The 115,343-nt window shown below is 46.9% G+C and carries 82 protein-coding genes, 1 tRNA gene and 3 rRNA genes (2 of these 86 only partly in view); 77 read left to right on the top strand and 9 right to left on the bottom strand.

Annotated features, from left to right (window positions below):
- From MKY66_RS27230 to MKY66_RS27170, 13 genes are all read left to right on the top strand, one after another.
- On the top strand, nt 1-942 hold the final stretch of the coding sequence (locus MKY66_RS27230; protein WP_076209809.1) for a hypothetical protein. 1,665 nt of this gene lie to the left of the window's left edge; only the last 942 of its 2,607 coding nucleotides appear in the window; the start codon falls outside the window, past its left edge; the stop codon is at nt 940-942.
- Nucleotides 943-1,119: 177 nt separating this feature from the next.
- Entirely contained in the window at nt 1,120-1,713 is a 594-nt protein-coding gene (locus MKY66_RS27225) for a hypothetical protein (protein ID WP_076209810.1), read from the top strand.
- Nucleotides 1,714-1,861: 148 nt separating this feature from the next.
- Entirely contained in the window at nt 1,862-2,134 is a 273-nt protein-coding gene (locus MKY66_RS27220) for an alpha/beta-type small acid-soluble spore protein (protein WP_076209811.1), read from the top strand.
- Between the two features lie 255 nt (nt 2,135-2,389).
- Nucleotides 2,390-3,592 carry a methionine adenosyltransferase gene (gene metK, locus MKY66_RS27215; RefSeq protein WP_062836985.1) on the top strand — a complete coding sequence of 401 codons (1,203 nt, stop codon included), beginning with the start codon at nt 2,390-2,392 and terminating at the stop codon, nt 3,590-3,592.
- Nucleotides 3,593-3,800: 208 nt separating this feature from the next.
- Nucleotides 3,801-7,619, top strand: a complete 3,819-nt coding sequence (locus tag MKY66_RS27210) for a SwmB domain-containing protein (protein WP_076209812.1) — start codon at nt 3,801-3,803, stop codon at nt 7,617-7,619.
- A 195-nt stretch (nt 7,620-7,814) separates the two neighbouring features.
- Nucleotides 7,815-8,597 (top strand): hypothetical protein, encoded by a 783-nt coding sequence (locus MKY66_RS27205; protein WP_076209813.1) that lies wholly within the window; start codon nt 7,815-7,817, stop codon nt 8,595-8,597.
- A complete protein-coding gene (locus tag MKY66_RS27200; RefSeq protein ID WP_076209814.1) occupies nt 8,573-9,463 on the top strand; it encodes an RHS repeat-associated core domain-containing protein in 891 nt (296 codons plus the stop codon). Before MKY66_RS27205 ends, MKY66_RS27200 begins: the two co-directional genes overlap by 25 nt.
- 1 nt (nt 9,464) lies before the next feature.
- A complete protein-coding gene (locus MKY66_RS27195) occupies nt 9,465-9,815 on the top strand; it encodes a hypothetical protein (protein WP_076209815.1) in 351 nt (116 codons plus the stop codon).
- A 576-nt stretch (nt 9,816-10,391) separates the two neighbouring features.
- Nucleotides 10,392-13,115 (top strand): stalk domain-containing protein, encoded by a 2,724-nt coding sequence (locus tag MKY66_RS27190; RefSeq protein WP_076209816.1) that lies wholly within the window; start codon nt 10,392-10,394, stop codon nt 13,113-13,115.
- A gap of 47 nt (nt 13,116-13,162) precedes the next feature.
- Entirely contained in the window at nt 13,163-14,323 is a 1,161-nt protein-coding gene (locus MKY66_RS27185) for a sensor histidine kinase (RefSeq protein ID WP_074092506.1), read from the top strand.
- Nucleotides 14,324-14,330: 7 nt separating this feature from the next.
- Nucleotides 14,331-15,053 (top strand): response regulator transcription factor, encoded by a 723-nt coding sequence (locus MKY66_RS27180; RefSeq protein ID WP_026081439.1) that lies wholly within the window; start codon nt 14,331-14,333, stop codon nt 15,051-15,053.
- 357 nt (nt 15,054-15,410) lie between these two features.
- Nucleotides 15,411-15,788, top strand: coding sequence for a hypothetical protein (locus MKY66_RS27175; protein ID WP_036612497.1), 378 nt, complete (start codon nt 15,411-15,413; stop codon nt 15,786-15,788).
- 1,091 nt (nt 15,789-16,879) lie between these two features.
- Nucleotides 16,880-18,133, top strand: coding sequence for a helicase-related protein (locus MKY66_RS27170; RefSeq protein ID WP_305956049.1), 1,254 nt, complete (start codon nt 16,880-16,882; stop codon nt 18,131-18,133).
- Between the two features lie 63 nt (nt 18,134-18,196).
- On the opposite strand, the gene MKY66_RS27165 is transcribed toward MKY66_RS27170, so the two are convergent.
- Nucleotides 18,197-18,433: a hypothetical protein gene (locus MKY66_RS27165; RefSeq protein WP_339806423.1), complete on the bottom strand. Its 237-nt coding sequence runs from the start codon at nt 18,431-18,433 to the stop codon at nt 18,197-18,199.
- Here MKY66_RS27165 and MKY66_RS27160 point away from each other — a divergent pair, their 5' ends adjacent.
- The 20 genes from MKY66_RS27160 to MKY66_RS27065 all read left to right on the top strand — a co-directional run bounded on the left by MKY66_RS27160 (nt 18,434) and on the right by MKY66_RS27065 (nt 41,339).
- Nucleotides 18,434-19,096 carry a ComF family protein gene (locus tag MKY66_RS27160; protein WP_339806421.1) on the top strand — a complete coding sequence of 221 codons (663 nt, stop codon included), beginning with the start codon at nt 18,434-18,436 and terminating at the stop codon, nt 19,094-19,096. It abuts the gene before it with no gap.
- 375 nt (nt 19,097-19,471) lie between these two features.
- On the top strand, nt 19,472-23,923 hold the full coding sequence (locus MKY66_RS27155; protein ID WP_339806419.1) for a fibronectin type III domain-containing protein: 4,452 nt from the start codon (nt 19,472-19,474) through the stop codon (nt 23,921-23,923).
- 149 nt (nt 23,924-24,072) lie between these two features.
- Nucleotides 24,073-24,480, top strand: a complete 408-nt coding sequence (locus MKY66_RS27150; protein WP_076209820.1) for a TIGR03826 family flagellar region protein — start codon at nt 24,073-24,075, stop codon at nt 24,478-24,480.
- 173 nt (nt 24,481-24,653) lie between these two features.
- Nucleotides 24,654-24,938, top strand: a complete 285-nt coding sequence (flgM, locus tag MKY66_RS27145) for a flagellar biosynthesis anti-sigma factor FlgM (RefSeq protein WP_053779526.1) — start codon at nt 24,654-24,656, stop codon at nt 24,936-24,938.
- Nucleotides 24,939-24,949: 11 nt separating this feature from the next.
- Nucleotides 24,950-25,453 carry a flagellar protein FlgN gene (locus MKY66_RS27140; RefSeq protein ID WP_076209821.1) on the top strand — a complete coding sequence of 168 codons (504 nt, stop codon included), beginning with the start codon at nt 24,950-24,952 and terminating at the stop codon, nt 25,451-25,453.
- A 19-nt stretch (nt 25,454-25,472) separates the two neighbouring features.
- Nucleotides 25,473-27,026 carry a flagellar hook-associated protein FlgK gene (gene flgK, locus MKY66_RS27135; protein ID WP_076209822.1) on the top strand — a complete coding sequence of 518 codons (1,554 nt, stop codon included), beginning with the start codon at nt 25,473-25,475 and terminating at the stop codon, nt 27,024-27,026.
- 19 nt (nt 27,027-27,045) lie between these two features.
- Nucleotides 27,046-27,966 carry a flagellar hook-associated protein FlgL gene (gene flgL, locus MKY66_RS27130; protein WP_076209823.1) on the top strand — a complete coding sequence of 307 codons (921 nt, stop codon included), beginning with the start codon at nt 27,046-27,048 and terminating at the stop codon, nt 27,964-27,966.
- A gap of 17 nt (nt 27,967-27,983) precedes the next feature.
- Nucleotides 27,984-28,553, top strand: coding sequence for a DUF6470 family protein (locus MKY66_RS27125; RefSeq protein ID WP_076209824.1), 570 nt, complete (start codon nt 27,984-27,986; stop codon nt 28,551-28,553).
- 105 nt (nt 28,554-28,658) lie between these two features.
- A complete protein-coding gene (gene fliW / locus MKY66_RS27120) occupies nt 28,659-29,087 on the top strand; it encodes a flagellar assembly protein FliW (RefSeq protein ID WP_143760289.1) in 429 nt (142 codons plus the stop codon).
- Entirely contained in the window at nt 29,088-29,333 is a 246-nt protein-coding gene (csrA, locus tag MKY66_RS27115) for a carbon storage regulator CsrA (protein ID WP_036612471.1), read from the top strand.
- Nucleotides 29,334-29,477: 144 nt separating this feature from the next.
- A complete protein-coding gene (locus MKY66_RS27110) occupies nt 29,478-31,106 on the top strand; it encodes a flagellin (protein ID WP_076209825.1) in 1,629 nt (542 codons plus the stop codon).
- A gap of 130 nt (nt 31,107-31,236) precedes the next feature.
- Nucleotides 31,237-31,626 carry a flagellar protein FlaG gene (locus MKY66_RS27105; RefSeq protein WP_076209826.1) on the top strand — a complete coding sequence of 130 codons (390 nt, stop codon included), beginning with the start codon at nt 31,237-31,239 and terminating at the stop codon, nt 31,624-31,626.
- 17 nt (nt 31,627-31,643) lie between these two features.
- Entirely contained in the window at nt 31,644-33,218 is a 1,575-nt protein-coding gene (gene fliD, locus MKY66_RS27100; RefSeq protein ID WP_076209827.1) for a flagellar filament capping protein FliD, read from the top strand.
- Nucleotides 33,219-33,247: 29 nt separating this feature from the next.
- Nucleotides 33,248-33,640 carry a flagellar export chaperone FliS gene (gene fliS, locus MKY66_RS27095; RefSeq protein ID WP_036612461.1) on the top strand — a complete coding sequence of 131 codons (393 nt, stop codon included), beginning with the start codon at nt 33,248-33,250 and terminating at the stop codon, nt 33,638-33,640.
- A 22-nt stretch (nt 33,641-33,662) separates the two neighbouring features.
- The gene (locus tag MKY66_RS27090; RefSeq protein ID WP_339806416.1) at nt 33,663-33,968 is read left to right on the top strand and encodes a flagellar protein FliT; all 306 of its coding nucleotides are present in this window, start codon (nt 33,663-33,665) and stop codon (nt 33,966-33,968) included.
- Between the two features lie 538 nt (nt 33,969-34,506).
- Nucleotides 34,507-34,704, top strand: coding sequence for a cold shock domain-containing protein (locus tag MKY66_RS27085; RefSeq protein WP_024631599.1), 198 nt, complete (start codon nt 34,507-34,509; stop codon nt 34,702-34,704).
- Nucleotides 34,705-35,125: 421 nt separating this feature from the next.
- On the top strand, nt 35,126-35,689 hold the full coding sequence (raiA, locus tag MKY66_RS27080) for a ribosome-associated translation inhibitor RaiA (RefSeq protein WP_076209829.1): 564 nt from the start codon (nt 35,126-35,128) through the stop codon (nt 35,687-35,689).
- A 787-nt stretch (nt 35,690-36,476) separates the two neighbouring features.
- The gene (gene secA / locus MKY66_RS27075) at nt 36,477-38,981 is read left to right on the top strand and encodes a preprotein translocase subunit SecA (protein ID WP_076209830.1); all 2,505 of its coding nucleotides are present in this window, start codon (nt 36,477-36,479) and stop codon (nt 38,979-38,981) included.
- Between the two features lie 242 nt (nt 38,982-39,223).
- A protein-coding gene (gene prfB / locus MKY66_RS27070) for a peptide chain release factor 2 (protein ID WP_124116498.1) occupies nt 39,224-40,337 on the top strand; the annotation gives its coding sequence in 2 pieces (ribosomal slippage) (nt 39,224-39,295 and nt 39,297-40,337; 1,113 coding nt in all).
- 93 nt (nt 40,338-40,430) lie between these two features.
- Nucleotides 40,431-41,339, top strand: a complete 909-nt coding sequence (locus MKY66_RS27065) for a YitT family protein (protein ID WP_076209832.1) — start codon at nt 40,431-40,433, stop codon at nt 41,337-41,339.
- Nucleotides 41,340-41,679: 340 nt separating this feature from the next.
- Here MKY66_RS27065 and cls read toward each other — a convergent pair whose 3' ends face one another.
- On the bottom strand, nt 41,680-43,128 hold the full coding sequence (cls, locus tag MKY66_RS27060) for a cardiolipin synthase (RefSeq protein WP_076209833.1): 1,449 nt from the start codon (nt 43,126-43,128) through the stop codon (nt 41,680-41,682).
- Nucleotides 43,129-43,458: 330 nt separating this feature from the next.
- Between cls and argC the strand changes: the two genes are divergently transcribed.
- The 7 genes from argC (at nt 43,459) to argH (ending at nt 52,663) form a co-directional block, all read left to right on the top strand.
- A complete protein-coding gene (gene argC / locus MKY66_RS27055) occupies nt 43,459-44,508 on the top strand; it encodes an N-acetyl-gamma-glutamyl-phosphate reductase (RefSeq protein ID WP_076209834.1) in 1,050 nt (349 codons plus the stop codon).
- A 129-nt stretch (nt 44,509-44,637) separates the two neighbouring features.
- Entirely contained in the window at nt 44,638-45,876 is a 1,239-nt protein-coding gene (gene argJ, locus MKY66_RS27050) for a bifunctional glutamate N-acetyltransferase/amino-acid acetyltransferase ArgJ (RefSeq protein WP_076209835.1), read from the top strand.
- Nucleotides 45,877-46,212: 336 nt separating this feature from the next.
- Nucleotides 46,213-47,052, top strand: coding sequence for an acetylglutamate kinase (argB, locus tag MKY66_RS27045; RefSeq protein WP_076209836.1), 840 nt, complete (start codon nt 46,213-46,215; stop codon nt 47,050-47,052).
- 353 nt (nt 47,053-47,405) lie between these two features.
- A complete protein-coding gene (locus MKY66_RS27040; protein WP_076209837.1) occupies nt 47,406-48,659 on the top strand; it encodes an aspartate aminotransferase family protein in 1,254 nt (417 codons plus the stop codon).
- Between the two features lie 199 nt (nt 48,660-48,858).
- The gene (gene argF / locus MKY66_RS27035) at nt 48,859-49,824 is read left to right on the top strand and encodes an ornithine carbamoyltransferase (RefSeq protein WP_047840650.1); all 966 of its coding nucleotides are present in this window, start codon (nt 48,859-48,861) and stop codon (nt 49,822-49,824) included.
- 93 nt (nt 49,825-49,917) lie between these two features.
- A complete protein-coding gene (locus MKY66_RS27030) occupies nt 49,918-51,153 on the top strand; it encodes an argininosuccinate synthase (RefSeq protein ID WP_017692004.1) in 1,236 nt (411 codons plus the stop codon).
- A 106-nt stretch (nt 51,154-51,259) separates the two neighbouring features.
- A complete protein-coding gene (argH, locus tag MKY66_RS27025) occupies nt 51,260-52,663 on the top strand; it encodes an argininosuccinate lyase (RefSeq protein ID WP_036612430.1) in 1,404 nt (467 codons plus the stop codon).
- Between the two features lie 202 nt (nt 52,664-52,865).
- Here argH and MKY66_RS27020 read toward each other — a convergent pair whose 3' ends face one another.
- Nucleotides 52,866-53,654, bottom strand: coding sequence for an alpha/beta hydrolase family protein (locus tag MKY66_RS27020; RefSeq protein ID WP_076209838.1), 789 nt, complete (start codon nt 53,652-53,654; stop codon nt 52,866-52,868).
- Nucleotides 53,655-53,928: 274 nt separating this feature from the next.
- Between MKY66_RS27020 and MKY66_RS27015 the strand changes: the two genes are divergently transcribed.
- The 4 genes from MKY66_RS27015 to MKY66_RS27000 all read left to right on the top strand — a co-directional run bounded on the left by MKY66_RS27015 (nt 53,929) and on the right by MKY66_RS27000 (nt 57,639).
- Nucleotides 53,929-54,552 carry a YhbD family protein gene (locus MKY66_RS27015; RefSeq protein WP_036612427.1) on the top strand — a complete coding sequence of 208 codons (624 nt, stop codon included), beginning with the start codon at nt 53,929-53,931 and terminating at the stop codon, nt 54,550-54,552.
- Nucleotides 54,553-54,566: 14 nt separating this feature from the next.
- The gene (locus MKY66_RS27010) at nt 54,567-55,295 is read left to right on the top strand and encodes a polymer-forming cytoskeletal protein (RefSeq protein ID WP_076209839.1); all 729 of its coding nucleotides are present in this window, start codon (nt 54,567-54,569) and stop codon (nt 55,293-55,295) included.
- Between the two features lie 34 nt (nt 55,296-55,329).
- Complete coding sequence (locus tag MKY66_RS27005; RefSeq protein ID WP_076209840.1) at nt 55,330-56,013, top strand: hypothetical protein; 684 nt, start codon at nt 55,330-55,332, stop codon at nt 56,011-56,013.
- Nucleotides 56,014-56,085: 72 nt separating this feature from the next.
- Entirely contained in the window at nt 56,086-57,639 is a 1,554-nt protein-coding gene (locus tag MKY66_RS27000; RefSeq protein ID WP_076209841.1) for an MDR family MFS transporter, read from the top strand.
- A 159-nt stretch (nt 57,640-57,798) separates the two neighbouring features.
- On the opposite strand, the gene MKY66_RS26995 is transcribed toward MKY66_RS27000, so the two are convergent.
- Nucleotides 57,799-59,232 (bottom strand): VanW family protein, encoded by a 1,434-nt coding sequence (locus MKY66_RS26995; RefSeq protein ID WP_076209842.1) that lies wholly within the window; start codon nt 59,230-59,232, stop codon nt 57,799-57,801.
- 254 nt (nt 59,233-59,486) lie between these two features.
- Here MKY66_RS26995 and ftsE point away from each other — a divergent pair, with 254 nt between their 5' ends.
- From ftsE to MKY66_RS26970, 5 genes are all read left to right on the top strand, one after another.
- Nucleotides 59,487-60,173: a cell division ATP-binding protein FtsE gene (gene ftsE / locus MKY66_RS26990; protein WP_076209894.1), complete on the top strand. Its 687-nt coding sequence runs from the start codon at nt 59,487-59,489 to the stop codon at nt 60,171-60,173.
- Nucleotides 60,163-61,080, top strand: a complete 918-nt coding sequence (gene ftsX / locus MKY66_RS26985) for a permease-like cell division protein FtsX (RefSeq protein ID WP_076209843.1) — start codon at nt 60,163-60,165, stop codon at nt 61,078-61,080. Before ftsE ends, ftsX begins: the two co-directional genes overlap by 11 nt.
- Nucleotides 61,081-61,267: 187 nt before the next feature.
- Nucleotides 61,268-62,548, top strand: a complete 1,281-nt coding sequence (locus tag MKY66_RS26980; protein WP_076209844.1) for a M23 family metallopeptidase — start codon at nt 61,268-61,270, stop codon at nt 62,546-62,548.
- 135 nt (nt 62,549-62,683) lie between these two features.
- Complete coding sequence (locus MKY66_RS26975; protein ID WP_076209845.1) at nt 62,684-64,156, top strand: S41 family peptidase; 1,473 nt, start codon at nt 62,684-62,686, stop codon at nt 64,154-64,156.
- A 64-nt stretch (nt 64,157-64,220) separates the two neighbouring features.
- The gene (locus MKY66_RS26970; protein WP_076209846.1) at nt 64,221-65,549 is read left to right on the top strand and encodes a PDZ domain-containing protein; all 1,329 of its coding nucleotides are present in this window, start codon (nt 64,221-64,223) and stop codon (nt 65,547-65,549) included.
- 92 nt (nt 65,550-65,641) lie between these two features.
- On the opposite strand, the gene MKY66_RS26965 is transcribed toward MKY66_RS26970, so the two are convergent.
- Together MKY66_RS26965 and MKY66_RS26960 are read right to left on the bottom strand one after the other, a co-directional pair.
- A complete protein-coding gene (locus tag MKY66_RS26965) occupies nt 65,642-66,331 on the bottom strand; it encodes a response regulator transcription factor (RefSeq protein ID WP_076209847.1) in 690 nt (229 codons plus the stop codon).
- A gap of 21 nt (nt 66,332-66,352) precedes the next feature.
- Nucleotides 66,353-67,564, bottom strand: coding sequence for a sensor histidine kinase (locus tag MKY66_RS26960; RefSeq protein WP_076209848.1), 1,212 nt, complete (start codon nt 67,562-67,564; stop codon nt 66,353-66,355).
- A gap of 211 nt (nt 67,565-67,775) precedes the next feature.
- On the opposite strand from MKY66_RS26960, the gene MKY66_RS26955 reads away from it, so the two are divergent.
- The 3 genes from MKY66_RS26955 to MKY66_RS26945 are packed head-to-tail and all read left to right on the top strand — an operon-like array spanning nt 67,776 to nt 71,092.
- Nucleotides 67,776-68,711 carry an ABC transporter ATP-binding protein gene (locus tag MKY66_RS26955; protein WP_036667718.1) on the top strand — a complete coding sequence of 312 codons (936 nt, stop codon included), beginning with the start codon at nt 67,776-67,778 and terminating at the stop codon, nt 68,709-68,711.
- A gap of 13 nt (nt 68,712-68,724) precedes the next feature.
- Nucleotides 68,725-69,921 carry an ABC transporter permease gene (locus tag MKY66_RS26950; protein ID WP_076209849.1) on the top strand — a complete coding sequence of 399 codons (1,197 nt, stop codon included), beginning with the start codon at nt 68,725-68,727 and terminating at the stop codon, nt 69,919-69,921.
- Entirely contained in the window at nt 69,914-71,092 is a 1,179-nt protein-coding gene (locus MKY66_RS26945) for an ABC transporter permease (protein ID WP_076209850.1), read from the top strand. The genes MKY66_RS26950 and MKY66_RS26945 overlap by 8 nt, the downstream gene beginning before the upstream one ends.
- A gap of 100 nt (nt 71,093-71,192) precedes the next feature.
- Here MKY66_RS26945 and MKY66_RS26940 read toward each other — a convergent pair whose 3' ends face one another.
- Nucleotides 71,193-72,017 (bottom strand): flagellar motor protein MotB, encoded by an 825-nt coding sequence (locus tag MKY66_RS26940; RefSeq protein WP_076209851.1) that lies wholly within the window; start codon nt 72,015-72,017, stop codon nt 71,193-71,195.
- Nucleotides 72,001-72,798, bottom strand: a complete 798-nt coding sequence (locus tag MKY66_RS26935) for a flagellar motor protein (RefSeq protein ID WP_062837042.1) — start codon at nt 72,796-72,798, stop codon at nt 72,001-72,003. The genes MKY66_RS26940 and MKY66_RS26935 overlap by 17 nt, the downstream gene beginning before the upstream one ends.
- A gap of 169 nt (nt 72,799-72,967) precedes the next feature.
- On the opposite strand from MKY66_RS26935, the gene uvrB reads away from it, so the two are divergent.
- From uvrB to ligA, 15 genes are all read left to right on the top strand, one after another.
- Nucleotides 72,968-74,959 carry an excinuclease ABC subunit UvrB gene (uvrB, locus tag MKY66_RS26930; protein WP_076209852.1) on the top strand — a complete coding sequence of 664 codons (1,992 nt, stop codon included), beginning with the start codon at nt 72,968-72,970 and terminating at the stop codon, nt 74,957-74,959.
- 866 nt (nt 74,960-75,825) lie between these two features.
- Nucleotides 75,826-78,684 (top strand): excinuclease ABC subunit UvrA, encoded by a 2,859-nt coding sequence (gene uvrA, locus MKY66_RS26925; protein WP_076209853.1) that lies wholly within the window; start codon nt 75,826-75,828, stop codon nt 78,682-78,684.
- A 337-nt stretch (nt 78,685-79,021) separates the two neighbouring features.
- Nucleotides 79,022-79,234, top strand: a complete 213-nt coding sequence (locus tag MKY66_RS26920) for a hypothetical protein (protein ID WP_017692026.1) — start codon at nt 79,022-79,024, stop codon at nt 79,232-79,234.
- 276 nt (nt 79,235-79,510) lie between these two features.
- On the top strand, nt 79,511-80,680 hold the full coding sequence (locus MKY66_RS26915; protein WP_083656971.1) for a trypsin-like peptidase domain-containing protein: 1,170 nt from the start codon (nt 79,511-79,513) through the stop codon (nt 80,678-80,680).
- Entirely contained in the window at nt 80,667-82,619 is a 1,953-nt protein-coding gene (locus tag MKY66_RS26910) for a stalk domain-containing protein (protein WP_339806409.1), read from the top strand. The genes MKY66_RS26915 and MKY66_RS26910 overlap by 14 nt, the downstream gene beginning before the upstream one ends.
- A gap of 327 nt (nt 82,620-82,946) precedes the next feature.
- Complete coding sequence (locus tag MKY66_RS26905) at nt 82,947-85,460, top strand: U32 family peptidase (RefSeq protein ID WP_017692029.1); 2,514 nt, start codon at nt 82,947-82,949, stop codon at nt 85,458-85,460.
- Between the two features lie 104 nt (nt 85,461-85,564).
- Nucleotides 85,565-89,215, top strand: a complete 3,651-nt coding sequence (locus tag MKY66_RS26900) for a DEAD/DEAH box helicase (RefSeq protein WP_076209855.1) — start codon at nt 85,565-85,567, stop codon at nt 89,213-89,215.
- A 258-nt stretch (nt 89,216-89,473) separates the two neighbouring features.
- Complete coding sequence (gene galU, locus MKY66_RS26895) at nt 89,474-90,352, top strand: UTP--glucose-1-phosphate uridylyltransferase GalU (protein WP_076209856.1); 879 nt, start codon at nt 89,474-89,476, stop codon at nt 90,350-90,352.
- A gap of 181 nt (nt 90,353-90,533) precedes the next feature.
- On the top strand, nt 90,534-91,082 hold the full coding sequence (gene rfbC, locus MKY66_RS26890) for a dTDP-4-dehydrorhamnose 3,5-epimerase (protein WP_076209857.1): 549 nt from the start codon (nt 90,534-90,536) through the stop codon (nt 91,080-91,082).
- Between the two features lie 54 nt (nt 91,083-91,136).
- The gene (rfbB, locus tag MKY66_RS26885) at nt 91,137-92,162 is read left to right on the top strand and encodes a dTDP-glucose 4,6-dehydratase (protein ID WP_076209858.1); all 1,026 of its coding nucleotides are present in this window, start codon (nt 91,137-91,139) and stop codon (nt 92,160-92,162) included.
- Nucleotides 92,159-93,040, top strand: a complete 882-nt coding sequence (rfbD, locus tag MKY66_RS26880; protein ID WP_076209859.1) for a dTDP-4-dehydrorhamnose reductase — start codon at nt 92,159-92,161, stop codon at nt 93,038-93,040. Before rfbB ends, rfbD begins: the two co-directional genes overlap by 4 nt.
- Before the next feature lie 135 nt (nt 93,041-93,175).
- Nucleotides 93,176-94,051 carry a phosphatidylinositol-specific phospholipase C/glycerophosphodiester phosphodiesterase family protein gene (locus tag MKY66_RS26875; protein ID WP_076209860.1) on the top strand — a complete coding sequence of 292 codons (876 nt, stop codon included), beginning with the start codon at nt 93,176-93,178 and terminating at the stop codon, nt 94,049-94,051.
- 115 nt (nt 94,052-94,166) lie between these two features.
- The gene (locus MKY66_RS26870) at nt 94,167-94,862 is read left to right on the top strand and encodes a heptaprenylglyceryl phosphate synthase (RefSeq protein WP_076209861.1); all 696 of its coding nucleotides are present in this window, start codon (nt 94,167-94,169) and stop codon (nt 94,860-94,862) included.
- 435 nt (nt 94,863-95,297) lie between these two features.
- Nucleotides 95,298-97,652 (top strand): DNA helicase PcrA, encoded by a 2,355-nt coding sequence (pcrA, locus tag MKY66_RS26865; RefSeq protein ID WP_076209862.1) that lies wholly within the window; start codon nt 95,298-95,300, stop codon nt 97,650-97,652.
- A gap of 424 nt (nt 97,653-98,076) precedes the next feature.
- Nucleotides 98,077-100,098: an NAD-dependent DNA ligase LigA gene (gene ligA / locus MKY66_RS26860; protein WP_076209863.1), complete on the top strand. Its 2,022-nt coding sequence runs from the start codon at nt 98,077-98,079 to the stop codon at nt 100,096-100,098.
- Between the two features lie 126 nt (nt 100,099-100,224).
- Here the strand turns inward: ligA and MKY66_RS26855 are convergent, their stop codons facing one another.
- Complete coding sequence (locus MKY66_RS26855; protein ID WP_076209864.1) at nt 100,225-101,598, bottom strand: molybdopterin-dependent oxidoreductase; 1,374 nt, start codon at nt 101,596-101,598, stop codon at nt 100,225-100,227.
- Between the two features lie 712 nt (nt 101,599-102,310).
- Here MKY66_RS26855 and MKY66_RS26850 point away from each other — a divergent pair.
- From MKY66_RS26850 to radA, 10 genes are all read left to right on the top strand, one after another.
- Nucleotides 102,311-103,863: ribosomal RNA gene (locus tag MKY66_RS26850) — 16S ribosomal RNA — on the top strand.
- 108 nt (nt 103,864-103,971) lie between these two features.
- Nucleotides 103,972-104,047, top strand: a tRNA-Ala gene (locus MKY66_RS26845).
- Nucleotides 104,048-104,257: 210 nt separating this feature from the next.
- A 23S ribosomal RNA gene (locus tag MKY66_RS26840) occupies nt 104,258-107,185 on the top strand.
- 143 nt (nt 107,186-107,328) lie between these two features.
- Nucleotides 107,329-107,445, top strand: a 5S ribosomal RNA gene (rrf, locus tag MKY66_RS26835).
- The 16S, 23S and 5S rRNA genes sit together here with 1 tRNA gene alongside, the layout of an rRNA operon.
- Nucleotides 107,446-107,623: 178 nt before the next feature.
- A complete protein-coding gene (locus tag MKY66_RS26830; protein WP_076216848.1) occupies nt 107,624-108,799 on the top strand; it encodes a GNAT family N-acetyltransferase in 1,176 nt (391 codons plus the stop codon).
- 462 nt (nt 108,800-109,261) lie between these two features.
- Nucleotides 109,262-109,723 carry a CtsR family transcriptional regulator gene (locus tag MKY66_RS26825; protein ID WP_036607135.1) on the top strand — a complete coding sequence of 154 codons (462 nt, stop codon included), beginning with the start codon at nt 109,262-109,264 and terminating at the stop codon, nt 109,721-109,723.
- A gap of 31 nt (nt 109,724-109,754) precedes the next feature.
- Entirely contained in the window at nt 109,755-110,279 is a 525-nt protein-coding gene (locus MKY66_RS26820; protein ID WP_036607138.1) for a UvrB/UvrC motif-containing protein, read from the top strand.
- 28 nt (nt 110,280-110,307) lie between these two features.
- Nucleotides 110,308-111,378 (top strand): protein arginine kinase, encoded by a 1,071-nt coding sequence (locus MKY66_RS26815; RefSeq protein WP_036607140.1) that lies wholly within the window; start codon nt 110,308-110,310, stop codon nt 111,376-111,378.
- A gap of 185 nt (nt 111,379-111,563) precedes the next feature.
- Nucleotides 111,564-114,026, top strand: a complete 2,463-nt coding sequence (locus MKY66_RS26810) for an ATP-dependent Clp protease ATP-binding subunit (protein ID WP_036607223.1) — start codon at nt 111,564-111,566, stop codon at nt 114,024-114,026.
- Nucleotides 114,027-114,298: 272 nt separating this feature from the next.
- Nucleotides 114,299-115,343, top strand: partial view of a DNA repair protein RadA gene (gene radA / locus MKY66_RS26805; RefSeq protein WP_036671578.1) — the 5' portion only. 323 nt of this gene lie beyond the right edge of the window; 1,045 of the gene's 1,368 nt are visible here — the first part of the coding sequence; it begins with the start codon at nt 114,299-114,301; the stop codon falls past the right edge of the window.

Here is a 115,343-nt window from a genome sequence, read left to right as displayed (position 1 = left end):
GAACTCCTCATGGGGCGTCTTGAAGTGAGTTTGATCGAGAAAGTTAGTGAAGAAGAAACGAATGAGTGGATTACCTTGAACACATCAGGATTGATTCAACCTGTATCTTATGTTGGCTCAGGTAAGACTTATACATCTGGTGCTCAGGATAAAGAGACTGAAATGAGTGTTCGTAGAACGATACGTTATCCTGGAACATCCTCAGATATAGTATATACCGAATTTGAGATGACCAATAAATCACTACGTCAGAACGGACTTGGCAAATTGGTAGGATATTTTAAGACATCGGACGGTCAATATTACAAAGCAACTGCTAAACAATCTGAACGCTCACCTGGCCCAGGTCAGAAGTCAATTGTGACGTTCTCGGCGAAACTTCCGAAGTCAGTTACATTCTCAGATTTGCGTCTGCTTGTGGGTGAGGGCGTTGCAGATAGCAAGTTTGTTACTGGTGAAGGTGAAGCTACCGCTTATGTGAATGCAATGGCATTCGAGGTACCACCAACCTCAATAAGTGTTCAAGGGAACTTCAACAACATTGATCTTTATCCGTACACATTAACTGCTAACAGTGTTCGAGCATATCTTGTGGGCAGCAATTCTGTACAAGTTGACATGAATTACACGCTTAATCGTAGTGAAGAGATCGAAATGGCTGAGTATGAACACAAATGGATTCTTGCATTTACAGCTCAGAATGGAAAAGTATTTGAGAAAGAACTGACTCCAGGAACAGATGTGAAAGTAGGAAACAATCAGACTTTAAGTTGGAGTGTTGAGGACAGCTTCTTCGAAAAATTAAGAGGAGGGTCTTATCGCTTAGCGATATATGATCAGTTCCAAGGACAACGTCTGCTACTTGCTGAGCAAGCTTATGGTTACGATGTATCCAAGTTACCAAAAGAAGAACCTGAAATTCCTGTGATTCCTGAGGGCTGAATAACCAGATAACAACAATTCAAGAATACTTACTGAATATACTTGCTATTATTTCTTGCTATTTAAGACATCCAAACCTCGTCTTCTACAACACGGAGACGAGGTTTTGCTTGTCGCGTCCCTATTTTTTCTCTATAGTTAAAGTTAATAGATTACCAGAGGAGGAGAATGATTCACATGAAACCTTATATGAAAGTATCCCTCGCTGCGCTCGCCATTGGTGTTGGCGTCTGGGTTGGGTCGGTATACAGTAATACAGCCATCGGTGCAGGTACAAGCCAGCCAGGAACTGCAGATGATCCGGTTGTAACAAAGAGTTATGTAGATCAGCAGATCCAACAGGCTTTGGGTGGTAAAATCCCAACAGGAAGCGGTAGTACCAATACGGGAACAGACAGCAATGCAGGAAATGGTAACAACACCGGTTCTACAGGAACCGGGAACTCAGGTAGCACAGGTGGAGACACATCCCTTCCTCCACTGGTCTCGGGCGCTTCTGAAGCCGTTGAGATCGTAACCGTGAAGCCGGGTCAACAGCTGATCGGTAAGTCTGGCGCGGAGTTCATTGTACGGAGCGGTAAAGCTGTGATCGTCAGTGAAGGTACAAATGGTGTAGCTGATCTGACGGACGGGATTGACCTCACGAATGGACAGGCAGCGCCGACCAATCACCTGCTCTCTTTTCCAAGGGATGGACGGGGGATCACGGTCTTGGAAGGAAACAAATACAGCTTAACCGTAATGGTTCGTGGTGGATATGCTCTGAAATAGGATTTGTAGCTGTTAAAGGAATTATTCAGTAGTCATACATTTCATTTGCTCAGATTAACCAGTTCTAACAAACATTAATATGGCTAGCAAGCCTTGTTCCTGCTCACTCTATAACTGTTGACAATCCATTAATGGAGGTGCAGGAATCATGGCTAGAAGCAATCGCAAAGTGGTACCCGAAAGTCGTCAAATGCTGGATCAAATGAAGTATGAGATTGCTGCAGAGTTTGGTCTCAATGTGGGTTATGGTGGCAGAGGTTTAGCTGGTACGGATACAGAATTTGGATCTGAACTGGGTGAAGTGAGTGATCACTCCTATGGGCAATACAGAGGGTGGGGACATCTGACTTCCCGCGAGAATGGATCGGTTGGTGGAGAGATCACCAAAAGGCTAATTCGCCAGGCAGAACAGCACTTATAGGGCATTTTCCTTACCCCATTTCGTTTGACACGTCTTGACAAATACGTTAAGATGGCACTTGAGGTATACAACCTTTTCCACTAGGGAAAGGTTGATTTTCGTTTGAGGCAATTACCTGAAAAATCCTTATCTTCGGTACTGCGGACCCTGCGTCCTTATTCCATTTTGGAAAGCTTCGAGGGTACAGTGAACGAATCGCTGTCATGTTTTGTTCGGGCAATCGCCATACTACTAGTTATGGGAGGTTGAAACTTCATGTCTGTTAAAGGCCGGCATCTATTTACATCGGAGTCTGTAACCGAAGGACATCCGGATAAAATCTGCGATCAGATCTCAGACGCCGTATTGGACGCGTTCCTGGCGAACGACCCCAATGCTCGCGTAGCTTGCGAAGTCTCCGTAGCCACAGGCTTAGTGCTTGTCATCGGTGAAATCAGTTCAGCTTCTGAATATGTGGACATCCCGTCCATCGTTCGTAATACAATTAAGGATATTGGCTACACACGTGCCAAGTTCGGTTTTGATTATAACACTTGTGCAGTTCTGACTTCTCTGAATGAGCAGTCTGCTGATATTGCCCAAGGCGTGAACGCAGCGCTTGAGAACCGTGACCCGGAACAAGTCGCTCGTGAAACAGAAAACATTGGTGCAGGTGACCAAGGTCTGATGTTCGGTTTTGCAACGAACGAAACACCGGAACTCATGCCTTTGCCAATTGCATTATCCCACCGTATCGCACGCCGTCTGGCGGAAGTGCGTAAGAACGGTACATTGGAATATCTTCGTCCGGATGGTAAAACTCAAGTAACGATTGAATACGACGGTGACAAGCCGGTACGTGTGGATACAATCGTTGTGTCTACTCAGCACGCTGAAGAGACTACACTTGCGCAGATCCAAAAAGACATCAAAGAACATGTAATCTTGCCTGTGGTTCCAGCTGAATTGCTGGATGAGCAGACTAAATATTTCATCAACCCAACAGGACGTTTCGTTATCGGCGGACCTCAGGGAGATGCAGGCCTCACTGGACGTAAAATCATCGTAGATACCTACGGCGGTTATGCACGTCACGGCGGTGGCGCGTTCTCTGGTAAAGATCCAACTAAAGTAGACCGCTCCGCAGCATATGCGGCACGTTACGTAGCGAAAAACCTTGTAGCTGCAGGTCTTGCAGACAAAGTGGAAATCCAGCTCGCTTACGCGATTGGTGTAGCCAACCCGGTATCGATCAACGTGGATACATACGGAACTGGCAAAGTCAGCGAAGAGAAATTGGTTGAGCTTGTGCGTAACAACTTTGATCTTCGTCCGGCTGGCATCATCCGTATGCTGGATCTGCGTCGCCCAATTTACAAACAAACCGCAGCATACGGTCACTTCGGCCGTACAGACCTGGATGTACCTTGGGAGCAAGTGGACAAAGTAGACCTTTTGAAAACTCAAGCAGGTCTGTAAGTTAGGTGCAATAGTAAAAAAGCCCTTGATTCCGATAAGGAATTAAGGGCTTTTTTGTGCTCCATCGATTTCACTGCTTGTCATGGACAAAAGGAAAAATTATGGAATATATCCCCAAATAACTAAATGAAATCCCTTCTCTAACCGAAATACATAATGAGGTCTGTACATCAGACAGGAGAAGAAATGCAGATAAGGGGGAAGATCAGTGGAATTGAAGAGAATTGCAAGAAAAGGCATGCTGGGAATCTTAATTGTTATGCTGACGGCTCAAGGTTGGCTTACGGGTTGGAGTGGAGTCGAGCAGGGAGCATATGCGGCCAATGAATTAAGTGCAAATGGAATAACGAATACTGTTCCTGCGGTGAACGGCAAAAACGTCGATGGATCATTGCCGTTACGTATTGAATTTGCGAGACCGGTTTCAAAAGTAATCGGTCCGGAAAGTAAGATATCCATTAAACGTGTCAACGATGATTCAGAGGTTGTTTCTGTAGACGTATCCAGTGAACTGGTAACGATTGAAAGCTTAGGGCCAATCACGAATCCTTCTGTACCTGTGAACGATACCGAACCGTCTACAGGAGAAGATACAGCTTCACCACCACCTGAAGGGAAATTTGTAAGCATCCAACTCCCAGAAGGAAATATTCTTCCTGGTGGAACATATTACGTTCAAATTGATGCAAATGCATTTGCTTACATGGATGGTGAGAATCTTACTTTATTTCCAGGATTATTGAACAAAGCGTGGACGTTTAGTACTCAAAATATAGGCTTGCCGGCAGTTACAGGCAAGATACCCCAGAACGCAGCTGTTCAGGTGAAACCTTCGGATCATCTGACAGTGTCGTTTAGTCTACCGGTTGTTGCTGGAGCAGGCACACTTCAAATTTATCAAGGGAGCGGAACAGGAACTTTATTTGAAGCAATTCCAATCACGTCTAAAGGATCACCACGAATTACTGGTCTTGGCACTAAGACGATTACAATTGATCCTGTAAATAATTTCAATAACAATAGTACATATTATATCGTGATACCTGAAGGTTTTTTACGAGATCAGCAGGGGAATGACATCCGTGGAATCAGCGGCATGGATTGGGGATTCAATGTGCAGTCGGACCCAACTTCCCTAACGGTGTCCACCTTGTCTCCTACCAATGGCACCACGAATGTGTCTTTGTCGGGCAACCTAACAGTGACGTTCAACAAGGAACTGGACCGTAGCTTCCCAGGTCAAGCCATTCTCAAGAAAGCGAATGGAGTAACCGTTGATTCGAGGACAACTTTTAGTTCGAACAACAGACAACTGATTATTACGCCAACAAGCACATTAGAGAATAATATGAACTATGTTGTCGATATTCCTGCCAATACGTTTCGTGATCAAGCAGGTAATACATTCGCAGGTTTGAATGGATCTACATCATGGGCTTTCAAAACCTTAAGCAGAGATACAACATTACCTGTAATTAAGAGTGCCAAGATGCATAGTAACAACACGATTCGTCTAACGTACGACAAGTGGCTTAGCAGCATCAGCCCACTGAGCAGCAGTTATACCGTTACCGTGAATGGAGAGAATCGAAACGTTAGCTCCACTTATATCTCAGGTGACAGTGTATATGTTGTCTTAGATACGGGTGTAGCGGTAGGACAAGTTGTGCGGATCGCATATGCACCCGGTACTACAGGTAATCGTCTTACAGATCAATCCTCCAATGCTGCAGCTGCTTTTGGCGCAAGAGATGTGGAGAACGGTTTAGATTCAGTCATGTCCAAGCCGCGAGAAGGTAACGTGTATTACAGTACAATTACGTTGTACTATCCTGAGACGGTATATATCACTTCAAGTGATGCGGCAAGACAATTCAGTGTAACTGCGGATCAGTCGGCTGTAGGCATTAATAGCATCTCGGTTAACAATAGCTCGGTTGTGACGTTGAATCTCAGTCGATCCGTTACGGATGGTGAAGTCGTTCGGGTTGCATACACGCCAGGTTCATGGCCTGTAAAAGATACACGTGGACAGGCTCTTGCTGGATTCAGCGGCTTCTATGTCCGCAATTCAATTGATACCAAACCACCTGAGTTTAAGAGTGCTGAGGTGAGTGGTAACAAGTTATGGGTGCGTTACAATGAACCACTGAAAACGACGAATAAACCGCTCAACAGCCAATATTCTGTTCTGGTCGATGGTAAGCCAGTCTTCGTTAATGATTCCGAGATCGAAAATGATCTGGTTACGTTAACGCTGGCTTCAGCGGTGAAGGATACACAAAATATATCGTTATCATATGTACCTGGAGCATTGCGATTAACGGATCTGAACAATAACCCAGCAGGATATCTCAATCTGACTCCAGTAACGTACACATATGGAAATGGGAAAATCCTGTCGGCTACGCTTCAAGGAGACACGGTTCAGATTAATTTCCGTGATTCCATCCAGTCCCAGGCTGCACTAACAGTATCTCAGTTCAGTGTAGTGATTGGTAATTCAACCACAACTGTATTGTCTGCTTCAGCTTCTGGCTCTGTGGTGACGTTGAAAGTGGATACTTCAGCAGTAACCTCGACAACTCAGACGGGAACGGTGAGTTATGTACCTGGGGCAGTGCCGTTACGGGATGCGTCGAATGTCACGATAACAGCATTTGGTCCACTTACGTTGCAACAGACGAATAATAGTTCGAACAATAATCAGTCGGGAAACCGTCCTTCCTGGTTGTCGGAATTGGATGCATCGAGCTATGGTCAGTCTTTACTTGTGATGAATAATACTACGGCTTCTGCTGTATCTGCTATGTCACATTTTAACCGCCCGACTCGTCAATTCAACGTGGATGCAACCAAATTGATCCAGTCCTTTGAATATGCTTCGATGGTGGGGAAATTGAATCAGCCGGTGGTGTTCGAGATTCCGGCCAGCGAATCCGCTGCGTATGTTGGTTTCCCGTTGAATGCACTGACTTCTATTGCTGCAAGTAACCGCACAGGCACGATTGGTGTGCAATATGGCGATCGTCTCTGGACGGTACAACTGTCTAATATAGATTTGGCAGCTATGAGTCGAAGTGTAGGAGCGTCAAACACAAGTACAATGACAGGAGCAGCAGTGCCATCCTTATACGTTCAGTTAGAGACGGTGCCTGTGTCTGCATCAGGGACGATGGAAAGTTTAATTGCAGGTGCAGGAGCGCAGAAGCTTGCGAATTATACGGATGTATATTTGTATGCCGGTAATGGAACAAGCGATCAACGTGTAGATCAGAATGCCAAAAGCCAACTGGCCATGCAATTGGCTGCCAATACCCCAAGTGTAACATCCGGATTTACGTATATCGATCCAGTTACGTTTAGGTTATCCAATGTACCTAGTTCCTTTAAAAATACGACAGGTGGTGTAGTTGTTCAAGGACAGCTGAATGGCAATCAGTCGGTAGTCCCTGTTAACAACATCGTTAGTTATCCGGATACGGCGTCACACTGGGCTAGTGAGGTCATTAAGGAACTCTCAGCCAAATGGATTATTAGCACACCGGGTGGTTCCTTCTACCGACCAAATGAGAACATTTCACGTGCGGAATTTGCTGAATTGGTCGCTAGAGGTCTAGGACTGAATGGAGAACCTACTGCAGCAAGTCGTTTCCAGGATGTTCGTAGTGGTAGTGTGACAAGTGCCTATATCGGTGCTGCTGCTGAAGCGGGAATCATTACGGGGAATACCGATGGTACGTTTAAGCCAGATCGCCCCATTACGCGTGAGCAGATGGCTCTTATGATGGTACGTGCGATGAACTACGGTGGGAACACAGTCTCTCTGCAATCCTCGGCTGCTACCACTCTATCTAAGTTCAAGGATAGTAACAAAATCCAGTCAAAGGATTCTGTCGCCAAAGCGGTGCAGGAGGGAATCATTCAAGGCATGACAGCCAGAACATTTGAACCTCAGGGTAATGCAACTCGTGCACAGGCAGCAGTCATGTTGAAGCGGGTTTTGGACAAGTTAGGATATCTATAAATTAATAGGGACACTTCAAGGAAGCGCATTTCTTGAGGTGTTCTTTTTTTGTTAAAGTATGTAAGCTCTTTCTTATGTCTTAAGTTAAAGGCAAAGTTACTACAACCCTACATATGGTGTACCCTATCGGACATTTGATGTCCAAAAAGCAGGTGGTGATGCGATTACTACGACGAGATCGGCCACAGAACATCGATGACTGATGATTATGGAAAGACCACGTACAGTTATCGTGCAGCAGATGGGGTGCTGAACGGAATGACGTTCCCGGATGGGACACGACTTGATTACGCACTCGCAGCATCGGGAACGACGCCTGTGGATCGTATGACCTTCAGTTACGCGTCCAATAGCTTGCTGGAAAAATTGTCATTTGGCAATGGCCTCAGCACAAGCTATCAGTTCAATGGCTATGACCTGTCGGGAGTCAAGATCTCTCAAGGGACTTCCACGGTGCAGCAGTTCAGCTATGAATATGATGGAAATAAAAACATCACGTCCCGTACACAGAACGGGGAAACCGATCAATACACATACGATGAATTGAGCCGGATTCAGACCGAAACGGGCACACAAAAAGAAACTTATACTTATGACCCGAATGGTAACCGGTACAGTACCGGAAGTGGTAAGGTATACGGTCTAAAGGATGCACAGTATACGTATGACAGCCAGAACCGTTTAATTAAAGCAACAGGTGAAGGTAAAACGGTCACCTACAGCTATAATGGAGATGGACTGTTGTATGAACGCACGGAAGGCGAGCAGACAATTCGTTATTACTACGATGAAGAAGCCAAACTCATGGCTGAGGCCAATGTAATTTCTGGAAAAGGAGAACTGACTTATGCTTACATCTATGATCTGTATGGACAACTGTGGGCACGTCAGAACAAGCAAACAGGCAAGTTGAATACTACCAATTCAATGGTCACGGAGACGTGGTTGGACTCGTGGATGATGCCGGTCAAGTATTGAATCAGTATACGTATGACATCTGGGGTGGACCATCAACGACGGAAGAAACCGTACCGAATGTGCTTCGTTATGCTGGCGAGTATTGGGATGAAACAGTTGGGTTACAGTATTTGCGCGCTCGGTGGTACGACCCAGGTTTGGCGCGGTTCATCGGTGAGGATACGTACGAAGGAGAACTGAACGATCCACTGAGTTTGAATTTGTATTCGTATGTGAACAATAACCCGTTGAAGTACGTGGACCCAAGTGGTCACATGCCAAAAAATCTCTTAAATGGATTCTTGAAGGACTTTTTGAATGGGAGGAATGATGGAACGAAATATACAGATTTACAATTATCCGATGCTGTGTTGAATGCTAATGGAGATAATCGAATATATTTAGCATTCCATGAAATTGCCCAAATTCATACAGCAAAAGCAATACATTTAAAAACAGGATTGAGCACAACTTTGGAATATCATATAGAACAAGAAATTGCATGGTGGCCTAATAAGCATTATTGGGTAGATATAGTAACATCAAACGGTCAAATGTGGGAATTAAAGGCCAGACGAGATGTTCCTTACGGTGATACTGACGGGTACTATGAAGATGCAGAAGAACAACTGACAAAATATCAATCTGTAAATGGAAAGCTTGTTAGGGGAGCGCAGTATCGAACAATAAAAGGAATAATTGTGGAAGGTGATTTATATATGGATATTGAATTTTTCGATAAAGGGAAGATATTCTACGAGTTCTATTTGGATTATGGTAATGGTAAAACTGTATCAATGACAACTAGACAGGCAGAAAATTATGTGGATGCGAATCACTTGTACCCGCCTGAATTCAACTTCAAATCCAAAAAAAGGAGAAGGTAGTTTGACAACAAAACTAATTAGTTCCTTCCTTCTTATTCTGTTACAAATGGGGTGTAATATGACTAATGGAAGTAATTTTGTATATGAAGCAACTTATGTGGTAGAAGTATTGGAAGCTTCTATAGAACATAAGGGCTTTCCAAAATCAGAGAGAGTAAGGATTGACAATTTTTTTGATATGGATCTTTATAGAGAAGAGGAGAACAGAATTCAAGCAAAGTTGATGAGTGTCTATATGGCCTTTCTGGGAAAAACTAATTTTAAGAATATTGACTCTGACGAGAATAATAAGTTGTTTAAACAACTAAACATGGAGTTAAATAAAATCTATGTGGAATTAGAATCAATGTAATGGTGCGGTGGACATGTTGTATCCAACTATAGAGATGCCATTTGAATTCACTCCTTTTTCGGTGATGTCCAAAACTGAAGCGAAGGAATACTATGTATAGTTAATAAAAGTCTTCCAAAATGTCAGAGAATATGAAAAGTTGTAATAATTGTACCCTATAGTGTGGACTTACTTAAAAAGTCCAACTATGGAGTGATTTTTTATTGAAATATACATATCTATTAAGCTATTTGTAATTCCTTTACAATTAGATAAAGGGAAAAAGAAGTATCCTTATATAGGAACGGGAACCTTTTTGAACATTACCTAGATTCTCACTATGGAAGATTTTAAGAACTATCATTCATTTATCAAGATTTCCAACCAATACATGGATTTTTGTTAGATTCAGAAACGATTATTTGTGACAAGGCTTTTAACCAATATATACCTCAATCTTGGCTAGGGGCGTAACTTTTTCCACAAAAAGCAGTCTATTAATAGAAGAGTATACTAGAGATCTCGCTATCGGCTGCCTACTTGGCAGTGTTCGTGATGTCTAAGATTGATATACAAGATGGGAGAGACGTTTCAGACATGCTGGGGAAACATGAGAAACAGCTGGAAGACGTTAAGGGCAGTAAGGTGAAGAAATGGGCGATTGTGACGCTGGCGGGTGTGATCTGGATTGCACCGGTGATGAGCGCAGGTGGGCAGATGTGGTCAGGCACTTCGTGGCAATCGGTGGCCGCTGCAGCATCTACGAATACAAGCAAGTTGAGTGAAGAAATTCTGACTTCGGGTGCGAAGCTCATGAAATACAGATATACAACAACACGTTCCGGTTCCAAGGTCAACGTACTGGCGGATGTAGTCCAGGTGGATCTGCAGAACCCGTATGTGAAGCTGGATGTAATGACAGGCAAGGGCGGTAATCTGAACAGTAAACAGAGCACAGGTGCCATGGCTAAGGAAAATGGTGCAGTAGCTGCTGTAAATGGCGATTACTTCAATGTATCCGGGGAACTCTCGCCAATTGGTGGACAGGTCTCCGATGGCGTGCTGGTCTCCACACCTTCTGAGCTGTCAGGCATGTATGCCCTGACGGTGACCAAGGATGGCAAACCGATGATCGACGAGTATTCCTTTGACGGAACTGTGAAGGCACAGGATGGTTCAACCTTTGCTTTGCGTGGGATAAATAAAGAGGATTATACGGTAGAGTCGGGTGCGGTGAAATATAGCCATGCCAATTCGATGTATATTTATACACCGGCATGGACGTCGAGCAAACGACCAAATGATCCTTCCACAACGCCAACAGAGGTTCTCGTGCAGAACGGAGTAGTTACCCAAATCTCGGATAAAAAAGCGCTAAACATGACGGTGCCGCAGGATGGATACATTCTGCGTGCGCATGGAACAGCGGCGACATGGATCATGAGCCATCTATCTGTTGGGCAAACCTTGGATGCGGATTACAAGTTAAAAGCCAAAACAACCGGGCAATCGGTCGATCCAAGTAACCTGGAGATGATGATTGGCGGTCATACGATTCTTGTGAACGGTGGAAAGGCAGCATCCTTCTCCCGTGATATCGCATCTTCCGGCATTGGTGGCATTCGTGCAAGAACGGCAGTAGGATACTCCCAGGATGGTCGGTATGTCTACATCATTGCAGCGGAGAAAAATAGTAACAGCAGCGGGATGTCGCTGACGGAACTGCAATCCTTCATGACCAGTGTGGGTGTCTGGAAAGGCATGAACCTGGACGGAGGCGGCTCCACAACCATGGTAACACGTCCGTTAGGTGAGCAAACCGCCGGTCTGACTTTCAACACAGAGTATGGTACCGAACAACGTCAGGTTGTAAACACGCTAGGTGTGTTCTCTACGGCTCCTGTAGGTAAACTGAAGGGCTTTGCTGTGAGCGGCAGCCAAACGCTGCTGGTGGGACAAGAGGGCAAGTACACAGCCAAAGGATATGACACCTACTACAACCCGATCGCAACAGGCGATATCAGCATGTCCTGGAAGTCCAGCAACAACGGTATCGTGAGTGTCAGCAACGGCACAATCAAAGGCGTGAAGCCAGGCACAGCAACGCTGACGGCAACGAGCAATGGAGCTTCATCCTCCATTAAAGTATCGGTACTGGGTGGAAGTGAATTGGCTTCTCTGACAGCAGGATCAGGTCTAGGTTCGCTCAAAGCAGGCACAATGATGTCGATTCCAGTAACGGCAACAACGAAGAGCGGACAAAGTGTTACGGTTCCGGCAGACTCGCTGACATGGGAATTTATCGGATTCAAAGGTAAAGTGACTGCTGACCAATTAACCGTATCTTCCGTCAATTCCGATGCACAAGTAGGATATGCGATTGGACGTTATGATGGTTACAGCACAGTCGTGGTACTCTCGGCTTCTGCGAGCGAAACGATCTGGGAGAACTTCGAAAATGTGAATTATCCGATTAACTTCACAACGAACGCAGCGGGTGTAACTGGTACAGCAACCGTTACAGCAGGAACTGGTGAAAAAGCCGGCTCCAATGTACTGCAACTCGGTTATGATATGACTGCTGGAACAGGCAAAATGTACGCTTATGCACAACTGAATGGTTCTACCGGTAGAGAGGTATCTGCTGCAGCTACATCAATGTCGATGGATGTTATGGGAGATAAAAGTCTGAACTGGCTACGTGCCGAATTCACGGATGCCAATGGCAAAACGGTATATGCCGATCTCGCCAAGGCGATTGACTGGAACGGGTGGAAGAAGCTGAGTGTGGACCTGAACGGACTGAACATCGCCTATCCGGCGAAGCTGAAGCGGGTCTATGTGGTGAACGTGGAAGAAGGTCAGGATGAGCGTGCGAAATCAGGTACGGTTGCTTTTGACAATATCGCATTCACGATGCCTTCCAAGTCCAGTGAAGTTGGATTGCCTACGGGTACAGCTTCGCTTGTGCTTGGACAGAAATCGATGACAGTGAATGGAACGAAAAAAGCCATTGATGCAGCACCGGTCCTGAAAAATGGTACCACGTATGTGCCAATCAAACATGTTTTGGACGCTTTTGGTGGTCAGGCAAACTGGGATAGCAAAAATCAGCGAATCACGGTATTACGTGGTGGCAAGCTGATTGATCTGGTTGTAGGGCAGAAAGAATTCATTCTAAATGGTAAAAGACAGAGCGCAACTGTTGCACCATACGTAACGGGTGGTAGGACTTTAGTCCCGCTCAGACTCGTTTCCGAGCAACTTGGTCTGACTGTAAAATGGGAACAGAAAACGAAGACCGTTACCATCTCATCGTGATATGGTATGATATATACCGGAAACGATAGAAATGGAGTCGAACAAACGTGGATTTACAAGCCGATGCCATAGACCGCGTCATTAAAAACGCCATACAAGTCATGGAAAACAGCAAATATCAAATGTTCGAAATTATGGACGCAACTCGCGATGAGCTGAAAACACTCAACGAGGAGTTAAAGTCGGTGCTGAAGGAAACGGCGGAAACGATCGAGAAAGTAGATCAATTGGAGCTGAACTACCGCCGTTCCCGGATCCGGCTGACTGAGGTTAGCCGCGACTTTGTCCGTTATTCCGAGCATGATATCAAGCAGGCGTATGAGAAAGCAACACAGCTGCAGCTGGATCTGATGATTTATCGTGAGAAGGAAATGTATCTGAAGGCCCGTCGGGATGACCTACAGAAGCGTGCCAAAAATGTGGAAGCTTCTGTGGAGCGTGCCGAGACCATCGGTTCGCAGATGGGTGTTGTACTCGAATACCTGTCAGGTGAACTGGGTCAAGTGACCCGGATCATCGAATCTGCCAAAAATCGACAAATGATTGGTTTGAAAATAATTTTGGCCCAGGAAGAAGAGCGGAAACGTATTGCTCGTGAGATTCATGACGGGCCTGCGCAGATGCTCGCCAATCTAGTGCTTAGGACGGAAATTGTAGAAAGAATGCTCATTAAGCAGGATTTTAAGATGGTCCAGGCCGAAATAGTAGATTTGAAAGGCCAGGTTCGTTCCAGTCTTGAAGAAATGAGAAAAGTTATTTTCAATCTGCGTCCTATGGCACTGGATGATCTGGGACTGATTCCAACGCTTCGGAAGTACGTGCAGGATTTTGAGGTAAAAACAAAAATCCGGTCGCTTTTTGAAACAAGAGGTAAAGAACACCGTTTATCTTCTGCGATGGAGGCTGCGATCTACCGCCTTGTGCAGGAAGGTCTGTCGAATGCTGCAAAGCATGCTTATCCCACATATGTTGTAGTGGAAATTACATACCAGGCTCAGCTCGTCAAAATTGTCGTTCAGGACAATGGGCTTGGGTTCAAACCGGAGCTTCTTGCGAAGAAAAGCAAGGATCATACTCACTTCGGTCTGATTGGGATGAGAGAACGGGTTGAACTGTTAGAAGGAAGAATAGAGATTGAATCCGGAGAAAATCAAGGAACCAAAATAGTGATTCATATCCCGACAAACGTGGATAAGGGAAAGGAGTAGCAGGATGATGGAAAACCGTGATACTGGTAAAGCATCGATTAAAGTTCTTTTGGCTGATGATCATCAGCTGTTCCGTGAGGGACTGAAACGCATTTTAAATATGGAGGACGACATTGAGGTCATCGGCGAATGCGGCGATGGAATTCAAGTGCTCGAATTCTGCAATCAGGATAAACCTGATATCGTATTGATGGATATCAACATGCCAATCGAAAACGGGGTTGAAGCAACGGAGAAATTGCGTGAGCTGTTCCCCGATGTCAAAGTGATTATCTTGTCCATTCATGATGATGAAAGTTATGTATTTGAGACGCTTCGTAAAGGGGCTAACGGATACTTGCTGAAGGATATGGAGGCCGAGTCTCTGATCAATGCGATTCGTTCCGTGCATGAAGGACATGCGTTCATACATCCGAAAGTAACAGGCAAACTGATCATGCAGCTGCGTCGTATGACGTATCTTAATGAAACAGGGGCAATGAGTGAAGGAGCTTCGAAGGAAGCAGGCGTTAAATTTGTCGCTGGCGACAATAACCCGCTTACACGTCGTGAGGCTGAAGTGCTTCGCTTGATGGCAGAAGGTAAGAGCAATAAAATGATTGGTGAATTCCTGTTCATCAGTGAAAAAACAGTAAAAAACCATGTCAGCAGTATTCTGCAGAAGATGGAAGTGGACGACCGTACTCAAGCTGTTATCAATTCGATCAAATATGGTTGGGTTACGCTCTAATACCTTATGTTTTTGCGTAAAGCAGTATTCTTATGGTAAGTCAGTCCATTGGTTGATTCAACCTAGACGAAGTATAGATTGGTGTTCACTCGCGCCCTTTCCAGAATGTTGGATTGGTCTGCGGGTTAATGGACTTTATCACTGCAAATGAGCAAAGTGTAAGGTTGTGCGGAACATATGTTCAAGCTAGGCGTGAATGAATGACCTGGCCTGTCTTTCTTCGTCCGGTGTCGATCAGCGTGGAATATGAGTGATAGGAAATGCAAGTGTAACCCTTCAAGAAGTACAGCATATACTTGTTGTATACAGGGATGTTCGCCATGGGTGAGCATGACCTTCCGAGGAGGTGCAGTTGCCATGGTTGCTCATCTGACTATGATTCTGCTCATATACTTCCTGGCGGCAATGGCCGTTCATGCCATGCACCAGCGCCATCTTTCCCGTCCGGAATCTGAAGGTTTCGAGCAGATTCTGCTCATCCCTTCCAATCAGGCAGGGCGGATCGAAGGCATTGTAAGAGAACTTTGCCGGGAATTGTTATACCGTGGTAAGAGCTTCAGATTAACCGTTGTTGCTGATCGTACAGAAGCGGAAACGATTACGATTATTGAAAAGCTTATGCAAAGGCAAGGCATGGAGACATCTTATCTGCCTGCTGTCCCTGCTGATATTGAACGGGTAGCACAGACCGATCACACGTTTCGCCTGATTGATTTGCGTGAATCAGAGCAATAAATCAGCATGTGAACGGGAAATGGGATTAACATTTCGCAGATCTACAGTGAAAAGATTACAGCAGAAGCTGTAGTCTTTTTTTGTAATTGTAGCCAAGTCTGCTTTTAAATTAAAAATGGGTTTTTATGCAATCTATGGTTATTGTCTGGGTATGAGGAGTTCTTGAACACTAAAATAAACTTTTCGAAGTCAGAACTCTTAATTTAAAAGTATAGACGATTCAGATTGGAAAAAGTTTCGCAATTTTAAAGAAAGATTCTGGTTATTAGCAGAATTGTATGATGGACTCATGTTGTGTAACTAATGTTGTGATGTAAAGGTTCAATTGGTATAGTGATAAGTAGATTAATCATAAGAAGATGGAATATGGACATGAAGCACATGCTCCGGCGAACTGCCGGGTTGGCATGTGCTTTTTTGCGTTCAGGAGACAGTACCATGGGGGAGGAGAGTAAATGAAAGTTGCCTTATATGTATGCCGTGTAGAGGAAGGGTGGAGTATGATCTTGTCCCTCAATGTTCGAGTGGATGTGGCTTGGTGGCTAGAGGGAGGAAGTGGGCGACATGTGCTGCGCTGGCTGCTGTTAGACAAGGCGTTGCCGTTAAGTCAGGGATCCTGGTTGGTTGAACATTTTGAGATGGAGCGAGGTATGGATCAGTGGGGCCAGCGCGAATGGCAGAGCTATTTTGCACGGAGGCTGGATGTGTATGAACTGGCCTCGGGGGAAGTTGAGGCTAGGAAAGCTACAGCGGGCAAACCGGGGAGTGCCGCTGTGCGTGGTGCTTTGGTAGGCGGGATGCCCGAGCCGTATCCCGCCGGGCATTGGGCTCAGCTGGAGCGGGACGCGGCCCTGCTGGCTGAGCGGATCAGCGGCCGCCAATTACTGGCGGCCGAGGCGGAGGCGTTGCTGGCGGATACCGCCCAGCCGCCAAAGGATTGGCGCGCGGCTGCACAGCTCGCGCGCTTGCACGGGCGGCTGAGTATCACAGCCGCCCTCGAAGGGCCTGCCACGCGCCGTCGGCACGCGTGGCTTGGACGCGCGCGGAGCGCGTCCCGCTGCCACCGTTGTGGCAGCGAAGCCAGGCAGCGCGTGCCCTGCGCTGCCTGCGGCCTGGCGGCGTGCGCCTACTGCGAGGCTTGCCTCGCGCTGGGGCGCAGCCGTGCTTGTGCGCTGCTGCTACGCAGTGCAGCGCAAGGGGCGGTGCCACGACGCGGCGAAGCACCGCGTGGCACGGCTTTGGCCCCCACCGGCGGCGGGCTCGCCCGGTGGGGGCTTAGCGCAGCGCAGAGCGCGGCAGCAGCCGCGGCGCTTGCGTTTTTGGCCCGGCCGCCCGCAGGGGATGGGCCGGGGCGGTTCTTGCTGTGGGCCGTGACCGGGGCCGGCAAGACGGAAATGATATTCCCCCTGCTCCAACATACATTGGATCGTGGCGGACGGGCTTTGGTCGCTACACCGCGCAGGGATGTGGTGCTGGAACTGGCTCCGCGTCTGGCCAAAGCTTTTCCGGACACCTCGCTCGCTACCCTTTACGGAGGCAGTGACGAACGCTGGAAAGACGCTCAGCTCACGCTTGCGACCACACACCAACTGATGCGTTTTTATCAGGGATTTGATCTCGTCATTATCGACGAACTGGATGCTTACCCGTACCACAACGATCCCATGCTCGCTCACGCGGCGGCATCCTCCTGTAAACCGGAGGGGAATTTCGTCTATCTGTCTGCTACACCGCCTGCTCGGCTCCAGAGGGAAGCAGCACGGGGGAAACTCAATCATGCCAAAGTTCCAGTACGTTTCCACCGTCATCCTTTGCCCGTGCCAAGATTGATCAAAATGGTTACCGTTGCTGAATGTATTAAGAAACGAAATCTTCCTTCTGCCTTGAGGACTAGCATCCAAATTTCATTGAAGCGTGACGCACAGGTATTTGTCTTTGTGACACGCATTGCCCAGATTGAGGCGTTTGTGAATCTAATGCGTCGTACCTTTCCCGGAATCCATATCGAAGGAACTTCATCTCAGGACCCCGATCGCGCTAGCAAAGTTATAGCCTTTCGTGAACGTACCATTCGTTTGCTCGTAACGACAACGATTCTGGAGCGTGGCGTAACCATTCCGCGTAGCGATGTCTTTATATTGGATGCAGACAATGGTCTCTTTGATGAAGCTTCACTGGTTCAGATGGCGGGTAGAGCAGGGCGTTCCATGGATGACCCGGCGGGTAGAGTGGTTTTTGCATCATCTCGTCGGACACGTTCTCAGGTGAAGGCCGTTGCCCAGATTCGGAAAATGAATACCATTGCTCGTCGCAAAGGCTACCTGCAACCGCCATCTCAAACATAATTGTCATCTGCTAAGTTCGGTTCCACATTTCACATTACATTCCCAAGACTGGAGGTTTGCATCCTAATGTTCAACTGGCTCAGTAATATCGCCGATCACGCGCAGCACCTTACCCACCGCCTCCATCATCTTCTCGCCCCACCGGGAGCGATTTGTCTGACATGTGGCACTCGGGCGGTCCTTTCCTCGCTCTATCCGGGTATATGCCCACATTGTGTGAAGCAGCTTCCATGGATCCGTTCCATCCGATGTCTGCGTTGTGGTCGGGGTGTCGGATGCCCAGACTGTGCTCGTCCACACATGCAAAACCGTTCTTTTATCGCCAACCGCAGCGCCGTACAATACAACCCTCTTATGAAAGAATGGATTGGCATGTACAAATTCAGAGGCCATGAACGCTACGCACCGCTCTTAACCGCTTTGTTGATTCAAGCCTTTCAAGCGATGAGTGATGAACAGAATTCTGCTTTGGCAAAAGAACCCCCAGCCCCCGTGGCTCATTCCGCCACACATGCTCAACAAACGAAGCCACAATGGCGGCCTGACGCGGTCACCTATGTCCCGGTGAGCAGCGAGCGTCTGGCCGAGCGTGGCTTCAATCAGGCGGAGCGGCTGGCTGCTGGGCTCGCCACCGCCTGCCGCCTACCTATCGTTGATCTGTTGCAACGCCAGATCAACACCACCAAACAAAGCTTCAAATCACGCGGTGAGCGTATTGAAACGATGAAGAACGCTTTTTCCATCAACCCGGACGGCATGAAGTTAATTGAAGAGCTATACAGGGGATCTCATCTGCCAACACGAAAGGGCATATCGCATGCCAAACCCATACAGTTACTGCTGGTTGATGATATATACACAACAGGTAGCACCTTAGACGCTTGTGGGCGGGTTATTCTAAATGCTGGCTTCCACATGGAGATGCCGGTCAACGTTTACACGCTGACACTGGCAAGATCCTAGACAGTAAATCCAAGTAATAAATGACGTGCAGCATTCTTCAGCCACTTTAGGTGGGTGATCTATACTGTATAATTAATAGTAGACAGGAAAATATGTTCCTTTATTAATCATTGGTATGTTAATGCATGTCTCCACTCCATTTATACCGTTTGAAGTATAGTTGTTTGAAGAAATCATGAAGAAAGCGTTATAAGAAAATTTTTACATGTAAAAAAGAGGGATTGGTTTTCCCGTGCAGAATAGATAGTTTTGCCGTTCACCACAGGTGACAGCATAAGGAGTGGCACAACATATTTTTTGAAGGGGAGAACAAAAGTGGTCGCAGGAAAAAGAAAAAATGGATTTTACTTATGGACTGTCCGTCTACTAGTATTCATGCTGGTATTCGGACAGTTTGGCGTGTACGGGGGGAATCGGGCACATGCAGCAGTAGGAAGCGGGATAGTCTCATCAAGTAATGATTACCAATATGTGTTGACCAACAACAACGGCCAATTACAGGTGAATCAAAAATCAGTTAAGCTGGGTTGGGTGAGATCATATGAGATTTCATCAACAGGATATTCGTTCACCAGAATGCAGTCTATCCTGGGTTTCACAAGTGATATTACCAACATAAGTTTTGGATCGTATACATCCAAATATGCCGGACAGATCGATAATGCTTTTTTAATTGATCTGAGCAAAGTGCGTGAAATTGCTACTGAGATGACGTACAGACAACCTTATAACCAAGTCGGACAATGGGAGATCACACACTATAATGTGCTAGGTCAACTGACGCCGATTGATGTATATGATTATGATGTCAGACAGTTGAGTTTGGTTGTAAATGCAGATACGGGAGAAGTTGTAGATTTTTACTCTGAACTTAATCCGTATTATACACGTAAAGCTGAACCCGCTTCTTTTACCAAACAGGAGGTAAACCCGTTACTAATTAATAACGTACCCTCTGTGCCTTCGAATATAACGGGGAACTCCAGTGAAAACACGACTCATATTCGTTGGGATCATGCACAGGAAGCTGTACAATATGAAATTGAGCGTGATGGTACTTTAATGGGGCCTTATTATGGTACCAGCTTCGATGATGCTGTACTTATTCCTAACAAAATTTACTCTTACAAAATACGTGCTATAAATTCGATAGGAAAAAGTGAATGGAGTAGTGTCTTTACTATCAAAACACTGCTTAACGAACCTGTGATCTCCACGAGCTCTGAGCAAGGGAAAAATATAATAGAGTGGGCTGCAATTAATCAAGCCGATGGTTATCAACTTCAGATTGATGGTGAAGCCCCGATTGATCTAGGTAATGTAACGAATTACGAACACGTTGGTTTGGAGGCCAATTCCAGTCATACCTATGCATTAAAAGCAGTATCTTCAGACAATGAGAGCAACTGGAGTAGAACGGCTACGCAACTTGTTGTGCCAGACTCAGCCAGTGGTTTGAAGATTACAGAAAATACATTCAATAAAATCTCTTTAAGTTGGACTGCGATTAAAGGTTCTAGTGGATATGACCTGGAGGTTGATGGGGTCGTCGTTCCGGTCTCTGGTACAACATACAGCAAGACGGGTCTTACACCCAATACAGAGCACACATTTCGATTGAGATCTAAAAATGCAGGCGGCTTAGGGAAGTGGACTGATACGCTAACGGTGTCGACACTTTTAAGTACACCTGTTCTTAAAGCCATTTCTTCGCAGGAAGAGATGATTGTGGCATGGCCTGCAATTGAGGGGGCTACCTCTTATGAGGTGGAAGCTGATGCAGTTAACGTAGGAATTGTTGTAGATCCTGCTTATACACACACGGATCTATCACCAGGAACACTTCATAAGTATCGTGTACGAGCTTTGAATGATACCAATACAAGTGCATGGACTGCAGTTTTGTCCCAAAGTACACTCCCTGGTACTGTTTCGAATCTCACTATAAATTCTGTCACTAATGCAGCTATTGGTCTGAAATGGACAGCAGTGACAGGGGCGACAGGGTATGATCTGGAGATTGACGGTGCAGTTGTACCTGTTACTGGCGTAGCCTACACAAAGAGTAGCCTTGCAGCAAATACAGAACACACCTTCCGTATTCGTTCGAAAAATGCGGCAGGCGTGGGTGATTGGAGTGATCCTCTCAGTACAACGACACTGTTGAATACACCTGTATTAAAGGCAGCTTCAGCAGAAACAAGTATCAATCTGACTTGGGCAGATGTACCAGATGCGACTACATACGAGATTGAAGCCGATGGTACGGTTATGACAACATCCAGCGAACTAACATTTGTACACAGCGATCTGTTGCCAGGAACGGCACATAAGTACCGAGTTCGGGCTTTGACAGATAACAATGCAAGTGCATGGACAACAATGTTGACGCAAAGCACGATACCTGCTTCGGTTACAGGGTTGAATATTAGCTCTGCGACGAACGTGGCGATTGCCTTGAAATGGACAGCAGTAACTGGAGCGACGGGGTATGACCTGGAAATCGACGGCACCGTTGTCCCAGTAACGGGAGTGGCCTATACGAAGAGTGGTCTTGCAGCAAATACAGATCATACCTTCCGTATCCGTTCGAAGAACGCCGCAGGCGTAGGTGCTTGGAGCGATCTGATTAGCGGAACAACACTGCTGAATACACCCGTATTAAAAGCAACATCAGAAGAAACGGCAATTAATCTAACTTGGGCAGCTGTTGCAGACGCTACTACTTATGAAATTGAAGCCGATGGTGCAGTAATTGCAACAATTAGTGATCCAGCGTATGAACATGTTGATCTGTTACCAGGGACTGCGCATAAGTATCGAATCCGTGCTCTTACGGATATCAATACGAGTGCATGGACAACGATGTTGACGCAAAGTACAATACCTGCTTCGGTTACAGGGTTGAATATTAGCTCTGCGACGAACGCGGCCATTGCCTTGAAATGGACAGGAGTAACTGGAGCAACCGGGTATGACCTGGAAATCGACGGTACCGTTGTCGCAGTAACGGGAGTGGCCTATACGAAGAGCGGTCTTGCAACCAACACAGACCATACTTTCCGTATTCGTTCGAAGAATGCGGCAGGCGTAGGTGCCTGGAGTGATCTGATTAGCGGAACAACACTACTGAATACACCCGTATTAAAAGCAGCATCAGAAGAAACTGCAATTAATTTAACTTGGGCAGCGGTTGTAGACGCTACTACTTATGAAATTGAAGCCGACGGTACAGTGATTGCCGCAGTTAGTGATCCGGCATATTCACATATCGAGTTGATACCAGGAACAGCGCACAAGTATCGTATACGTGCTCTAACGGATAACAATACGAGTGCTTGGACTGCTGTACTGTCGCAAAGTACGATACCTGCTTCAGTTGCGGGACTTAATATTAGTTCTGTTACGAATGTGGGCATCACTCTAAAATGGACAGCAGTAACCGGGGCAACGGGGTATGACTTAGAAATTGATGGTACCGTTGTTCCAGTAACGGGAGTGTCCTATACGAAGAGTGGTCTTGCTGCGAATACTGAGCACACCTTCCGTATTCGTTCAAAGAACGCCGCAGGAGTAGGTGCTTGGAGCGATCTAATCAGTGGTATGACTCTTTTGAATACACCTGTATTAAAGGCAACATCGGAAGAAACAACAATTAATCTATCATGGTCGGATGTAGAAGATATGACCGCGTATGAAGTTGAGGTCGATGGTACAATTGTTGGCATAGTAAGTGAGCCAGTATATACACACGATGGTTTATTGCCCGGAACAGCACACAAGTATAGAATTCGCGCTTTAAAAGGTGAAAACACAAGTGCATGGACAACAGTGCTGACGCAAAGTACCATCCCTGCTGCAGTTAACGGTTTTATGCTAAATAACGCTACACCTGTTGCGATCTCAATGAAATGGAGCCCTGTTACAGGCGCTACTGCTTACGATTTGGAAATTGACGGTGTTGTAATTTCTGCGAGTGGAGCTGCTTATACGAAAAGTGGTCTTCTGGCAAATACAGATCATAGCTTCCGCATTCGTGCCAAAAATGCTGCCGGCATTGGTAGCTGGAGTAAGATCGTAACCGCCTCGACCCAATTAAATGTACCAACAACGCCGAAAGCTGTACCTGAAGAAACGGCAGTTACGCTGACATGGAATGAAGTTGCTGGTGCAACAAAATATGAGATTGAGGCAGATGGTATAGTAGTTGCTACTGTGAGTGATCTCATGTATGTACACAATGGAGTGCTTGGTGGCACCATTCATAAATATCGTATTCGTGCCCTGAACGACACTAATATGAGTGCATGGACAGCAGTATTGTCCCAAACTACGTTACCTGCGAGTGTCTCAGGCTTAAGTATTAACTCTGCAACCACAGCGGCTATCGCGCTGAGATGGAGTGCTGTAACTGGAGCTACTGGGTATGATCTGGAGATTGATGGTACAGTGGTTGCTGTGAGTGGAGTTGCTTATACGAAGAGCGGGCTTACACCAAATACAGAGCATACCTTCCGAATTCGTGCCAAAAATACTTCTGGTGCGGGAGCTTGGAGTGAGCTCATAACGGGAATGACTCAATTAACTACAACTGTGCTGAAGGGAACTTCGGACAGAACAAACGTTATTCTGACGTGGGACCCGGTTGTGGGAGCTTCGACTTACGAAATTGAAGCGGATGGACAAATCGTGGCAACTGTAAGTGATGTAACGTTTATTCATTCTGATCTGTTACCGTCCAGTTTGCATAAATATCGTATTCGGGCATTCAACGATCAGAACACAAGCATATGGTCTTCTGTACTAAGTATTAGAACATTGAATTAGTGTTGTATAATGGGAAACAGGCTTGCGTATATATGCATCCTGTTCCCCTCTTTTGTTTTGTAAATAGACTATGGCTTCATCAGAGAAAATAAGGTAATGTATAGTTATTATCTATTCGGAAATGGAAGTTTGAGAGGGGCGTTTTAGCGATGAATCTGGGTAATTGTCCTCGCTGTGGTAAATTATATGCGTTGAATTTTCGAGATGTATGCTCGAATTGTATTAAAGAAATGGAACAGGAATATCAGATCTGTGTAGATTATTTGCGCGAAAACAAAGGCACCAATATTCAGGAACTATCTGATGCAACAGATGTTTCGATCAAAACCATTACCAAGTTCATCCGTGAGGGACGGATTTCCATCGAAAATGCCCCGAATATGATGTATCCTTGTGAAGTATGCGGAACATTGATTCGTGAAGGTCATATGTGTGACTCTTGTCGTCATCGCTTGACGAAAGACTTAGCTAGTGCAGCTCGTGATGTAGGTCAGAAGGATAACGGCAATATAGGCGGACGAACCTACAATGCTGTCGACAAACTACGCGATTCATAGGAACGAGGTCTTAAATACAGATCTTGCTATAACAAATGTTTTGAAACGTACCGATAAACTTATTAAAGATTATCGGTTTTTTTTATTATCCTAATCATTTCGATAACATAAAGATAAAGTAAGAAAAACGTATATCAATGTAAAATTCTAACGTGGAAGGAAGTGTAGTTCATATGAAAATCAATGAACCGAGTAGAATTGGCGCCATCAATTCATATCAAAGGAACGTTGAATCCAATCAGCAAGCTGATGCCAAGAAGAGCCGCCGTAAGGACGAGGTATCCATTTCTCCGGAGGCGATGAAGATGCTTGAGGAACAAGGGCGTACACAGGATGCAGGACGCATTCAGCGGATACAGGAACTCAAAGAACAGGTCAGTTCGGGAACGTATCAGGTAGATAGTAGCAAGCTTGCTGACAAATTGCTACCGTATTTTAAGTCTTTTGATAAGGAATAGGTGATCACGTAATGGCAGCACTGGATAGATTAATTGCAGTTTTGCAGCAAATGGAACAAAGTCACCGTGATATGCTGGGACTCAGCGAGGTCAAGAGACAGGTCATTGTCAAAAACGATGTGGATGAACTCATTGCCATTCTGAATAAAGAATCCCGTTTCATGAAACAACAGGAGCCATTGGAGATTGAACGGCAGAGCGCAGTTCACGAATTGCTTCAGGAGCGTGGGATCAAGTCCATGCTGAACCTGAACATTACGGAGATCTCGAAGCTGATTTTTGATCCGGCTGACAAACTGCGATTGCTTGAAGTCCAGAAGAAGCTGGCGGGAACACTGCAGGAGTTAAAGGAAATCAATCAACTGAATCAAAAGTTGATCGAGCAATCGTTGATGTTTATTGATCTCTCAATGGACATCTTTGCTTCTCGGCCAGAACAGGATGCCACATATCAGCATCCTGCTGATAAGAACGGCAATCCAGGGCGAATCGGTCTGTTTGACACGCGTGCCTGATTAATTAGGGGGAAACCAGGTGACATCTACATTTCATTCAATCGAAACGGCTAAACGCAGTTTGTTCACACAGACGACAGCTCTTAGCACAACAGGCCATAACGTAGCCAATGCCAACACGGAAGGGTACTCACGCCAAAAGGTAAACATGCAGGCATCCATTCCAATGGAGCCATTTGCATTTCTGCATAGCACAACACCAGGACAGCTCGGTACAGGGGTGGAGTTCGACTCCATTACCCGTGTGCGCGAGAAATTTCTGGATGACCAATATCGTAATGAAAACACCAACTTCGGGAGTTGGTCCATTCAACGAGACACGCTTGAGAAACTTGAAGCTATTGTCAACGAGCCTTCAGACACCGGATTTCGGACTGTTATGGATAACTTCTACAAATCATGGTCAGATCTGAGTAAAAACCCTGAGGATGTTACGGCACGCCGGATTGTCAAGGAAACCACACTTGCTCTTACGGATGCAATGAATCAGATTAGCCGCCAATTGGATGCGCTCAGTCAGGATTTGGACAGTAATATCGCTGTGAAAAGTAATGAGATTCAAGGTTACCTTGGTAACATTGCAAACCTCAATAGTGCCATCGTGAAAATTGAGTCTCTTGGCGACAATGCCAACGATTTGCGTGACCAACGTGATCTGATGACCGATAAGCTGTCCAAAATCATGAATATTACGGTCACTGATTCTCAACAAGGATACCAGATCCAGATGAATGGACAGGCACTCGTTACAGGCGGTGCAGTACAAGTGGCGGTAGATCCTGCTTTTCTGAATGATGCATATACTGCGGGCACACTCACCAATGGTGAAGTTCATGGCATGATCAAGTCCAGAGATACATTGGTAAGTGATTACCGTAAACAAATGGATGACTTAGCTAATACGCTTGCCAACGGTGATATTGAGATTACTCTTCCTGCGGGTTCTGTCTTGCCGGATAATACTATCCTGGATGGTGTTACATACACGGGTGCAGCACGGACACTAGCTACAGATCTCAAGGTTACGGTCAAAGGTCTGAACGGACTACATCAGCTTGGATACAGCATGGATGGAACTAATTCTGGAGGAGTCCCATTCTTTACAGCAGCGGGTGGTGGAACAGCCATTACAGCTGGCAATATTTCATTGAACGCAGAGATCCTGGCTGATCCGAATAAGATTGCGACTTCGCTCCGTACATCGGATGCTTCTGGTACAGAGACTGTAATCAAAGGTAACAATACACTTGCCATTTTACTTGCGAATCTGAAAGATACACCGATGAAATCAGCGGATGGTTTACGTAATGCAACGATCGGTGCACAATTCAGTGCCATTGTGGGACAACTGGGGGTACAATCTCAGGAAGCTGCACGTCAGACATCCAACTCGGAGTTCCTGGTTGAGCAGGTGGACACCCGTCGTCAATCCGTAAGTGGCGTATCTTTGGATGAAGAGATGTCCAATATGATCAAGTTCCAGCATGCATATAATGCATCTGCTCGATTTATGACCACATATGATGAATTACTTGATAAGTTGATTAACTCCACTGGGACAGTAGGCAGATAATAGAAAGGAGTGACAGACCATGAGAATAACGAATAACATGCTCAGTTCACAACTGCTTTTGAACTTAAACCGGAATGCACAGCAGATGAACAACACCCAGACCCAACTGGCAACAGGTCGCAAGATCAACAAACCTTCGGACGATCCGGTAGGTATCACTTACTCCCTTCGTTATCGTGCAGAACTTTCATCGAACGATCAATATCAGAAAAACGTAGATAGTGCTATATCATGGCTTGAGTTTAATGATACGGTTATGAATCAGGCGGGTAACGCCATACAGCGCCTGCGCGAGTTAACGGTACAAGCTTCGACAGGAACGAATCCGCAGTCAGCGCTGGACAGTATCAATGAAGAGGTCAAACAGTTGAAAGAGCAGCTGATTGATATCTCAAACAGTAAACTTAACGGAAAATATATTTTTAATGGCGAGACATATGATGTTAAACCTTATGATTTCCCGGCTAATCCAGACGGTACTTTAGATACAACGAATGCTACTTCTGTTGTGACAGATAAAGGGAAGATTAACTTCATCGTAGGCGAAAGTGTTCAATTGCCTATTAACGTGAGTGGTAATGAAGTGTTTGGCACAGAAACGGAAGAAGATAACTTGTTCAACATCGTGAACAACATCATGAAAGCTCTCACAGAAGGAAATCAAAAAGAGCTATCCAATCAGTTGGACAATATTGATAGCCGTACGGACAAGATGCTTGCGATCCGTTCTGAGATTGGTGCCAAAACGAACCGGGTTGATCTGATGATGGGACGTTTGGATGATCTCGGCATTAACCTGACAGATCTGCAATCCAAAGTCGAGGATGCAGATTATGCGGAACTGGCGATGCAATCCAAGATTCAGGAAAACATCTATAACGCTTCTTTGTCTGCAGGTGCCAAAATTATCTCTCCATCATTGGTGGACTTCTTAAGATAAAAAGGAGGAGTTAACTTTTGAGTACTCTTCCCGTCCTTCAGATTAGGACAACGCCGACTTTATTAAGTATTGATGCTGATCCAGGACAGTTCTCCATGCGTCAACCCAAAGCTGAGGTACAGTTGAACACAAGACCTGCCAAGCTAACGGTGGAGAGTCATCCGATGAGACTGAGTGTAGATCAGAGCAGGGCATTCTCTGCTTACACGGGCGGCAACATGATCGATATGAATGCACGGATATATTCAGGCATTCAACAGATATTTTTGCAAAATATGGCTGAACGAGTTCAGCAGGGCAATGAATTGGCTGCAATTCATAAGCCTGGGAATACCATTGCGAATATTATTGGCTCAGACTGGCAGGCAAGGCCATTCCCAGAAACGCGGACACCCGCTTCTTCTGGGAACGTGGAGACTCGTGTTTATACTCAGGCACCGGATATCAACTTCACTCCAGCTGTCTCGGAAATGAATGTCATTGTGAATAGACCGGAGATTGAGTATAATCGTGGCAAGCTTGATATCTATGTGAAGCAGTATGCATCGATTCAGTACACACCACCTGCCATAGATATCGGATTCTAGTTACTATAAAGTAGAGCTATAGACGGTCTTGATCTTAGACATCTATGGCTCTTTTTGCATAAAACTTTCGCCAGGGAGGCGTTTATTATTCATATTCAGACAAGCATGTGGGGATCATTAGAGGTCAAAACGGAAGATGTATATCAATTTCCTAAAGGTTTGCCCGGATTTGAAGAGGAAACCGAGTTTGCATTGGTTCCTTGGGAAGATACCCCTTTCAGTTACTTGCAATCTACAAGGGAGCCGGGACTAGCATTCCTCTTGGTAAGCCCATTTACTTTTGTACCGGATTATAGTTTTGAATTGGGAGAGGTAGATAAGGAAGAATTGGAGATTGTGGAGCAAGTGTCTGTATACTCTATGGTCACGATTCATTCACAGGCGAATAAATCAACAATGAATCTGCTTGCACCCGTAGTTCTTAATCCCGAACAACATTTAGGTAAGCAAGTCGTGCTCCATCAGTCTTCTTACGATACACGTCATCTGATCTGGGCAGAAGACGATGCCAAATCAGTGAAAGGTGGAGTGTAAATGCTGGTATTATCACGTAAAAAAGGCGAGTCTATTATCATTCAGGATCAGATTGAGGTGACTGTACTCGCTGTTGAGGGAGATACAGTACGTATTGGAATCTCCGCACCCAAGCATATTGATATATTCAGACAGGAAATATATGCATCCATTCAAGAGGCCAATCGGGAGTCTGCAACCCCGCTAGCAGCCAATATTGAAGCCTTTATGGAACGTCTACGAAATACAGATATCAAAAAAGATTAAAAATATTCCAATTTGCTATAAACAGTTGATCACCTTCCGTCGATATATAATTTAGACGCTGCTTCGGCAGGGCGGCCGACCTTAATGTCGCGGCGTTTACCACAAGGATGTGGAACTAATTTATCTTCAGGGAGGAAATATCAAATGATTATCAACCATAATATTACGGCGTTGAACACTCACCGCCAACTGTCCACTAACTCTGCTGCAACTAGCAAAAACATCGAGAAATTGTCTTCCGGTCTTCGTATCAACCGTGCTGGTGACGATGCTGCAGGCTTGGCAATCTCCGAAAAAATGCGCGGTCAAATCCGCGGTTTGGATATGGCTTCCAAAAATGCTCAAGATGGTATCTCTTTGATCCAAACAGCTGAGGGCGCATTGAGCGAAACTCACTCCATCCTGCAACGTGTACGTGAACTTTCCGTTCAATCCGCTAACGGTACGAACACTGAAGAAGATCGTAAAGCATTGCAAAGCGAAGTAACACAATTGAAATCAGAAATCGACCGTATCGGTGATACTACTGAGTTCAATACGAAGAAATTGCTGAACGGTGCTTTGAAAACTTCTGGTGCTTCTGTAGGTTTGGATTCTACTACAGGAACTACTGTTGGGAAACAAACAGCTGCCTCATTAACAGGTACAGCAGCAATGAACTCTGCAGCATTGGTTGCTACAGGAGATTTTGTAAGTGAAAAAATTAAAATTGATGGTACTGAAATCACTGTAGATTGGCAGAACCTTTCCACTGAAGAACAAAACATTATTACAGCTGGAACTGGAACTGGTGCAACTGACACTGGTATGAAAGCTGCAGCTGACCTGATTGTTAGCAAAATCAATGAAGCTATTGATAAATCAGGAGCAAATGTAGCACATATTTCTGGCTATGTAAGTGCAGATACTTTGGTTCTTGAAAGTGGATCTAAAGGAACTGCCTCGGAAATCAAAACTGCAAGTGCAACCGCATCGATCGCTGGTAAGTTCTTGGCAGCAGCAGGTGCAACCGGTGCAACCGGTGCTAGTACTTATAACGGAACAGATGTTGCATCAGGTGACCAATTCAACTTCCAAATTGGAGATACTAAACTTCAAGCAACATTGACGGGTGCTATTGATAACACAACCACAATGGCTGCAGCAGCAACACAATTGCAAACGGATATTAACACAGCTATTGCGGCTGCTAATACTGCAGCTGGAGCAACTAAAGACGGAGATTTCGGTTTTATCAAAGATGTTAAAGTAAATGCTCTGTCCGATGGTCGTTTTGAAATCGTAAGTGAGAGCGGTCCAATTAACTTGCAGGATTTGGCTGGTCAATCAACTGTGAAAGATCTGGGTCTCTCCCAGGCTCAAACGGATGCTTCTGGCAACGGCGGCGTTACATTCCAAATCGGTGCAAACAAAGGTCAAAGCATCACTTTCGGTGTGAATGACATGCGTTCCGCTGCTCTGGGTGTAGCTGGTGTAGACATCTCTACTACAGCTGGCGCTTCCAACGCAATTACTTCTTTGGATAAAGCAATCAGCTCCGTTTCCAGCGAGCGCGCTAAATTGGGTGCGGTTCAGAACCGTCTGGAACACACAATCAACAACTTGAACACATCTTCCGAGAACCTGACTGCAGCTGAGTCCCGTGTACGTGACGTAGACATGGCTAAAGAAATGATGGAACAAACGAAGAACAACATCCTTGCACAAGCTGCACAAGCGATGTTGGCTCAAGCGAACCAACAACCACAAGGCGTTCTGCAATTGCTTCGTTAAGATTCACTTCAATACCGAAAGCTCCGGATTATTCCGGGGCTTTTTTTTGTTTTGCTAGGAATTCCCTAAAATAACGAAGAGCACTGACCGATATATATAATAAATCAAGCGTTCTTGGAGGATAGAGCACATGAATGTACAGTTTTCCTTCTCTGCATCCGGCGCAGTTAACGGACAGCCCCGACCAGAAGTAGCTCCTGTTCAAAGTGCAAGTGATTCAATATCTTCAGCGTCAGCTATTAAAAGTTATAAAGACCTAAGCAACAAAGAAAGCCAAGGTGCCAAAATTTCAGTTGCGGACGAACAACTGATTAAAACAATTGAACGTGCGGTGCAATCATTGCAGGGCCCTGAAACAACTTTGGAAATCAGTGTACATGAGAAGACCCATGATATTATGGTGAAAGTGATGAATAAAGATACGGGAGAGCTTATCCGTGAGATTCCACCAGAAAAAACGCTGGACTTGGTTGCCAAGATGATGGAGATTGCAGGTATATTGGTAGACGAGAAAATATAATTTATAGGAGGGATTGAATGGTTACACGTATTAACGGCTTCTCCGGTATGGACGTGGATAGCATGGTTAAAAGTATGATGGTTGCGAAACGAATTCCCCTGGATAAACTAAATCAGGAAAAGCAAGTTCTTGAATGGAAACGGGATAGCTATAGAGAAATTAATAGCAAGCTCGTAGACTTTCGTACAAATAAATTAATTGACAAGTATGGTAAGAGTGCAGCATTAAATACACAAAAAGCTGTAGTGAGTGGGAATTCAGATGCCCTTAAAGCAGAAGCTTCAGCTACTGCCAACGGAATCGATATGAAAGTCAGTATTACGCAATTAGCAACCAAGAAGACAGTTGAAACCTTCGGGCTTGATGTACCAGTAGCCAGCACTAAGACGCTAGCTGATTTACAGATTATGAAAGAAAACATAGATCCAGCTACACTCACAGATGCTGATCGAACTGCCCTTAACGCCGAAGAGTTTAAATTCTCTATAAACGGCGTGAGCTTTGTAGATAGTAACGGTAAGTCATTGTTCACCGGATCTACGTCCATCGCTACGATGGTTGCTACGATTAATGGTAATGCCAAAGCTAACGTTACTGCCAAGTATGATGAGATAAGTGGGAAACTGATTATCAACTCTAAAACGAGTGGGACAGATGGTAAGGCAGATCTTGTAGCAACAGATGATAATAGTTTGCTTGACCTCTTTAATCAAAAATATGATTCAGGAACAGATGGTCCTGAGAAATATAAAACAACAAATGCTGTAGACGCAAAATTCAGTGTTAACGGCAGAGATTATACGGACAAGAGCAATACTGTTACCATTAACGGTGTGCAGTTAACTCTTCAGAAGACAACAGCAGATCCGGCGGACCCGTCTAAGGACATACCTGTTAGCATTACGACATCGAGTGATACTGAAACTGCTTTACAAACCATTAAGAGCTTTGTAGAGGACTATAACTCGTTAATAACGTTGTTGAATACCAAGTTAGACGAAAATAAATATCGTGACTTCAAACCGTTGACTGACGAACAAAAGACGGCAATGAAAGATACGGATATTACCAACTGGACTGACAAAGCTAAGAGTGGTCTATTGAAAAATGATGACATTTTAAGATCAGCGCTTTCTAATATGAGAGGCATTATATCGGGTCAAGTCGTGGCTTTGTCTGAGATGGGGATTACAATGGGGTCCTACAACTCAGGAGGCAAAATTGTTCTGGATGAAGTCGTCTTGAAAAAAGCTTTGACTGAGAATCCTCAAAAAGCAGTTGATCTGTTCCAGGGCACAGGCAGTGAGGCGAATAATGGTATTTTTGACAAGTTGGCAGACAAAATATCAGGTTCGTTGGATAGTCTCGTTACACGTGTCGGAACCAGTAAATTCTCAGCTGATCTCACAGTCAGTTACAAAGAAGAAAGTGCTATGGGTAGGAAACTCAAAGAGTACAATAATCGAATTACTAATATGCTCACAATTCTAGAAAATACAGAGACTCGTTATTATAAACAGTTCACTGCGATGGAAACAGCAATGAACAAACTCAGTTCACAGTCGTCCAGTCTATTCTCTACCACCAGCTAAGAGAAATTTTATAATAGAGGGTGACCTAATTGATTAAATCTCCTTATGAAAAATATCGTCAATCTTCCGTTCAGACTTCAACGCCAGCTCAATTGGTTATTATGCTTTACGATGGAGCAATCCGATTTGTAAAAGTTGGACTTGAGGGCCTGAATAATCAGGATATTGAGAAAGCAAATCTTAATCTCGGTAAAGCTCAGACTATTATTAGCGAACTTATGTCCACATTGGACCAGTCATATGATGTATCCAAAAACTTATTTGCTCTGTATGAGTATACGAATTATCTTCTAATTGAAGCCAATATTCGTAAAAGTCCAGAAAAAGCAGAAGAAGCCATTGGTTATTTGACTGACTTGCGTGAAACTTGGATGCAAGCCTCTAAACTAGCCTCTACGCAGACTGAAAGTGCTCATGGATAATCTTATTGAACGCTTATCTACTATGACTCAGGAAGTTATTGAACGAATTGAGGAGACCTCCTATGAGGAACTGGAAACCTTCATAGAAGATCGACAACATCTTGTTGATACTATAATTAAAGAGAGTGAGAATTGCCCTCTGGATGTGAAACAAAAAGGGGAAATTCATCGGATTTTGGCCTATGATAAAACTTTACTTGATCGTATGAACACACTTCGGGTTGAGGCTCAAGATTGGCTGCATAAGCGTAATCAAGCAAAAATGCAGCGAAATGTATATGAGACTGCCTATGCACCTGATAGTATGCTAATGGATAGAAGAAAATGATATATAAAGAACAGAGCAGATCTCCTAAGATTTGCTCTGTTTTATTTTAAACGTAATCGGCAAGCGCTCATGTTTTCTATAAAATTAGAAATTTTTAACAATTATTTAATTGTTGCTCATATAAATATGCGTTATTACACTTAATTAGACAGTTGAATACTTTATCGATCTTCTTCTCTTTAGTAAAGAGTGATATTTTATTGATCATACCCATTTGTAATAAATAGATATAATAGTAATTTTATAAAATATTTAACACTCATAAATTTTGTCATTCACTGGTTATAGGAACAGTAGACTCTCATCCAATCCTCTTTGATTAATACATCAAAAATAGACTTACCAACCCGCCAATTACCTGATATATTCAAGATATCCCACCTTTCAACACAATCCCCAATTAATCTACAAAAAATTCCAAGAAAACATTTACTTTTCCAATTGACAATGGATAACTTTGGATGGTATTATCTGAATTGTGGGCAGAGGTTAAGGCCGAAAGCTTCACTTCATTTGATGACGAAGGGAATGTTAGTGCATGCAAGGTAAAGTAAAATGGTTCAACGCAGAAAAAGGTTACGGTTTCATTGAGACTGAAGACGGCGGCGACGTATTCGTACATTTCTCCGCAATTCAATCCGAAGGATTCAAAACTTTGGAAGAAGGTCAATCCGTAGAATTCGACATCGTCGAAGGCGCGCGTGGACCGCAAGCAGCTAACGTAATCAAATTATAATCATCCGGACAATCCGACCTACATATATGGTTAGATGGTTACCAAATTGAATTATCGCTAGCATCAGACTCCGGTACTTTCCGGGGTCTTTTTTTGTCCTAATAGATTCGAGATTTGAGGATCATCCGAGGAACATTATTCTATTGAATTTAATAGATTCAAGAGATAGATTGAAGTTCATTTTACATATTAGATTGAGCTGGTCCAAAAACGGTTAAATACATCATCAAGCGCCTAATAATTCGTACCAATTAAATATTCGATTATGGCTGAATATGATGAAATATCGCGAAATATGGCGTTATGCCTACGTTGGCAGATGTGACTTGAACAGATGTCATTATTCGGTCACCGGGAGTTTTTACATGGCGCTTACATTCGTGTTATAATGAAGTGGCAAAGGAAAAAGGAGGAGTGCCCTATGAATTTAAGTATTCGAGGTCAACAAATCGAGGTTACTGATGCTTTGAAGGATTATGTCGACAAAAAGTTGAGTAGACTCGAGAAGTATTTCGATGCACCCCTTAACTCTGACGGTGCTGTTACATTGAGCACGACGAGAGGTTTGCATACGGTAGAGGTGACGATCCCATTGAAAGGCATTGTGCTCCGCGCTGAGGATGAGAGCGATGATATGTACGCATCCATTGACTCCGTGGTGGACAAGCTGGAACGTCAGATCCGCAAACACAAAACAAAAATTAACCGTAAGTTCCGCCAGGAAGGTAGCCTGAAAACACTCTTCGTTGAAGATCCATCAGGTACTGTAGCTACAGCTGAACTGGATGCGGACACGGATGACGATGATTTTGAAGTTGTACGGACGAAACGCTTTATGTTGAAACCAATGGACGTGGAAGAGGCCATCCTCCAAATGAACATGGTTGGTCACAATTTCTTCGTATTCTCCAACATTGACAGTGAAGAAGTTAGCGTAGTTTACAAACGGAACGATGGTAAGTACGGATTGATAGAACAAGGTTAATCTTAACGTACAGGATCATCGGATCGGATTTGCGTATGAATATCTAATAATAATGAAGACAGGGACTGTAGTTTCCTGGGTTAGACTTAACAAGAGCTTCCATCCCTTAGGGGATGGGGCTCTTTTGTGCGTAGAGGAGCTGGGAAATCACCTTTGGGAATAAAATGGTGAAACTATTCCCTATGCTGCTGCGTCTAATAGATAGTAAGAAGAAGCACAAACTGTAAAAGTTTACTGCCAGATTCCGATGCTTACGAAAATATTCGTACGCCTACATTCGAGAACTGGATATTGAGATTTCCATCCAAATTTACCATTAAAATTCGTTAACAGTGCTGTCTATGCTGCAAAACGAAACATGACAATCGGACGCTTCCGCTAACGACTATGATTTTTTGCACTTAAACTCCATTTGATATGTCTCAGAAGTTCAAAGAAGTGTGCCGTGGCGTGTTGCGGCGGCCCTTACAAACTGTTACAATTTATGCAAAGAGAATCATTGTCCTGATGGAGAATTGTCAACGAATGATCGCTAATCATAATCAATGACAGGCACAGCACCATGAACATGATTCGCAAGGCGCGGGCTTCGGCTAGTTTTTAATAACCGAATCCGTTTGAACACCGAATCAGCTTCATGAGGAACCCTTGGCAAGCCTGGAGTTGATTCATCATATTACTTTTTATATTGTTTGTCACCCCCGGGCAAGTGGATGCAACATCCATCCGATGGTGTCGCGTGGCGGCAACAGGGGGTCTATTCTGTTTTGCACGAAAGGGGTATACCATGCTAGGACTTGTCAAAAAGATCTTCGGCGACATGAATGAACGTGATGTTAAACGTCTGATGAAGACGGTCGATGTGATCAATAAACTGGAACCACAATTTCAGGCGTTGTCTGATGAACAACTGAAAGGTAAAACGGACGAATACCGTGCTCGTATTGAAAAGGGAGAAACAACAGATGAACTTCTTCCAGAGGCATTTGCAACCGTACGTGAGGCTTCACGCCGTGTACTGGGCAAACGTCACTACGATGTACAGATGCTGGGCGGTATCGCTCTGCATGAAGGCCGTATTTCCGAGATGAAAACGGGTGAAGGTAAAACGCTGGTAGGAACACTTCCGGTATATCTGAACGCGTTGATGTCCAAAGGTGTACACGTGGTCACGGTCAATGACTATTTGGCACAACGGGATAGCCAGGAAATGGGACAAATCTATGAATTCATGGGCATGTCGGTAGGGGTTAACCTGAGCGGGATGGACCATGCTTTGAAACAACATGCGTATGCATGTGATATTACGTACGGAACGAACAACGAGTTTGGTTTTGACTATCTGCGTGACAACATGGTGCTGTACAAAGAGCAAATGGTACAACGTCCATTGTTCTTCTGTATCATTGATGAAGTAGACTCCATCCTAGTCGATGAGGCGCGTACACCACTCATTATCTCTGGACAAGCTCAGAAGTCGACGGATATGTACTATGCAGCAGATCGTTTTGTGAAACGTTTGGTGCCAGAAGAAGACTTTACGGTAGACATTAAGGTGAAATCCGTAGCGTTGACTGAGGCGGGCGTGGCAAAAGCAGAGAAAGCATTTGGTATCGAGAACTTGTATGATCATGCCAATGTAACTCTCAACCATCACATCGTGCAGGGTTTGAAAGCTAATGCAATCATGCGTCGTGACGTGGATTATGTTGTCAGTGATGAGGAAGTTATGATCGTTGATGAATTCACAGGTCGTCTGATGTCTGGACGTCGGTACAGTGATGGATTGCACCAGGCGATTGAAGCCAAAGAAGGCATTGAAGTACAAAACGAGAGCATGACGCTTGCTACGATTACCTTCCAGAACTATTTCCGGATGTACCGTAAACTTGCGGGTATGACGGGTACAGCGAAAACCGAGGAAGAAGAGTTCAAAAAAATCTACGGTCTCGAAGTACTGCAAATTCCAACCAACCGTCCGAACAAACGCGATGACATGGCAGATGTCGTGTATAAGAGCATCGATGGCAAGTTCAATGCCGTTGTAGAAGAGATCGTGGCACGCCACAGTAAGAACCAGCCGGTTCTGGTAGGTACAGTATCCATCGAGAACTCGGAGCGCCTGTCTGACATGCTCAAACGTCGTGGTGTTAAACACCAGGTACTGAACGCCAAGTACCATGCGGAAGAAGCAGAGATCATCTCAGGAGCTGGTCAAGCGGGTGCAGTAACAATTGCAACCAACATGGCAGGACGGGGTACGGATATTATCTTGGGTGAAGGTGTAGCTGAAGTAGGCGGCCTTCATATCATCGGTACAGAGCGTCACGAATCACGCCGGATTGATAATCAGCTACGTGGCCGTGCGGGACGTCAAGGTGACCCGGGTTCAACACAATTCTACCTGTCACTGGGTGATGAATTGATGAGACGTTTCGGTGCAGATAATGTATTGAACATGATGGAGCGTCTTGGTTTTGAAGAAGACCAGCCGATCGAGAGCCGGATGATTACCCGTGCAGTAGAATCAGCGCAGAAGCGTGTTGAAGGTAACAACTTTGACGTGCGTAAAGTCGTTCTCCAATATGATGATGTAATGAACCAACAACGTGAAATTATATATAAACAGCGCCGCGAGGTACTGGAGTCCGAAAATATCAAACAAATCGTTATGGATATGATTAAACCTTCCATTGAACGTATCGTTGAAGCACATTGTAGTGACGATATCCCGGAAAACTGGGAGCTTCAGGAAGTTGCCGATTACATGAACAGCAAATTGCTGGACGATGGTTCCATAACTAAAGATGATCTGTGGGGTAAGGAAGCAGAAGAGATCATCGAGTTCCTGTTCACGAAAGTTCAGAACAAGTACAATGCACGTGAAGAGCGAATTGGCGAAGAGATGGTTCGTGAGTTCGAGAAAGTCGTTGTGCTCCGTGCAGTAGACAGCAAGTGGATGGATCATATTGATGCAATGGATCAATTGCGTCAAGGTATCCACCTTCGCGCCTACGGCGGTACAGATCCACTGCGTGAATACCAGTTCGAAGGCTTCGAGATGTTCCATCAGATGATTGCTTCGATCCAAGAAGAAGTAGCGACTTATGTGATGAGAGCACAGATCGAGAGCAATCAGGAGCGTCAAGCGGTTGTTGAGGAAAGTCAGATCTCGACAAGTGGTGAACCTGCTGAGAAACGTCCAGTGAAGGTTTCTGACCAAATCGGACGTAACGATCCATGCCCATGCGGTAGTGGTAAGAAGTTCAAACACTGCCACGGTCAAGAGTAGTTAAAGGTTTTTTCTATACACGAATGACATGAACGGCTCCTTGCAGCCGGGTATTCCATAGGATGAAGTGAAGGATGCAAAACCGATTAATGGTGCATAGTTATAATAATATGACCATGATCACGGGGAAGAGATATACTGTTTATAACAGTAGTCTCAACACCAGGTGGCGCATCGGATACTTGATCTGGAGGAATCCCCTGGATGCGGGGAGCTTATCTTAATGAAAAGAGGAATTGCACATGATCGATCCAAACGTGAAGCATGACCTGCGTGAAATAGGCAAGAAACTAACAAACCTTAGGGGGTCTCTTTGACTTAGATCTGAAGCAAGAGATGATCGGCAACTTCGAAGTGAAGATGTCTGCCCCGGATTTCTGGGATGATAGTGACAAGGCGCAATCCGTAATCGCTGAGCTAAACGCGGTGAAGGGATCTGTGGATCAATACACCAAACTTCAACAGGACTATGATGATGCGGTGATGATGATCGAACTGGCGGATGAAGAAGGCGACGAAGACCTCGCTACCGAGATTGGTAACAGTATTACAGCGATCGTGAACAAAGTCGCAGAGTTCGAACTTCAGCTTCTCCTGAATCAACCATACGACAAGATGAATGCGATTCTGGAGCTTCACCCGGGTGCGGGTGGTACCGAGTCTCAGGATTGGGGACAGATGCTGCTCCGGATGTACACACGTTGGTCCGAGAAGCGTGGCTTCAAGGTTGAGGTACTGGATTATCTGCCAGGTGATGAGGCTGGGATCAAGAGTGTTACGTTGTCGATCAAGGGACATAACGCTTATGGTTATCTGAAAGCCGAGAAGGGTGTACACCGATTGGTGCGGATATCTCCTTTTGACTCATCGGGCCGTAGACATACGTCTTTCGTATCCTGTGATGTGGTACCGGAGATTGATGATACGATTGAACTGGACATCCGCACAGAGGATCTCAAGATCGATACGTACCGGGCAAGTGGCGCGGGTGGACAACATATCAATACCACCGACTCTGCCGTACGGATTACTCACCTTCCAACAGGTGTAGTTGTAACGTGTCAGAATGAACGTTCACAGATCAAGAACCGTGAGCGAGCGATGACGATGCTCCGTTCGAAATTGTATGAGCGTAAAATTGAAGAGCAAAAACAACAGCTGGATGAAATCCGAGGAGATCAGTCGGATATTTCATGGGGTAGCCAGATTCGCTCCTATGTGTTCCATCCCTATAGTATGGTAAAGGATCACCGTACAAGTGTAGAGACTGGAAATACAGGAGCAGTAATGGACGGCGACCTCGATGCATTCATCGATGGTTATTTGCGTAGCCAGATTAAAGTAGAAACAGATTAATATAAGTTCCTGTATGGACCCATACGTGTAGGCGTATGCTGGTGTGTACAGGAGCTTTTTTTGAGTTTACAGACAAAAGGAGAGCACGATGACATGCAACAACGATCACAACTTCACAATAATCGCAAAAAGAGGATAACTAGCCTCATTCCACTCAATGGTCCATGGAGAAACGTCGTGGATACGGTATCTATCATCTTAGGCTCGTTTTTAATTGCAGTGGCCTTTAATTTATTTTTATTACCGAATCAGATCGCTTCAGGTGGGGTATCCGGGTTATCGATCCTGGGCAAGGAATGGCTTAATTGGGAGCCGGCATATACCCAATGGGCAATTAATATCCCACTTCTGATTGCGGGTTTTCTGCTCATTGGCAAGCAGTATGGTGTTCGCTCGGTATTGGGCAGTATTGTCCTGCCACTGTTAGTCTATCTCACGAAGGATTGGGCCATTCCAACAACGAATCCGCTACTTGGTTCACTGTATGGTGGGATTGGCGTTGGTTTAGGGATTGGAATTGTATACCGAGGTAGAGGATCGACAGGTGGCATGAGCATTCTTGCCAGAATCGTACAGAAATACAGTGGACTGAGTTATTCATTGTGTGTAGTCATCATGGATGCTACGGTTATTATTATGGCTGCATTTGTGTTGTCATTAGAGCAGTCTCTCTATGCGCTGATTGGGTTGTATGTTACCGGTAAAGTGATCGATGCCGTTGAGATGGGCCTAGGCTTTTCCAAGGTGGCGTATATTATCTCCAACCAGACAGAAGCGATTAGCAAAGTGATTCTGGATGACTTGGATCGCGGATTAACAAAGCTGGAAGCCAAAGGCGGTTACACCGACGATCAACGAACCGTACTGATGGTAGTCGTTGGGCAAAATGAAGTGCCAAGACTCAAAGCGTTGATCCGGTCTGTGGACCCGGGAGCTTTTGTCATTATCAGTAACGCGCACGAAGTGCTTGGCGAAGGTTTTAAGCGGGGAGAACATGTGTGAACGGTGTGAAAAATAGCAAGTGAGCCGTGTAGGGCTCATACGTTTGCAAGTTCAAAACAAGAAAAAACAGGCATATCCTTCTCCGAAATGACGGGAGAGGATATGCCTGTTTTTTTACTATTACTATAATTTCGACTAAACATCACGATAACGGAGAGGACAGAAATAGCCTGAAGATACGAAGCGTTCGCCTAAAAGCTTTCTGAAAGAAAGCTACTTCGGAAGCATATGCTATCCTCGGATGTTTCCCTTTTCAAAAAGAAATCAAAAAAAGCAGGCATATCCTTCACCGAAATAGAGGTAGAGGATGTGCCTGCTTTTCTACCATAAATATTGACCGCTACAGAATCGGAGACAGCAGACGGGAAATCGCTTCTTTGAAGCGGATAATCAGACTACGTTTTTGGTATTCATCGAGCGTCATTTCCCGCGATACATGCAGGTCGTGCTCAAAGGTTTGTACAAGTGCTGTCGCAATCGTCTCATCGTACATAAAGGCATTAACCTCAAAGTTCAACCGGAAACTGCGGTAGTCAATATTGGCGGTTCCCACGGATGCAACCAAACTGTCAATGATAAGTGTTTTGGCATGAATGAAACCATTGTCGTATATAAATACTTTGGCGCCAACCTTCAGCAACTCACCAATATAAGATAACGTAGCCCAATATACAAAGGCATGGTCGGGCTTATTTGGAATCATGATGCGAACATCTATGCCGGACAGACACGCGAGACGAATAGCTTCGAATACACTGGCATCCGGGATAAAATAAGGTGTTTGAATCAGAATCGAATGTTTGGCACCATTAATCATCTTGAGATAACTGTTCTTGATATGCTCGGTCTCTGCATCCGGTCCACTAGAGACAATCTGCATGGCAATCTTTCCTGTACCCTCGATATGAGGGAAATGCGCCGGAACATAAGGTGTGTCGTGTTGTTTGGAAGCTTCATTCCAATCCAGGAGGAAACGGGTCTGCAGCGCATGAACGGCATTCCCCTGAATACGCAGATGTGTGTCACGCCAGTAACCGAATTTGGAGTTTAAGCCGAGATACTCATCTCCGACATTAAACCCTCCCGTGTACCCAAGGTTACCATCAATGATGACAATCTTCCGGTGGTTCCGGTAGTTCATACGCAAGTTGATCAGACTGAATTTGGATGGGAAAAAGACTTCAACTAAACCGCCTGCTTCGCGCAATTCTTTGAAAAAACGTTTTGATACCCGCCGTGATCCGAGCGCGTCATACAGCAAACGGACTTTGATGCCTTCCCGCGCTTTGCGGATGAGTGCATCCCGAATTCTTTTGCCCAGACGGTCGCCTCTATAAATGTAGTATTGTACGTGCACGTGATCCTGAGCCGCTTCGATGTCATCCAAGAGCCGTTGGAACTTGTCTGTTCCGTCCGTAATGATCTCAACCGCATTATCCTCCGTTAACAGAGCACCGTTCTGCTTCAGGTTCATATAGATCATGTCCTGGCTAGTCTCGGTTGCTTGGTTGCGGAAAGGGGTGCGGTTATCGTGCAACTGCGTGAGCTGGGCTTCAATACGTTCCTCTAGCCCGAGCTTCTTACGTTCTTTCCACTGGAAAAGCCGGTATCGGGTCAGATTCTGACCGGTTAAAAGATAAAGTACAAACCCAAACACCGGAATAAAGTTCAAGACGAGCAGCCAAGCCCAGGAAGCGCTGGCATCCTTCCGTTCGAAGAAAACGACTGCTGCGGCAAAAATAATATTCAGGCCAAGGAGTACAATAAGTAAAATGGATTCAATATGCACTATAGTCCCCCACGTCTCATAATGACCATCATGAATCTATTCATATGTCCTTGATAGCAGGTTAGTTATGAATGAGACCCTGATTGTAATGTTTCCTACTAATACGTATTTTAACAGATGTATACCTATTCGTCCCGGATAGTAAAAAAAGATATGTTCGGATTGGATGGAAATCCATGTGAAATTGATGATAGAGTGTTGTATTTATATAACCAGAGTCGTATAATAATACACAAATATGCATATAAGCGACGGAATTGCTGTGTTCAAGTATCCTTCAGGCAAGGGCATAGCACAAGTAGCGCATACATCGAGATTGGGGGAGCGAGAGTGAATAACAAATTAAAAGTAGCAATCGTCGGTTCCACCGGCTACGGCGGGGTGGAGCTGATTCGTTTTTTCCAGAACCATCCGCTGGTTGAAATCACATCGGTGATCTCATCATCGAGCAGTGGTGAGTCTATCGCAGATGGATTTCCGCATTTGACGGGCGTGATTCACAGGCCACTCGACGGTGTAGATCCGGCTGAAATTGCGAGTCGTGCGGATCTGGTATTCACAGCGACCCCGTCCGGCGTAAGTGCAAAGCTCGTACCAAGCCTTCTGGCAGCAGGCCTTAAGGTCATTGATCTGTCTGGCGATTTCAGACTTAAGGATGGAACAGTGTACGAAGAGTGGTACAAACATCCGGCGCCTTCAGCTGATTTGCTGGAACAAGCGGTATACGGCATGGCTGAGGTGTATGGCGAAGAAGTGAAGGGGCAGAATTTTATATCCAACCCAGGCTGTTATCCAACGGCTACACTTCTTGGACTGATCCCTGCAGTAGAGGCAGGCTGGATTGATCCTTCTACTATTATTATTGATGCCAAATCAGGCGTATCTGGAGCAGGACGCGGAACAAGTCTGACAAATCATTATGCAGAGATGAATGAGAATTTCAAAGCCTACAAACTGAATAAACATCAACATATTCCCGAGATCGAACAAGTGCTTGGCAATATAACGGGAACGCCTGTTACGGTTACTTTCACAACACATCTGGTGCCAATGACACGTGGAATTATGAGTACGATGTATGCAAACCTCGTTGGGGAACACAGCGACCGGGAGATTGTGGATTTGTACCGCAAATATTATGAGAACCGACCTTTCGTACGTGTACGTGAACCGGGCATCTGGCCTTCTACCAAAGAAGTGTACGGATCCAACTATTGTGATATCGGATTTGCGGTGGATCCTCGCACAGGGCGTTTGACGATTATTTCGGTTATCGACAACCTGGTGAAGGGTGCTTCCGGGCAAGCGATTCAAAATATGAACCTGATGATGGGATGGGAGGAGAACCTCGGGCTGAACATGACACCGGTATATCCATAAGGGATTGGAATTCAGGAGGAGCACTGGAACATTCGGTGTAAAGTGCTTTCTCGGAGTCACTTAAGGAGAACGGATCAGGTTAAGCAGGCGATCATCAGCATATAGCTGAACGCATACGGGGGATATGATATGGGAACGAATGTGGAGCAACAGACTTTTACCGTGGTTGAGAACGGAACAATTGTAACCCCTGGGGGATTCACTGCTGGTGGACTTCACTGCGGATTGAAAAAGACATCTCGTAATGACATCGGAGCGATCCGATGTGATGTACCGGCTACAGCTGCTGCTGTATACACAACGAACGTGTTTCAAGCAGCACCGCTCAAAGTAACGCGCGAAAGCTTGAGCAACGGACGCCTTCAGGCTGTTATCGTTAACAGTGGTAATGCTAATGCATGCACAGGGCAACAAGGGGAAGAAGATGCTTATGCGATGCGTTCGGCCGCTGCGCGGGAGTTGGGTGTGGCAGAAGAGGACGTGGCTGTGGCATCCACAGGTGTCATTGGTGAATTGCTCAAAATGGATGCTGTACATTCAGGCATTACTGGTCTTCCAGCACATATGGGCAAGGAGTCGAATGAGGCGGAACAATTTTCACAAGCGATTCTGACAACGGATTTGGTGAAAAAGGAAGCCTGCGTCTCCGTTCTGGTTAACGGTAAGACGGTTACGATTGCGGGAGCCGCCAAAGGCTCGGGTATGATTCATCCGAATATGGCGACAATGCTCGCTTTCATGACCTCTGACGCGGTCATTGGTGCAGAAGCGTTGCAGCGCTTGCTGCGCCAGGCTACGAATTATACATTCAACATGATTACTGTCGATGGGGATACAAGTACAAACGACATGCTGGTAGCCATGTCCAGTGGATATGCAGGCAATGAAGAGCTGACCACTGAGCACCCGGATTGGGACGCTTTTGCAGCCGGCTTCACCTATGTTTGCCAAGTGCTAGCCAAAGCCATTGCTCGTGATGGTGAAGGAGCAACCAAACTGGTTGAGGTAGAAGTTACAGGTGCGGTAAGTGATGAATCCGCGCAAGCCATTGCCAAAACCGTCATCGGGTCCAGTCTGGTGAAATCCGCCATGTTTGGCGCTGACGCCAACTGGGGACGGATTATTGCAGCCGTAGGGCGTGCAGGACAACCGGTGAACCCGGATACGGTAGATATCCGTTTGGGAGATATCTCGGTACTCGCGCAGTCTCGCCCGGTCGTGTTTGACGAAGAAGCGGCATTGGCCTATTTGCAGACTGATACAGTTCGCATTGTAGTGGATCTGCACCACGGCGAAGGAACAGCAACAGCCTGGGGCTGTGACCTGACGTATGACTACGTCCGAATTAACGCAGCATATCGCACGTAATAAGTCTTTGGGATAAAGGTTTTGCGAAACAGCTGTCTTCTATTGTGAAGCTGTTTCGTGAGATGTTTCAAAAATTATCAATAAAATTTAAACTTGTTGTTTGGTGTTGGACATATAGCGATAGTAATGGAGAAGACGGAATTGATTCTGCAGAAGCGGAGCGTTCGCCTTTGTCTCCGGGTTTTCCCTATATAGGGGATAATTCAAGAAACCTGGAGACAACAGCGATCGAAAGAACAATCCGAATTCGGAATGGACTCCTACCAGCCTTCGTCACCTTATAAAAGTGTTAGATTTTTTTGAATATAATTTTTACTATGATAGGAGCTTGCCCTCATGAATTCAACAATGCCAAACGAGAGTACCGCAACGGAAGCGAGCACAGAGAAACAGATGTTTGTCATGAAATGTGGAGGCAGCACGCTGGCAGCATTGCCCGAGTCTTTCTTTGCGGATCTGCGTGATCTGCAGTCTCAGGGTACGCAGCCGGTAATCGTACATGGCGGAGGTCCTGCGATCTCAGATAACCTGGCGAAGCTTGGTATCGAAACCGAATTCGTTAATGGCCTGCGCAAAACAACTGAACCTGTGCTGGACGTAGTGGAGATGGTGCTTGCGGGCAGTATCAACAAACAGATCGTGCGCCTGATTCAGCGTGTGGGCGGTCGTGCACTAGGCTTGTCCGGCGTGGACGGTGGTCTGATTCAGGCTAAACCTGTTTCAAACCATGCAGAGATCGGTTGGGTAGGCGATGTCACTGGTGTGAACGCAGAGATTATCCAAGGCATCGTGAACATGGGTTACATGCCGGTTATCGCACCAGTTGGCGTAGATACAACTGGACAACGCTACAACATTAACGCAGATACAGCTGCCGGTGCAGTGGCGTCTCATCTCGGCGTGAGTCGGATGATTGTCGTAACAGATGTCCCTGGCATCATGAAGAACGTAGGCGGCGAGAAAAAAGTACTGCCATCCGTATCTGTACAAGAGATTGAGGACATGATCCAGACCGGAGAAATCTATGGCGGTATGATTCCGAAAGTACGTGCAGCAATCGCATGTATCCATGGTCAAGTACGTGAGGTCGTCATTGTAGACGGCAGCGAACCCCAAATCCTTAGTCGAGTGCTAGGCGGAGAAATCATCGGAACAAGAATCATCCGTATGCAATAAGGTTCATTTGGGTTCTTATACAAGATAAAAAATATGTGCATGGCTTTTTTTATAAGAAATCTAATATTACACGATAACGTAGAGTGCAGAACCAATTTGATGAAACAAGTAAGGCGAGAACGGAGAGGACAGAAATAACCTGAAGAAGCGGAGCGTGCGCCTTTATCACAGGATTTTCCCCATTGAAGGGGAATAAAAAAAATCCGGGGATAACAGCGATCGGAAGGTTGTTCTGTCATCGAAGTGGAAGTATGCATACGTTCGAAAGATAGTTCTGCAATCGGGTGGTCTAGTGTAAATCAGGTTTCTTAATATAATTGCTCGTGCACCAACCAATAAGGAGTGATATGGTCATGGCAAAAGGCAACGAACAGCCAGGTTCTGGCACAGCGGTAGCGGGCGCAACAGCAACAGGTGCAGCAGCACAGACGGAAAGCTCGCTTTTCCAAACGTATGCGCGTTATCCAATCAGTCTGGTTAAAGGTAAAGGCAGCTGGTTGTGGGACGATCAGGGCAACCGCTATCTCGATTTCATGTGTGGCCTCGCTGTAACTAGCCTGGGCCATGCACCGGAGAAAGTTGGAGCCAAGCTGAAAGCTCAGATTGATGAGTTGTGGCATGTGTCCAACCTGTTCCAGATTCCAGGCCAGGAGAAGGCAGCAGCATTGCTGACAGCCAATACATGCGCTGATGCAGTGTTCTTCTGTAACAGTGGTGCCGAAGCGAACGAAGCGGCTATTAAAGTAGCCCGCCGTTATCACCAGAAGGTGAAAGGCACAGATCGCTATGAAGTGATCACATTTGCCCAGTCCTTCCATGGACGGACGCTTGCAACACTGACAGCAACCGGACAGGATAAGGTGAAAGAAGGATTTTTGCCATTGCCAGCGGGATTTGTAACCGTACCTTTGCATGATATCCCTGCACTGGAAGCGGCAATTGGACCCAACACAGCAGCTATTATGCTGGAAATGGTTCAGGCCGAGGGTGGTGTATATCCTGTTGAGCCGGAATTCGTCAAACATGTACGGAAATTGTGTGACGAGCATGGATTGTTGCTCATTGTTGATGAAGTACAAACAGGAATGGGACGTACGGGTAAACTGTTTGCACACGAACATTATGGCATTGAGCCAGACGTGTTCACCGTTGCCAAAGGTATCGGCAGTGGTTTCCCTGTAGGAGCGATGCTGGGTAAAGGTTTCCTGCGGGATGCGTTCACACCAGGTAGCCATGCGACAACATTTGGTGGAACACCGCTTGCTTCATCCGTTGTGATTGCAACAATCGAAACGATGCTGGAAGATCGTTTGCCAGAGCGCGCAGCGGAGATGGGTGAATACCTGATGAGCTCCCTGCGGAATCGTTTGGAGGGCAATTCCTTTGTGAAGGAAGTTCGTGGCTTGGGATTGTTGGTCGGTATCGAATGTGCTGAGCCGGTAGGTGATATTGTGCTTGCTGGGCAAAAACGCGGTATCTTGTTCGTCTCTGCAGGACCGAATGTGATTCGTTTGCTTCCGAACCTGTATGTGAGCAAAGAAGAGATCGACGAGGCCGTATCGCTGGTAGGCACATTGATCGAAGAGCACGTAGCGGCGAAAGCCTAACATAAAAATGAGAACCTTTCTGTCTCGGGGCCATTACAGGCCTCGAAGCAGAATGAGATGATGAATCCCTGTAGCCGCGCGGTGAAATTGCAGAAGGCGGGAATGGATAAACTCGAGAAGCATCCAGACAAAGTGTTAACGTTGCTATCTCTTCTGCCCATGCGGGTGCAGGGAACCGGAAATAAGGAGGACATTATACATGACAGCACAACAAACGGAAAAGATTCAAAAGATTGATCTGAGAGGCCGGGATTTTATCGAATTCACGGACTACACGGCAGAGGAGATTCGTTATCTGCTTGATCTCGCGATTGAGATTAAAGGCAAGCAAAAAAGCGGTGTACCTTTTCAACCGTTGAAAGGTAAAACGATCGGACTTATTTTTGAAAAATCATCCACACGTACGCGTGTATCCTTTGAAGTGGGTATGTTCCAATTGGGCGGACATGCACTTTTCCTGAGCAAAAATGATATCCAGCTGGGTCGCGGGGAAACAACACATGATACAGCCAAAGTATTGTCCCGTTACCTGGACGGCATCATGATCCGTACCTTTGGACACCATAATGTAACTGAACTGGCAGAGCATGCGGATGTGCCGGTCATTAACGGCCTGAGCGATGCAGCGCATCCTTGTCAGGTACTGGCAGACTTCCAAACGGTGCTGGAGCATAAAGGCAAGCTGGCAGGTCTGAAAATGGCCTACATCGGAGATGGCAACAATATGGCACACTCCCTGATGCTCGGTGCAGCGAAGATGGGAATGCATGTTGCTGTAGCAACGCCAGAAGGTTATGAGCCGGATAGTGCAGTTGTGGAGCAGGCACGCATTATCGCACAGGAGAGCGGTTCTGAAGTGACTGTAACGTACAGTGCACAGGAAGCAGCCAAAGATGCAGATATCGTGTACACGGATGTATGGGCAAGCATGGGCTTTGAAGAAGAGCAGAAGATCCGTGAGCAGGCATTTGCCGCATATCAAGTGGACGAGGAACTGATGAAAGGCGCGAAGCCGGACTACATGTTCTTGCATTGTCTGCCAGCACACCGCGGCGAAGAAGTAAGTGCCGGTGTAATTGACGGACCGAACTCCCTGATCTTTGATCAGGCGGAGAATCGCTTGCATGCACAGAAAGCCTTAATGGCTGCATTAATGAGCGAATAGATGTTGTTTGCCTTTATGGGTTGATTTTAGGCGCAGATTTCGCGATGATAGATAAAAGTTTATAGCAACTGATCTTGGGGAGGACCATCGAACATGGCTAAGGAAAAAATTGTACTCGCGTATTCAGGCGGGTTGGACACATCTGTAATTTTGAAATGGTTGAAAGAAACGTATGATGCAGAGATTATCGCGTTCACAGCGGATATTGGACAAAAGGATGAACTGGATGGCTTGGAGGAAAAAGCACTGGCAACAGGCGCTTCCAAAGTATACATTGACGATCTGCGCGATGAGTTCGCGAAAGATTTCATCTATCCGATGTTCCAGGCGGGTGCCCTTTATGAAGGACAATACCTGCTCGGTACAAGTATCGCTCGTCCACTGATCGCTAAACGCATGGTCGATATCGCTCGTGCAGAAGGTGCTACAGCCATCGCTCACGGCGCTACAGGTAAAGGAAATGACCAAGTTCGTTTTGAGCTGAACGCGGCTGCGCTGACACCAGACATTAACGTAATTGCACCTTGGCGTCTGGAAGAATTCCGTAACCAATTCCCGGGACGTGCCGAGATGATTGCTTACGCTGAAAAACATGGTATTCCGGTAACCGCATCTGCGGCTAAACCATACTCCACAGACCGTAACTTGCTGCATATCAGCTATGAGAGCGGTGTGCTCGAAGATCCATGGTTCGATCCAAGTGCGGACGAAAACAAAGACATGTTCCTGCTGAGCAGTGCACCTGAAGATGCACCAGATCAAGCGGAATATGTTGAACTGGAATTCGAACAAGGTGACTGTGTCGCGCTGAACGGTGAGCGCTTGAGCCCACTGCAAGTGATGGAGCAACTGAACGAGCTGGGTGGCAAACATGGTATTGGCCGTGTAGATATGGTTGAGAACCGTTTTGTTGGTATGAAGAGCCGTGGCGTGTACGAAACACCAGGTGGAACAATCTTGTTCACCGCACATCGCAAAATGGAATCCATCACGATGGATCGTGAAGTGATGAACCTGCGTGATAGCCTGATCACACGTTACAGCACACTCGTTTACAACGGTTTCTGGTTCGCACCGGAACGTCTGGCGCTGCAAGCGCTGGTGACTGAAAGCCAGAAGAACGTTACAGGTACGGTTCGTGTAAAACTTTACAAAGGAAATATCATCGGCGCTGGTGTGAAAAGTCCTGTCAGCCTCTACAATCCGGACATCGCAACGATGGAAGCTGATCCAACGCAAGCCTACGATCAAGGCGATGCAACAGGCTTTATCCGCCTGAATGCACTGCGTTTGAAAGTAAACTCCGGCGTGGAGCAAAACAAAAACTAATTTCAACCTGCACAATAAAGCTACATCAATATAAATGACAAGGCAGGCCGTTCTTGCACATCTGGCAGGAGCGGCTTTGTCCATGAGCGAAAGGGGAGTACTCACTGTGAGCAAGCTGTGGGGAGGACGTTTTACAAAACAAACCAATCATTTGGTTGAGGAATATACGGCATCGATCAATTTTGACAAAGCTTTGGCTGAGGAAGATATCCAGGGCAGTCTGGCCCATGTGACGATGCTGGGCAAATGCGGTATTCTTCCGGCGGAAGATGTAGAGACCATCAAAGAAGGTCTGATCACCGTTTTGCACAAAATCCGTGCAGGTGAAGTGGAATTCTCCGTATCGGACGAAGACATCCACATGAATATTGAGAAAAACCTGATCGAAACGATTGGCCCTGTAGGCGGTAAACTACATACAGGCCGTAGCCGGAACGACCAAGTTGCAACGGATATGCATTTGTACCTGCGTGAGCGCGTCGTTGGATTTGTGGGCATGCTGCATTCCTTGCAGGAAGCACTGATTGGACAAGCGAAAGATAACCTCGATACCATCGTACCGGGTTATACGCATCTTCAACGGGCACAGCCAATTCTGTTCGCACATCACCTGATGGCGTATGTCTCCATGTTCCAACGGGATGCAGAGCGTCTGATGGACAGTTACAAACGTATTAACATCCTGCCACTGGGCGCAGGTGCGCTTGCAGGCACAACATTCCCGATTGACCGTCATTTTGTCGCGGAACAACTGGGCTTTGATGGCGTGTACGAGAACAGTCTGGACGCGGTAAGCGACCGTGACTTTATCGTTGAGTTTCTGGCGGCGGCTTCGCTGATCATGACTCACTTGTCCCGTCTGAGTGAAGAGCTGGTATTGTGGAGCAGCACGGAGTTTGGTTTTGTGGAATTGGACGATGCATTCTGCACAGGCAGCAGCATCATGCCACAGAAGAAAAACCCGGACGTTCCTGAACTCGTGCGTGGTAAAACAGGACGTGTGTACGGCAACCTGATCGGTTTGCTGACGGTACTGAAATCTCTTCCACTGGCATACAACAAAGACATGCAGGAAGACAAAGAAGGCATGTTTGATACTGTAGCGACGTTGGAGGGTGCACTGCAACTGTTTGCTCCAATGATCGCAACAATGACAGTGAACAAGGATCGAATGCGTCAAGCGGTCAACCAGGATTTCTCCAACGCTACGGATATTGCCGACTTCCTCGTAGGCGAAGGTTTGCCTTTCCGTCAGGCGCATGAAGTGATTGGTAAAACAGTGCTGTACTGCATCCAGAACAGCAAGTATTTGCTGGATCTGACGATTGATGAATTCCGTCAGTTCTCACCACTGTTTGATGACCGGATCTATGATGTGCTGCAACCGGAAGCGGTTGTGAACGCTCGTAATGTCTACGGCGGAACAGCTTCGGGTCAAGTTGCTGAAGCCATCGGACGCAGTGAGAAGGTACTGGAGATCACCGAGCAATGGATTACGAACCGCGGTTAATGCCACCGCTACTATAAGGTACCCTTACCGATACAACAGTACAACAAAGAAGCAGGCCAGAGAACTTTGTTCTCAGCGGCCTGCTTTTTGTGTTTTACAGCGATATGTTTTAAATATATTCAACTCAACCGCGAACGGAAGGAAGGTTGTTCTGTCATCGGAGTACCAGCCTTCTTTATCCTCAGTAGCTCCCAATGATCCACTAATCGCGCTTGGGCAAAGGCAACCATTTCAATACATCTTGGATCTTGGCATCCCAGTAGCCCCACTCATGTTCACCAGGCCCTTCCTCGTATGTCAATGCGAAGTTCGTTTGTTCACAGGCATGCCGGAAGGTTTGATTATCCTCATACAGGAAATCTTCCGTTCCGCAACATTGGTAGAGCAAAGGTCGAGGACTTTCGCTAGATTGATTTTCTTTTAACAGATGGATTAGATCGTTCTCTGTACCTGTCACCTCGGGTCCGAAAATCCGCTGTAACTCCGTCTGTTGTAATGCTGAGGATGCATTTCTATCCATATGTGCAGACATGTCGAGTGCTCCAGACAGACTGGCAGCTGCAGCATATTGATCTGGTTTACGAAGGGCCAGCTTGAACGCCCCATAGCCACCCATGGATAATCCGGCAACGAAATTGCCCTCCCTTTGATCTGACAGCGGGAAGAAAGAACGAGCAAGTGCCGGCAGTTCTTCACTGATAAAGCTCCAATAACGTCCGCCTTCTACCATATCGGTATAGAAGCTGCGATGTACCTGTGGCATAACAACAGCGATCCCGAGGTTTGCTACATAACGTTCGATGGAAGTCCGGCGCAGCCAGATGGAATCATCATCAGACAGACCGTGCAGCAGGTACAGGGTTGGGTGCAACCCTTTGCCAGTCACATTCTCCATACCGATCTGATTGTGGGTTTGTTGCGGCAGAATGACATGCATGCTGGTGCTAAGCCCAAGCGTATCCGAGTAAAAATCACATTTAATAAGTGCCATGAGTATAAGAAACCCCTTTCATAAGTTTGTTAACCACGTGTTCTGACATGAGACGATGGGATGAAAATCGGATGCCTAGGCCTCCAAAGTGTTTATATGTAACAGGTTATACGCATTATGCTTCCATTGCAATAACAAGATCTATAGTAGAAAACAAAGAATTTCACACCAGTGGTTAAAGTGGAAATCTGTAATCTGATCATCGATTTTTCAATGCGGTTTACAACGTAACAATGTTATGTTACACTCATTTCAATAAAAAGGGGGACCATATATGACGGATGATTTGATCTCCAAGAAAGAATTGTTGGACCTGACAGGAATCTCATACGGCCAGTTATACCGTTGGAAGCGGAAAAATCTCATTCCGGAAGAATGGTTCATTCGGAAGTCTTCCTACACCGGACAAGAGACCTTTTTTCCCAAACAACAGATATTACTTCGCATTGACAAGATTCTCAATATGAAAGACGGATTATCGCTGGATGAGCTGGCAGACGTGTTCTCACCTACGTTGGGTGAAGTAGAGATGTCTGCACAGCAACTATTAGAGCGAAACATTGTTTCACAGATCTCGCTGGATCTGTTAAAAGAAGCAGGTCGAGAACAACCGTTGTATGCTTTGGAGCAGATTATGATGCTCTACGTCCTTGATAAGCTGTTAATGAGCGGAGATATTACTCGGCAAGAGGGTGCTTTGCTGATCGAAGTGATGTCCGAACATTATTATCGTTTTACAGGCAAACCCAGCGAACTCGTGCTTATTCGTAAGATGGGTGTTCCTTCATTCATGCTGGTAACAGCAGGAACGGAGTTTTATTTTGACAATGGTGTGAAAGTGGTTCTTAGGCAGCCGATGGGAACATTTATGGAAGAATTAAAACTCAAATTGGGATAAGGAGAGGATCATCTATGGAAGAGCGGAATAAGCGGAATGATCTGAATGTGGCGGGCATAAGTCAAACGGCAGGCGGGAATTTTCACCGTGTATCTATTGATGGCATGGCTAAGGTGAACGGTAACCTGGACTGCACCTCTATGGAAGTGAATGGAACATTGAAGATGCACGGCGCTTTGAGCTCCGAGAGTGCAACGATTAACGGCATGTGCACGTTGAATGGACCTCTGACCAGTTCTCGTGTTCGGGTGGATGGTTTGACGACGATTAACGGAGATCTCCATAGCGCTGAGCTTGAAGTGAACGGAAAGTGTACCGTACGTGGAAGAGTGGATGGGGAACGAATTGATATTGGCGGTGTGATCGATATTGAAGGGGATGTGCAATGCGAGTCCCTGAATGTACGGGGCAATATTAAGATCAGCGGCTTACTGAATGCGGGAACAGTGGAGATCAGGCTGCATACATCTTCTTCGGCTAAAGAGATTGGCGGAGAGCGTATCGATATTCGTCGCAAGGAACAACAGAATGGATTTTGGAAAAGTATTGGTCTGGGCGGGACCCCTTCTTTTAAGACATCCTTAATTGAGGGCGATGAGATTGTGCTGGAAGATACCGAAGCTGATATTGTTCGGGGGAGTAACATTTTTATCGGTCGCGGCTGTAACATCAGGCTGGTCGAGTATTCAGGTCAACTTGAGGTAGATCAGGATGCCAAGGTGGGCAGCAGTCAGCGAATATAAAGTTTGGATATGGAGAGAAAGGGGTGGGATCGACATGAATAACAATCATGGGCGTTCATTGGACAAAAAAATGGATATCAGCATCGTTGGTGATGGCAGTTCTTCGGGTGGCGTGTACGGCAAGATTAAGGTCGTAGGGGACGCGTCCTTTAACGACAATCTATCTTGTGATCGATTCAAATGTACGGGTACATCGGTCATATACGGATCACTTGAATCCACAGATATTAAAATCACGGGAACCCTTACTCTGAGAGAGCGAGTGGCCAGCAACGAAGGTGAGGATGGCATCCAGGCTTCTGGCCTGCACGCTAAAGCTGAGCATATAAAAGTGGTCGGTGAGCTTCATCTGTCAGGGGATTGTCAGGCAGAAAATATCAAGCTGAACGGGCGTTTGACGATAGCGGGGATGCTCAGCGCTGAACACATCACACTCAAAATCATGGGTCCATCCCAGGTCAAGGAAATGGGCGGTTCCATCATCTCGGTGAAGAGTGGCCGGTTGAATGACTTGTTTACGGGGAGTAAGTCAATTCTCAAAGCACAGGTTATTGAAGGTGATGATATTGAATTAGAGAATACGGAGGCCGAGATTGTCCGTGGCGATAAAATAAAAATCGGTCCTGGTTGCCGGATTGGTACAGTGGAATATCGTTCATCTCTGCAAATTCATCCGCAATCGGAAGTTTTGCTGCAAAGCAATCGGTCCTTGGACTGATTAACGAAAACTTCTTTTCGGATATACTAATGCAGTCATATGAATAGAGCGTGAATGGAGAGATTGAGTACAATGGTTGCACGTAAGAACAGTATTGGATTGGTGCTGGCAGGGTTACTGCTCAGCATACTAATGGCTTCAATGGATAACACCATCGTGGCAACAGCTATGGGGGACATTGTCGGGAAGCTGGGTGGGCTCGACAAGTTCGTCTGGGTTACCTCCGCGTACATGGTAGCTGAGATGGCAGGAATGCCGATCTTCGGTAAGTTATCCGATATGTATGGACGGAAGAAGTTTTTTGTATTTGGTATTATTGTGTTTATGCTTGGCTCAGCGCTGTGCGGAACGGCAACGTCTATTGTGGAATTGACGATGTACAGAGCGATTCAAGGTATTGGTGCGGGGGCCTTGGTGCCGATTGCCTTTACGATCATGTTTGATGTCGTTGCACCAGAATCTCGTGGTAAATTGGGTGGATTGTTTGGAGCCGTCTTTGGCCTCTCCAGCGTATTCGGACCTCTGCTCGGTGCTTACATTACCCAGTATGCGACATGGGAATGGGTATTCTATATCAACCTGCCGCTAGGCTTGATTGCATTTGTGTTTATTGCGTTCTTCTATAAAGAATCCCATCAGCATCAATCCCAACAGATCGACTGGCTGGGTGCTGTAACGCTGATCGGTGCTGTTGTGTGCCTGATCTTTGGTCTGGAACTTGGCGGCAAAACATTTGCCTGGGGTTCGTGGCAGATTCTTGGCTTGTTTGCCGGATTTGTAGCATTAGCGCTGCTCTTCCTTTTTGCAGAAACCAAAGCCAAAGAACCAATCATCTCCTTCAACATGTTCCGTAACCGGGTCTACTGGTCCAGTAACGTTATTGGTATGTTCAGTGGTGCGGCGTTCATTACAGCATCCGTGTACATTCCGATCTTCATACAGGGGGTACTTGGTGGTAAAGCGACCAACTCCGGTCTTGTGCTGCTGCCCATGATGCTTGGGTCCGTTGTGACGGCGTCCTTGGGCGGGGTGCTGATGACCAAAATCAAGTATCGTAATATCATGATCCCTACGTTAGCCTTGCTTGTCATTGGACTTGGGTTGCTGACTACACTGGATGAGACTTCATCCCTTTGGACGATACGTATCTACATGGTGATGGTTGGTCTGGGTGTCGGTGCTTCGTTCTCCGTACTTAGCAATGCAGCCATGAACGCATTTGAACCGCAAAGACGTGGAGCCGCAAGCTCCACACTTAACTTTTTGCGGTCCCTCGGTATGACGATGGGCATTACGATCTTTGGTATCGTACAGAGCCAGGTATTTACGCGTAAAATGAACGATGCTCTCGCTGGTTCAGCTGCGGAAGCAGGTGGTGCTTCAGCGGGTGGCGTGCCGCAGGGAGTGGATCTGACCGATCCACATGCGCTGCTCTCACCAGAACTTAGACAGGCGATTCCGCCTCAGGTGCTGGATACCATCACACATGCCCTGTCCTCTTCCATCGTGCAGTTATTTGCCTGGGCTGTCATTCCGGCTGCACTCGCGTTGGTCGCTTCCTTCTTCATGGGGAAAGAGAAGATGGTTGTAGGCGAAGAGCAAGGCGAATACACTGGCGGTCACTAATCCGTTGTGCAGTATACTGTTAGTTACGGTAGTAAAGCTGATTGTAGCTTGGTAAAACTCGAATAACATATCTAAAACCATGAAAAGACACACTTCTCGCGTATCCCCAAAAGGGGCGGGATGTGTGTCTTTTTGTTTTTGTATGAATCGAACATAAGCCTAAGGCTGTTTCGTATCGCTAATCCCGTCCTCGACCACAGAAGGCCCTTGCGGGTCAGGCAGGCTGCTATGACCGGAGCGGGCAATCAGGCGATTCTGAGCTTTGTACGTGTCCCGTGTAATCGTTTTGGATTCGACCACTTTGCCGTCCAGCCTCTTGGTTCTTACCGTCTCAACAATATATCCAGGCTGCCCGTCCTGCAGCACCTGCTGTGCACCATCAGGCAGTACAGTGCTGGACACATACTTTACCGGAACACTTAATGTTTCAATGGTACGAGATTCAAGTGCATAGCTGACATTCTCCGGGAATGTGCCGAAAAATTTCACCATCAATTGGTGGTTCTTCACCTCTGCATGAATGAGTAAGGATTTTCCGGTATTATTCTTGAAGCGAAAATTGATGGCTCCGGAGGCAAAGGTGGCATCCAGTCCTTTTGGCAAATATTTGACCGGCAGGGAATGGTTGCGACGCTCAATAATATCAAGACCCGTCAATAGCGCTGCGTTATACACCGTACTGGATACCTGGCAGATTCCCCCGCCAATTCCGGGGGTGAGTCTTCCATTGACAATGACCGGGGCCTCACGAAACCCATACTCCTTTTCAGCTTTACGGACGACCTTCTCATAATCGAATATGGCATCTGGTGGCAAAATCATGCCGTTAATCGCTTCCGCCGCTGCGCTGACATTATGTATCCGGCCTTCACTACTATTGCCCAGACCTGTGGAGAACTGGATGATCTTTCGGTCAATGCCTTCCTGGCGCAGCGAATCAAGAGTTATTTCAGGTTTCAGCGTATACAGTGGTACCTGGATCAGCAATGGGGCTGGTTTTTCATCCGGGTTCAGTACACTGAAATCTCGGTGCAACTTGGTCTGAATGAGATTTGTGAGTGTATCCCAATCAATCCGGCGGACGCCCTTTTCCGGGATATACTGGACTTTGTTACTTGTGGTAATGCGGCGAACAGCGTCCGCAGGTGTACCGAAGGTTTCTTTTTCCCAGGCAGGGCTGAGATGTTCTTGGAGTGGTCTTGAGTTGTAGGTCATATCGAGAGAGAACTCTTTCGGAAAATGATAACGTGCATAAGCGCGTTCCCACAAGTTACCTTCCTCTAGCCGCTGTATCGCGGCTTCCAAGCTGTTAACGTTGTAGCTCACCCCCACCTGAGCTGCGCTATACGACATCGTCTGGGGGTTGGGTTCAGTCACTTCAAAGGTGACAGGCCAGTCCTCCAGCTTTTGGATCTTTTCATGCAATTCATGCAATACGTTCTTGCGATTCTTCTCTTCCACCAGCATGCCGCCAACATGAACATCTTTGGGCAGGGCAGGTTGATTCACGTACATGTACAGCAATCCATAAGACGCGGAGCCGATCAAGAGGATGGAGAATAGAACAATGACCGTCAGATGTATTTTTTTCATAACCGTACGCTCCTTTATACTTCAGTTGTTCCCGACTTTGTAACACTTTCTATATATATGATCCAATGCAGGAAAACTTTCGGGTACTCAATAGGTAACAAATTTGTTACAATAAACTTCATATGAATCCATGCTTCACCATTGAAACAGGAACGAAGTGGATTTTTCCCTGATGAAATTCAGGTCTTTTTAAAGGAAATGCCGGGATTGTGTCGAAATGATAATGGCTAACTATGCGAGCAGGAAGTGATGATGTGATAGAAATGCAGGACGTGTGGAAGACCTACGCCAATGGGACCCACGCATTACAAGGGGTGTCGGTGAAGATCGACCGCAATGAATTTGTCTATATCGTCGGTCCGTCCGGCGCAGGTAAATCGACATTTATGAAATTGATGTACAGAGAAGAAGTTCCGACCAAAGGACAAATATCCATTAACGGATTTAATATTGGTAAGTTGAAGCCAAGAAAGATTCCTTATGTGCGTCGTAACATCGGCGTTGTGTTCCAGGATTTTCGTCTGCTGCCACGGATGACAGCATTTGAGAATGTGGCATTTGCCATGGAAGTTATTGAAGCACCGAAGCGTCATATCAAGAAACGAGTGATGGAAGTGCTTGATCTGGTGGGACTGCGCAGCAAGGCGGGTCGTGAACCTTCACAGCTTTCTGGTGGAGAACAGCAGCGTATTGCTATTGCACGGGCTATCGTCAATAACCCATCGGTTATTATCGCCGATGAACCTACAGGTAACCTCGATCCGGAGACGTCGTGGGGCATTATGCAACTGCTGGATGAGATTAATTTCCGGGGGACAACCATTGTTATGGCGACCCACAACAAAGACATCGTGAATACGATGCGTAAACGGGTAATCGCGATTGAACGTGGACAGATTGTACGGGATCAGATGAGAGGGGAATACGGTTATGAATTTTAGTACTCTCTTGCGCCATCTGCGGGAGGGATTCAAAAACGTATTCCGCAACGGCTGGATGTCTGTAGCCTCCATCATGTCCATCATTGTGTCGCTACTGATTCTTGGAGTGTTCATGCTACTGGTGCTCAATGTAAATTCCATGGCGAATCAGGTTGATAGCCAAGTGGAGATCAGCGCGTTCCTCGAACTGAATGTGGACGAGAACCTGCGTAACACACTGGAGAAAGAAATCAGCGCGATGCCTGAAGTAAGTGAGATTCGTTTTGTGTCCAAGGAAGAAGGACTCAAGGAATTCCGTGAGCGTCTTGGAGAGAGTGCGGATAACGTGCTTAGCGGTTTCGATGTGGACAATAACCCACTGCCAGAGACCATTGAAGTTGAGGTCATTGAACCGGAAACCGTCACTTTTGTGGCGCAAAAAATCGAAGCTTTAAACGAAAAACACCCGGAGAAGCCAATCATGAAAGTGAACTACGGCAAGGAAACGGTGGAAGTGTTGTTCAAATTTACGAAGCTTGTTCGTAACATCGGATTTATTTTTGTCGGGGGACTGGGTCTCATGTCCATGTTCCTGATCTCGAATACGATTCGCGTAACGATTCTGGCACGTCGCCGGGAGATTGGAATTATGAAGTTGGTTGGTGCAACCAATACCTTTATTCGCTGGCCTTTCTTTATTGAAGGTGCACTCATTGGATTTATTGGCTCGGTCATTACGGTTGGTGTGCTGTTTGTTGGATACAGCCAGTTGATGAACACGATTGGTCAGGATGTCTTCATGCAGATGCTTAACTTGATTCCGCTCGGCGAAATCTGGTTGCTGTTTGGAACCCTGTTGATCGGACTCGGTGTGCTGGTAGGTATTTTGGGAAGTACACTGTCCATTCGGAAATCACTCAACGTTTAATTTTGTTTTCAACGATGGAATTGCAGAATATGTCGATAAGAATGGCAAAGCAGGTTCATTCATGGACGCTGTTTGACGATATGTAGGAAAGACGGAGTCTTTTAAGATTGAAGAAAGCAAAGAACATGCTGTTCACCACCTGTGCAGGTTGCTTTCTTGTGAAATCATAGGATGGGGGATCATCATTTTGAAAAAAACCGCTTCGCTGCTGGCCTTTACGTTATTGGCCAGTTTGACGCTTCAACCTTCTGACGGATATGCCAAGAGTAGCATCAGCGATATTGACCAACAGATTCAGCAACTGGAGAGCAAGGCGGCTTCTGCCAAGCAGGAACAAAAAAAAGCGGCTTCCAACAAAAAGGAAGCACAGCATTACAAGAACAAAACCAACGCTTATCTGAAGGTTGTTATGGAACAGATCAATGTCGTTAGTGATGAACTGGCCAGTGTATCCTTGCAAATCGAGAACACGGAGGAAGATCTCCGTACAACGAAAAAAGATCTGCAAGCGGCAGAAGAACGCATCGTTGCAAGGGAAAAATTGTTGGAGTCACGTGTGCGTCTGATGTACACGGACGGTGCTGTGTCCTATCTGGATGTATTGTTGTCCTCCACTAGCTTCACAGACTTTCTGACCCGTGCGGATTCACTCAAAACGATTGTGGATCAGGATCAGCATCTGCTGGATGAGCACAAAGCGGACAAGCAACTTGTCGTGGACAAAAAGGCAGAATTGGATGTGCAATATGCGGAAGCCAAGAGTCTGTATGCACAGAAGAAACAGCGTAAGTCCCAATTGAATGAAAAGGAAGCGGAAAAGCAAGTGCTTCTCGCTTCATATGATGCTAAAATTGAAGAGTCAGAAGAGCTGACACAAGAGCAGGAAGATGTATTAATGCAGATTGCCAGCAAACGTTCGGCACTTCTTCAAGAGAAAAATAAATTGCGTGAACAGCAGGCAGCCGCCGCAGCCAAAGCAAAAGCCGCGGCAGCAGCCCGGGCGAAAGCTGCAGCCAAGACGCCAACCAGAGTGAGTTCGGATAGCAGCAGTGAGGTCACGTATTCATCCGGTAACGGTATCTTCTCAAGACCGGTATCTGGAGGACGCATTTCTTCTCCATTCGGCCCCCGTACCCATCCAATTACGGGTGTAGTGGGTAAGATGCATAACGGTGTTGATTTCGCTGTGCCTGTGGGAACTTCGGTTCACGCTGCTTCTGGCGGAATCGTGATCATGGCTGAATGGTATAGCGGTTATGGTTATACGGTTATTGTGGACCACGGCGGTGGACTATGGACGTTATATGGTCACTTGCGCGAAGGTGGATTCAAAGTCAGCAAGGGAGACACAGTAAGCAAAGGGGATACCATTGCGGAGTCAGGAAATACAGGGAACTCTACTGGACCTCACTTGCACTTTGAAGTGAGAGATAACGGTACCGCTGTAAATCCGATGAACTATTTGTAATTAGTGCTCCATCGTTCGAATGGAAAAAACATATTCCGTACAAGCTAGACATATAATAAGCTGGCATGTTCAGGGAATGGATTCTGGCAACAATGGAATCGGACACGCTTCAAAACTAAAGGCGGTGACAAACGGATGATGAAGAAAAGATCGGCGCTACTGCTTGTCATTGTGGGTCTCCTGGGTGGTAGTTTGCTAACCCTGGTACTGATGACTTACCCGGGAATAGCGAATCAGACCACAGCGGGCGAAGGTTTGCTGGCTAGTGTAACCGGCAATACACAGCAGAAGAACGATTTGAAAAAGATTGAAACTGCGATGGATTTGATCTCCAGCAACTATTATAAAGACGTGGATCAGACCAAATTGATTGACGGTGCGATCAACGGCATGATGGACTCGCTTGGTGATCCGTACTCCAACTATATGGGGCAGGAAACGGCTGCTCAGTTTGAAGAGTCGATCGAAGGTTCATTTACCGGTATTGGCGCAGAGGTATCCTCACAGGATGGAAACGTTGTTGTTGTTTCCCCGATCAAAGGATCCCCTGCCGAGAAAGCGGGTATTCGTGCAAAAGATATGATTATGTCAGTCAACGGCGAATCCCTGCAAGGTTTGGAACTGAACAAGGCGGTCAACAAAATCAGAGGTCCCAAGGGCAGTGAAGCGAAGGTACAGGTCAAACGTGCCGGATCTTCCGAGCTGATTGAATTTGTCATTGTACGGGATGACATTGATCTGGAGACCGTATATGCTCACATGGAGGATGGCGGAATTGGCGTTATTGCCATTACTCAATTCTCTTTGAATACGGGCGATCGCTTTAAGGAAGAATTGGCGAAGCTTGAGAAGCAGAACATGAAAGGTCTGGTCATCGACGTACGGAATGACCCAGGCGGTGTGTTGCAAGTTGTTATTGATATCGCTGAGCAGTTTGTTCCTAAAGGCAAGGTTATTGTGCAAGTTGAAGACAAGAACGGCAAAAAGGAACAAAGTAAGTCCAATGGATCAGCCAAAACTTATCCAGTCACAGTCTTGATGAACAAAGGTAGTGCGAGTGCTTCGGAGATTTTGGCCGGTGCATTACAACAGTCAGCAGATGCCAAGTTGATTGGTGAAAACTCCTTTGGTAAAGGAACCGTACAGACGAGTTATGACAAGCAGATGGGTGACGGCAGCTTGCTCAAGATCACCATTGCCAAGTGGCTCACTCCGAACGGAGACTGGATTCATGAAAAAGGAATCAAACCGGATATTGCGGTAGACCAACCGGATTATTTCTCGGTGGCACCGATTAACAAAGAGAAGTTACCACTGAAATATGACAGCAATAGCACGGATGTGAAAAGTGCGCAGACGATGCTGAGAGGACTCGATTTCAAACCGGATCGTGTGGACGGATACTACGACCAGAAGACGGAAGAAGCGGTCAAGGCATTCCAGAAGCAAAAAGGCATTCAGGCTACAGGCCAGATTGACGAGAAAACCGCTGAATCACTGGAAGCGGCTCTGATTGAACGTATTGCCAATCCTCAATATGATGCACAGCTGAAACGCGCGATCGAAAATGTCTCGAAGGATATTTCGTCCGCTGTGTCGAAGCCATAAAGAAGGCTGATTTTCAGCCTTCTTTTTTTCTGAACCGGCTGAAAGAGAGGGGTGACCGACCACAATGGAATGGGTATGGCCGTGGTTAACTACATTAGGGGAAGCTATGTTGCAGTTGTTTATTCAGCCGTTTTATTATATTGCGGTGATCCTGATTGCGCTGATCTATCATCGTCAGTTACTGCAGGAGCGTAAATTGTTTCATGTTCGGTTGCAAAGCTCAATAACACAGACGATTCGTGCGGTGCTCGGAGGCATACTCATCGGTACCATCGTCTCGATCGTGTCCCTATTTCTCGGTGCACATCTTACACTGGGAAGCCTGTTATGCATATGGGCTGCAACATTAATTCTATCCTTGTTTCGTATTCGGTATCTGTGTTTTGCCTACGCAGCCGGGTTACTGGGTGTGCTGCAATTTGGTTTGAATCTGGCTTCAGGCTGGCAGCCATCGGGTTGGATGGGCAGTATCACGGAGGCACTACGTACCCTGGACATGCCCGCACTGCTTGTTCTAGCGGCTCTTCTACATATGGGTGAAGCCTTGTTGGTACGTATGCAGGGGGTATCGATGGCATCACCACTTCTCTTCGAGGGAAAACGCGGGAAACTGGTTGGAGGATATCAACTGCAACAGTTCTGGGCTATTCCTCTACTGATTCTTGTTCCAGTCACAGGAGGTGGCGCGGAGCTGGCATGGAATCCACTGATGAATGCAGGTCATAGTTACATGCTGGTTGCGTTGCCGATTATGCTCGGATTTGGTGAGATAACGCAGAGTATGCTTCCGGGACAAAAGGTGCAGATCTCATCAAAACGGTTGATGATATATGGGGCAACTTTGCTTGTGTTCAGTTTGCTTGCTGCATGGTGGTCTCCACTCATGGTGGTTGCTGCGCTAATCGCATTTATTGGACATGAATTTCTGGTATGGTATAGCGCGTTTGAAGAGCAAAACCGCAGTCCGGTATTTGTCCATCCGCAGCATGGATTGAAGGTACTGGCTGTTATTCCGGAGAGTCCTGCTGCAGATTTGGGGATTGAAGCCGGAGAGACGTTGTACAAGGTGAATGGTAAGTTGGTTCATTCGCCGGAAGAGTTGCATCGTGCTCTGCGGATGAACCCGGCTTTTTGCAAACTTGAGGTGCGCAATCACCAGGGAGAAAGCAAGTTCATGCAACGAGCGATCTATGAAGGCGAGCATCATCAGCTTGGGGTCATTATGGCACCGGACAATCACGAGGTCTGGGCGATTCGTTTACGTCCACTGACGCTGTTCCATGTCATTAATCTCAAATTGTTTGCCCGTCTGAAAAAACCACAAAGGGACGAAGCTCCATTGGCGTTACCGCCAGCCCCAGTTACCAGTGACAAAGGGTCTATTGAGATGTAACTAGCATACGTGATGAAGTATGTTTGCATAAATCAAGCAATGAAAAAAGGTATTTCCGAGCGCCGTCACAGGCAAGGGAAATACCTTTTTTGTTATTGTTTTAACATAAAGATGGCGATTTGAGTCCGATCACGCAAGCACAACTTACCCAGAATATCCGTGACATAGTTTTTGACGGTGCCTTCACTGAGGAACAATTTGGCGGCAATTTCCTTATTGGATAAACCCTCCGATATGGCCTCGGCAACCGCCAGCTCCATACGTGTCAGTCCATAGGCTTCGATTGGATTTTGTGTCAGGGGAATTGCAGCAGGGCGAAGAAGGCCTGCCAATTTGCGGGCAATATCCGGATGGATCAACATATCGCCGTTATGTACGGTCTTGATGCCTTGAATGATTCGCTCAGGGGGCACATTTTTGAGCAAATAACCGCTTGCTCCATTCTGTAATGCCTGAATAATATACTCATCGTCGTCAAACGTAGTCAGCATGAGCACCAGGATTTCAGGAAAACGTGCCTTTATGCGTTTGGTACCTTCAACTCCGTCACATTCCGGCATCCGAATATCCATTAAAACCACGTCCGCAGGCGTTCCTGCTTCAAGCAATTCCAACGCTTCCTGGCCGTTTGAGGCCGTGCCTGTAACACGAATGCCAGACTCGAGTCCGAGCAGCACTTTAAGGCTCTCACGAATGAAATAGTCATCATCGGCGAGAATCAGCCGAATAAGTGGGGGCTGGCCTGAATCATTCTTGTTGTTCACATCATTCCGTTCGGACATGAGAACATTCACTTCCTTTTTTCAGAGTATATCCATCTGGTTTGTTATTGGAATGCGTGTAATCACTGTATACGGATAAGCCGATTGAATCTCCAAGGCTCCTCCCACCATTTGTGTGCGCAGAAGCATGCCTTCCTGTCCTATGCCGTTTCGCTTGGAAGAATGAGGATTGATTTTGCCATCATTACTTACGCTCATACACACTTCCTGATCCCCGAATACCAACTCCACTGTGATCGAAGAAGCATTACCGTGTCGGAGGGCATTGGTCAGGGCTTCTTTGGCATTTTTGTATAAAACAATCTGTATGCTGGGATACAGCACATGAGATGGGCCATGAACTTCATAATTTGTCTTCACGCCGGTATCTCTACCGACTTCCTCTAGGAGACGATCCAGGTCGTAGGCTTTGGATGCATGGGAATTAGGTTGCAGTTTGTGCAGTGTGCTGCGCATATCATCCATACTATCGGCCAATTGATCGCGAATCTGTCGCACCATTTCCGTTCCTTGTTCCCTATCTCGGGGGAGGGTCAGCAGGGCGGCTTCCGACATCATTTTGGTGCGAATCAGTCGATGCCCGATATCGTCATGAAGCTGTCTGGAGATACGGGTACGTTCCTCTGCCTGAGCGACTCCTTCAAGTTGCTTTGCGAATAGTAGTAGTTGCGCACGTGCTTCCTGTAGCTCGTAATGTTTGCTGCGAAGCTCGTCATAGACTTGTTCCAGTTGTCCGCGGCTGCTCGCCGTTCTTGATCCCTGCCAGGACAGAGCCGCTGTGATGAGCAGAAGCAGGTTGCCAAGAACCATCGCAGTTGTCTCTGTGGAGAGTAATGTAGTGGCGGTTGTATTTAGTGTGGTTAACCCTGGCTGTGATGCCTGTGGGACAGAATAATGCCAATGCAAAGCCATATTGTTAGCGACAAGCTGAATTGCAAACATCAACCATCTCCGACTTCCCTCCAGTCTGTATATATACACGTAGAGCACGGATAGAGAGAGGAATAGCAGGAATGGTCCATACGAAGCAATCAGCCAGCAGCCCCAGAGTATTTCGGCCAGAAGCAACAGCCACTGCTGTGTACTTGAACGGTTAAAATCTTTCCACACGGAGAGTCCAAGCGCGATGATGATATACAGGGTGTAGACGGCTTCATTTTCCAAGGGGAGCATCAACAGGTACAGCACGGCTGGAACGAGAATTAATCCGTATTGCAGAAACCGCATCGGCATATGTAAGTGACATCCTTTATATAAAAAGTGGAGTAGAAAATCTCTTGGTAATGCGCCCTTGATTATACCATAAGCAGCATTCGATTCAGGAGATGACTTAAGTCACCTTCGATTCATGACCTTTTATACCTTCGCTACAGATTACGATCCGTTACAATAAAATTATGAAATCCAGCGGCGAAGGCCGAAACGGAAAAGGGGCGTAAAAGGGATGGGCATACTTGAAGTAGATCATGTAGTAAAACGATACGGTAGCAAGCTGTCCGTGGATCATTTGAACCTAAGTGTTGGCAAAGGCGAGATTTTTGGATTGCTCGGTCCCAATGGAGCAGGAAAAAGTACGACCATCAGCATGATTGCAGGGCTCCTGAATATGGATCAGGGTGAAATCAGATTAGATGGGATATCGGTCAAGGAGCGACCGCTAGAAGTAAAGCGCAAGATCGGACTGGTTCCACAGGATCTGGCTTTATACGAAACGATGTCTGCTGCGGAGAATGTGACCTTTTTTGCCAGACTGTATGGACTGCGTGGAAAATTGCTTAAGGAAAGAGTGCAGGAGTCTCTTGAATTTGTAGGGTTGCAGGATAAAGCAAAGGATGCCCCCTCGACCTTCTCTGGCGGTATGAAACGCAGGTTAAACATCGCATGTGCAATTACACATCGCCCGGATCTCATTATCATGGATGAACCGACAGTTGGCATTGATCCGCAATCTCGAAATCATATTCTTGAATCGGTACGCACACTTAACAAGATGGGTTCAACGATCATATATACAAGTCATTACATGGAGGAAGTGGCGGCGATTAGTCACCGGGTTGCGATTATGGATCAGGGGCGAATTATTGCCTGTGGGACTGAAGCAGAGCTGAGAGAACGGGTAGCATCGGAGGAAAAAGTAGTGCTTTCCACTTCCGGTATCGGTCCCGACGTCGTGGAAGAACTGAAACTTCACCCCCGTGTGCGGATGGTAGACGTTTCAGAGAATACACTGACCATTACGCTGCCTTCGGCACAGCAGGATCTGCAGGATCTGCTCTTCATTTGCAGCAAACATGAAGTATCCATTCAGTCGCTCAAGGTTGAAGAGCCGGATCTGGAAACGTTGTTCCTCAATCTGACCGGGCGTACGCTTCGGGACTAGGGGGGAGCAAGAGATGAATATATGGCATATTTGCATCTTTGAATTAAGGCGTATTCTTAAGATTCGATCTGTGGTGTTAAACTTGTTTATTTTACCGTTGTTACTGATTTTTATATTGGGCACGGCACTTTCCAGTACGATGGGTACGGCGGAGGATGTTATTCCGGATACTGTACGTGTGGGAATTATCCATTTGAATACTGAATCTGGTGGAGGATCAAGTACGGTTAATCAAGCGATGGATACATTTGTTAAATCCCCGGAAGTGGCTGAGATGGTCAAGGTGCAGAACTTTACGACTGAAGAAGAGGCCGTTCATTCGCTGCGTACCGGCAAGCTGGACTTTGCTGTAATGATTCCTTCGGATTTTGAGCAAAACGTGATGATGGGGAAAGAGGCCAGGTTACAGTGGATACGAGGAAAGGACAACACACTTAATACCTTGGGTGAAACTTTGTTCACACGTTTTACGGATGAATGGAACCGACAGATGGCGATTACCAAAGTGTTCGGTCCGGAAGTAATTGCTGCCATGGCCTCTGCTTCGGAGTCCGGTGCGGCGAATTCCACCTCCATTGCTGTCACTAATCCAGGTAAGACAGGTACGGCGTATAGTGCCTCCCAATACTATGCAGCTTCCATGCTGGCGATGTTCATGTTGTACTCAGGCATGACAACCAGTACCAGCCTTTTTGGAGAGCGTGATAACAAAACGTTAATTCGCCTTCAGGCTGCGCCGATAGGTAACGGAGTTATTTTCGCCGGCAAAATTGCAGGCAATAGTCTGCTCGCTTTTTTACAGGCAACAACGATCATACTTATGACATATTGGTTCTACGGTGTGGATTGGGGAACCCATCCTTGGTATATTGTGCTGACTTGTGTATGTATCACAATGGCCTCCATGACCCTTGGTGTAATCGTCGCACTGGTATGCAAAAGCACAGCATCGGCCAGTGCAACCATCCAAGGTATCATAGTTGCCATGACATTCATTAGCGGTGGGTTCACGCCCATTCCGATTGATTTTGTACAGCGGCTTAGCGAATTTACGGTTAACCACTGGGCGCTCCAGAGTTTTCTGAGAATGATGCTGGATGCACCTGTACGAGAGATTGTATATAACATTCTAATGTTAGGCGTGGTCTGCGCTGTATTACTGTTCATCTCAGGATTGATCTATAGAAAGGCAGGATACCGATATGAATAGTCTACACATCGCCTGGTTGATGATTAGACGTACACTTGGCCGTAAAATGGGCTTCATTACGTTTCTGCTTCTGCCTTGCCTGGTGATTACAGGAGCAGTTGCTCTTTTTGGAAGCGAGCAGAGTACACGTACTGTTATTCCCTATGTGAATGAGGATGGAGGGGTGGCAGGGACATGGATGATTCATGAACTTGCTGACAAGGAGGAGTATCTGCTCAAACCGATGACAAACGAAGCAGAAGTGAAGGAAGCCATCGCTCAGCAAAAAGGAAGTTCGGGCATCATCATTCCGGCACATTATACGGAGGATCTGTTACAAGGAAAGCCAACCGAAATTCAATTGGTGGAACTGCGTATAAGTGAAAGTTCCTATACCCTACGAGCAGCAGTTGAAGGTTTGACGAGCGGATTGTTACAATCTGCTTCAGCTGTTAAGGTGGCAACAGGTCCTGTCTCAAGTGAGACAGATATACTATCGAGTACACTGAAGCCATTTGAACAGCTTTTACAGGAGATAGGAAAACATCAGGTTGCTGGTGAAGTCACCGATCTGCAGATCTATCCCAAACCAGGCCTGAACAATGTGACTGGATTTACGATTATGTTTATGATGGGGCTGTTGACCAGTGCAGTGGCTGTGATAATGGAAGATCGCAGGAAACGTACGATGGCCAGAGTATACACGGCACCCGTCCGTGCATATGAGATTGCGCTTGGTAATTTCCTGGGCAGCTTTGTCATTGGTATGATTCAGATTGTTCTCGTTTTGGGAGTCAGCAGGTGGCTGCTGCATTATGATGCCGGCATTCCTTTTGGCATTCATTTCATCATCTTGGCCGCTTTCATGCTGGTCTCCATGGGGATCGCAAGTACCGTGGCAGGATTAATCCGTAATCCCAAAAATGCGAATATGTTGAATTCACTTGTCATTATGCCAACCTGCATGATAGGTGGTTGTTTCTGGCCGATCTCGTTGATGCCGGATTATATGCAGAAGCTCGCTAACTTTGTTCCACAGAAATGGGCGATTCAGGCGGTGGGGACGATCTCTGCTGGCGGTACATTGTCGGATATCACATTGCCGTTATTGATTTTGTTTGGCATGGCTGCCATTTTGCTGACTGTAGGCTCTGCGATTCTACGCCCTAGCCAGCCAGGGGTAGAGGCATAAGGTAATACGACATAAAAGAAAGCACGCTCTGCTGAATTGAATTCAGTTAGAGCGTGCTTTCTTTGCATAAGGAATGTTGCATTATGTGAGATATGGATGATTAAGGCTGGAGCTGACGCAGGACCGTTATTTCGACCCGACGGTTCTTTTGTCTTCCCGCGGCTGTGGTGTTGTCACCCGTTGGGCGAGTATCCGCATATCCGGCATACTGGAAGCTGTCCGGGTTAAGCTTCTCAGTATCCAGAAAGAATCGCAATACAGACAGTGCACGTTCTCCTGAAAGCTGCCAGTTATCGGTATAGGCGGAGTTAGCTCCCACAGGAACATTATCGGTGTGACCCTCAATGCTGACAACGGTATTCAGATCGCGGAACAGGCTGGCAAGTTTACTGAGCGTTGGCGCTGCACCGTCCTTTAGAGCGGCCTGTCCCTGGTCAAACAGGAAGCGGTCACTAAGTGTAATGGACAGGCCCTGTGGCTTGTCAGCAACAAAAATCTGATTTTCCAGTTTATTATCCTCGATATATTGGGTAATCACATTGAACAGATTTTGCAATTCCTGCTCCTGTGATCTGAACTGTTCTTCCCGTTCTGTGAGGGGTTTGTTGTCATCATCTGGTGTTGCAGTTTCTTCACCTTTTGAAGGGTCTTCACCCTGCACCTCGGATGGCGGAGTCTCTGTAATCGTCTGTCCGGGCTTCTCACCGAGTCCCTCACCAAGCTCAAGGATAGAGTCGGACGCATTGAATGTATTTTGTAACGATTGAGTAACGACGTCATATTTACCTGAATCCAGATTGCTCATGGCATACATGATGACAAAAAAGATCAAAAGCAGAGTTATGAGATCGGCATAAGTAATCATCCAGCGATCCCGATGATCGATAGTTTCACGTTTTCCGCGCCGTTTACTGCGCCGACTCATCCAATCCCTCCTTTGCTAGGGGGCGTATATGCTGACGATGCGTGAGGGTGAAGGACTCCAGTCTTTTGCGTACAAGCTGGGGATTCTCACCGTTCTGAATGGCAAGTACACCTTCGAGAAGCATTTCCATGGTCTGCACTTCATCGGCACCTCTGGATTTGATCTTGGAGGCAATGGGCAAAAAGATAAGATTGGCACTGGCGACCCCGTACAGGGTTGCGGTAAAGGCAACAGCAATGGCAGGTCCGAGTCCGGTGGGATCGGTCAAACTGCCAAGTACCTGAATAAGTCCCATCACGGTTCCGATGATCCCCATGGTTGGGGCGTAACCACCAGCGGATTCGAATATTTTGGCATAACCCTCATGTTTTTGTTCAATCGAGTCAATCTCCATCTCCAGGATCTGGCGAACCACATCCTGATCGGTACCATCAACAACCATCTGAATACCATCTTGCAAAAATGGATGCGGATGATCCATAACCTTGCGTTCCAATGCAAGTACACCTGAGCGGCGTGCAATTGAAGACATCTCCACCAGTTCTTCGACCCATAAGCCTGATTCATTGTTGTTACGTCCAAAAGCCATACGCAGGGCAGCTGGAATCGTACGAAGGCGATGCGCCGGGAAACTGGCAACTACAGCAGCAATCGTTCCACCGAATACAATTAAAGCAGCCGTTTTTTGCAGGAGACCGGACAATTGGCCGCCTTCCCACAAAAAACCGCTAATGACTGCGGCAATTCCGGCAATAATACCGATAAGTGTCGCAATATCCATAAATTAACCCACTCCTATCTTCATTTCACGTTTGCATCACTAAAACGAACGAGGTATAATTAAACGGGAACAAATATTCCTATTACTATAAGTTTTCCCATGTGAAAATTCGGGGAACTTCGACAATATATAGTGACTATTATTTTAGACGATAGGGTGAGATACGGCAATGAGCGATATTATAATGAGCGACAAAACGTTCGAAATCGAGTCAGAGTTTTCTCCCCAAGGTGATCAGCCTGCTGCCATTAAAGAATTGGTGAAGGGTGTTCAGGAGGGGAAAAGGTACCAGACACTGCTGGGTGCAACGGGTACGGGTAAGACGTTTACGATAGCCCAGACGATAGCCCAACTGCAACGTCCGACGCTGATTATTGCACACAACAAAACGTTGGCAGCGCAGCTTGCAAGTGAGTTCAAAGATTTTTTTCCTAATAACATGGTTGAGTATTTCGTCAGTTATTACGATTATTTTCAGCCAGAAGCATATATCCCGTCCTCCGATACGTATATCGAGAAGGATTCAAGTATTAATGAAGAGATCGACAAACTGCGGCACGCAGCGACAAGTTCGTTGTTTGAGCGCAGGGACGTCATCATTGTAGCGAGTGTTTCCTGCATTTATGGTTTGGGTTCACCGCACTCGTATTCAAGCATGTTGCTGTCACTCCGGGTAGGCATGGAGAAACCGCGCAATCAGATTTTGTCTCGTCTGGTAGAGATCCAGTATCAGCGGAACGATATTAACTTTGTGCGGGGTACGTTCCGTGTTCGTGGGGATGTTGTTGAGATTTTCCCTGCTTCCAAGGGCGAACATGCAATTCGGGTTGAGTTGTTTGGTGATGAGATCGAGAAAATTACGGAGATTGATGTGTTAACCGGAGAACTGATTGGCGAACGTGAACATATTGCCATCTTCCCGGCGTCTCACTTCGTAACGCAAGAAGAGACGATGAAGGTTGCGCTGGTGAACATTGAGCGTGAACTGGAGGAGCGTCTTGAAGTGTTGCGTGAACAGGGAAAACTGCTGGAGGCTCAGCGACTGGAGCAACGCACACGGTATGATATCGAGATGATGAAGGAAGTTGGATTCTGTTCGGGGATTGAGAACTATTCCGGTCCGCTGACTTTCCGCGAACGCGGCGATACCCCATACACACTGATGGATTACTTCCCGGATGACATGTTGATTGTGGTCGATGAGTCTCACGTGACTCTGCCACAGATCCGTGCGATGTACAATGGTGACCAGGCGCGGAAGACGGTATTGGTTGAACATGGTTTCCGACTGCCGTCAGCATTGGATAATCGTCCACTCAAATTCGATGAATTCGAAGGCAAGATGGATCAGATCATCTATGTATCGGCCACACCAGGCCCGTATGAGATCGAGCATACCGATACGATGGTGCAACAGATTATTCGTCCAACCGGACTGCTTGATCCAATCATTGAACTGCGTCCAACCAAGGGGCAGATTGATGACTTGATCGGTGAGATTAATGACCGGATTGCCAAAGACGAGCGTGTGTTGATTACAACATTAACGAAGAAGATGTCCGAGGACCTGACAGATTATCTGAAGGAAGTTGGAATCAAGGTTCGTTATCTGCACTCCGAGATCAAAACATTGGAACGGATGGCGATTTTACGTGATTTAAGGTTGGGCGTGTTCCATGTCCTGATCGGAATTAACTTGCTCCGGGAAGGTCTCGATCTGCCGGAAGTATCCCTCGTTGCTATATTGGATGCTGATAAGGAAGGATTCCTGCGTTCCGAACGCTCACTGATCCAAACGATTGGTCGTGCGGCACGGAACAGCGAGGGTCGCGTTATTCTATACGGTGACAAAGTGACGGATTCGATGGATAAAGCGATAAAGGAAACAGAACGTCGTCGCGCAATCCAGATCGAATACAACGAGAAACATGGAATTACACCACAGACGATTCGCAAAAAAGTGCGTGATGTGATTGAGGCAACCAAAGTTGCTGAATCCAAGAAAGACTATCTCACAGGCGCAGCCGAGAAGATGTCGAAGAAAGATCGCCAGGCGCTTATTCAGCGCCTAGAGGTAGAGATGAAAGATGCAGCCAAAAACCTGCAGTTTGAGCGTGCTGCCGAGCTTCGCGATGCGTTGCTGGAACTTCGCGCTGAATAAGATACAGCTCATTCATATGCTCCAGTAAAGATGGATCTGTAACAAGAGAACGGCCAATTGGCCGTTCTCTTGTTGAGTAAGGAAATCGTTGATATCTACCGATAATAAGAGATGTTGAAATCTTGAATTCGGGTCTATACTGATAGAAATGTTGAAATTGGTTAAAAGGTTTATAGGAAAGCAATTGGGAGTCGAGAGTGCCCCAGTGTTGACCTTGGAGCCGAGCCGAAGGCAATGGCGACCTGTCGCGACCAAGGCGAAGCCGAGAGCGTCCCGGTGTTGACCTCGGAGCCGAGCCAAAGGCAATGGCGACCTGCCGCGATCAAGGCGAAGCTGAGAGCGTCCCGCTCTTGACCTTGGAGCCGAGCCGAAGGCAATGGCGACCTTGTCGCGACCAAGGCGAAGCTGAGAGCGTCCCGGTGTTGACCTTGGAGCCGAGCCAAAGGCAATGGCGAACTTGCCGCGACCAAGGCGAAGCCGAGAGCGTCCCGGTGTTGACCTTGGAGCCGAGCCGAAGGCAATGGCGACCTTGTCGCGACCAAGGCGAAGCTGAGAGCGTCCCGGTGTTGACTTGGAGCCGAGCCGAAGGCAATGGCGACCTTGTCGCGACCAAGGCGAAGCTGAGAGCGCACCCTCGCAGTAGAGCGGTCGTATAAGGTTCCGGCAATGAGCCGGAACCTTATACGGAGCCGCGGGCACACGACCACCCTTCACATAGCAAGACCCGACCCCTCACCGTTGCACCGCTTGTTTCGGGTGTCCAGAGGGCTGCGCCCTCTGGGGCCCTCCCTTGGAAGGGAGGGTTTGGGAGGGATCGAAAAGCCTTTATAAAGGTTTGGATTAACACACTGAGAGGATGAATACTATTGGCGAGCGATAACATTGTCATTAAAGGCGCACGAGCGCATAACCTGAAAAATATCGACATTACCATCCCGCGTGACCGCTTTGTTGTATTGACCGGTCTGAGTGGCTCAGGCAAGTCCTCGCTGGCTTTTGACACGATCTATGCCGAAGGACAGCGGCGTTATGTAGAATCATTGTCAGCTTACGCAAGGCAGTTTCTGGGACAGATGGAGAAACCGGATGTGGATTCCATCGAAGGATTATCTCCTGCCATTTCAATAGATCAGAAAACAACAAGCCGTAACCCCCGTTCCACGGTTGGAACTGTGACCGAAATCTATGATTATCTGCGTCTGTTATTTGCACGTGTGGGCCATCCGCATTGTCCGGACCATGGGGTGGAAATTAGCTCCCAAACCGTAGAACAAATGGTTGACCGCATTATGCAATATCCAGAGCGTACCCGTTTGCAGATTTTGGCACCCATTATCTCGGGCCGTAAGGGCGAGCATAAAAGTGTATTTGCTGATGTGTCCAAACAGGGCTTTGTCCGTGTGCGGGTGAACGGGGAACTGCGTGACCTGTCAGAAGATATTCAATTGGAGAAAAACAAAAAGCATACCATTGAAGTCGTTGTTGACCGGATCGTTGTTAAAGATGATGTACAGGCGCGTCTGGCGGACTCCATTGAAACAGCACTTAATTTGTCCGGAGGACAACTACTTGTGGACATTATGGGTGAAGAAGAACTGCGCTTCAGTTCCAACTTTGCCTGCCCGGTTTGCGGATTCAGTATTGAAGAGCTTGCACCACGGATGTTCTCATTTAACAGTCCTTTCGGGGCTTGCCCGGATTGTGATGGGTTAGGTGTGAAAATGATCGTTGACCCTGATCTGCTCGTACCGGATCGCAGCAAGACGATAGAAGATGGTGCTTTTGATGCTTGGACAGGTGGAACGTCCACCTATTATCCGCAGTTCCTGAAGTCAGTATGTGAACACTTCAACATTCCGCAGAATGTACCTGTCGAAGATCTGCCAGCTGAGCAGATGAACAAGTTGTTGCAGGGTACAGGTACGGAGAAAATCCGTTTCCGCTATGAGAATGATTTTGGACAACGGAAGGAAGCACTGGTTACCTTCGAAGGTATCGTGAATAACCTGGAGCGTAGATATCGTGATACAGCATCTGAAGGTATCCGTGAATTTATTGAAGGTTACATGAGTGCGAAGCCTTGCGGTACATGTAAAGGTCAACGTCTGAAACGCGAGAGTCTTGCGGTTACGATTAATGATCACAACATGGCCTATGTGACTAGTTTGTCCATTGGTGAAGCTGGCCGATTCTTCGATTCATTGGAATTGACGGAGAAGGAGCAGACGATTGCCAAACTGATTTTGAAAGAAATCAACAGTCGTCTCGGCTTCCTGGTGAATGTTGGTCTGGATTATCTTACACTGAGTCGTGCTGCCGGAACATTGTCCGGTGGGGAAGCTCAGCGGATCAGACTGGCTACACAGATTGGTTCCAGCCTGATGGGTGTGCTGTATATTCTCGATGAGCCAAGTATTGGCTTGCATCAACGGGATAATGACCGTCTGATCTCAACACTTGCGCATATGCGCGACATTGGTAACACCTTGATCGTGGTTGAACATGATGAGGATACGATGATGGCTGCCGACTATATTATTGATATTGGCCCAGGTGCAGGTATCCACGGAGGTACCATCATGTCACAGGGTACACCGGAGGAGATCATGAACGATGAGAACTCCTTAACTGGTCAATATCTGAGTGGACGCAAATTCATTCCGATTCGTACAGAACGTAGAAGTGTAGGAGACCGTTGGTTGGAAGTACGTGGAGCCAAAGAAAATAACCTGAAGAATCTGAACGTGAAGATTCCAGTGGGCGTATTTACTGCGGTAACGGGCGTGTCCGGCTCAGGTAAATCCACATTGATTAATGAGATTCTCTACAAAACGCTGGCACGTGATCTGAACCGTGCTCGGGTGCGCCCGGGTCAACATAAAGAGATTCGTGGTTTGGAGCATATCGATAAAGTTATCGATATTGATCAGTCGCCAATCGGGCGGACACCACGTTCCAACCCGGCTACGTATACAGGTGTCTTTGATGATATCCGGGATCTGTTTGCTCAGACGAATGAAGCCAAAGTACGTGGATATAAGAAAGGCCGGTTCAGCTTTAATATCAAAGGTGGACGTTGTGAAGCCTGCCGTGGAGACGGCATTATCAAGATTGAGATGCACTTCTTGCCGGACGTTTATGTTCCTTGTGAAGTCTGCAAAGGCAAACGATACAATCGGGAAACGCTTGAAGTGAAATATAAAAACAGAAATATTTCCGATGTACTGGAAATGACGGTTGAAGATGCAACCCAATTCTTCGAGAACATTCCGAAGATCCATCGCAAAATGCAGACACTGATGGATGTGGGTCTGGGTTATATCAATCTGGGGCAACCTGCAACCACATTATCTGGTGGTGAAGCCCAGCGTGTGAAGCTTGCTTCCGAGCTGTATCGCCGCAGTACCGGGAAAACCATCTATATCCTCGATGAGCCGACTACGGGTTTGCATGTCGATGATATCGACCGTTTGCTGAATGTATTACACCGTCTGGTTGATTCCGGGGAATCAGTCTTGGTGATTGAGCATAACCTGGATGTGATCAAAACGGCAGACTATGTTGTTGATCTGGGTCCAGAAGGCGGTAGCGGTGGAGGAACCATTGTTGCAACTGGAACACCTGAGGATATCGTTAAAGTGGAAGCTTCTTATACCGGCAAGTACTTGAAGCCAGTTCTGGAGCGGGATACCGAGCGGAGTAAGGCGCTGCAATTGGTGGACTAAGGTCCTCTAACCAGTAGTTATATCAATATGAAGTGGCAGTATTGGCCCTTCTTTTCGAAAAGGTAAAGACGTTGGATTACGATCTAATGTGCTCTGCTTCCGAGAAGAAGGGCTTTCATTATGAATTATGCACAGTGTTTCCCTCGAACTATGGTTATTTCGTGAAAGTGTTTACATATGCTTTGCGACGAGCATTACAGGAATATTCGGCCAAATTGGCTTTTTTTCATTTTTATGGATGATAGGGCTTGCATTACAAGCAGGGTACAGATAACATAGAGGAAGATATTAGGGTATGCGTTAGCTGTTCAACTATGGTAAGGAGGTCTGTCTATCCATGCTGTTTGCAGAAGCTGCCACGGCGAGTACATCGAATTTTAATGCATTTGATATTTTTGTCATCTTATTTACGATCCTGATTTTCATCGGAGTTGTTCGGCTTCTTCGGGCACCGAAGAAAAATCTGTTTGCGATCGGATTTGCAGTAGTCAGCCTACTGGTATTTCTGATGACAGACTATGCGATGATAACGGGTTGGTTTGCTCAGTAGGAATGCCCCTGAAGTGAATGGAATTTAAGCCAAAAGAGTATGGAGGAACACTTTCCACGGGAGACATGGAGGGTGTTTTTTTCGTTTATATCGAGCGATGGAACAAGATTATACCTTCTCTACTAAAATAGGACTTAAAACAATTGTATATCCAGATTCTGTATGATACATTGAGGGATACCGGAATTGCAGATGAGAGAAAAAGAGAATAGATTCAGCGATGAATCCGATGTCGAGTCGCGCAAGAAGGATGTATAGAGAGGGTCAGGTGAGAATATGAGCGTGTTGGGTAAAAAGGGGATAGCCATACTGATGGCTGCTGTACTCTCGATTAGTGTAGCGGCAACGGCCGGTGCAGCTGAATCCAAAGCGGCGATGCAAGCGAAAGTGGTAGACGGTCAAGTCTATGTGAACACCAAGGATCTGCTCAAGGCAGTTGGTGGAAGTGGACAATATGATGCCAAATCCGGAACGTACACGTACAAGGGAAGTGAAGCCATTCCCAAAGTGATCGAAAAGGTATCTCCTTCGGTCGTAGGCATTATTGGGAAATCTACCGAAGTGCAGGACGGTGCAACATCAGACGATCGATATAATCTTGCACATGGTACAGGTGTCATTATCCGGTCCAATGGATGGATTGTAACAAATGCTCACGTGGTAGATGGATTAATAAACCCTGTGGTCGTAACGACGGATGGCAATACATACAAAATTACGAAAACATACAGTGATGCACTAAGTGATCTGGCGCTAATCAAAATCAATGCCAAATCACTCAAACCGGCGAGCTTTGCCAAAGCTTCACAAACCACTGTTGGAGAAACGGTGATTGCCTTGGGTACGCCGATTTCCTTTTCTTTGCGCAACTCGGCAACGGTAGGGGTAATTAGCGGCTTGAATCGTGGTGTTGAGGCGACCTACCGGTTGATTCAGACCGACACGGCGATTAACCCAGGAAATAGCGGAGGACCGCTGGTCAACCTGAAGGGTGAAGTGGTTGGTATCAACTCGATGAAATTTTCTGCGGTAGGCGTAGAGAGTTTGGGATTTTCGATTCCAGTGGATACCGTTCAATATATCATCGATCAGTTTTTTAAATATGGAAAAATAAAACGTGCAAGTCTGGGGCTACAGCTGGAAGAAAGCTGGTCTGCGATTGTGGGCCTGCCTACAGATGATCCCTTAACGATTACGGGCGTACTGTCTCCTGAAGCCAAGAAAGCCAAAATCAAAGAGGGCGATGTCCTTTACAGTGTCGCGGGCACACGTGTCTCTTCAGTAGTGGATATCAATGAGTTGCTCAAAAAGTATCTGCCTGGGCAAAAGGTAAAGCTGTTGATGCAATCGGATGGCGATATCGTCACCCGCACGTTGGTGCTTGCTGATCGCGCAGACATCGTAGACGAGGAAGATGAAGCGTTCCTTGCAGATGAAGAACAATAAAGCCCGGCGATCAGCCCGGATGGAGAGAGGACGAAAGAACGGAATGAAAAAGTCATGGATACGTGTGCTAAGCACAGGTGTATTAACCGGGATGCTGACCATTGGAGCGGCATTGCCTGTATGGGCATCTGATCTGACGACAAGTGAACTACGGGTCAAAGCGGGGAGCACGAGCGCCTACATTAACGGCGATAAGCAGGCCATAGCCAAACCTTACAAGTTTAAGGGTGTCACGATGGTGCCTGTTGGAGTGTTCAAGAAAGCATTTGGCAGTGAGATCCGGCTGGAGAAAAATGATGTTGTCAAAATCAAGGAAGGTCCACACACGGTTACCCTAACGATTGGCAGTTCAATTGCCTGGGTGGATGGTGTAAAACATGAGATGGGTGCCGCTCCCAAAATGGTGAATGGCGTACTTATGGTCCCACTTCGTCCGGTTGCTGCCGGTATCGGAGCGACACTAGCTCCAACCAGTTCCGGAGAGATGGTCATTCGTCTGTTGCAAATCGATGATTCGGTGGATGAAGAGGATGGCCTTCATCCGGATGAAGGCAAAACCAGAATTGGCAACAGTTTTTACGGTTGGTCCATTAACTACCCGGCAGATCTTATAGTTTTCCAGACCGGTGAGCAGGAGCGTATGATGACTTTCGGCGCTGCGGACAACAGTTATTATCTTGAAGTGTATGTCAGCGATCAGGATGTGGCTCTGGATGCGGATGATTTGTTGCAGCAACTTGTCCAGGAGGCCAAACAATCGGGAGATACGGTGCTGGATCGTGAAGCGGTGTCGAAAGGCAAAACACCTTATGCACGCATTATCGTGAAGGATGTAGACGGCATGTTATGGGAGATGCGTCAGTATCTGAGCGAAGGTCGTCAATATGATGTGTATCTCGCGGATTACGAAGCCTTGAATTATAAAGATCTGGGCAAACGTGCAGCGCTACTCAATTCATTCCAGCCAACCTATGCGGAATCGGATCGAACGATCAAGGATCTGTCCACCGTAGATAATGGCATGCGCTCCGCGTGGAACGATGACTATGGTATTGAATTGAAGATTCCTGCCGGCTGGTCGATGGATAACAATCAGATGATCTATGAAGCCAAGGATGGTGCATATCTGCAATGGCGTGTCACATCGGCGAAGGCAGGCACCACGGTAAAAGACTGGAGCGGCCAACTGGATAAGTGGATGCTCGAGACATTTACACCAGAGAGTTACGAGCCAATTGGCTCATACACGATGGATATCTCGGGAGAGACTGCCGAGGTGAATGAATTCCGTTATAACTTTGGCGGGGGCTGGCAGACCGAGTTTGATGTTCTTTTGCAGAAGAATGGGTATCGATATTATGCAGAGTATACGTTCCCTGAGAAGCAGATTGCAGATCGGGCATGGTTTGAACGGATTATGAAGAGTGTGGAGATTGATTTTGATACGGTTGCCGATAATTTCGGTCAGCTGGATGAAGATCCGTATTTGACAGACAAAACGAAGACACTTACACGTACGTCCAAACGTTATAAATACAGTGTAGATATTCCGCGTTACTGGACACCGTATAGTGATCGATTCGAATATTCACCTGTGGTGTACACCTTCACGGGCGGAGAATTCTCCATTGCGGCGAGCGAAGACAAGTCGATCGAGATGACGGTCAGCCAACTTAGAGAAGCTTATGCAGAAGCCACCAAAACCCGTAAGAACTTCAAGTTGCTTGGCAGTGAGGAGCTAACGTTTGCGGGTGTGCCTGCATTTTCCTTTACGTATCATGAACTGGACAAAGGCGTGCCATATGCGGGTCGGCAGATCGTCTTTGAAAAGGACGGAACAACCTATACGATCACAAGTGGGCTGAATGATGCCAACAAGACAGAAGTTCAGGCGGCTGCCTTGGAAAAAGCAGTGAACTCATTTACTTTTATTAAATAATATTAGCGGAGCCGGAGGGTCAAAAGACCTTTCGGTTTTTTTCGTTGTACTGGAAATGAAAATGGTAAACGGTTTTTTCAGGAAAACGTAGAAGAGTCGGTGCAGAAGTGGTACACTATACTAGTTCAGGAGTTATGACTGCTGATCTGATGAATAGGAATGACTGTAAGCTTGGAGTTCAGGCAATACAGACATAATAGATAGATATTGTAATACCGTGACAATGCAGGTGTACCCGATAAGGTGCAGTCTTAGGCTTGGTATGTTCAGGCGTTTAAGGATATAGGGATGAAATCCGGCGAATAGCCGGTTATGGGGAGGATCTACATGAAAACAGCAACAATACGAAGAGAAGACGTTGAACTTCTGGCACCGGCTGGTGACTGGGATTGTATGCGTTCGGCGGTAGCTAATGGCGCAGATGCAATTTTCTTCGGAGTCGAAAAGTTTAATGCACGGGCACGGGCGAACAATTTCCGTATGGACGAGCTGCCGGAGATAATGGCGTTTTTGCACAGTTATGGCGTAAAAGGTTTTTTGACCTTTAATATATTGATTTTTGAAAATGAATTGACGGATGCCAAAGAACTGATTGACGCTTGTGTCGATGCAGGTGTGGACGCTGTAATTGTTCAGGATTTGGGTTTGGTGAAGATGATCCGCGAGATCTCGCCGGATTTCCCGATTCACGGTTCAACGCAGATGACAATCACGTCACCGGAAGCGGTCGAGTTTACGAAGCCGTTTGATATGGAACGTGTCGTTCTGGGACGGGAGAACAACCTGAAGCAGATCCAGAAGATCGGTGAGCAGGCAAAACTTCCAATGGAAGTATTTGTTCATGGTGCGCTGTGTGTATCCTACTCGGGTCAATGTCTCACTTCCGAAATGTGGGGAGGACGTTCGGCGAACCGTGGGGAGTGCGCACAAGCTTGTCGTCTTCCATATGACCTGATGGTGGATGGGGTACACAAACCGATGGGTGATGTAGCCTATCTGTTGTCTCCGAAAGATCTGGCAGCGATTGACCTGATGCCGGAACTGATCGAAGCAGGAGTAACTTCTTTCAAAATTGAAGGACGTCTTAAAACGCCGGAATACGTAGCAAACGTAGTAAGCAAATATCGTAAAGCGATTGACCGTTATTTTGATGGAGATAACACACCGCCAAGCAAGGAAGAAGTTCGCGAATTGCAGCAAAGCTTCTCCCGTGGATTCACGCATGGTTTCCTCAGTGGTACAAACAACAAAGAACTGGTGGATGGAACGTTCCCGAAAAGCCGTGGTGTCTACCTCGGTCGTGTGGATCAAGTGTTGCGCGATGGTGTGGTCCTGAAGCTGGATGCACCCGTGAAACGTGGAGATGGGATCGTATTTGACGCCGGAGACCCGACTCAGAAGGAAGAAGGCGGACGGGTATACGATGTACGTCGCAAAGGCGTAAAACTCGAAGGCGAAGCCGAAGAGGGTTGGATCGTTGATGTCGTGCCAGGCCGCAGTGACGTAGATCTGCGCCGCGTGAAAGTTGGAGACAAAGTCTGGAAAACGAATGACCCGGCGTTGGACAAACGTCTGCGTCAAAGCTTTGAGACCGAGAAGCCGTACCGTGTATTCCCGGTGAAGGTGAAGGTCATTGGCAGCCCGGGGCAGCCGCTTAGCACATGGTGGACAGACGTGCAGAAAGGCACGACCGTCCGGATTGATTCCGAGATGGAACTGGACATCGCGCAGAAGCGTCCAATGACACATGAATTGCTCGAAGAGCAGTTCGGTCGTCTGGGAGGCACAGTGTTCCAGTTGGAAGGAATGGACGTCAATCTGCACGGTGACGTCATCATCCCGATGCGCGAGTTGAATAATATTCGCCGTCAGGCGGTAGAACAACTCGCGGGCGAACGTCCTAAACCACCCGTCTACGTGAAACGGGCGGTAGATGTATACGGCGATTCGGTTAAACCTGCATCGCCAGTCGCTCGCGGTCAAGCAGAGTTGACCGCGCTCTGTCGCAGCCTGCCACAAGTGGAGGCAGCGATTGAAGCGGGAATCGGCATGATCTATGCCGACTTCGAGTTTATCAAACAGTTCCCGGCAGCCGTGGAAGCTGTGCATGCCGCTGGTCGCAAGATCGCGCTGGCAACACCGCGTATTCATATGCCAGGGGAGAACGGATATCATAACAACATCCTGCGTCTGAAGCCGGATGCAGTATTGGTACGTAATACAGGAGCACTGTACTTCTATCTTCGTCACCGGATGGAAAACCCGGATGCGAAGCACCCGGAACTGATCGGTGATTTCTCATTGAACATTGCCAATCACAAAGCAGTAGAGTTGTTCCTGGAAGCCGGATGTGATTGGATTACTCCATCCTATGACCTGAACATTCAACAAATGGTTGATTTGCTGGGCCACTCCCGTACAAGTCAGACCGAAGTGGTTATCCATCAGCATCTGCCGATGTTCCACACGGAGCACTGTGTGTACTGTACGTTCATGAGTGAAGGAACGGACTTCACGAACTGTGGCCGTCCTTGTGAGGAGCAGCGTGCATCCCTGCAAGACCGGATCGGCATGTCCCACCCGGTACGTGTAGATGAAGGCTGCCGTAATACGGTATACAACGCAGTAGAACAGTCGGGTGCCGAGTATCTAACCAACTTTATGGATCTGGGTGTATCCCGTTACCGTGTGGAGTTCCTGGAAGAGACACCTGAGCAGGTACGCGAAGTAATTGATCTGTACAACCGTGCACTGCGCGGCGAGATCAGTGGTACACAAGTCTGGAAAACACTCAAAGCAACGAACCAACTTGGCGTTACACGTGGTCAATTGGTGAAATAACGATTGTATGGTATAACAACAGTTACAAGCATGAAGGAACCCCAAACTCTGCTTCAAGGAGCTCTTGGGGTTTTTTTACATCATGACACAGGAGGCGAAGAAGCGTGGCGCCATTCACAATTATGGATATCAAATTGCTGTGCGGGGTCACGGCATTCAAGCGCGGAGAAGATTATAACCAATCTGGCAGAGTGACCAATCTGGTGGTTAGTGAGGATCAGCTTCATTATGAAGCACAGGTACGTGGATCGGAGCGCTATCAGGTGACGGTGGATATAGATGGATCAGGTGAGGTTGTGGCAGGCTGCAGTTGTCCGGGTGACGGCAGACATTATGACTATTGCAAACATGTCGCTGCTGTCCTGTTGGCTATTCACGAATGGGGTGAGCAGCAGGAGCGTAATGCCACGATTGTTTCTGGGAAGCCTCCTCAACCTGCTACAGGCCAAGGAGCCAATACCAGTTCTAACTTTGGTTCCAAGTCCAGGGTTGGGACGCTAGTCGAAGAGAGCGTGTGGGAGCGCCCCCAGTCCGCTTCACAACGAGAGCAACTGAATGATGCTCCAGAGCGTCCACCTGTTCACTTTGCCCAAGCAGGTCGTCCAAGCTCAGCTTCGGGTTGGGGCCGCTCGGCAGATAAACCTTCTTACCGTACGGCGGATCAGATTCTGTCCATGTTTGCCAAAGATCGGAGACCGCTGCATGGAAATGATCGTAAATACACTGCCCCTGTCAGCCGTTCCTCCCTGAGGGAAGAATTGCAGGTTCAGTTTATATGCAAGCTGACACAGGTTCACAAGGGTGGTGGGAAACTTGCTCTTGAATTGAAAGTGGGTAACAAACGTCTGTATGTGGTGCAGAAAGTGAAGCAATTCCTGAACTGTATCGAGAAGGGCGAGCCCATGTCATTTACCAAACTGTTCCACTACGATCCATTAATGCATGTGTTCACTCCGCAGGATCAGGCGATTCTCTCGATGCTCATTCGAATGAGGCAGAGTGAAGAGGCATACCGCGAATCCATTTCCGGTTATCTGGGAGCTTCGGACGGACGGGATATATTGATTGCTCCGCTCGTATGGAAGCCACTGCTGGAATTGCTGCTACAGGCTGACAGCCGGATGGAGGGCACGGGATTTGCCAATGGACCACTCACACTGGGTGAGGGGGTACTTCCTTTATTTTACCGGATCGCCCAGGGAACGAATGAAGGATACCAGCTTGAAATTTCCGGACTGCGTGAGCTGATTCTTCTCCCTGCGTATGATGCCGCTGTGGTGGAAGGGCAGTTGCACATGTTGGAGCCGATGCAGATGCGAAGTCTGGAGGACTTGAGTGGAGCACTTACCTCATATGGGATAAAGGAAAGCATCGATATTTCGACTCAGCAGGTGGATGAGTTTGTGCAGCATGTTGTGCCAGAACTGCGTACGCTCGGCCATCTGTCCATTGATTCACAGGTGCGTGAACAGATCGCGGAACCGGAACTCTCACCCAAGTTGTACATCGACTTCTATCGTGAGCGTATTACAGCGCGTCTGGAATTCGACTATGAGGTCATGGTTATTAATCCGCTGGCAGAGTACTTGATAGATGAAGAAGAGAAAAAGGTTATTTTGGTGCGTGATCGATACAAAGAGCGGAATCTGATTGAACGGCTTGATCGATCCTTTCTTGAAAGGGATGGTAGTGTCTGGGCGAGCGAACGGGAAGATGCCATCTATGATGTCATGTATCATCTGTTGCCTGAGCTTGAGAAACAGGTAGATATCTATATGCCAAACGCCGTGAAGGCGATGGTGCAATCCTATCCCACACCGCCGAAAGTACGAGCAGATTTGGGAAGAGGATTGGACTGGCTGGAGATTTCATTCGAGATGGAAGGTGTGGACGAGCAGGAACTTCAGGAACTCATGCGCCGCATTGTGGAAAAGAAACCGTATTTCCGTCTCAAGAGCGGTGTCTTTCTCTCGCTTGAAAATGAAGGTGCAGACAGCTTCGCTCACATGGCCGATTCACTCGGACTGGGAGTAGGTGACATCAAGAGCAGCCATATCCGGCTGCCAGCTGTTCGGGCGTTACAATTGCCGGGTAGGGATGAGGTTTCCGGTCATGTGAAGTGGGGAGGCTCCCTGAAACGTTTCCTCGATGATCTGCGAGATCCCGAGCGGATGGATTTTGCATTGCCAGAGACACTGACCCCCATCCTGCGGGATTATCAGAACAGCGGATACCAGTGGCTGCGTACCCTCGCTTATTATCGTTTTGGCGGCATTCTTGCGGATGATATGGGACTTGGCAAAACGTTGCAAAGCATCGCGTATATCACAGCAGTGCTTCAGGAGAAGCCTGAGTACAACATTGAGCATACGGGCGGTGATAAATACCGGGAGAGCGGATCATTACGGGGCGGTGAAACGTTGACGACTTCCGACATCGACCCTGAAACTGGTCTCCCATTGGATAAGATGGCTTCAGTGAATACGGATGGCCTATGGTCCACGATGCAGCAGGATGGACTGACGATCCGAACGAGGGTCATTCACCCTCCGGTACTTGTTGTGGCGCCTGCCTCGCTAACCTATAACTGGGCCAATGAGTTTGCGCGGTTCGCCCCGCATCTGAACGTACTGATTGCCGCAGGTCAGAAAGAAGAACGAGCCAGCATGCTTTCAGGCATGGATGAGGCAGATGTAATTGTGACGTCGTATCCTCTGTTGCGACGGGATTTGGACACCTATCTCGGCCGAACCTTCCATACGCTCATTTTGGATGAAGCTCAGGCAATCAAAAATGCTTCTTCCCAGACCGCGCAGGCAGTCAAACAAATTCAAGCTCCGCGCCGTTTTGCACTCACAGGTACACCTGTGGAGAACTCGCTGGATGAATTGTGGTCCATTTTTGAAGCGGTATTCCCTGGGTTATTTCCAAGTTACAGAAGATTCCGCGACCTTCCTCCGGAACGGATCTCGCGGATGGTACGTCCGTTTATTCTGCGCCGTCTGAAGAAGGATGTGTTGGAAGAATTGCCTGATCGAATTGAAACGGTACAGCGATCAGAGCTTACGGTTGAACAGAAGAAATTGTACGCGGCATACCTCTCCCAGCTTCAGGATGAAGCATCGAAGGACATGGAGGATAACGGATTCCAGAAGAATCGTATCAAAATTTTGGCTGGCATCACGCGCTTACGTCAGTTGTGTTGTCATCCGGCCCTCTTTGTTGAAGGGTATCAAGGCGATTCCGGGAAAATGGAACAGTTGCTTGAAACGGTCGAGGATTGTTTGGCTGCAGGGAAACGAATTCTCATCTTCTCCCAATTTGCCAGCATGTTGAACCTGATTCGTCAGACCCTCGCGGCACAGGGAAGGAATCTTTTCTACCTTGATGGTCAGACCCCTGCACAGAGCCGGGTCGAGATGTGCCACAGATTTAATGAGGGCGAAGCTGAACTGTTCTTAATCTCCCTGAAAGCTGGCGGTACCGGACTAAACTTAACAGGGGCAGATACCGTTATATTATATGATCTATGGTGGAATCCTGCCGTGGAAGAACAGGCCATTGGCCGTGCCCATCGCATGGGACAGAAACAAGTAGTGCAAGTTATCCGTCTGGTTACCGAAGGTACGATCGAAGAGAAGATTCTGGAACTCCAGCAGCGCAAGAAGGACTTGATTGCCGAAGTGATCGAACCAGGAGACGGGGGATCGACGACCTTGTCCGAACAGGATATCCGCGAATTGTTGATGGTATAATGGAGTCCAAGCATCGTAGCAATAAGAATTATTAAATATATGAATCTCTACAAGTGGGACTAATCATTTACACGAGAAACGTAGAGGACAGAAAAAGGCTGAAGAAGCGGAGCGTTCGCCTTTATCCCCGGATTTTCCCCTTTAAAAAAGGGAATGAAAAAATCTGGGGATAACAGCGATTGGAAGTTTGTTCTGTCATCGTAGTGTCAGTGTAAATAATCTTTAGTTCAACTTATCTAGCAAAAGGAGTGGGTTCGTGTGCGTATTCGCAAAGCGATTATTCCAGCCGCAGGGCTAGGTACCCGGTTTCTGCCTGCCACCAAGGCGATGCCTAAGGAAATGCTACCCATCGTGGACAAGCCAACGATCCAGTACATTATTGAAGAAGCCGTAGCTTCAGGCATTGAAGATATCATTATTGTGACAGGTAAAGGGAAACGGGCCATTGAAGATCACTTCGATTATTCTTTTGAGCTGGAGCAGAATCTGGCGGACAAACAGAAGTGGGACTTGCTTAACGAAGTACGCAAACCCTCCGAGATGGCAGATATTCATTATATCCGTCAAAAGGAACCGAAGGGACTTGGTCACGCCATTTGGTGTGCCCGCAAGTTTATCGGCAACGAGCCTTTTGCCGTCCTGTTAGGGGACGATATTGTAGAAGCGGAACATCCCTGCCTGAAGCAGATGATCGATGTCTACGATGAACTGCAATCTCCGATTGTTGGTGTACAACCTGTTGATTGGAGCGAGGTATCCCGCTACGGAATTGTGGACGGAGAGTTGCTGACCCCTACCGATGATCGTGTTTTTCGCGCCCGCCGCTTAATTGAGAAACCAAAGACCGAAGACTCTCCCTCCAACCTGGCTATTATGGGACGTTATATTCTTACACCGGATATCTTTGAGATACTAGGTCAACAATCTGCTGGTGTAGGGGGAGAAATTCAGCTTACGGATGCCTTGTCCCGATTGAATGAACAGAGGCAGATTCTCGCATATCATTTTGACGGACTGCGTCATGATGTTGGTGAGAAGTTGGGCTTTATTGAGACATCGATTCACTACGCATTGCAACGCCCGGATCTACGGAAAGATCTTTTAAAGTATTTGGAACAGGTCGTAAAGGATCAATAAATGGTTTTCCGCATGCCCTTGAAGTCCAGCCGAAGAATGATATCGCGGCTGGGCTTTAATTTATTTTATGGAAGAGTAAATATGAGGGTTATACAGGCCAATGAACAAACACATACCCGTCACTTTACATATACATAGTCAATATGAAGAAATGATGTCAACAGCAAAACGGAGGGATGTCATGAAGGTACTTCCGCTGTTTATGGATGGCGCTGCCATATTGGAGCCCCAGGTTTATGGTGATTACCGTGGATATTTTATGGAGAGTTATAATAAGCAGGTTCTGCATGAACAGGGGATACAGCACGTCTTTGTTCAGGACAATCAATCCTTGTCGGCTGAAGCAGGTGTTCTGCGTGGGCTTCATTACCAGCTTCAGCCCAAAGCACAGACTAAATTGGTGAGGGTTATATCTGGGGCTATCTATGATGTGATTGTGGATGTCCGCACCTCATCCCCTACTTTTGGCCAATGGAAAAGTGTCATTCTAAGTGAGTACAACCAGCGGCAACTGCTTGTTCCTCAAGGCTTTGCTCATGGATTTTGTACATTGGTGCCTCATTCCCAAGTAACTTATAAGGTAGACGCCTATTATTCGCCTGAACACGACCGTGGAATTCTGTGGAACGATCCGGCGCTCGCCATTGATTGGCCTGTGACGAAACCTATATTATCGGAGAAGGATCAGAAGCATCCTTTACTGAAAGATGCTGAACTGAACTTCGACTAATTAAACAGACTTTTCAGATACTTCTGTATCTGGAGGCAGAGGGAGAGAGACAGCATGAAACTACTGGTTACGGGTGGGGCCGGATTTATCGGCAGCAACTTTGTCTTATATATGCTTCGTGAATATCCGAGTTATGAAATTATCAATGTGGATGCATTAACGTATGCAGGGAATTTGGAGAACTTGCATACGGTAGAGTCGAATCCTCAATATACCTTCATCAAAGCAGATATTGCAGATGTACAGCAGATGGAAGCTGTTTTTTCCCAAGGCATCGATGTGGTTGTGAATTTCGCTGCCGAGTCTCATGTGGATCGAAGTATTCTTTCCCCGGATATCTTTGTGCGTACCAATGTGATGGGTACTCAGGTTCTGCTGGATGCGGCAAAGAAGTATCAAGTCACCAAATTTGTTCAGGTATCGACGGATGAGGTATATGGATCATTGGGTGCAACAGGTTTATTTACTGAAGATACACCTCTGATGCCAAACAGTCCTTACTCTGCAAGTAAAGCTGGCGGGGATCTGCTCGTAAGAGCCTATCATGAAACCTTTGGACTTCCTGTGAATATTACACGTTGCTCCAATAACTACGGGCCTTTTCAATTCCCGGAGAAACTGATTCCGCTGATTATATCCCGTGCATTAAATAATGAAGCCATTCCAGTATATGGTGACGGGCTCAATATTCGTGACTGGCTTTATGTCGAGGATCACTGTAGCGCGATTGATTTGGTGATTCATAATGGACAATCTGGAGAGGTATATAATATTGGCGGTAATAACGAACGTACTAATATGTATATAGTGCAGACTGTTTTGGAGCAATTGGGCAAACCAGCGAGTTTGATTAAACATGTACAGGACCGCTTGGGACATGACCGACGTTACGGTATAGATCCAACCAAAATACGTACAGAGCTGGGTTGGCAACCTACACATAACTTTGAGACAGGGATCAGGGAGACAATCCAGTGGTATCTGAAACATCAAGACTGGTGGACGAGAATTCAATCAGGCGCGTATCAGGATTATGTCCAGCTTCAGTATGGTAAGCGGATGGGTGATTCGTCCCAATGAATTATAGAGTTATGGTGACTGGCGCGGCAGGACAGCTGGGTTATGATGTGGTGAAGACCTTCCAAGCAGAGGGGCATCAGGTATTGGCCTGTGACAAAAACCAGATGGATATTACCGATCAACAGCAGTGCACAGATATGATTACAACGTTCCGACCTCACATCATTATTCACTGCGCCGCTTACACGGCAGTCGATCGGGCCGAGGTAGATGAAGATACAGCATACGCAATCAATGCATCAGGTACTAGAAATATCGCGGTTGCCGCCGAGAGAGTGAAAGCAAAACTAGTATATATCAGTACCGATTATGTATTTGATGGGAGCGGGAGTACACCTTACCGAGAGTACGATGTAACCAATCCCAAAAGTGTGTATGGCAAGTCCAAGCTTGCGGGGGAACGACTGGTTCAAAGTTTGTGTACGCAATGGTTTATCATCCGAACATCATGGGTGTTTGGCGTGTATGGCAGTAATTTTGTCAAAACCATGCTGGAACTTATGGAGAAACGTCCACAACTGCAAGTTGTTCATGACCAACAAGGTTCGCCTACCTATACGGTCGATCTTGCTCGATTCATTCATATCCTCTCTACGAGCGCAAAATATGGTATCTATCATGCCTCCAATTACGGAACTTGCACATGGTACGAGTTTGCACAGGCAATAAGAGAGGAAGCCGGTAAGCAGAGTGGGTTCGAGCCGACAGCCGAAATTACGCCATGCACAACCGATCAGTTTCCGCGTCCAGCCCCTCGTCCTGCATACTCGGTGATGGATCATCTGGCGATTCGAACGAACGGTCTGGAACCTCTGAGACCTTGGCGTGAGGCGCTGATTGCGTTTTTGAAAGAGTTGAGTGTACAGCAAAAGGACTGAGCATGTGGAGGGTCCGTGCTTTATTTCCAAACTGCATCCCGCCATTTAACAGCCGCCTCGGGCGGCTATTTTGTTTTGCACCTCCCCAATTCGGGTAGTTAGCTAACAAAAAGCTGCCGAGGATGTGAATGCCATATGAAACGCATTGCCGCCGTGTTAATACTACTGATCGTTACCGTGGGCACACTCTTTTTCGCCTATAAAAGCGAGAGTGAAGAGCAACGGGACGGATTTACCGCTTATAGATTAATAGCCCATGCGATGGGCAGCATTCGTGATCAACCATATACCAACGCCTATGAAGCGATGATCGCCAATTACGAGAAAGGCACACGTGTATTTGAGATCGACTTTATGTTAACCTCGGATCGCAAAGCCGTAGCCAGACATGAATGGACTGCTAACATGAGTAAAATGCTAGGACAAGACGAAGAGCTTCCGGAGGATAAACAGGCCGGGGCGTTGACACATGATGAATTCATGGATACACCAATCTTGGGTATGTACCAGCCTATGGATGCCGATGGCATCATAGATGTACTGGCTGAGTACCCTGATATGTATATCGTAACCGACACCAAGGAACAGAAGGATGAGGATATTCAGCAGGTGTTAAGATCCCTCGTGGATGCTGCCAAAGAACATGATCCATCCGTGCTGGATCGCGTGGTTGTACAGATCTATAACGAACCGATGCTCGAAACGGTGAAAGAAGTCTATGCATTCCCTTCCATTATCTATACGTTATATGCCACACAGGATACAGAAGCTCAGGTTGTTGATTTTGTGCAAAAGAATGATATTGATGCCGTAACCATGCCGGAATATAAAGTGAACCAGAATTTCGTCGCCAAGCTGAATAGTGCAGGCTCAGTCACCTACGTGCATACCATCAATGACACTGAACAGGTGGCTAACTATGAGAAGTGGGGCGTGTACGGGGTCTACTCGGACGTGCTGACGGAGCAGGAACTGGATGAGATGAATACACGATTTGCCTGGAAACCGTAAAAATTCATGCTTTTCTGTTCCCCTTTTTATACGAACATTGACACTCACTGTCTGCTGACTTAGACTTAGTTTACAAGCTTTCTAGGATGCAGAAGAACCTCTGGAGGAATGTTCGTTGATAGACATGATTAAGCAGTGGAGACATGTATTTAAGCTTGACCCGGACCGGGAGATTACGGACGAAGAACTCGATCTGGTCTGCATGTCGGGGACCGATGCAATTATCGTTGGTGGCTCTTCGGGAATTACTTATGATAACACGGTAGACCTGATGTCCCGTGTGCGTCGTTATGAGTTGCCATGTGTGCTTGAAGTATCTGATCTGGAGGCTGTTGTTCCCGGCTTTGATGGATATCTAATCCCAATGGTCCTGAATGCAACGGACAGCAAATGGATGATTGGGCACCACCAGCAAGCGATAGAGCGTTATGGTTATCTCATCCCGTGGGATCTACTTATTGCCGAGGGTTATATTGTGCTCAATGCAAACTCCACGGTAGCTCGGTTGACTGGCGCAGATACGGATCTGACGACAGGAGCTGCGGTGGCATATGCCCAGGCTGCGGAGCGTCTGCTCAATCTTCCAATTGTATACATGGAGTACAGCGGAACGTTCGGAGATATGGAGCTTGTTGGTGAGACACACAGACAATTGGATCGGGCACACCTTATCTACGGCGGTGGAATTGATGATCCAGAGAAAGCCACGCAAGCTGCCCAGGTGGCAGATACCATCGTGGTAGGTAACATTGTGTACAGCGATTTGACTAAGGCACTTGAGACGGTGTTGGCCGTAAAAGGAACCATTTAATCGGTTTAGTTTACCATTCCCCCATTTTCCCCTTATGATCTGTTAAAATAGAACTTTGCCCTTACTAATTAAAGAAGTTATATGAGCGTAATGTCGTTTACACGAGAACGAAGAGGAGAGAAGTGAGCTGGAGAAACGAAATGCTCCTTAAAAGCTTTCTGTAAGAAAGCTAAATCCTAAGCCTACTTTTATTACCCGATATTGTTCTTTTTTACTAAGAAATTCGTATACAGCGACTATGTTTACACATAAACGGAGAGTGCAGAAGCAATCTAAAGAAACGAAGTGTTCGTATTTATCACCGGATTTTCCCTTTGATAAAGGGAATCAAAAAATCTGGGGATAACGACGATCGGAAGATGCTGCTGCAATCGAAGTCCGAGTGTAATGGATAGATCATTTATACCGACCAACCAACGAAAGGAGCATGCATGCATGCAACCTGTAAATATACATGATGCCGTTGCACGGCTTAACACCCCTCAACGGCAAGCCGTCGAGGCGACGGATGGCCCGCTGCTGATTATGGCCGGAGCGGGCTCGGGCAAGACCCGGGTGCTGACACACCGGATTGCCTACCTCATTGCAACACGTAAGGCGCCCCCGTGGGGCATTTTAGCGATTACATTTACGAACAAAGCCGCCCGTGAGATGCAAGACCGTGTATCCCAACTCGTTGGTGGCTCCCAAGGACGCGACATTTGGGTATCCACATTCCACTCCATGTGCGTGCGTATTCTGCGCCGTGATATTGAACGTATTGGCTTTACCTCCAACTTCAGTATTTTGGACTCATCGGACCAATTATCTGTAATTCGTAGCTGTATGAAAGATCAGAATATCGATACCAAGAAATTCGAGCCCAAAGCAGTTCAATCCATGATGAGCACGGCGAAGAATGAACTGATTAGTCCGGAGCAATATGAGAAGCAGGCAGGAGATTATTTCGAGGGTATTGTAGCGAAGATATATAAGATGTATCAGAAAAAGTTAAGAGCCAACAACTCACTTGATTTCGACGATCTCATTATGCAGACCATTCAACTGTTCAAAGAAGTGCCAGAAGTCCTCGACTTTTACCAAAAGAAATTCCAATACATTCACGTGGACGAGTATCAGGATACGAACCGTGCACAGTACATGCTGTGCCGCATGCTCGCTGACAGTCACCATCACATCTGCGTTGTAGGGGATAGTGACCAGTCGATCTATCGCTGGCGTGGGGCGGATATCAGCAATATCCTGAACTTTGAGAAAGATTACCCTGAAGCAAGTACGATTTTGCTGGAGCAGAACTATCGTTCAACTTCCAATATCCTGAATGCAGCGAATGAAGTGATCGGCCTGAATACAGGGCGTAAACCGAAGAAACTGTGGACGGACAAAGAGGGTGGTTCGAAGATCAAGGTGTACCGTGCGGATTCCGAACATGATGAGGGGTATTTTGTTACTTCCGAGATTAGTAAAAATGTGAAGAACGGCAAATCCTATCAGAACCATGCTATTTTGTATCGTACCAACGCCCAGTCCCGGGTTATAGAGGAAATTCTGATCAAGTCTGATATTCCGTATCAGATTGTCGGCGGCATCAAGTTCTATGATCGTAAAGAAATCAAGGACATTCTGGCGTATCTGCGCCTGTTATCCAATCCAGACGATGACATCAGTCTCACCCGGATCATTAATGTACCGAAACGTAGCATTGGTGATACAACGGTAGCGAAGCTTGCGGCTGCGGCAGGAGAGCGTGGAATTTCTATTTTCCGTGTACTTCAGGTCGTAGATGATCTTGGTTTTGCTGGTCGTACGCGGAATGCGCTGGTGGAGTTCTATGACATGATCGCTGCGTTGCATCAGATGGTAGAGTATCTGTCTGTAACTGAACTGACCGAGAAGATTCTTGAGATGAGCCAATACCGTCTTGAGATGCAAAATGAAAACACACTCGAATCCCGTGCACGGCTGGAGAACATTGAAGAGTTCCTGTCGGTAACGATGGAATTTGAGAAAAATAATGAAGATAAAACGCTCGTGTCGTTCCTCACCGATCTTGCATTGATTGCTGACATCGACAGCATGAACGATGATGAAGAGGATCAGAGCGACGCGGTTACCCTGATGACCATGCACAGCGCCAAAGGTCTGGAGTTCCCGGTTGTCTTTATCGTGGGTATGGAGGAAGGAGTCTTCCCGCATAGCCGTGCCTTTATGGACAATGAAGAGCTGGAGGAAGAACGCCGACTTGCTTATGTAGGGATCACCCGTGCGGAAGAGCAACTGTTCCTGTCTTGTGCACAGATGCGGACGTTGTTTGGACGTACCACAGCGAACCCGCCTTCCCGCTTCCTGGATGAAATTCCGGATGAGCTGAAGGAAGACACCTCGATGGCTCGTGATCGTTACCGCCGAGGCAGTAGCGGAGGCGGCTCATATGGTGGACGCGGACTAGGTTCTAGTGGAGGAAGTAACTTCGGTGGTGGCACCAAGCTATTCGATCACCAAAGTAAGAGCGGTTCATCCGCTACCTCATCCACGCCAACTTCGCGTGTGACTACAAGTGTCTCCCGGCCAACGTATTCTACGCCATCATCTGCTTCCAAGCCGGTAGCTTCTAATGGTGAAGCAGGATTCAAGGCAGGAGATAAAGTGCAGCATGGTAAATGGGGGACAGGTACGATTGTTGCAGTTAAAGGGACAGGTAATGATACCGAACTGCAGATTGCGTTCCCGGCTCCGGTGGGTGTGAAACGTTTGCTTGCCGGCTTTGCCCCTATTACGAAAGTGGAATAATTTTTGAACGAAACTTCCTTTTGCACGATAACAGAGAGAACAGAAATAACTTTCCTAAGGAAAACTGTTTCTTAAGCATCTTCCTCGTTTTTGTCACGGGATTTCTAACCTTGATTGATATGACTAGAAATCTATATAAGTTTAATGTAATATCGGCACTGTAGCGGAGAGAACAGAAATAACTTAAAGAAGCAAAGCGTTCGCCTTTATCCCTGGATTTCCACCTTTTAAAATGGATTAAAAGAAATCCGGGGATAACAGCGATCAGAAAGTTATTCTGTTATCGGAGTGTTAGTGTGGATATTCATTCATTGAAATTATGTAGTGATACCAACGATGGAAAGTTATTCTGTTCTCCGAGTTCAATTTGCAATAGGGTGTTCGTTCTACATATATGATCAAATTAACGGAGGGATGGCCCTGTATGGACCCGATGCACCGGATGGAGCAACTCGTTACCGAGCTGAACCAGCATAATTATCAGTACTACACGATGGATCAGCCACAGATCAGCGATAAGGAGTATGATCTTCTGTACGATGAACTGGTTACGCTGGAACAGGAAAGCGGCATGGTTCTGCCTGATTCTCCAACACAGCGTGTGGGCGGCGAACTGCTCAAGGGGTTTACCCCGCATCGCCACTTATCTTCCTTATGGAGTCTGGACAAAGCACAGAATATTGAGCAGCTTCGGAGCTGGAATACCCGTGTACTGAAACTGATTAATGACTATAACAGTAAAAATCCCGATACGCCTTTACCGGAACCAGGTTATGTTATTGAGTTGAAGTTTGACGGATTGACGCTGAACCTGACGTACACCAACGGTGAGTTGGTACAAGCCTCTACTCGTGGTAACGGTACTGTAGGCGAAGGGATTTTGGCACAGGTAAGAACGATCCGATCCGTTCCGCTCAAAATTCCTTACACAAGCGGTACGATTGAAGTACAGGGTGAAGGCATCATGAATCTGTCTGTCCTGGATCGATACAATGAGACGGCGGCAGAGCCACTCAAGAATGCGCGTAATGCAGCAGCGGGAGCGCTCCGCAACCTGAATCCGAAGGCTACGGCTGAGCGTAGGCTGAATGCTTATTTTTATAATGTAGGTTATTCGGATGACATTCAGTTTGCCAATCATCAGCAGATGATGGATTTCCTGCGTGAGAACCGCTTCAAAGTGAATCCATCCATCACGTACTTCCACGAGTTTGATGATGTGATGGAGCAATTGGCTGCGATTCAGGAGAACCGGGGTCTGTTGGACTATCTGATCGATGGAGCGGTTATCAAAATTACGGATATGCGCACCCGTGAGGTGTTGGGTTATACCGATAAATTCCCTCGCTGGGCGGTAGCATATAAATTCGAGGCAGAAGAGACTACGACGGTTCTTAACGCTGTGGTATGGAATGTAGGACGTACTGGCAAAGTAACTCCGCTGGCACGCGTAGAACCAGTTGAACTTGCCGGGGTAACGGTGCAGAACTGTACTCTGAACAATGTCGGCGATATTGAGCGCAAAAATCTGAAGTTTGCTCTGGGTACACGGGTCTTTATCCGTCGCTCCAATGACGTCATTCCTGAAATTCTGGGTAAAGTGACGGAGGAGAGTGATGGCGAGGAGATCGTCTTCCCTGAGCAGTGTCCGGCATGTGGATTCCCGCTGGAGCAACGCGGAGCGCATCTGTTCTGTAACAATAGACTTGCGTGTAAACCACAAACGGTGGCACGTATTTCCCATTTTGCTTCTCGTGATGCCATGGATATCGAGACGTTCAGTGAGAAAACGGCGATTCAGTTGTATGATGAATTGAACGTACGTGAGCCTGCTGATCTGTATACGTTACAGTTTGATGATCTGGTGAAGCTGGAGCGGTTTGGGGAAAAGAAAGCGAACAACCTTATCGCTGCGCTTGAGCTTAGTAAAGATAGAGACTTGGCTTCCTTCTTATACTCACTGGGTATTCCGAACACAGGTAAATCGACAACGCGCATGCTCGCTGATCATTATCGAGATCTGCACGCCATTATGAATGCAACCGTGGAAGAACTGGTTGAGCTACCCGACGTGGGTGGTATCGTGGCTGAGAGCATCGTAAACTTTTTTGCAGATCCGTTTACACAGGCTGCGATTGAGAAAATGCTCAACTTGGGTGTGAAAGCTCAGGCACCTGAGGCACCAACCGTTGCTGTTGTGGAAGATTCCTTCTTCAGTGGTAAAACAGTCGTCTTGACCGGAACGCTGCACCAATTGACGCGGGAAGAGGCGACGCAAAGACTGGAAGCGCTCGGAGCGAAGGTGACTGGCAGTGTGTCGAAAAAGACAGATCTGGTGATTGCCGGAGAGAAGGCAGGTAGTAAACTAACCAAAGCTCATGATCTCGGTATTCCTACGATTGAGGATGAGGATGAACTTGTACGTCTTTTGAACCCACAGGGTTAGAGGATAAATGAACAAAAGATTTCATATAAGAAAGCCCCCGAAGACACAAATATGTGATCGGGGGCTTTTGCTTTATCTAAATTATTTTTACAACGAATGAACGCTCACCAATCTTATCTTAAATGATCATGATCCACTTAAATTGTTAGGAATGCGTTGAGATGCGCCTGTAAGCCATGCATCCTTGTCATATCCTCGCTCTTCCCAGTAACCGATATGTTCACTGTCGATGAGTTCAATGCGATTCAACCATTTTACTGATTTATAGGCATACATCTGAGGAATGACGAGCCGTACCGGACCGCCAAGATCAGCAGGGATAGGTTTGCCATCATGCATGACAGCGACCATAATATCTTCCATTTGTGCTTGATCCATCGTAATGGCATCCGTATACACACCATCACCGGAATAAAACTTCACACTATGAGCTTCCGGTTTGACCCCGGCTTGTTTCAAAAGCTGTGCAAGAGAAATACCTTCCCAGGTATTTTTATATACAGACCAGCCCGTTACACAGTGAAAATCACTAACCTGTACGGTGCGCGCCAGCTTCACGAATTGTTCCCAATTCCAAACCTGTGCCCGTTCAACCAGTCCATCGATTCGGAAAGACCAGTTAGCATTGGAGAAGGACGGTATAGGCGTAACCGTATATACGCGGAAATGACCTTCAGCTCCGCCTCCAATGGGAGGTGAAGAGGCAGATAGCGGTTGTGGCAGAGGAACCATACGGTTAGGATCGTTCTCCAGCATGCTATCAATACTGTTATCGATCTTGAGATTTCGTCCTACCCAGGATATAAAAGTAGGACCAAGAGTCACGGCGAGACCAACCCCCACAGCAGAACGGATGAAAGCTCGTCGTGTATACAAATGTTGAGGTCGCTCCTCTGATTTGAGGAGATTTCTCTCGGAACTGCGATCAAACTGGGAAGAAGATATAGCAGCCGGAGTTTCTTTTCCATCCGATATTGAATCAGATGGAGCAGCTGTATTTTGAGTTCGTGTTGAAGTTGTAGTGGTTTTAACCGCACGACGTGCAGGATCCTTTAACCATTTGGTCCGAGTGATGGAGTGATAGATAATATAAGGTAAGCCCACCCAAGTCAGCAGGTCATGGATCAAAAGTGCTGCATTCGACCATCGAGGTCCAGCTAGTTTGAACTGCCATAATACAATACCCGAGAGGAGCCAGCCTACCAGCAGTGCAAATACAAAGATGGTGTTCACCCTTTGCCAAGGCCTATTTCGAAGTTGTTTCCAGTGCTTTCCGGCCAAAATCAAGTAATATACTACGGGTGCCAGCATAGCTAGCCCAACGATGATATGTAGCCATTTTAACCAGACACGTCCAATTCCGAGTATCTCGCGCCAAAAGCCGCCTACCAGCATAAGACCTGTTATAGAAAGGATCACAACAATCCAGGCATTCCAAGCATGGATGGAAACCAACTTTTTGCCGTAACCTTTGCGTCTGTTCTTCAACCATTGCTTCAAGTGCGATCACCCCATATAGGTTAGTAATGAGTTTATTCAGAACTGTGATATGTAATAGCTAGCTGTGAATGGAGTACGTGATCTGTGTAAAGGTGCAATGCTAGATGGTTATAGGATTGTTCATGGCTACTTATGAAAATAGTACACTTGACTGCTTAACCTTATCTCTATATCTATATACCTTATTATAGAGTTTTTGGATCACTTTCTTCAAACTATATAGAAGGGCAGGGATTGTTATCCCGATCGGTACTCTAACTAAAACTCATCTAGATCATTATTACTTGTGGTTATAGAAGGGAGTATTTATAGAAATGAGTTATTTCTTTTATATGTAATGCACTTTAAGGGTAGCCTTTCACTTGTTCAGAGAATGTACTAATCTGTCGAATACAGGTTGGAAACAAGACACCGTAGATGAAGATATGATGATATCAAAAGGTTGATTAAAAATGCTTGCTAAATAAATCACTACGTGATATATTATTTCTTGTCGCTTCAAACGAATGATTGTCATAATCATTTGAAAGATGACGAAAAAAAAGTGTTGACAGTAAGTTAGTTAACATGATATGATAAGATTCCTGTCCGGTTGACAAAGATCAACATAAACGGACATACAAGTTCCTTGAAAACTGAACAAATGGATAGTAACTTTTGATTCACAATGAATCGTCAGATTCAAAATGAGCTTATCGCTCTTTTCAATACTTTATTGGAGAGTTTGATCCTGGCTCAGGACGAACGCTGGCGGCATGCCTAATACATGCAAGTCGAGCGGACTTGAAGAGAAGCTTGCTTCTCTGATAGTTAGCGGCGGACGGGTGAGTAACACGTAGGCAACCTGCCCTCAAGTTTGGGACAACTACCGGAAACGGTAGCTAATACCGAATAGTTGTTTTCTTCGCCTGAAGAGGACTGGAAAGACGGAGCAATCTGTCACTTGGGGATGGGCCTGCGGCGCATTAGCTAGTTGGTGGGGTAATGGCTCACCAAGGCGACGATGCGTAGCCGACCTGAGAGGGTGATCGGCCACACTGGGACTGAGACACGGCCCAGACTCCTACGGGAGGCAGCAGTAGGGAATCTTCCGCAATGGGCGAAAGCCTGACGGAGCAATGCCGCGTGAGTGATGAAGGTTTTCGGATCGTAAAGCTCTGTTGCCAGGGAAGAACGCTTGGGAGAGTAACTGCTCTCAAGGTGACGGTACCTGAGAAGAAAGCCCCGGCTAACTACGTGCCAGCAGCCGCGGTAATACGTAGGGGGCAAGCGTTGTCCGGAATTATTGGGCGTAAAGCGCGCGCAGGCGGTCATTTAAGTCTGGTGTTTAATCCCGGGGCTCAACCCCGGATCGCACTGGAAACTGGGTGACTTGAGTGCAGAAGAGGAGAGTGGAATTCCACGTGTAGCGGTGAAATGCGTAGATATGTGGAGGAACACCAGTGGCGAAGGCGACTCTCTGGGCTGTAACTGACGCTGAGGCGCGAAAGCGTGGGGAGCAAACAGGATTAGATACCCTGGTAGTCCACGCCGTAAACGATGAGTGCTAGGTGTTAGGGGTTTCGATACCCTTGGTGCCGAAGTTAACACATTAAGCACTCCGCCTGGGGAGTACGGTCGCAAGACTGAAACTCAAAGGAATTGACGGGGACCCGCACAAGCAGTGGAGTATGTGGTTTAATTCGAAGCAACGCGAAGAACCTTACCAGGTCTTGACATCCCTCTGATCGATACAGAGATGTATCTTTCCTTCGGGACAGAGGAGACAGGTGGTGCATGGTTGTCGTCAGCTCGTGTCGTGAGATGTTGGGTTAAGTCCCGCAACGAGCGCAACCCTTATATTTAGTTGCCAGCACTTCGGGTGGGCACTCTAGATAGACTGCCGGTGACAAACCGGAGGAAGGTGGGGATGACGTCAAATCATCATGCCCCTTATGACCTGGGCTACACACGTACTACAATGGCCGGTACAACGGGCTGCGAAATCGCGAGATGGAGCCAATCCCAACAAAGCCGGTCTCAGTTCGGATTGCAGGCTGCAACTCGCCTGCATGAAGTCGGAATTGCTAGTAATCGCGGATCAGCATGCCGCGGTGAATACGTTCCCGGGTCTTGTACACACCGCCCGTCACACCACGAGAGTTTATAACACCCGAAGTCGGTGGGGTAACCGCAAGGAGCCAGCCGCCGAAGGTGGGATAGATGATTGGGGTGAAGTCGTAACAAGGTAGCCGTATCGGAAGGTGCGGCTGGATCACCTCCTTTCTATGGAGAATCGTTTCCTGCAACGGAAACATTCAAATATACAGGTTCTCGGAACCTGCAACAGCAACACAGTTACTTATCCATTTGTTCAGTTTTGATGGAATTTGAGGGGCCATAGCTCAGCTGGGAGAGCGCCTGCCTTGCAAGCAGGAGGTCAGCGGTTCGATCCCGCTTGGCTCCACCAAACAATTTCATCTATTTGGCTTGTTCTTTGAAAACTAGATATCGAAACGAAACAAACGCGAATTAGAACATTCCTTTAAGCTGATCTTGTGCAAACAAGTCAAGTGTATAAAGGTAGTTAAATTGCTTTTGTGATGGTATCGGGTGAGAGCGACTTTTGGCTTTGCGCAAGCAAAACAAGGGAAGCGAGCGACCGAAACCGGAACAAAATGGTTAAGCTACTAAGAGCACACGGAGGATGCCTAGGCGCTAGGAGCCGATGAAGGACGTGGCGAACAACGAAACTGCCTCGGGGAGCTGTAAGCAAGCTTTGATCCGGGGGTGTCCGAATGGGGAAACCCAGCTGGGGTAATTTCCAGTTACTCACAACTGAATACATAGGTTGTGTAGAGGCATACCAGGGGAACTGAAACATCTAAGTACCCTGAGGAAGAGAAAACAATAGTGATTCCGTCAGTAGCGGCGAGCGAACGCGGAGAAGCCCAAACCAGAGAGCTTGCTCTTTGGGGTTGTGGGACGTCTCACATGGAGTTACAAAGGAACCGGTTAAGCGAAGAGGTCTGGAAAGGCCCGCCAAAGAAGGTAAAAGCCCTGTAGTTGAAAGTTGGTTCCCTCCGAGACGGATCCCGAGTAGTGCGGGGCACGTGAAACCCCGTATGAATCCGGCAGGACCATCTGCCAAGGCTAAATACTTCCTAGCGACCGATAGTGAAGCAGTACCGTGAGGGAAAGGTGAAAAGCACCCCGGAAGGGGAGTGAAATAGAACCTGAAACCGTGTGCTTACAAAAAGTCAGAGCCCGTTTTAGGGGTGATGGCGTGCCTTTTGTAGAATGAACCGGCGAGTTACGTTCCCGTGCAAGGTTAAGGTGAAGAGCCGGAGCCGCAGCGAAAGCGAGTCTGAATAGGGCGAATGAGTACGTGGACGTAGACCCGAAACCGGGTGATCTACCCCTGTCCAGGGTGAAGGTGCGGTAACACGCACTGGAGGCCCGAACCCACGCATGTTGAAAAATGCGGGGATGAGGTGGGGGTAGCGGAGAAATTCCAATCGAACTCGGAGATAGCTGGTTCTCCCCGAAATAGCTTTAGGGCTAGCCTCGGAAAACAGAGTCGTGGAGGTAGAGCACTGATTGGGTGCGGGGCCCGCAAGGGTTACCAAGCTCAGTCAAACTCCGAATGCCATAGACTTACTTCCGGGAGTCAGACAGTGAGTGCTAAGATCCATTGTCAAAAGGGAAACAGCCCAGACCATCAGCTAAGGTCCCCAAGTGTGTGTTAAGTGGGAAAGGATGTGGAGTTGCACAGACAACCAGGATGTTGGCTTAGAAGCAGCCACCATTGAAAGAGTGCGTAATAGCTCACTGGTCGAGTGACTCTGCGCCGAAAATGTAACGGGGCTAAACACACCACCGAAGCTATGGCTTGATGCTATGCATCAGGGGTAGGGGAGCGTTGTATAAGGGTTGAAGGTGTACCGTAAGGAGCGCTGGACATTATACAAGTGAGAATGCCGGTATGAGTAACGAAAAGATCAGTGAGAATCTGATCCGCCGAAAGCCTAAGGGTTCCTGAGGAAGGCTCGTCCGCTCAGGGTAAGTCGGGACCTAAGGCGAGGCCGAAAGGCGTAGTCGAAGGACAACAGGTCGAAATTCCTGTACCACCGTAAGCCGTTATGAGCAATGGGGGGACGCAGTAGGGTAGTGACGCGGACTGATGGATGTCCGTCTAAGCAGTAAGGCTGATGTGTAGGCAAATCCGCACATTGTAAGGCTGAGCTGTGATGGGGAGCGAAAATTATAGTAGCGAAGGTCATGATCTCACACTGCCAAGAAAAGCCTCTAGCCAGGTGATGGTGCCCGTACCGCAAACCGACACAGGTAGGCGAGAAGAGTATTCTAAGGCGCGCGGAAGAACTCTCGTTAAGGAACTCGGCAAAATGACCCCGTAACTTCGGGAGAAGGGGTGCCCCGGTAGTGTGAATAGCACGAGGGGGCCGCAGTGAAAAGGCCCAAGCGACTGTTTAGCAAAAACACAGGTCTGTGCGAAGCCGTAAGGCGAAGTATACGGGCTGACGCCTGCCCGGTGCTGGAAGGTTAAGGGGAGTGGTTAGGGACTAGTCCCGAAGCTGTGAACCGAAGCCCCAGTAAACGGCGGCCGTAACTATAACGGTCCTAAGGTAGCGAAATTCCTTGTCAGGTAAATTCTGACCCGCACGAATGGCGTAACGACTTGGGCGCTGTCTCAACGAGAGATCCGGTGAAATTTTAATACCTGTGAAGATGCAGGTTACCCGCGACAAGACGGAAAGACCCCATGGAGCTTTACTGCAGCTTGATATTGAATTTGGGTACGATCTGTACAGGATAGGTGGGAGCCTTTGAAGCATGAGCGCCAGCTTCTGTGGAGGCAACGTTGGGATACCACCCTGATCGTATCTAGGTTCTAACCTGGTACCGTAATCCGGTGCGGGGACAGTGTCAGGTGGGCAGTTTGACTGGGGCGGTCGCCTCCTAAAGAGTAACGGAGGCGCCCAAAGGTTCCCTCAGAATGGTTGGAAATCATTCGAAGAGTGCAAAGGCATAAGGGAGCTTGACTGCGAGACCTACAAGTCGAGCAGGGACGAAAGTCGGGCTTAGTGATCCGGTGGTACCGCATGGAAGGGCCATCGCTCAACGGATAAAAGCTACCCTGGGGATAACAGGCTTATCTCCCCCAAGAGTCCACATCGACGGGGAGGTTTGGCACCTCGATGTCGGCTCATCGCATCCTGGGGCTGAAGTAGGTCCCAAGGGTTGGGCTGTTCGCCCATTAAAGCGGTACGCGAGCTGGGTTCAGAACGTCGTGAGACAGTTCGGTCCCTATCTGTCGTGGGCGTAGGAAATTTGAGAGGAGCTGTCCTTAGTACGAGAGGACCGGGATGGACGTACCGCTGGTGTACCAGTTGTTCCGCCAGGAGCACCGCTGGGTAGCTATGTACGGACGGGATAAACGCTGAAAGCATCTAAGCGTGAAGCCCCCCTCAAGATGAGATTTCCCAGTATGTAAGACCCCTTGAAGACGACGAGGTAGATAGGCTGGGGGTGGAAGTGCAGCAATGCATGGAGCTGACCAGTACTAATCGGTCGAGGGCTTATCCAATAGCAAGTTGTAATTCGCGTGTTTCGTTTCGAATCTAGTTTTCAGAGAACGATCTCTGAAATGAAAATTGGTACATCACAGAACGTGTGTATAATTTTCAGTTCCATATCTGATTTTAAGAAGCTATGCTTCGACAAATCGCGTTTGGTGGCGATGGCGGAGGGGTTCCACACGTACCCATCCCGAACACGACCGTTAAGCCCTCTAGCGCCGATGGTACTTGGACCGCAGGGTCCTGGGAGAGTAGGACGCCGCCAAGCGAAGAACCACTGCCGATGTTATTCGGTGGTGGTTTTTATTTGTTTATTTTAGGGGATGCGGAAGCATCTCTTATTTGACTTTGTAAGAATCCTCTGACACACTCTAAGGGGTACATATATCAGATATCAGGCCATGATTTGGATTGATATAACTCTAGCGAATGGGGTGTAGGACAACATGGAAATTCAGAAATTGACGGTAGATGATTTTGAACCGGCGATGGCACTCTCCGAATATGCTTTTCAAGTAGTAATGAGTGAAGAACAGAAAGAAAAACGGCGGAGTCAATTTTCGTCACAGGATATATGGGGTGTATATGAGGACGGGCAGCTAGGAGCCAAACTTCACATCATTCCTTTTCAAACCTATATTCATGGCAGATCGTTCGAGATGGGCGGTATTGCGGGTGTTGCCACCTGGCCAGAGTATAGACGCAAAGGCTGGGTAGCGGGTCTGCTGAAGCATGCGTTGGAAGAAATGAATCGTAACAAACAGAGCATATCATTCTTGCATCCATTCTCTTTTGGTTTCTATCGGAAGTATGGATGGGAGACGTATGTTGAATTTAAACGTTATAAAGTACCTACAGCTCATTTGCCTCTGAAAAAAGCGACACCTGGAACAATTCGGCGTGGGGATCCGGGCCTCAGCATATTAAAGGTAGTATACAGTGCGTATGCTGAGCGTTATAACGGAACTCTGGTTCGGGATGATGCAAGGTGGGAGAATTCAGTTCTTGTTAACGGGACTAGCCAGAAGGCTGTATATTACGATGAAGCTGATGCAGCACAAGGTTATCTTTTATATGAGGTTAAGGAAAATAAGTTTACCATTAAAGAGATCATCTATCTGAATGAAGAGGCTAGGCAAGGGCTGTGGACCTTCATTGCCAACCATGATTCAATGATTCAGGAAGTTACGTTGCAGGCGCCTGCCAGTGATACGCTTGCCTTCCAATTGGATAACCCACGGATTCAGCAGGAGATTGTACCTTATTTTATGGCGCGTATCGTTAGTGTAGAGCAGTTTATATCCCAGTATCCCTTTGCAAGCCAGGACTCACCGGTGCAGATTGTACTTCAGGTAGAAGATGCCCACGCTCCATGGAATGAAGGGGCATGGCAATTAAACGTGGCAATGAACGGAACGGCGTCCATATGGAAAACATCGGAGCCAATTACTGATGATCAGACCATTAAGGTGGATATTCAATCCCTTACCGCGGTGCTGATGGGATATCGCAGACCAACGGAAATGGCACGAATCGGAAGAATTCACGGACCGAACAGAGCAATCAAGGCTTTGGAACAAGCGATTCCTGAACGGGAAACCTATTTGCTCGATTTCTTCTGATGACTATTCTCACTGCTCCACTTAACTTGATTAGCTTATATAGAAATACGGCGTGATTGAAAGACAAATGGACTTCTCCAGCAATTTTGGGGAGGTTTTTTTGTGTCCGGGGAATATTTCGTGTAAAATCGTAAAAAATGAATAGTGACCCCACTTGGCAAAACCACAAAATATGCTATAATGGTTATAAAGTCAAAGAAAGTCAAAGTCAACTAAAGGTTTAATACTTAAGTAGCTTTCCTTTCTACAATCTGATGCATGATCGCCAATATACGGGATTCATTTCGTCGGAGGATCAAGGGAATATTAAAGGACCTTCGTGCTTCCTTCGCTCTCCTGTTAACACCTGTGGAAGCAAGATTCGCTGTTTCCCTAATTGGTTAAATGGGTAGAGAAGGTGTACTCTGTGGGGGCGTGTGGGTCCTTATTGACTTAACGTTTCAGACAGTGGAGGATGATTGGATGCGTAATATCTCTGATATTATCGAACGATATCTGAAGAGTATTTTGCATGAAAGTCCCGAAGGAATGGTTGAAATTCAGCGTAATGATCTGGCAGATCAATTCTCATGTGTACCTTCCCAGATCAATTATGTCATCAGCACACGTTTTACACTCGAGAAGGGATACCTGGTAGAGAGTAAACGCGGCGGTGGTGGTTATGTTCGCATACAGCGCATTGAATTACCGGCCCAATCAGCTCTGCATAATCATTTGCACCATAGTATTGGTGAAGAGATCGGGCAGACAGCTGCCGAAGGTCTGATCTATCAATTGGAAGAAGCGCGCTTCTTGAGCAAGCGGGAAGCCGGGTTGATGCGAGCTGCTGTATCTAGAGAGGTTATATTGGTCAAACTTCCTTACCGGGATCAAATTCGTGCCAGAATGTTGAAGGCGATGTTAATATCTTTGCTCGGTAAATGAAAACTATCGGGGTCAAAGGAGGTACATCAATATGCTGTGCCAAGAATGCAATAAACGTCCGGCGACACTTCATTTTACGAAGATCGTAAATGGAGAGAAGACGGAATTTCATATTTGTGAGTCATGTGCCCGTGAAAAAGGGGAAATGATCCCTGGAACAGCAGGTGGGTTTTCCATTCACAACTTGTTGTCCGGATTGCTTGATTTTGATCCAGCCGGCAAAAGTGGATCGGCAGGAACACCACCTGCAAAAGCTCTTCAATGTGAAGAGTGTGGTATGACGTACGCACAATTTAGTAAGATAGGCCGATTCGGCTGCAGTTCATGTTATAAATATTTTGACAGTCGTCTAGATCCTTTGTTCAAGCGGGTTCATGGTAATACGTCCCATGTAGGCAAAGTGCCTGCACGAGCTGGTGGTCGCATCAAGGTGAAACGGCAAATTGCTGATCTGAAGCGTGAGCTCCAAGAGAGCATCGCACAAGAGGAATTTGAAGAGGCGGCCCAGATCCGTGACCAGATCAGAGGACTTGAAAAAGGAATAGCTCAGGAGTAAAGTTTGTCATGAGTAGGAGGGATGCGTAATGCCTAATCTGCGCTTTACAGAGAAGGCGCTCAGCGACTGGATGCGCAGTGATGCGGCTGATTCCGAAATTGTCATTAGCAGCCGTGTCCGGATTGCACGCAACCTTCAGCATGTTCCGTTTCCGATGCTGGCTTCCAATGAGCAATCGGAAGAGGTGCTGAATAAGCTGAGCGAAGTACTTCAATACGATGACGTTCATGCCTTTGGGGATTTTCATACGTTGGATCTGATCGATATTGACGAACTCGACAAACGGGTGCTGGTGGAGAAACATCTCATCAGTCCAAGTCTTGCGAATGAATCCAGGAATGGTGCGGTTATTCTCAGTGAGGATGAGTCTGTCAGTATTATGATTAATGAAGAGGATCATCTTCGTATCCAGTGCCTCTATCCGGGGTTTCAGGTGAAAGAAGCCTGGGAGAAAGCTTCCGCAATAGATGATGCTTTTGAAGCGCATGTGGATTATGCTTTTGATGATCGCAGAGGATACTTAACCAGCTGCCCTACCAATGTAGGTACAGGTGTCAGAGCATCGGTCATGATGCACTTGCCTGCACTGGTGATGACACAACAGATTGGCCGTATTCTAACCGCAGTTTCCCAGGTGGGATTGACGGTAAGAGGGATATACGGTGAAGGTAGCGAGGCGATGGGTAACCTGTTCCAGATCTCGAACCAGATTACTTTGGGACAGACCGAACAGGAAGTCATCGAGAACCTGCATGGTGTTGTGTTACAGATGATTGGTCATGAACGTACGGCGAGAGAACGGTTAATTACCGACTCCAGACTTCGGATTACGGATCGGGTCATGCGTTCTTATGGCATATTGTCTCATGCAGCTATTGTTGATTCCAAGGAAGCTGCACAGCGCTTATCGGATGTACGCCTTGGCGTGGATCTCGGATTGTTGGATGGACTGTCCATCACGGTAATGAATGAATTGAATGTGATGACACAGCCGGGATTTTTGCAGAAAACATTTGGGGAAGATATGCGCACAGATGAGCGTGACATCTACCGTGCTCAGTTGATTCGTGATACGATCAATGCAGCGAAGCAGTCCTAGTTTAGCCTGATATAGTATTGAATTATGGTTTCATGCCGCATTGCGGCTTTTATATAATAAGGCATGTACAAATGCCGCATGACTTTATTCGCAGCACGGCTGCAAACAAGAATGATATGAAGAATACGACGGTTATTTTATTACATGACCCTCGTTTTATCCAAAACCATGGAGGTGCAGGAGATATGATGTTTGGAAGATTTACGGAACGGGCCCAAAAGGTGCTCGCACTCGCACAGGAAGAAGCTGTCCGTCTCGGTCATAATAACATCGGTACTGAGCATATTTTGCTCGGCCTCATTCGTGAAGGCGAAGGCATCGCAGCCAAAGCACTGATCGGCCTGGGACTCGGATTGGAAAAAATTCAGGATGAAGTAGAAACGCTGATTGGCCGTGGCCAAGAGCAACCTACCAACATTGCATATACGCCACGTGCGAAAAAAGTAATTGAACTGTCTATGGATGAAGCTCGTAAATTGGGCCACACCTATGTAGGAACTGAGCATATCCTGCTCGGATTGATTCGTGAAGGCGAGGGTGTTGCAGCACGTGTGCTCAATAACCTGGGTATTAGCCTGAACAAAGCACGGCAACAAGTGCTGCAGTTGCTTGGCAGCAGTGAAGCTGTATCCAGCCATAATGGAACACCTGCCAATGTAAGCACACCAACGCTGGACAGTCTGGCACGTGACCTCACGGCTTATGCGAGAGAGAACAACCTGGACCCAGTCATTGGACGTAGTAAAGAAATTGAACGTGTCATTCAGGTGCTCAGCCGTCGTACGAAGAACAACCCGGTATTGATCGGTGAGCCAGGTGTAGGTAAAACAGCGATTGCTGAAGGCCTTGCACAAAAAATCATTGCAAATGAGATTCCGGAAACATTGCGCGACAAACGGGTAATGACCCTGGATATGGGTTCAGTAGTCGCTGGAACCAAATATCGTGGTGAGTTCGAAGATCGTCTGAAAAAAATCATGGATGAGATTCGCCAAGCAGGTAACATTGTCCTGTTTATCGACGAATTGCATACCTTAATTGGCGCAGGCGGAGCTGAAGGTGCCATCGATGCTTCTAACATTTTGAAACCGGCTCTGGCCCGTGGAGAATTGCAATGTATCGGTGCGACAACACTGGATGAATATCGTAAATACATCGAGAAGGATGCAGCGCTTGAGCGTCGTTTCCAACCGATTACTGTAGATCAGCCTTCTCCGGAAGAAGCGATTCAAATCTTGCACGGCTTGCGTGACCGTTATGAGGCGCATCACCGCGTGAAAATTACGGACGAAGCAATTGTGCAGGCGGTTAAACTGTCTGACCGTTACATTACAGACCGTTTCCTGCCAGATAAAGCGATTGACCTGATTGATGAAGCGGGTTCCAAAGTAAGATTGAACTCTTACACGATCCCACCAAACCTGAAACAACTGGAAAGCCGTCTGGAAGATATCCGTAAGGAAAAAGACGCTGCAGTTCAAAGTCAGGAGTTCGAAAAAGCAGCAGCTCTGCGTGATACGGAACAAAAAATCCGTGAAGAGCTGGATGTAACGAAGAACCAGTGGAAAGAGAAACAAGGCCGCACCGATTCCGAGGTTACTCCTGAGGATATCGCACAAGTGGTAGCCAGCTGGACAGGAATCCCTGTGAACCAACTGAAAGAAGAAGAGACACAGCGTCTGATGAATCTGGAGTCTATTCTACATGAACGTGTCATCGGTCAGGATGAGGCAGTGAAGTCTGTCAGCCGTGCGGTTCGTCGTGCTCGTGCAGGACTTAAAGATCCAAAACGTCCGATGGGTTCATTCATTTTCCTCGGCCCTACAGGGGTAGGTAAAACAGAACTTGCTCGTGCTCTGGCTGAAGCGATGTTCGGCGATGAAAATGCAGTAATCCGGATTGATATGTCCGAGTATGGTGAGAAACACTCGACTTCCCGACTTGTCGGAGCGCCTCCAGGATATGTTGGGTACGAAGAAGGTGGCCAGCTGACAGAGAAAGTTCGTCGCAAACCATATTCCGTAGTCCTGCTCGATGAAATCGAGAAAGCACATCCAGAAGTATTCAATATCTTGTTACAAGTGCTTGAGGATGGTCGACTGACGGATTCTAAAGGTCGCGTCGTTGACTTCCGTAATACGCTGATCATTCTAACATCCAACGTGGGTGCCGAAGCGATCAAACGTAACTCTACACTGGGCTTCACTGCAGTTGTAGATGCAGGAGCAGATTATGACAACATGAAGGGGAAAGTAATGGATGAGCTGAAGAAAAGCTTCCGTCCAGAGTTCCTTAACCGGATTGATGAAATTATCGTGTTCCATTCACTCGAAGAAAAACACATCGCTGAAATTGTTACGCTTATGAGTGAAGAACTTCGTAAACGACTGCTCGAACATGAGGTCGATTTCGAACTCACTGATAATGCCAAGTCTTTCCTTGCGAAGTCAGGCTTTGATCCAGCTTACGGTGCGCGTCCGCTTCGTCGGGCGATCCAGAAGCATATCGAGGACAAATTGTCCGAAGAGTTGCTCACAGGTAACGTAACCAAAGGGGATTCATTGCTCATCGACGAAGAGAACGGTGCACTCTCTGTTACGAAAAAAGACGTGGTCGTTCCGTCCAATGAGGAAATCGAAACTAAATAATATGTAGCAAGCTTTGAAGTTAAACTTCAGCTTGTATTGATCCATAATCCTTAATCAAATCCTTCTCGGCTTCGGCCGGGGGGGATTTTTTGCACTTTGGACAGAAGACGGACATGATTATGTCAGGAACATGTGTAAAGTTTGCGATAATCCTTTACGAAAAATCTCAAACAATGGTAAACTTTTAGTAACCCTGCACGTCAGGGAGTTTGGGTGAAATTCGTCGAATAATGCAAAATGCTGTTATAAAATTAAATTATAGGAGTGCTGAAGTGGCCAAAGTTAAAACCAAGTTTCAATGTACGGAATGCGGCTATGAAGCCCCCAAGTGGTACGGTAAGTGTCCGGGTTGTCAGTCATGGAATTCAATGGTGGAAGAAACAGAGACGGTGGTCAAAACACAAGGGAGAAATTCTCCTCTGTTTGACAGTAAAGATAAACCGCTTCCTATCATAGATATAGATAGCGGTCAGGAACCGCGTGTACAGACTGGAATCGGAGAGTTGAACCGGGTATTGGGTGGCGGAATTGTTCCGGGTTCACTCGTTCTGGTGGGCGGAGATCCGGGTATTGGTAAATCAACGTTGATGTTGCAGACGTCACATGCTTTGACGCATTCGGGTTTGCGTGTGTTATATGTTTCCGGTGAGGAATCAGTCAAGCAAACCAAATTGCGGGCAGACCGTCTCGGGGCACTCTCTGCCGAGTTGTATGTACTGTGTGAAACCAATATGGAACGTGTAGAGGAAGCGGTGGATCAGATCCAGCCGCATTTTCTTGTCATCGACTCCATTCAGACGGTATATCTTCCCGAAGTTACCAGTGCGCCGGGTAGTGTAGCACAGGTAAGGGAATGTACGTCAAGGTTCATGCGGATTGCCAAAGGCAGAGGCATTGCAACGGTTCTTGTGGGGCATGTTACCAAAGAAGGTGCCATTGCCGGTCCACGTATGTTAGAACATATGGTGGATTGCGTGCTTTATTTTGAAGGAGAACGGCATCATACGTATCGCCTGCTGCGTGCGGTGAAGAACCGTTTTGGTTCAACCAATGAGATTGGTATTTTTGAAATGGGCGAGGATGGACTTCGTGAGGTGGGCAATCCGTCCGAACTCTTTTTGTCGGAACGTCCACTGGGTGTAGCAGGTTCAACGGTAGTTGCCAGTATGGAGGGTACACGCCCTCTGCTCGTGGAATTGCAGGCGTTGATCTCAACCACCCATTTCCCTTCTCCCCGCCGTATGGCAACAGGGGTAGATCTGCATCGATTAAATCTGATCATTGCAGTGCTGGAGAAACGAATGGGGATGTTTTTAC

It is taken from the genome of Paenibacillus sp. FSL R5-0766, from assembly GCF_037971845.1.
Classification (GTDB): domain Bacteria; phylum Bacillota; class Bacilli; order Paenibacillales; family Paenibacillaceae; genus Paenibacillus.
Note: the sequence above shows the minus strand (reverse complement) of the source record. Positions and strands in the feature narration are given on the sequence as shown.

Coding starts and splice junctions, on each gene's coding strand:
- MKY66_RS26910 (WP_339806409.1), top strand. CDS start 80,667: ATGAAGAACAATAAAGCCCGGCGATCAGCCCGGATGGAGAGAGGACGA.
- MKY66_RS27040 (WP_076209837.1), top strand. CDS start 47,406: ATGGCAAAAGGCAACGAACAGCCAGGTTCTGGCACAGCGGTAGCGGGC.
- MKY66_RS27000 (WP_076209841.1), top strand. CDS start 56,086: ATGGTTGCACGTAAGAACAGTATTGGATTGGTGCTGGCAGGGTTACTG.
- argB (WP_076209836.1), top strand. CDS start 46,213: ATGAATTCAACAATGCCAAACGAGAGTACCGCAACGGAAGCGAGCACA.
- uvrB (WP_076209852.1), top strand. CDS start 72,968: ATGAGCGATATTATAATGAGCGACAAAACGTTCGAAATCGAGTCAGAG.
- MKY66_RS26915 (WP_083656971.1), top strand. CDS start 79,511: ATGAGCGTGTTGGGTAAAAAGGGGATAGCCATACTGATGGCTGCTGTA.
- MKY66_RS26950 (WP_076209849.1), top strand. CDS start 68,725: ATGAATATATGGCATATTTGCATCTTTGAATTAAGGCGTATTCTTAAG.
- flgM (WP_053779526.1), top strand. CDS start 24,654: ATGAAAATCAATGAACCGAGTAGAATTGGCGCCATCAATTCATATCAA.
- raiA (WP_076209829.1), top strand. CDS start 35,126: ATGAATTTAAGTATTCGAGGTCAACAAATCGAGGTTACTGATGCTTTG.
- MKY66_RS27205 (WP_076209813.1), top strand. CDS start 7,815: ATGACTGATGATTATGGAAAGACCACGTACAGTTATCGTGCAGCAGAT.
- MKY66_RS27190 (WP_076209816.1), top strand. CDS start 10,392: ATGCTGGGGAAACATGAGAAACAGCTGGAAGACGTTAAGGGCAGTAAG.
- argJ (WP_076209835.1), top strand. CDS start 44,638: ATGGGAACGAATGTGGAGCAACAGACTTTTACCGTGGTTGAGAACGGA.
- MKY66_RS27155 (WP_339806419.1), top strand. CDS start 19,472: ATGCTGGTATTCGGACAGTTTGGCGTGTACGGGGGGAATCGGGCACAT.
- MKY66_RS27105 (WP_076209826.1), top strand. CDS start 31,237: ATGAATGTACAGTTTTCCTTCTCTGCATCCGGCGCAGTTAACGGACAG.
- argF (WP_047840650.1), top strand. CDS start 48,859: ATGACAGCACAACAAACGGAAAAGATTCAAAAGATTGATCTGAGAGGC.
- fliW (WP_143760289.1), top strand. CDS start 28,659: ATGTGGGGATCATTAGAGGTCAAAACGGAAGATGTATATCAATTTCCT.
- MKY66_RS27085 (WP_024631599.1), top strand. CDS start 34,507: ATGCAAGGTAAAGTAAAATGGTTCAACGCAGAAAAAGGTTACGGTTTC.
- metK (WP_062836985.1), top strand. CDS start 2,390: ATGTCTGTTAAAGGCCGGCATCTATTTACATCGGAGTCTGTAACCGAA.
- MKY66_RS26965 (WP_076209847.1), bottom strand. CDS start 66,331: ATGTCCGAACGGAATGATGTGAACAACAAGAATGATTCAGGCCAGCCC.
- MKY66_RS26960 (WP_076209848.1), bottom strand. CDS start 67,564: ATGCCGATGCGGTTTCTGCAATACGGATTAATTCTCGTTCCAGCCGTG.
- MKY66_RS26820 (WP_036607138.1), top strand. CDS start 109,755: ATGCTGTGCCAAGAATGCAATAAACGTCCGGCGACACTTCATTTTACG.
- MKY66_RS27175 (WP_036612497.1), top strand. CDS start 15,411: ATGGTTGCTCATCTGACTATGATTCTGCTCATATACTTCCTGGCGGCA.
- MKY66_RS27160 (WP_339806421.1), top strand. CDS start 18,434: ATGCAAAACCGTTCTTTTATCGCCAACCGCAGCGCCGTACAATACAAC.
- MKY66_RS27225 (WP_076209810.1), top strand. CDS start 1,120: ATGAAACCTTATATGAAAGTATCCCTCGCTGCGCTCGCCATTGGTGTT.
- MKY66_RS26995 (WP_076209842.1), bottom strand. CDS start 59,232: ATGAAAAAAATACATCTGACGGTCATTGTTCTATTCTCCATCCTCTTG.
- rfbD (WP_076209859.1), top strand. CDS start 92,159: ATGAATTATAGAGTTATGGTGACTGGCGCGGCAGGACAGCTGGGTTAT.
- MKY66_RS26920 (WP_017692026.1), top strand. CDS start 79,022: ATGCTGTTTGCAGAAGCTGCCACGGCGAGTACATCGAATTTTAATGCA.
- secA (WP_076209830.1), top strand. CDS start 36,477: ATGCTAGGACTTGTCAAAAAGATCTTCGGCGACATGAATGAACGTGAT.
- MKY66_RS26905 (WP_017692029.1), top strand. CDS start 82,947: ATGAAAACAGCAACAATACGAAGAGAAGACGTTGAACTTCTGGCACCG.
- rfbC (WP_076209857.1), top strand. CDS start 90,534: ATGAAGGTACTTCCGCTGTTTATGGATGGCGCTGCCATATTGGAGCCC.
- MKY66_RS26875 (WP_076209860.1), top strand. CDS start 93,176: ATGAAACGCATTGCCGCCGTGTTAATACTACTGATCGTTACCGTGGGC.
- MKY66_RS26815 (WP_036607140.1), top strand. CDS start 110,308: ATGCCTAATCTGCGCTTTACAGAGAAGGCGCTCAGCGACTGGATGCGC.
- MKY66_RS27110 (WP_076209825.1), top strand. CDS start 29,478: ATGATTATCAACCATAATATTACGGCGTTGAACACTCACCGCCAACTG.
- MKY66_RS26825 (WP_036607135.1), top strand. CDS start 109,262: ATGCGTAATATCTCTGATATTATCGAACGATATCTGAAGAGTATTTTG.
- csrA (WP_036612471.1), top strand. CDS start 29,088: ATGCTGGTATTATCACGTAAAAAAGGCGAGTCTATTATCATTCAGGAT.
- MKY66_RS26810 (WP_036607223.1), top strand. CDS start 111,564: ATGATGTTTGGAAGATTTACGGAACGGGCCCAAAAGGTGCTCGCACTC.
- MKY66_RS27220 (WP_076209811.1), top strand. CDS start 1,862: ATGGCTAGAAGCAATCGCAAAGTGGTACCCGAAAGTCGTCAAATGCTG.
- MKY66_RS27030 (WP_017692004.1), top strand. CDS start 49,918: ATGGCTAAGGAAAAAATTGTACTCGCGTATTCAGGCGGGTTGGACACA.
- ligA (WP_076209863.1), top strand. CDS start 98,077: ATGGACCCGATGCACCGGATGGAGCAACTCGTTACCGAGCTGAACCAG.
- fliD (WP_076209827.1), top strand. CDS start 31,644: ATGGTTACACGTATTAACGGCTTCTCCGGTATGGACGTGGATAGCATG.
- ftsX (WP_076209843.1), top strand. CDS start 60,163: ATGAATTTTAGTACTCTCTTGCGCCATCTGCGGGAGGGATTCAAAAAC.
- MKY66_RS26940 (WP_076209851.1), bottom strand. CDS start 72,017: ATGAGTCGGCGCAGTAAACGGCGCGGAAAACGTGAAACTATCGATCAT.
- MKY66_RS27180 (WP_026081439.1), top strand. CDS start 14,331: ATGGAAAACCGTGATACTGGTAAAGCATCGATTAAAGTTCTTTTGGCT.
- MKY66_RS27150 (WP_076209820.1), top strand. CDS start 24,073: ATGAATCTGGGTAATTGTCCTCGCTGTGGTAAATTATATGCGTTGAAT.
- MKY66_RS26970 (WP_076209846.1), top strand. CDS start 64,221: ATGGAATGGGTATGGCCGTGGTTAACTACATTAGGGGAAGCTATGTTG.
- MKY66_RS27005 (WP_076209840.1), top strand. CDS start 55,330: ATGAATAACAATCATGGGCGTTCATTGGACAAAAAAATGGATATCAGC.
- MKY66_RS27065 (WP_076209832.1), top strand. CDS start 40,431: ATGCAACAACGATCACAACTTCACAATAATCGCAAAAAGAGGATAACT.
- MKY66_RS27010 (WP_076209839.1), top strand. CDS start 54,567: ATGGAAGAGCGGAATAAGCGGAATGATCTGAATGTGGCGGGCATAAGT.
- MKY66_RS27015 (WP_036612427.1), top strand. CDS start 53,929: ATGACGGATGATTTGATCTCCAAGAAAGAATTGTTGGACCTGACAGGA.
- MKY66_RS26945 (WP_076209850.1), top strand. CDS start 69,914: ATGAATAGTCTACACATCGCCTGGTTGATGATTAGACGTACACTTGGC.
- MKY66_RS26830 (WP_076216848.1), top strand. CDS start 107,624: ATGGAAATTCAGAAATTGACGGTAGATGATTTTGAACCGGCGATGGCA.
- flgL (WP_076209823.1), top strand. CDS start 27,046: ATGAGAATAACGAATAACATGCTCAGTTCACAACTGCTTTTGAACTTA.
- MKY66_RS26935 (WP_062837042.1), bottom strand. CDS start 72,798: ATGGATATTGCGACACTTATCGGTATTATTGCCGGAATTGCCGCAGTC.
- pcrA (WP_076209862.1), top strand. CDS start 95,298: ATGCAACCTGTAAATATACATGATGCCGTTGCACGGCTTAACACCCCT.
- MKY66_RS27090 (WP_339806416.1), top strand. CDS start 33,663: ATGACTCAGGAAGTTATTGAACGAATTGAGGAGACCTCCTATGAGGAA.
- MKY66_RS27140 (WP_076209821.1), top strand. CDS start 24,950: ATGGCAGCACTGGATAGATTAATTGCAGTTTTGCAGCAAATGGAACAA.
- MKY66_RS26955 (WP_036667718.1), top strand. CDS start 67,776: ATGGGCATACTTGAAGTAGATCATGTAGTAAAACGATACGGTAGCAAG.
- MKY66_RS26975 (WP_076209845.1), top strand. CDS start 62,684: ATGATGAAGAAAAGATCGGCGCTACTGCTTGTCATTGTGGGTCTCCTG.
- MKY66_RS27020 (WP_076209838.1), bottom strand. CDS start 53,654: ATGGCACTTATTAAATGTGATTTTTACTCGGATACGCTTGGGCTTAGC.
- rfbB (WP_076209858.1), top strand. CDS start 91,137: ATGAAACTACTGGTTACGGGTGGGGCCGGATTTATCGGCAGCAACTTT.